Genomic DNA, 113179 nt, shown 5'->3' on the forward strand with positions numbered 1-113179 from the left:
CCCGGCGCACCGCGGCAGGCGGGCCCCCGTGCCCGACGCCGGCCGCCCCGGCCGAGCCGAAGGCCCCGCAGCCGCCGGCCACGCCGGGGTCGGCCGCGCCGAAGCCGGGCGCCGCCGCGCCCAAGCCGGGTGCCTCCGCGCCCAAGCCGGGCGCCCCGCGTCCCGGCAACAACCCGTTCAGCCCCAAGGGCGGCTCCGCCGGGCCTCGCCCGGGCGCCCGCCCGGGCGGCCGTGTCGGTGCTCCGCGTCCGGGCAACAACCCGTTCGCCCCCTCGCAGGGCATGCGCTCCGGTCGTGAGGACCGCGCGCCTCGTCCGGGCGGCCCCCGTCCGCCGGCCGGTGCCGGCGGTCCCCGTCCGGGCGGTCCGCGCCCGGCCGCGGGCGCCGGCGGTCCCCGCCCCGGTGGGCCGCGTCCGAACCCGGGCATGATGCCCAAGCAGATCACCCCGGCCCCGCAGCCGGCCCGCGGCCGTGGCCGTCCGGGCGGCGGCCCCGGTGGCGGTCCGGGTCGTCCCGGCGGCCCGGGCGGCCGTGGCGGTCGCGGCAACGCCCAGGGCGCCTTCGGGCGCGGCGGCGGCCCGCGCAGGGGACGCAAGTCGAAGCGCGCGAAGCGCCAGGAGTTCGAGCAGCAGCACACGCGTGAGATCGGCGGCGTCAAGGTCCCCAAGGGTGACGGCACCACCGTCCTGCGTCTGCGCCGCGGCGCGTCCCTGGCCGACTTCGCCGAGAAGATCCGCGCCGACGTCGCCGACCTGGTGAAGGTGCTCTTCACCCTCGGCGAGATGGCCTCGGCCAACCAGTCCCTCGACGAGGAGACCTTCCAGCTGCTCGGCGACGAGCTGGGCTACAAGGTCCAGATCGTGTCCCCGGAGGACGAGGACAAGGAGCTGCTGGAGGCCTTCGACATCGACCTCGAGGCCGAGGCGGCCAACGAGGACGAGGCCGACCTCGAGCCGCGCCCCGCGGTCGTCACCGTCATGGGCCACGTGGACCACGGCAAGACGCGTCTGCTGGACGCCATCCGCTCCTCGAACGTCATCGAGGGCGAGGCCGGCGGCATCACGCAGCACATCGGCGCCTACCAGGTGCCCGTGGAGCACGAGGGCGAGCAGCGTCGCCTCACCTTCATCGACACCCCGGGTCACGAGGCGTTCACCGCCATGCGTGCCCGCGGTGCGAAGGTCACCGACATCGCCGTGCTGGTGGTGGCGGCCGACGACGGCGTCATGCCGCAGACCGTCGAGGCGCTCAACCACGCCCAGTCGGCCGGCGTGCCGATCGTGGTGGCGGTCAACAAGATCGACAAGGACACCGCCGCCCCGGACAAGATCCGCGGTCAGCTCACCGAGTACGGCCTCGTGCCCGAGGAGTACGGCGGCGACACGATGTTCGTGGACGTCTCCGCGCGCAACAACATCAACATCGACCAGCTGCTCGAGGCGATCCTGCTCACCGCGGACGCCGCCCTCGAGCTCACGGCGAACCCGCACAAGGCCGCCCGCGGCGTGGCCATCGAGGCCAACCTCGACAAGGGCCGCGGCGCCGTCGTCACCGTGCTGGTGCAGACCGGCACGCTGCGCGTGGGCGACACCATGGTGGTGGGCTCCGCCCACGGCCGTGTGCGCGCCATGTTCGACGAGAACGGCAACGCCGTGGAGGCGGCCGATCCGTCGCGTCCCGTCCAGGTGCTCGGCCTGTCCACGGTGCCGCGTGCCGGCGACTCGTTCCTCGTCACCGACGACGAGCGCACCGCCCGCCAGATCGCGGAGAAGCGCGAGGCCGCGGACCGCAACGCCCAGCTGGCCAAGCGCCGCAAGCGCATCACCCTGGAGGACTTCGACCAGGCCGTGGCCGAGGGCAAGCTGGACACGCTCAACCTCATCATCAAGGGCGACGCGTCCGGTGCCGTCGAGGCGCTCGAGGACTCGCTGCTCAAGATCGAGGTCGGCGAGGACGAGGTGCAGCTGCGCGTCATCCACCGCGGCGTCGGCGCCATCACGCAGAATGACGTGAACCTGGCGACCGTGGACAACGCCATCATCATCGGCTTCAACGTGCGCCCCGCCGAGCGGGTCGCCGACCTGGCCGACCGCGAGGGCGTGGACATGCGCTTCTACAGCGTGATCTACGACGCGATCGACGACATCGAGAACGCGCTCAAGGGCATGCTGAAGCCGGAGTACGAGGAGGTCGAGCTCGGCTCGGCCGAGGTCCGCGAGGTGTTCCGCTCCTCCAAGTGGGGCAACATCGCCGGTTCGCTCGTGCGCTCGGGCCTCATCCGCCGCAACGCCCAGGCCCGCCTGGTGCGCGACGGCGTGGTGGTCTCCGATCACCTCAAGATCGAGTCGCTGCGCCGCTTCAAAGACGACGCCACGGAGGTCCGCGAGGGCTACGAGTGCGGCATCGGCCTGGGCAGCTTCAACGACATCAAGGAGGGCGACGTGATCGAGACCTTCGAGATGCAGGAGAAGCCGCGCGTCTGACGGCCGGGGCGGGGGCCCGCACGGGCCCCCGCCTTCCGCGTCCCACCCTCTGAACCATCACCACCGGAAGGAACCGCACCATGGCCGATCCGGCACGCGCCGGCCGCCTGGCCCAGCGCATCAAGGTCCTCGTGGCCGAGGCGCTGCGCCGCGGCGTCAAGGACGATCGCGTGGAGCCCGTCACCGTGACGGAGGTCCGCGTGACCAACGACCTGCAGCACGCCACCGTCTACTACACCGTCCTGGGCGACGAGGCCACGGTGGCCGCCGCCCACGAGGGCATCCAGGACAACCGCGGCATCCTGCGCCGCGAGGTGGGCCGCGGGCTCACCATCCGCCTGGTGCCCACCCTCGAGTTCGTGGCGGACACCGTCCCCGAGGCGGCCGCACACCTGGAGGACGTCCTCCGCGCGGCCAAGGAGCGGGACGCCGAGCTGGCGAAGGCGCGCGAGGGCGCGTCGTACGCCGGTGACGCGGACCCGTACCGCACCGCGGAGCCGGACGCCGACGCCGACGACGCCCCGCGCGCCTGAGGCCCGCGGCACGGTGAGCGCACGCAGCACCGGGGGACAGGCCCCCGACGCGCCGGGAACGGAGGCGTCGGGGGTCGTCCTCGTGGACAAGCCGCAGGGGTGGACCTCGCACGACGTCGTCGGGCGGGTCCGCCGGCTGGCGGGCACCCGCAAGGTGGGCCACGCCGGCACCCTGGACCCCATGGCCACGGGCCTGCTCGTGGTCGGCGTCAACAAGGCCACGCGCCTGCTGACCGCCATCACGGGCACGGACAAGACGTACACGGCCACGATCCGGCTCGGGCAGTCGACCGTCACGGACGACGCGGAGGGCGAGGTCGTGCAGACCCGGCTGGCCAACGCCGTCACGCCCGAGCGCGTGGCCGAGCAGGTCGCCGCCCTCACGGGCGAGATCCTGCAGGCGCCCTCGGCCGTCTCCGCCGTCAAGGTGGCGGGCCGGCGCGCCTACGATCGCGTCCGCGCGGGAGAGGACGTCACCCTCGACGCCCGCCCCGTCACCGTGCACGAGTTCACGGTGCACGAGCTGCGCCGGCTCGACGGCGGCCGGCTGGTCGACCTCGACGTCACCGTGCGCTGCTCGTCCGGGACCTACATCCGGGCGCTCGCCCGCGACCTGGGCGAGGCCCTCGAGACCGGCGGGCACCTCACGGCGCTGCGCCGCACCGCCGTCGGCCCGTTCGACGTGGCCGACGCGCTCTCGCTCGAGGCCCTCGCGGAGCGGTTCGCGATGACCGAGCTCTCCGAGGCCGCCGCCGGGCTCTTCCCGGTGCGCGAGCTGACGGAGCACGAGGCCCACGAGCTCGCCTTCGGGCGGGTCGTGGCGCCCACCGGCACGGGTGAGACGCTCGTCGCCGGGCGCGCGCCGGACGGCCGCGTCATCGCCCTCGTCTCCGACGTGCGCCGCCGCGGCGCCGACGTCGCCAAGCCCCAGCTCGTGTTCGCCCCGGCCGAGGGGCCGGGACAGGGAAGGACCGCATGATCCTCGACGCCTGGTTCTGGACGGGACTGGTGATCGGTGCCGTCTCGTTCGTCGTCTGCGTGGTGATGACGGCGATCCGCCGCCACCCCGCGGACGCCTCGATCCTCTCGGTGGCCGCCGTCGAGCTGTTCACGCTCGTCTATGCGGCGGCCGCCGCCGTCCGCCAGCTCGGCGGGGACACCCTGAACGGCCCCGGCTGGGAGTTCTGGGGCTACATCCTCACCGCCCTGATCGTGCCGGTGATCGCCGTGGGCTGGGCCGTCACGGACAAGACCCGGTGGTCCAACCTCGTGCTGGCCGTGGTCGGGCCCACGATCGCCGTGATGCTGCACCGCATGCAGGTCATCTGGTTCGGGCAGTGGTGAGGAGGATGGACATGGCACCCAGCGACGGCGCCCCCGCGCGCAACCAGGGTCTCGGCCGGATCATCGTCATGGTCTACGCGGTGTTCGCCCTCTCGGCGAGCGCGCGCAGCCTCTTCCAGATCCTCACGCAGTTCGACGCCGCCCCCGTGGCGTACACGCTCTCCGCGGTCGCGGCGGTCGTGTACATCGTGGCGACGTTCGCGCTCGCCCGCTCCGGCGCGCGCGCCTGGGCCGTGGCGCTGGGCGCCGTGCTCGTGGAGCTGGCCGGCGTGGTGGGCGTGGGCCTGTGGACCGTCCTGGATCCGGGGATGTTCGCCCACGACACCGTGTGGTCCCGGTTCGGCGCGGGCTACGGCTACGTGCCGCTCGTGCTGCCGGTGGTCGGCCTGATCTGGCTGCTGACGCACCGCCCCGCCCGCCCGGCCGAGGCGGGGGCGCTCTGATGCGGGTCTGGAACAGCCTGGACGAGGTCCCCACGGACCTGCCGCGCACCGTGGTCACCCTGGGCAACTTCGACGGCGTGCACCGCGGCCACCGGGAGGTGCTGCGCCGGGTCGTCGAGCTGGCGCGGGCCCGCGACGCCCTGGCCGTGGCCGTGACCTTCACCCCGCACCCGCGCGCCGTGCACCATCCCGAGGTGCCCCACGTGGACATCATCAGCCCCGAGCAGCGGGTCGTCCTCCTGGACGAGGCGGGTCTGGACGCGGTGCTCCTGCAGCGCTACACCCTCGAGTTCGCGGACCAGTCCCCGGAGGAGTTCGTCCGCGGCATGCTCGTGCACGGGCTGCACGCCGCCGTCGTGGTCGTGGGGCACGACGTGCGCTTCGGCCGGGGCAACACCGGCGACGTCGCGGAGATGGTGCGCCTGGGGGCCCGCTACGGCTTCGAGGTCGAGGCCGTCGAGGAGTTCCCCGCCGAACACGGGGCCGAGCCGGAGCGCCGCTGCTCCTCGACCTGGGTGCGGGAGGCCCTGGCCGCGGGCGACGTCGCCCAGGCCGCGGCCGTGCTCGGCCGGCACCACGTGCTCGCCGGCGAGGTGGTGCACGGGTTCGCGCGCGGCCGCGAGCTCGGCTTCCCCACGGCGAACCTCGAGACGGATGTGCAGGGCATGATCCCGGCCGACGGCGTCTACGCCGGCTGGGTGCACGACGCGCACGGCGGGGTGTGGCCGGCCGCGATCTCCATCGGCTCGAACCCCACGTTCGAGGACGTCTCCCGCGTGGTGGAGGCACACGTGATCGACCGCCACGACGAGCGGGTGGAGGACTTCGACCTGTACGGCCAGCACATCGAGGTGGAGTTCGTGGCCCGGCTGCGCGGGATGGTCGCCTACGAGGGCGTCGAGAAGCTCGTGGCGCAGATCACGCAGGACGTGGACGAGGCCCGGGCGATCCTGGCCACGACCCCCTCCGACCGGTGAGCGCCCCGGAGCCGGGCGCTTCCCCCGCTGTGCCGAACCTGCCGGGGCGCCCGGCCCGGGCCCGTCGGGCCGGGCCCAACCCCTTCGAGACCGGCGGGGAGCATTACGACGCCGTCCGCCCCTCCTACCCGGCCGCCGTGGTGGACCGCGTCCTGGCGGGCATCGCCGACGGCGCGGAGGTGGTGGAGCTCGGGGCCGGGACGGGACTGTTCACCCGGCTGCTCGCGGCCCGCCCGGCGGACCGGGTGCGGACGGTGACGGCCCTCGAGCCGTCGGCGTCGATGCGCGCCGTCCTGGAACGCGAGGTCGCGGCCGGCACGGGCGGGCGGGTGCGCGCCGTGCCGGGCACGGGCGAGGCCACGGGCCTGCCGGCGGCGAGCGCCGACGCCGTGGTGGCGGCCCAGGCATGGCACTGGATGGACCCGGCCGCGGCGAGCGCGGAGGCCGCACGGGTGCTGCGCCCGGGTGGGCGCCTGGCCGCGGTGTGGAACCAGCTCGACACGGCGGTGCCGTGGGTGCACCGTCTCACCCGGATCATGCACGCCGGGGACGTGCACGCCGCCCGGCCGGAGCAGCGCCGGTTCGCCGCCCCGTTCGGGGCGGAGGAGCACGCGCGCTGGGCGTGGACGCAGCCCATGACCGCGGCGGGGCTGCACGGACTCATGGCCTCGCGCTCGTACTGGCTGCGCGCGGACGAGCGGATCCGGTCCCGGATGACGGCCAACCTCGACTGGTACCTGCACGAGCACCTGGGCCATGCGGCGGACGCGGTCCTGCAGGTGCCCTACGTGACGGTGGCCTGGTGGGCGGCGCCGGTCAGGGGCGGGCGCCCACGGTGACCGGGACCGTCCGGGCGATCCCGGCCCGCCGCGCCTGCCAGAGCAGCAGCGCCGTGGCCACCGCGACCACCGCCACCGAGAGCAGCGTGGCCGCCGGGGAGCCGGCGGTCTCCGCGCCCACGTAGCTGTCCTCGACGGTGCCCACGAGCGTGCCGACGGCGATGATCACCACGTTGTTGACCACGTGGAGGGCGACGGCGGCCTCGAGCCCGCCCGTGCGCCACGTGAGCAGGACGGCGGCGACGGCGAACGCGGCGAGGTCCAGCAGGATCCACGGGTCGAGCGAGCCGTGGGCGAGCGAGAAGGTCGCCGCCGAGAGCACCGCGGTGACCGCGGCGGCCACGACCGGCCGGCGGATCCACGTGCCGACGGCCAGCAGCAGCCACCCGCGGAACAGGTACTCCTCGCCCGCGGCCTGGAACGGGGTGAGCACGAACGCCATGACGAGCAGCCAGACCCAGTCCTGCGCGCGCGGGGCCGTGGGGGCGCCGTCGAGGGCCCACGCGCCCAGCACGTAGGCGAGGAACAGCGGCGTCAGCACGACGACGCAGCGCGCCAGCCAGCGCCAGCGCACGCGGCCCTCGACCGAGTGGACGAAGCGGGCGGCGACGGGGTGGCCCAGCGCCACGGCCAGCAGCGCGACCCCGATCAGCGCGGCGAGCAGGAGGTTGTTCAGCAGCACCATGGGCGCGGAGTACAGGTCGAGGTCGGTCACGTCCGTCGGGTCGGCCGCGCCGAGCAGCGCGGGCCCGGACGTGGCGATCAGGGCGAGAGCGCCCAGCACGCCCCCGAGCACGAGGAGACCCACCAGGCCGGCCAGCACGAGGCCGAAGGACGCGAGCGGGTTCCACCATCGGGCCCGCGGCGTGCGCAGCAGCGCGGGGTAGCCGTGGCCGATCAGCGGCAGATCCAGGGGCGGCGCGGGCGGCCGGAGGGGGAACGACGACGGGGCCGGGGAGTGGGGGACCGGTGGGGTGCTCACCGGGCCAGGGTAGGCGATGCGGTAGACTCGACCCTCGGCCTCCCTGCAGTCCGCGGTGGGGTGGGCCCCGCGTCGTCCGCCCCGGCGGGGCGCGGCCCGTGTTCGCGGTACCGAAGTGAAGGAGGCCCACCATGGCCCTGGATCCCGCTGTCAAGCAGCAGATCATCAAGGAGTACGCCACCCACGAGGGCGACACCGGTTCCCCCGAGGTGCAGATCGCGGTCCTGTCCCGCCGCATCAAGGACCTGACCGAGCACCTCAAGGAGCACAAGCACGACCACCACACCCGTCGCGGTCTGATGGCCCTGGTCGGTCGCCGTCGTCGCATGCTCGGCTACCTGCAGAAGGTCGACATCGAGCGCTACCGCGCGCTGATCGAGCGCCTCGGCCTGCGCAAGTGACCTGAGGAGGCGGCGCCGGAGCCCGCGGGAGACCCGCGAGCGCCGGCGCCGCCTTTCGTCTGCCCCCGGACGCACGTAGTGTGTCCCGGGGGAGAGATCGCCGCAGCCTGCGGCACTCCGGCGCGCCATGGCGCGCATCCCCGCATCATCGACACACCCGACGGCTCCGCGCCCATCGCTCGCGGTCCTCGACAGTGGCTCCCGGACCCCGCCGCACGGCGGGATGCCGAGGGCCTCGATCGAAGACCAGGGGGACAGGGACGCCTGCGGCGCCGTCCACCTGAAAGGAGGCCCTCATGGAGGGTCCTGAGATCACCTTCGCCGAGGCCGTCATCGACAACGGCTCGTACGGCAAGCGCACCGTCCGCTTCGAGACCGGGCGCCTCGCCCAGCAGGCCGCCGGCGCCGCCATGGTCTACATCGACGAGGAGACGTCGATGCTGTCCGCCACCACCGTCGGCAAGTCGCCCCGCGAGGGCTTCGACTTCTTCCCGCTGACCGTGGACGTCGAGGAGCGCATGTACGCCGCGGGCCGCATCCCCGGCTCGTTCTTCCGCCGCGAGGGCCGCCCGTCCACGGACGCGATCCTCACCTGCCGCCTGATCGACCGCCCGCTGCGCCCGGCGTTCGTCAAGGGCATCCGCAACGAGGTCCAGGTCGTCGTGACCGTCACCTCGATCGCCCCGGACGAGATCTACGACACGGTGGCCATCAACGCCGCCTCCCTGTCCACGCAGCTGTCCGGCCTGCCGTTCTCCGGTCCCATCGGCGGCGTGCGCATGGCCCTCATGGACGACGGCTCCGGCACGCGCCAGTGGGTCGCGTTCCCGAAGCACTCCCAGCTCGAGGGCGCCGTGTTCAACATGGCCGTGGCCGGCCGTGTGGTGGGCGACGACGTCGCCATCATGATGGTCGAGGCCGAGGCGACCCCGGACTCCTGGACCCTGGTCAAGGAGCGCGGCGCGCAGGCGCCCACCGAGGAGATCGTGGCCGAGGGCCTCGAGGCCGCCAAGCCCTTCATCCGCGCCCTGTGCGAGGCCCAGGCCGACCTGGTCAAGCGCGCCGGCAAGGACCCGGTGGACGTCCCCGTGTTCCAGGACTACCAGGACGACGCCTACGCCGCCGTCGAGAAGCTCGCCACGGGGCGCCTGACCGAGATCTTCTCCATCGGCGACAAGCAGGAGCGCGAGTCGGCCTCGGACGCCTACCTGCTCGAGGTGCTCGAGGAGCTCGCCGGCGAGGGCAAGGACTTCGCCGAGCGCAAGGGCGAGATCGCCAAGGCCTACGGCTCCCTCACCAAGCAGATCGTGCGCCGCCGCATCCTCACCGACCAGGTGCGCATCGACGGCCGCGGCCTGACGGACATCCGCAAGCTGACCGCGGAGGTGGAGGTCCTGCCCCGCGTGCACGGCTCCGCCATCTTCGAGCGCGGCGAGACCCAGATCATGGGCGTCACCACGCTGAACATGCTCAAGATGGAGCAGCAGATCGACTCGCTGGCGCCGGAGACGGCCAAGCGGTACATGCACCACTACAACTTCCCGCCGTACTCCACCGGCGAGACCGGCCGCGTGGGCTCCCCGAAGCGCCGCGAGATCGGCCACGGCGCCCTCGCCGAGCGCGCCCTGGTGCCCGTGCTGCCGGCCCGCGAGGAGTTCCCCTACGCGATCCGCCAGGTCTCCGAGGCCCTCGGCTCCAACGGCTCGACGTCGATGGGCTCCGTCTGCGCCTCCACCCTGTCCCTGCTGAACGCGGGCGTGCCGCTGCGTGCGCCCGTGGCCGGCATCGCCATGGGCCTGGTCTCCGCCGAGGTGGACGGCCAGACCCAGTACGCGGCCCTGACCGACATCCTCGGCGCCGAGGATGCGTTCGGCGACATGGACTTCAAGGTGGCCGGCACCGCCGAGTTCGTCACCGCGATCCAGCTGGACACCAAGCTGGACGGCATCCCGGCCTCCGTGCTGGCCGCCGCCCTGACGCAGGCCCGCGAGGCGCGCCTGCACATCCTGTCCGTGCTGAACGCCGCCATCGACGCCCCGGATGAGATGGCCCCCACCGCTCCGCGGATCATCTCCGTGCGCATCCCGGTGGACAAGATCGGCGCGGTCATCGGCCCCAAGGGCGCCATGATCAACCAGATCCAGGACGACACGGGCGCGGACATCACCATCGAGGACGACGGCACCGTGCTGATCGGCGCCACCGACGGCGCCTCGGCCGAGGCCGCGCGCTCCGCGGTGAACGCGATCGCCAACCCGCAGGTCCCCGAGATCGGCGAGCGGTACCTCGGCACCGTCGTGAAGCTGACCACGTTCGGCGCGTTCCTCTCGCTCACCCCGGGCAAGGACGGTCTGCTGCACGTCTCCGAGCTGCGCAAGCTCAACGAGGGCAAGCGCGTGGACGACGTCGAGGACGTGCTCGGCGTGGGCCAGAAGGTCCAGGTCGAGATCACCAAGATCGACGACCGCGGCAAGCTGTCCCTCTCCCCGGTGGTGGCGGAGTCCGACGCCCTGGCCGAGACCGCGGACGCGATCGAGTCCTCGCAGATCGAGGCCTGATCCGCCCCGCCCGGCCCGGTGACCACGACGGCGCCGCACCCTCCCCGCGAGTGGTGCGGCGCCGTCGTCGCGCATGGGCGAGAATGGCCGTCATGAGTGTTCACCGTGAGATCCCCCTGGACTTCGACGGCGTGCTGGCGGACGAGGGCAACGGTTCCGTGGTGCGCCGCTCCGTGCTGCCCGGCGGCGTCCGCGTGCTCACCGAGGCCATGCCGGACCAGCGCTCGGTGACCATCGGCTACTGGGTGGCCGTCGGGTCCCGTGACGAGTCGCCCGAGGGCTACGGCGCCACGCACTTCCTCGAGCACCTGCTCTTCAAGGGCACGCCCACGCGCACCGCGATGGACATCGCGGCCGCCTTCGACCGCGTGGGCGGGGAGTCCAACGCCGGCACGGCCAAGGAGTCCACCGTCTACCACGCCCGCGTGCTGGACGAGGACCTGCCGATGGCCGTGGAGGTCCTCACGGACATGCTCACCTCCTCCCTGATCGACCCGGACGAGCTCGAGACCGAGCGCGGCGTGATCCTCGAGGAACTCGCCATGGACGCGGACGACCCCGTGGACGTGGCCCACGAGAAGCTCGCCGAGGTCATGCTGGACGGCCACCCCCTCGGCCGGCCGATCGGCGGCACGCCCGAGACGATCCGGGCCGTCACCCGCGACCATGTGGTGGGGCACTACACGCACTGGTACCGCCCGGACGAGCTCGTCGTCACCGCCGCCGGCCACCTCGACCACGACGAGGTCTGCCGCCTCGTCCTCGCCGCCCTGCGCGCCTCGGGCTGGGAGCTCACCCCGGGGGCCCTGCCCGCCCCGCGTCGTGCCGTGGACACCGCTGGGGCCGCGGCCTCGCGGGTGCGGACCGGCACGCACACCGTCGCCAAGGCGGTCGAGCAGGCCAACGTCCTCGTCGGCGGCCGCTCGCTGTCCACCACGGACCCGGACCGCTTCGCCCTGGGCGTCATGCAGTCCGTCCTGGGCGGGGGCATGTCCTCGCGGCTGTTCCAGGAGATCCGCGAGCGCCGCGGCCTGGCCTACAACACCTACTCGTTCTCCGCCGGGTACTCCGACGCCGGCTACTGGGGCCTGTACGCGGGCTGCCAGCCGGACCGGGTGGAGGAGGTGGCCGCGCTGATGGAGGCCGAGCTGGACCGGATGGCCGAGGCCGACGTCACCGAGGAGGAGCTCGCGCGCGCCCACGGGCAGATCTGCGGCGGCACCGTGCTGGGCATGGAGTCCACGGGCGCCCGCATGTCCCGGCTGGGACGGGCCGAGCTGGTCACGGGGGAGTACGTGGACCTGGCGGCCTCCCTCGCCCGGGTCCGCGAGGTCGACGCCGGCCAGGTCCGGGCCGTGGCCGCGCGCCTGGCCGCGGGGGACCGGGCGCGCGTCGTCGTCGCCCCGGCCTGACCTCGGCCACGGCCGCCGGGGCGGGCCGCGTAGGCTGGAGGCCATGACCGAGACCCGCACCCCCTCCGCCGTGTCCGCTCCCGACGACGTCCCGCGCGTCGCGATCCTGGGCGCCGGTGGCCGCATGGGCCGCCACGCGGTGCCCGCGGTGCGAGCGGCCGAGGGCCTGGAGCTCGTGGCCGAGCTCGGCTCGCAGGACCGCCTGGACGCGGTGCTCGACGCCGGGGCCACCCACGTCCTGGACCTCACGGTCCCGGACGCCTCGCCCGAGAACGTGGCCTTCGCCGTGGAGCACGGGCTGCACACGGTCGTGGGCACGTCGGGCTGGGTGCCCGAGCGCCGCGAGCGCCTGGAGGCGCAGCTGGCTGAGCACCCGGGGGTGGGCGTGCTGATCGCCCCGAACTTCTCGGTCGGCTCGGTGCTGGCCTCGGCGTTCGCCGCGCAGGCGGCGCGGTACTTCGAGTCCGTCGAGCTCGTCGAGCTGCACCACCCGGACAAGGTGGACGCCCCGTCGGGCACGGCCGTGCGGACCGCCGAGCTCATCGGCGCGGCCCGGGACGCGGCCGGCGTGCCCGTCTCCCCGGACGCCACCGAGCACGACCCGGACGGCGCGCGCGGCGCCGTCGTCCACGGCGTGCACGTGCACGCGGTGCGCCTGCGCGGCCTGGAGGCGCACCAGGAGGTGTTGCTGGGCGGGCCGGGTGAGCAGCTCGTGGTCCGGCACGACGCATTCGACCGCGGCGCCTACATGCCCGGCGTCGTCCTCGGCCTGCGGACCGTGGCCTCCCGCCCGGGTCTGACCTACGGACTGGACGGATACCTGGACCTTGGCTGAGCCCTCCCGCACCCCCGACGACGGCGCCGTGGGCCCGACCGAGCCCGCCGCCCGCGCCCGCCGCTCGACCGTGATGAGCAAGGTGTGGGTCGGCTTCGTGTGCCTGCTCGTGCTGCTGTTCGCCGGGTTCGCCCTCAACGCGTCCGTCGCGCTGGTGCGCGCCCCGCAGCCGCTGGCCAAGGCGATCGGCGTGGGCGTCATCCTCGTGGTGCTGGTGACCGTGGCCGTCCTGGCCCGCGAGGTGTGGTTCGGCCGCCAGACCGAACGCCTGGCCGACCAGCTCGAGGCCGAGGGCGGGCTGCCGGAGGACGACCTGCCGCGCTCGCCCGGCGGCCGGATCGACCGAGAGGCCGCCGACGCCCAGTTCGAGCTGTACCGCGTGGAGGCCGAGGCCGCACCACGCGACTGGCGCGCCCGCTACCGCCTCGCCCTGGCCTACGACGCCTCGGGCGACCGCCGCCGCGCCCGCGAGGCGGCCCGGGAGGCCGTCCGCCTGCACCGCGCCGGCTGACGCGGCCCACGCGTCGCTCAGCGCCCTCCGACGGCCCGTTCCCCACCCGCCCGGGAGAGCCGGGCCATCACGGCCTCGAGCGGACCCCGCCGGCCGCTGAGCTCGGCGGTCAGTCCGGCCGCGAGGCACAGCACGACGAGGACGGCGAGCAGCGCCCCGTCGGCCGGGTCGATCCCGGTCGCGTCCACGAGCGCGAGCACCACGAGGTGCCCCACGTAGAGCGTGAGCGGGATGCGCCCCGCACCCACGAGCGGGCGCAGCGCGGCGTGCCCGACCAGCGGCCGGGCCAGCAGGCAGGCGCCCAGCACGGCGCACGCCCAGCCCGCCGCGAGCACGGCGGCCACGACGGACCCGGAGTGCGGGGTCGGCAGGGCGAGCCACAGCGGATCCGGGATCAGCAGCGCGAGCCGCGGCTCGCCCGTGCGCAGCGTGAGCGCCGTCTCGACCGGGTCCGTGCCGATCGCCGCGGCGACCCGCCCGACCGTGCCCGGGGCCCGCAGCACCGCCGCACCGACGACGCCGGCCGCCGCCCACGCCGTGGCCCCGCCGCCGAGGATCCCGGCGGCCACGCGGCGACGGTCCAGCGGCAGCCGCCCCAGGGCCAGCCCCAGCACGAGGAACGCGCCCCAGGACAGGACGGGGTAGTAGCCCGTGACCGTGAGATCGGCCAGCAGCAGCCCGGGACGCAGCAGGTCCGCGGGGCCGGGGGAGAGCCAGAGCCGCCCACCCACGAAGAACTCCTGACGCCCCACGGCGGCCTGCGCGGCCGCGACCACCGCGAACACCAGCACCGGCCCGAGCACGAGCCACGCCCCCGCGATCAGGCCCAGGGCGCGGGCGCGCAGGCCCAGCAGGGGCAGCGCGAGCAGGAAGAGCAGGGCGTAGTGGCACAGGATGACGGCCACGGGGACGCCGAGCGTCCCGCACGCGAGCCCGAGCACGAACAGCAGGCCCGCCCGTCGGGCGATCCGGCGGCGCAGCGCCGCGCGCCGGACCCCCGTGGCCGGCGTCGCGCCCCCCGTGGACAGGGCCAGCCCGACTCCGGCCAGCAGGACGAACAGCACCGAGGCGCGTCCGGCGAACCACAGGAACGCCGGGTGCGGCGCCCCGTCCGCCGTCACCGGGTCGACGACGTGGACGGTGATCATGCCGAGCAGGGCGATCGCGCGGGCCGCGTCGACGCCGGGCAGCCGGCGACGCGCGGGCCGGTCCGGGCGGACGGCGGCGGGGGGCGGGGCGGGACGCAGGGCGGGCTCCTCTCGGGTCGCCGCGCGTCGCGGAGGGGCCACGGACGGCGCGGGCCCCCAGTCTCGCAGGTAGGGTGGGGCCCATGAGTGCCGTCCGTTCCGCCGTCATCCCCTCCGAGCTGCTCTTCGGCACGGTCGTGCCCGCCATGGTCACCCCCATGACGGACGAGGGCGCCGTGGACCTCGAGGCGGCCGCCGCGCTGGCCGAGCACCTGGTGGACCGCGGGGCCGACGGCCTCGTGGTCACCGGCACCACCGGCGAGACCTCCACGCTCACGGACGACGAGAACGTGGCGATGTTCCGCACCGTCGTCGAGGCCGTGGGGGACCGCGCCCGGGTCGTGGCCGGCACCGGCACCAATGACACGGCGCACACCCTCGAGCTGTCCCGCCGCGCGGCCGAGACGGGCGTGGACGGGCTGCTGCTCGTCACCCCGTACTACAACAAGCCCAACCAGGCCGGCATCCGCGCGCACTTCGAGACCGTGGCCGACGGGGTGGACCTGCCGATCATGCTCTACGACATCCCGGGCCGCTCCGTGATGCCGATCGAGCCCGAGACGGTCATCGCGCTCGCGCAGCACCCCAACATCCGTGCGCTCAAGGACGCCAAGGGGGACCTGCAGTCCACCACCACCGTCCTGGCGCACACGGACCTCGACCTCTACTCCGGCGACGACGGCGCGACCCTGCCGCTCATGGCGCTCGGCGCCGTGGGGGTCGTCTCGGTGGCCGCGCACGCGGCCCCCGAGCTGTACCGCCAGCTCGTGGACGCCGTCCACGCCGGCGACCTGGCCGGTGCCCGTGATCACCACTTCGCGCTGGACCCCGTCCAGCGCGGCATCATGACCCACGTCCAGGGCGCGGTGGCCGCGAAGGCCGTCCTCGCCGCCCAGGGCGTCATCCCGTCCGCAGCCGTGCGGCTGCCCCTCGTCCAGGCCACGCCGGACGAGCTCTCCGTCATCCGAGCCGACCTCGCGGAGGCCGGCATCACCTTCTAGAAGGGACCCGTTCCATGACCGCAGGCACCCGCCTGTCCACCCCGCCCAAGCTCAAGCGGGGCACCTGCCGCATCGTCCAGCTGGGCGGCCTCGAGGAGGTCGGCCGCAACATGGTCACCTTCGAGATCGACGGCAAGATCCTCATCGTCGACTGCGGCGTCCTCTTCCCCGAGGAGCACCAGCCCGGCGTCGACCTGATCCTGCCGGACTTCGACTACATCCGGGACCGCGTGGACGACGTCGTCGGCATCGTCCTGACTCACGGCCACGAGGACCACATCGGCGCCGTGCCGTACCTGCTGCGCCTGCGCGACGACATCCCCGTGATCGGCTCCAAGCTGACGCTGGCCCTGATCGAGGCCAAGCTCGAGGAGCACCGGATCAAGCCGCGCACCCGCGTGGTCAAGGAAGACGACATCGTCGAGTTCGGCCCGTTCGAGTGCGAGTTCGTGGCCGTGAACCACTCGATCCCGGACGCGCTCGCCATCGCCATCCACACGGACGCCGGCACCATCCTGCACACCGGCGACTTCAAGATGGACCAGCTGCCGCTCGACGGCCGCATCACCGACCTGCGCGCCTTCGCCCGTCTCGGCGAGGAGGGCGTGGACCTGTTCATGACCGACTCCACGAACGCCGAGGTTCCGGGGTTCACCACCACGGAGGCGGAGATCGGCCCCACCCTCGAGCGCTACTTCGCCACGGCGAAGCGCCGCATCGTGGTGGCCTCGTTCTCCTCCCACGTGCACCGCGTGCAGCAGGTCCTCGACGCCGCCCACAAGCACGGTCGCAAGGTGGCCTTCGGCGGGCGCTCCATGATCCGCAACATGACCATCGCGGCGAAGCTCGGCTACCTCAACGTGCCGAACGGGATCCTCGTGGACATCCGCAAGGTGGACAAGTACCGCGACGACGAGATCGTGCTGATGGTCACCGGCTCCCAGGGCGAGCCGATGGCGGCCCTGTCCCGGATGGCCAACGGCGACCACCAGGTGCAGCTGGAGGAGGGCGACCTCGTCGTGCTGGCCTCCTCGCTGATCCCGGGCAACGAGAACTCCGTGTTCCGCGTGATCAACGGGCTCATGAAGCTCGGCGCGACCGTGGTGCACAAGGGCATGGCCAAGGTGCACGTCTCCGGCCACGCCTCCGAGGGCGAGCTGCTGTACTGCTACAACATCGTCGAGCCCGAGTTCGTGATGCCGGTGCACGGCGAGACCCGCCACCTGATCGCCAACGGCCGGATCGCGGAGAAGACCGGCGTGCCGGCCGAGAACGTCATCCTGGCCGGCAACGGCACCGTGGTGGACATGACCGACGGCCTCGTGAAGGTCGTCGGCGAGGTGGAGTGCGGCTACGTGTACGTGGATGGCTCCTCCGTGGGCGAGATCTCCGACTCGGACCTCAAGGACCGCCGTGTCCTGGGCGAGGAGGGCTTCCTCTCGATCATCACCGTGGTCAACCGGCAGACCGGCGCGATCGTGTCCGGCCCGGACGTCCACGCCCGCGGCGTCGCCGAGGACGAGAAGGTGTTCGAGGAGATCAAGCCGAAGATCGTCCGGGCGCTCGAGGAGGCCGTGCAGTCCAGCAAGGACCACACCGCCCACCAGCTCCAGCAGGTGGTCCGCCGGACCGTCGGCACGTGGGTCAACCGCAAGCTGCGCCGCCGCCCGATGATCATCCCGGTGGTCCTGGAGGCCTGACCCCTCCGGGTCGCCATGCCTGCCGTGTCCGCGGTTCGCGGTAGTTTGGTGGGCATGGCGACCCGTACTTCCCCCACGCGTTCGTCCTCCTCCTCCGCCACGTCCCGCTCCGGCTCCGCCGGACGCCGAGGCTCCGGACGGAAGGGGTCGACCGCGACCGTCCCCGAGACCGACCGGCCCGCCGCGCCCCTGCGCGCCCTGCACACCCTGTGGATGGGGCTGGCCACGCCGGTCGGCGCCGGCTTCCGCAAGCTCGGCCCGGACGTGCGCATCGACCGCGAGGAACGCCGTGACGGCACCGGCCTGCTCCTGCTGCTGCTCGCCGCGCTGATCGCGGCCGTGGAGTGGTGGGGCCTGCGCGGCACCGCCGTCGGCCGCGTGGTGCACGGGGTGGTGGGCGGCACCGTCGGGTGGTTCGCCCTCCTGGTGCCGATCGCCCTGCTCGTCGTGGCTGTGCGCTGCTTCCGCCACGCCACGGACCATCGCGCCAACGGGCGCATCATCATCGGCCTGCTCATGGCGACCGTCGCCGGCTCCGGCATCGCCCACCTCGTGGGCGGTGTGCCCTCGGCCGCCGAGGCCTTCGAGGACATGCTCGGTGCCGGGGGCATGGTCGGCTACCTGGCGACGGCGCCGCTGGCCTCCCTGCTGACCCCCGTGCCCGTCTGGGTCCTCATGATCCTGCTGGCCTTCTTCTCGGTGCTCGTGCTCACCGCGACGCCCGTCGGTGCGATCCCGCAGCGGCTCGCGGGAGGCTACGACTGGCTCACGGGCCAGGACCCCGAGGGCGCCTCCGAGCAGCGGGCCGCCCGCCGCGACGAGCGGCGCCGGGCCCGTGAGGTGCGCCGCGAGGCCGAGGACCTCGCCACCCCGCTCTCCGTGGACGCGGAGACCGGGCGCACCCACCCGGACCACGACCAGTCCTACCTGGACGGACCGGCAGCCGGCTCCCACGCCGCCGGGGCCTCCCGGCCGGGCCTGTTCGCGCGCCTGTTCGGCGGGCGCCGGGCACGCGAGGATCAGGCCGCCGACGCCGCCTCGGAGCACTCCGCCGGCACCGCCTACGACTCCCCGGTGATCCACGAGGCCGAGGCCGGCTCCCACGCCGCCCCCGAGGCCGAGACCACCCAGGTCCTGCCCCGACCCGCCCCGCGGCGGGCCGCTCGCGGAGAGCAGGGCGTGTTCGACGCCGAGCAGGCCGCCGCAGACGCGCGTGACCCGCGGGACGCGGACCAGGACGCCTCGGACGACTTCGACCCGTGGGTGGACGAGGACGACGCGCCCGAGGACGCGGACGCCGAGCCGCAGCCGCCCGCCGGAGTGCGCCGGCCCACGGCCGCGGACCGTGCCCTCGAGCAGGTGCGCGAACACGCCCGCGCCCAGCGCGAGGCCGCCGCCCCGGCCGCCACAGCCCTGGAGGAGGACGCGGGGGAGGACACCCCGTTCGCCCTGGACGACGCCCCAGGTCAGGGCTCCGGGACCGCCGCGCCGTCGTCGTCCTCCGCCGTGCCCGCCAGCACCCCCGCGCCGGTGCCGCCGGTGACCGCCGAGCCGGCCCGCGGCACCCAGTCCGAGCTGGGCGGGGACGTGTCGTACACGCTGCCGCAGTCGGCCCTGCTCCCGGCCGGGCCCCAGCCGAAGGAGCGCTCCGAGGCCAACGACCGGGTCGTCGCCGCGCTGACCACCACGTTCACCGAGTTCAAGGTGGACGCCCAGGTCACCGGGTTCTCCCGCGGGCCGACGGTGACCCGCTACGAGGTCGAGGTCGCCCCCGGCACCAAGGTGGAGAAGGTGACGGCGCTGGAGAAGAACATCGCGTACGCGGTGGCCTCCTCGGACGTGCGGATCCTCAGCCCCATCCCGGGCAAGCGCGCGATCGGCATCGAGATCCCCAACACGGACAAGGAGGTCGTGGCCCTCGGCGACGTCCTGCGCTCGCAGGCCGCCCAGCGCACCGACCACCCGATGGTGATGGGCGTCGGCAAGGACGTGGAGGGCGGCTACGTGGTGGCCAACCTCGCGAAGATGCCCCACATGCTCGTGGCGGGCGCCACCGGCGCCGGCAAGTCCTCGTTCGTGAATTCGATGATCACCTCGATCCTCATGCGCTCCACCCCGGACGAGGTGCGCATGGTGATGGTGGACCCCAAGCGCGTCGAGCTCACCGCGTACGAGGGCGTGCCCCACCTGGTCACCCCGATCATCACGAGCCCGAAGAAGGCGGCCGAGGCGCTGCAGTGGGTCGTCAAGGAGATGGACACCCGCTACGACGACCTCGCGGCGTTCGGCTACAAGCACGTGGACGACTTCAACAAGGCCGTCCGGGCCGGCCAGGTGAAGCTGCCGCCGGACTCCAAGCGCGTGCTGCGCCCGTACCCGTACCTGCTGGTCATCGTGGATGAGCTCGCGGACCTGATGATGGTCGCCCCGCGCGACGTCGAGGACGCGATCGTGCGCATCACCCAGCTGGCCCGTGCGGCCGGCATCCACCTCGTGCTCGCCACGCAGCGGCCGTCCGTGGACGTGGTCACGGGCCTGATCAAGGCCAACGTGCCCTCGCGCATGGCGTTCGCGACGTCGTCGGTCACGGACTCGCGCGTGGTCCTGGACCAGCCCGGCGCGGAGAAGCTGCTCGGCCAGGGCGACGCCCTGTTCCTGCCGATGGGCAAGTCCAAGCCCATGCGCGTGCAGGGTGCGTGGGTCAACGAGTCCGAGATCCACGCCGTCGTGGAGCACGTGAAGTCGCAGATGCAGGTCCAGTACCGCGAGGACGTGATCCCCGAGAAGACCGAGAAGGTCATCGACGAGGACATCGGCGACGATCTGGACCTGCTCCTGCAGGCCGTCGAACTCGTGGTCACCACGCAGTTCGGCTCCACGTCCATGCTGCAGCGCAAGCTGCGGGTGGGCTTCGCGAAGGCCGGCCGCCTCATGGACCTCATGGAGTCCCGCGGCGTCGTGGGCCCCTCCGAGGGCTCCAAGGCCCGCGACGTGCTGGTCAAGCCCGACGACCTCGCGGACGTGCTCGCCACCATCTCCGGAGACACCCCGCCCTCGGCCACCTCCGGCGACGGCGACGCCTCGGCGTCGTCCGGTCCGCGCGACCTGGTGCAGGAGGATCTGGACTCGCGCCCGGCCGCCGTGGACTGGAACGATGAGGACGACGACGAGGGATCGGAGGACGCGTGGCAGCTGACGGGCAGATGAGCACGGCGGGCGGGGCGCAGCACGTGTCCGCCTGGAACCTGCCGAACATCCTGACCTCGGTGCGCATCCTGATGGTGCCCTTCTTCGCCTGGGCGCTGTGGGCCGGCGGGCCGTGGGGCGGCGACTCGCTCGTCGCCCGCTGGGTCGCGCTGGCGCTGTTCGCGGCGGCCATGTACACCGACAAGCTCGACGGGGACATCGCCCGCGCCCGCGGGTTGATCACCGACTTCGGCAAGATCGCGGACCCCATCGCGGACAAGCTGCTCACGGGCACGGCCCTCGTGCTGTTCTCCCTGCTGGGCGAGCTGTGGTGGTGGGTGACCATCGTGATCCTGGTGCGTGAATGGGGCATCACCCTGATGCGCTTCGTGGTGATCCGCTACGGCGTGATGCCGGCCGGCCGCGGCGGCAAGCTCAAGACCGTGCTGCAGACCGTGGGCATCGGCCTGCTGCTCCTGCCCCTGGCTCCGCTCGTGGGCGGCTGGTGGCCGTGGGCCGGCTGGGTGGTCATCGGGGCCGCCACCGTGCTGACGGTGCTGACCGGTCTGGAGTACGTCAAGGACGCGTGGATCCTGCGGCGGGACGCCCTCGCCGCCCAGCGGGGGGCCTGAGGCGATGACCACGGCGGCGGCCCGGGACGTGGTTCACGCGCTCGCGGACGCGGGCCTCACGGTGGCGACGGGGGAGTCCCTCACCGCCGGCCTGCTGGCCGCGCGCCTGGCCGACGTCCCCGGGGCGTCGGCCGTGCTGCACGGCGGCGTGGTGGCCTACCAGAACGCCGTGAAGACCGGCCTGCTGGGTGTGCCGGAGGACCTGCTCGCGCGGGTCGGGGCGGTGGATGCGGACGTGGCCCGGCGGATGGCCCTCGGCGCCCGGGCGGCCCTGGGCGCCGACGTCGGCGTGGCCACCACGGGCGTGGCCGGGCCCGAGCCGCACCAGGGGCAGCCGGTGGGCACCGTGTGGCTCGGCCTGGCCGTGCCCGACGCGGACGCGAGCGCGCTGGACGTGCTCGGCGGCGAGCGCGACGGCGCGGCCACCGCGATCCTCCTCCGGCTCGACGGCGACCGGGCCGCGATCCGGGAGGCCACCGTCGCCGCGGCGCTGCAGGCCCTGACGCGCCTGCTCGCCGGCTGCGGCCACTGAGGCTGCATGGGGGCGCCGACCGACCCGCCTCGGCGCCCCGTCCCTGGTGCCGGCCCGCCCCGCCGCGTAGGTTCGGCGCGATGGAGACCGCATCGCCTCCCACCCCGCCCGAGCATGCGCCGCAGGACGGCGACGACGCCCCGGGCCCCCGCGTCATCGGCCTCGTGGCCGACCCGGGCACCCCGTGGGCCCTCGTGCGCCGCATCGCCGGGGACGTCGAGGACCGGCTCGACGACCGCCTGCCGCAGCCCGGCGGCTGGCGGGTCGAGACACGGCAGGAGTCGCTGCCGGTCGGTGCGACCGGGGGCATGGTCCTGGAGGAGCCGGTCCGCTCACTCGCGGACGGGCAGGGATGGGACACGGTGGTCGCCGTCGTCGACCTGCCCCGGTTCGACGACCGGCGCGGCGTGGTGGCGGACGTCGTGCCGCAGCTGCTGGTCGGCGTCGTGTGCGTCCCGGCGCTGGGGGTCATCACCCCGGCCCGCCGGCTGCGGGAGACGGTGCTGCGGATCGTCGAGCACATCGACACCGCCCCCCACGTGGACCCGCCGGACGGGGAGCTGGACGTGCAGTCCTCCGACGAGTCCGGCGAGGTGGAGGAGGACGACGACCGGTCCCCGACGGACGAGCCCCCTGAGCCCGACACGGACGCACTGCGGGGCATCGCCCCCCTGGTCGACGTCGACGCGGACGTGACCACGACCACCCGGATGGGCGGCGGGTCCCGGCGCACGTCCACGGTGTACGTGAAGGGCTGGACGGGCACGCTGCGTCTGCTGGCCGGGATGGTGATGGCCAACCGGCCGCTGCTCATGCCGCGGGACATGACGTTCACGATCGCCTCGGCCAGCGCGGCCGGTGCCTACGGCGTGTTCTTCGGCTCCATCTGGGTGCTCTCCAGCGTGATGTCCCCGGGGCGGCTCGCGGCGGTCAGCGTGCTGTCCGTCGTGCTGCTGGTGGCGTGGCTGGTCACCACGAACGGTCTGTGGACGCATGGTGCGGCCCACCGGCACAGCTCGCGGCTGGACAACCTCTCCACCGTGCTCACCGTGGGCCTGGCCTGCACCGTCGTCTACGTGCTGCTCTTCGTGACGCTGCTGCTGGTCGCGCTCATGATCATCCCCGTGGAGTATCTGGGGGAGGAGCTCGACCAGCCCAGCGGCGTGGGCGACTACGTCCGGCTCGTGTGGCTCGCGGCGTCGATGGGCACGATGGCCGGGGCCGTCGGCTCGAGCCTGGACGACTCCGACCGCATCCGGAACGCCACGTACTCCCTGCGGGAACGGCATCGGCGCTCGGAGCGGCACGGGGGCGACGGGGCCGCGGAACGCCCGAGGGAGGGGGAGGCCGTGCCTCGGGAATGAACGCGACCCCGCCCGACGTTGAATGTAACGAGTCAAGAAGAGTGCCCCGGCGGGATCAGGCCCGCGGCCCGGTGCCTTCAGGAAAAGTCCAGGAGCAGGCGATAGACATGATGCGACATCCCGTCCATTCCCACGGAATCACGCGCTGGGTCGATGACCAGCCCCGTCCCCGCGCGGCCGCCCCCGACATCAAGGAGCGCAGCATGCCCCTCCTCCGCCACGAGATCGGCGACGTCCTGCGCGACGTCCGGCAGCTCCAGGGCCGCACCCTGCGCGAGGTCTCGCACGATGCCCGTGTCTCGCTCGGCTACCTGTCGGAGGTGGAGCGCGGCCAGAAGGAGGCCTCCTCCGAGCTGCTGGCCTCGATCTGCCAGGCGCTGGACATCCCGCTGTCCTACCTGCTGCGGGAGGTCTCGGACCGGCTCGTGGAGCAGGAGGGCATGGTCGTCCCGGACACCCTGCCGGACGACCTCACGGACCCCAGCCTGGGCTCGCTGGCCGGCCGCTGACCCCGCCACACCCACGGCGCGGGCGCCCCGTCTCGGGGCGCCCGCGCCGTCTGCGTCCCCGTCCCTGACCCCGCGACCGACCACAGAGAGGACCGCCCGTGCGCGAGAGCGAGTTCCGCCGGCTGATGGACGAGGAGTTCGGCCCCGCCCGGGCCGGCCTCGTGGCCGACTCCCTGCACCTGCCCGGCCTGGACACCACCGCGACGGCGGCGCTCGCCGCCGGCGTGGACCCGCGGCGGGTCTGGCTGGCGGTCTGCGACCTGCATGAGATCCCGCAGGAGCGGCGTCTCGGTCGGGACGTGCCGCCGAAACGCTGACGCCGCGACGCGCTGGCGGGGCACTGCCCCTGTTCGAACACGTGTTCGAAGAATGCGGTAGAGTCCTGCACAGCAGTGCGACGGGGTGATCTCGTGCACAGGCGGGGCCGGCCACGCTTATCGTGTCCGCCGCCCCCCGTAGATTCACGGACATGACCGAGGCGGGCGCTCCAGCGTCCGCGGCAGCACCACCAGAGCTAGGGGTGAAGGATGAGCAAGGTGACGGATCGCGAGAAGGCCCTCGAGGCCGCTCTCGCCCAGATCGACAAGCAGTTCGGCAAGGGTTCCGTCATGCGGCTGGGGGACCAGACCCAGGCACCCGTCGAGGTCATCCCCACGGGCTCGGTGGCCATGGACGTGGCCCTGGGCATCGGCGGCCTGCCGCGCGGCCGCGTGGTGGAGATCTACGGCCCGGAGTCCTCGGGCAAGACCACCCTGGCCCTGCACGCGGTGGCCAACGCGCAGCGCAACGGCGGCATCGCGGCCTTCATCGACGCGGAGCACGCCCTGGACCCGGTCTACGCCCGCCAGCTCGGGGTGGACACGGACGCCCTGCTGGTCAGCCAGCCGGACACCGGCGAGCAGGCCCTGGAGATCATGGACATGCTCGTCTCCTCGGGCACCCTGGACATCGTCGTCATCGACTCCGTGGCCGCGCTGACCCCGCGCGCCGAGATCGAGGGCGAGATGGGCGACTCCCACGTCGGCCTGCAGGCCCGCCTCATGTCCCAGGCGCTGCGCAAGGTGACCGGCCGCCTGCACCAGACCAAGACCACGGCCATCTTCATCAACCAGCTGCGCGAGAAGATCGGCGTGTTCTTCGGCTCCCCGGAGACCACCACGGGCGGCAAGGCGCTCAAGTTCTATGCGTCCGTGCGCATCGACGTCCGCCGCATCGAGACCCTCAAGGAGGCCGGCAACCCCGTCGGCAACCGCACCCGCGTGAAGATCGTCAAGAACAAGATGGCCCCGCCCTTCAAGCAGGCCGAGTTCGACATCCTCTACGGGGTCGGCATCTCCCGCGAGGGCGGCCTGATCGACATGGGTGTCGAGGAGGGCATCGTCAAGAAGTCCGGCGCGTGGTTCACCTATGACGGGGACCAGCTCGGGCAGGGCAAGGAGAACGCCCGTCGCTTCCTCAAGGACAACCCGGACCTCGCCAACGAGATCGAGGAGCGCATCCTCACGAAGCTCGGCATCGGCGTGGCCCCGGAGGCCGAGGACGACGAGGCCCCGGCCCTGACCGCGGTTCCGGGGGACACCGCGGCCGGATGACCCGATCGCGCCGGAACGTCGGAGGCGGGGCCGCCCACCGGTCGGAGACGACCGGCCGGAGCGGCTCCGCTCCCGGTGCGTCCGCGTTCGACGACGCCCGGGACTCGGACGTGGGCCGGATGTGGCTCGATCTGGCCGGCGCACCGGAGCCGACGTCGTCCGACGCGGACGCCACGGAGGCCGCGCGGAACGCCGTGCCCGCGCACGATGCCGGGACCCCCGCGGGGGACGTCCCGGATCCCGCCCCCGGCGTGGCACCGGATCTCGGGGCCCTGCTGACTCGCGCGAGCGACCTGCCCAGCCCCGCGCCCGGCGCCGGGCCCCGGACGCTGCCCTGGTCCGGGCGCGAGGACACCCGGGAGGACACCGAGCGCCGGGGCCGGAAGCGGGCCACCACCACGCCCTCGCGGCGTGGCCGCCCGCGCGACGAGGGCCGCCCGGCCGTGGATCCCCGCCCCGCCGTCGAGACCGACCGCCCCCGACGTCGCCCCGGCCCGGCGCCCCTGCCCACCGCACCGCGTGAGCGCGAGGAGGCCGCACGCGAGGTCGTCCTGCGCCAGCTCGCCCTGGGCCCCCGCTCCCGCGGCCAGCTCGAACGCAAGCTCGCCGAGCGCCAGGCCGAGCCCGAGCTGATCGAGCGCGTCCTCGACCGCTTCGAGGAGGTGCGCCTCGTGGATGACGCCGCCTTCGCCGAGGTCTGGGTCCGCAGCCGTCACCGAAGCAAGGGCCTGGCGCGCCGTGCCCTCGGGCACGAGCTCCAGCAGAAGGGTGTGGACCGGGAGATCGCCGCCGAGGCGCTCGAGGCCATCGACGGCGAGGACGAGCGGGCCGCCGCCCTCGACCTCGTGCGCCGACGGCTGCGGGGCCGCACCGTCCCCGGCGGCGCCTCGCCGGAGGCCCGGGCCGAGCGGGACAAGGTGACCCGCCGCCTCGTCGGCATGCTGGGACGCAAGGGCTACGGCGGCGGCCTCGCGTTCGCCGTCGTGAAGGAGGTCCTCGCCGAGCACGAGGAGTGAGCGGACCCGGGCCGCGCCCGGAGTTCCTAGAATGGTGCGGTGACTCTGACGGACCCCACCCCCCGCACCACCCCGCTCGCGCAGGACGGCGCCGCCGCGCGCCCGCACGAGGGCCTGACCTATGAGGTCCGCACCTTCGGCTGCCAGATGAACGTGCACGACTCCGAGCGCATCTCCGGCCTGCTCGAGTCCACCGGCTACGCCCCGGTCGCCGAGGACGCCCAGGCCGACCTCGTGGTCTTCAACACGTGCGCGGTCCGCGAGAACGCGGACAACCGCCTGTACGGCAACCTCGGCAACCTGCGTGCGGTGAAGGACGCGCACCCGGGCATGCAGATCGCCGTCGGCGGGTGCCTCGCCCAGAAGGACCAGGCCGCCATCCAGCGCAGGGCCCCGTGGGTGGACGTCGTCTTCGGAACCCACAACATCGGCTCCCTGCCCGTGCTGCTGGAGCGCTCGCGCCACAACGCCGAGGCCGAGATCGAGATCCTCGAGTCGCTCGAGGTGTTCCCCTCCACCCTGCCCACCAAGCGCGACTCCACCCACTCCGGCTGGGTGTCCATCTCCGTGGGCTGCAACAACACGTGCACGTTCTGCATCGTCCCGTCGCTGCGCGGCAAGGAGAAGGACCGCCGCCCCGGGGAGATCCTCGCCGAGGTGCAGGCGCTCGTCGACGCCGGCGCCGTCGAGGTCACGCTGCTGGGCCAGAACGTGAACACCTACGGCGTCGAGTTCGGCGACCGCGGCGCGTTCGCCAAGCTGCTGCGCGCGTGCGGGGAGATCGAGGGCCTCGAACGCGTCCGCTTCACCAGCCCCCACCCGGCCGCGTTCACGGACGACGTCATCGACGCGATGGCCGAGACCCCCAACGTCATGCCGCAGCTGCACATGCCCCTGCAGTCGGGCTCGGACAAGGTGCTCAAGGACATGCGCCGCTCCTACCGGTCCGCGAAGTTCCTGCGGATCCTGGAGAAGGTGCGCGAGCGCATCCCGCACGCCGCCATCACCACGGACATCATCGTCGGCTTCCCCGGGGAGACCGAGGAGGACTTCGCCGAGACGATGCGCGTGGTCGAGGCCTCCCGCTTCTCCTCCGCGTTCACCTTCCAGTACTCCATCCGCCCCGGGACCCCCGCCGGGGAGATGGACCACCAGGTGCCCAAGGCCGTCGTCCAGGAGCGCTTCGAGCGCCTCGTGGCCCTGCAGGACCGGATCTCGGCCGAGGAGATGGCCACGCTCGTCGGCACCCGCCAGGAGCTGCTCGTCACCGCCGACTCCGGCTCCAAGGCCGCGGAGCGCGGCCGCCTGTCCGGGCGCGCACCCGACAACCGGCTCGTGCACTTCTCCGTGCCCGCCGGCGCCGAGACCCCCCGCCCCGGCGACTTCGTCACCGTGACGGTCACCGAGGCCCACCCGTTCTTCGCCGTCGCCGACCCGACCGCACAGGACTACGTCCTGCGCCGCTCCCGCGCCGGCGATGCGTGGGACCGCGCCCAGGCCGAATCGTGCGGCGCGCCGGCCCCCGGCACGGCGGGCGGCTCCGGTGCCACGAGCCTCGGCATGCCGACCCTGCGCCCGCGGTCCTGATGCCCGCCGCCGCGGCCCGGCCGCCCGTCGTCGCCGTCGTCGGGGCGACGGCGACGGGCAAGTCCGCCCTCGCCGTCGCCCTGGCGCACGCGCTGGACGGCGAGGTGGTCAACGGGGACGCCCTGCAGTTCTACCGGGGGATGGACGTGGGCACGGCGAAGGTCACCCCGGCTGAACGCGAGGGCGTCCCGCACCATCTGCTGGACGTGCTCGACGTCGGCCAGGAGGCCTCGGTGGCGGCCTTCCAGTCCGCGGCCCGCGACCTGTTCGACCAGATCCGCGCGCGGGGTCGGACCCCGATCCTCGTGGGCGGCTCCGGGCTGTACGTGCGGGCGGCGCTGGACGTGCTCGAGTTCCCGCCCACGGACCCGGCGCTGCGGGCCGAGCTGGAGGCGCGCGCGCAGCGGGAGGGCCTGGCCGGGCTGAGGGCCGAGCTGGCCGCCCTGGACCCGGTCTCGGCGGAGCGGCTGCAGGACGCCCGCCGCATCGTGCGCGCGCTGGAGGTGTGCCGGCTGACGGGCCGCCCGTTCTCCGCGTTCATGCCGGAGCGCACGTACGCCCCGGAGGTCGCCCCCGTGGTGCAGCTCGGCCTGCGCCTGGACCGGGCCGAGCTGCACCGGCGGATCGCGGCCCGGGTGGAGCGCATGCTGGCCGAGGGCCTGCTGGACGAGGTCCGCCGCCTTGACGTCCCCGGGCCGGACGGGCTGCGGCAGGGACCGACCGCGTCCCGCGCGATCGGCTACGCCCAGATGCTCGCCGTCCTCGACGGCGAGCTCACCGAGGCGGAGGCGGCCGAGCAGACCGTCGTGGCCACGCGCCGGTTCGCCCGACGCCAGGAGACCTGGTTCCGGGCCGACCCGCGCGTCGTCTGGCTCGACGCGCAGGGCGAGGACGTCGTGGCGGAGGCGCTCGCCGTCGTCGCCGGGGGCGCCACCTAGACTGGGCCCATGACCGAGCAGCCCGCGGCGCCCGCCGCCCAGGACCCCCTCCACGCGAGCGCGCCGCGCGTGCCGTTCACGAAGGGCCATGGCACGGGCAACGACTTCGTGCTGATCGCCGACCCGGACGGCAACACGCAGCTCGACGCCCAGCGCGTCGCACGGCTGGCTGACCGGCACCGGGGGATCGGCGCCGACGGCGTCATCCGCGCCGTGCGCTCGGCACGCCTGCCGGAGGGTGAGGCGCTGCTCGCCGAGCACCCCGAGGCCGAGTGGTTCATGGACTACCGCAACGGCGACGGCTCGATCGCCGAGATGTGCGGCAACGGGGTGCGCGTCTTCGTGCACTTCCTGGTCGAGAAGGGCCTCGTGGACCTGGCCCCCGGCCGGGCGATCACCATCGGCACGCGCGCCGGCGTGAAGGCCGTGACCCGGCTCGAGCACGGCTACGCGATCGACATGGGCCCCTGGTCCTACCTCGACCCCGAGCTGGCGGAGGAGGCGGCGTCGGACTCGATGGTCCTCGCCCACGGCCTCACCGATCCGCGTCCGGCGCTGAGCATCTCGATGGGCAACCCCCACACCGTGGTCCCGCTGGCCTCCTTCGCCGACCTGCAGGGGCTGGACCTGGGCCGCGCCCCCGAGGTGGACCCCGCCCCGCCGCACGGGACGAACGTCGAGTTCGTGGCCGCGCACGAGCCGCTCGTGCGCGAGGGCGTCGGCCGCGTGCGGATGCGCGTGCACGAGCGCGGGGTGGGCGAGACCCAGTCCTGCGGGACGGGCGCGTGCGCGGCGGCTGTGGCGATGCGCGCATGGTCGGGCGACCAGGGCTCGGACTCGTGGCTCGTCGAGGTGCCCGGCGGCGCGCTGGCCGTGGATGTCGTGCCGGGCCCGGAGGGGGCCGAGCACGTGGTCCTCTCGGGGCCGGCCGAGCTCGTCTTCGACGGTGAACTCACCGCCTGACCGCTGTCGTTCGGGAAACGGCGGGCCACGGACCGCTGTCGTTCGGGAAACGGCGCCTCAGCGCGCCCGCGCCACCCGCAGGATCCGGAAGCCCTTGACGCTGTCCGCCCGCTCCGCGGTGAACCGGCCGGGCGCGCGCTCCTCGAGCATCCGGCCGATCCACGGCAGCAGCGAGTCCGCGCCGAGGTTCTTCTGCACCACCAGCCAGGCCTCGCCGCCGGGGGCCAGGCGTGGCAGCCACCGCTCCAGCAGGGCGTGCAGCGCCGGCTTGCCGATCCGGATGGGCGGGTTGGACCAGATGAGGTCGAACTCCGCGCCCTCGGGGACGTCCTCCGGCCGCAGTGCCACGACATTGCCGAGGCCCAGGGCCGCGGCGTTGTCGCGGGTCAGCTGCAGCGAGCGGTCGTTGACCTCGACGGCGGTCACCTCCGCCTCGGGCGACCGCAGCGCCAGCGTGAGGGCGACCGGCCCCCAGCCCGCGCCGACGTCGAGGAACCGGCCCCTCGCCGGCGGCGCGGGCACGGCCGAGAACAGGGCCGCGGTGCCCTTGTCCAGACCGTCCGGGGAGAAGATCCCGTTGGCCGTCTGGACCTCGACGTCGCGGCCGGCCAGGCGTGTCCGCACGGTGCGGCGCCGCTCGGGTGCGGAGGGGTCGGCGTCGAAGTAGTGGGATGCGGAGCTCACGGCGACCATGGTAGCCAGCGGGTCGTGGCGGCCCTCAGCCCGATGCCGGCCCGGCCAGGTCCGCGAGGATCGCGCGCACTGCGTCGCGCCCGGCGCGGTTGGCCCCGACCGTGGACTGGGAGGGCCCGTAGCCGAGCAGGAACAGGCGCGGCTCGTCCAGGGCGCGCCCGCCCGCCACGCGGATGCCGCCGGCGGGCGTGCGCAGCCGCAGGGGAGCGAGGTGCCGGATCGCCGGCCGGAAGCCGGTGGCCCAGAGGATCACGTCCGCCGGTTCGAACGAGCCGTCGGGCATCCGCACCCCGTCCGGCTCGACGGCCGTGAACATGGGGTGGCGCACCAGCACGCCTCGTGTCTCGGCCTCGCGCACCCAGGACGAGCGGTGCATCCCGGTCGCCTCGACCACGGAGCCCGGCGGCAGGCCCGCACGGGTCCGTTCGTCCACCCCGCGCACCGACTCGGCCAGGGCGCCGGGCGCGGCCGAGTCCTGCCACTGCGGCTCGCGGCGGGTCACCCACAGGGTGTCCGCGACCGTGGAGGTCTCGGCCAGCAGCTGCGTCGCCGAGACGCCCATGCCCACGATCACCACCCGCTGCCCGGCGAACTCGTCCTTGGACACGTAGTCATGGGTGTGCAGCTGCCGGCCGCGGAACGAGCGCATCCCGGGCACCGAGGGCCACCGCGGGGACGTCCAGGTGCCGGTCGCGTTGACCACGAAGTCCGCCCGCCACGTGCCCGGCGCCCCGTCCGTGCGGACGAAGAACCCGCGCGCACGTCCCGGCTCGCCGATCCGCTCGACGCGCCTCACGCGCACGGGCCGCCGGATCGGCAGGGCGAACCGTGCCTCGTAGTCCGCGAAGTAGGCCGGCAGCAGGGCGTTGGCGCGCGCGGCCGGGTCGGCCGGCGGCACCGGGTCGCCGGGCAGCTCGTGGATGTGGTTGACGGTGGCCATCGTGAGCGAGTCCCAGCGGTGCTGCCAGGCCCCGCCCGGGGCGGTCTCCGCGTCGAGCACCACGAACGTGCCGGGGGCGTCCTCGGGGACGCCGGCGGCGCCGTCGTCGTTCGGAGTCAGCCCCACGAAGCCGCGGCGGCGCAGGTGGTAGGCGGCGGACAGCCCCGCCTGGCCCGCGCCCATCACGACGACGGTCGCCCGGCCCGTCCGGCCGGGCTGCGGCGGGGCAGGGGAGGGGGACGCGGTCATGCCCGCAGGATACGTGCGCGTCGTCAGCGGACCGGGCGCCGGGGCCCCTGTCGCCCACACGCGCCGCCCGGTACACTCGACGCCCATGTGGATCTTCCTGCGCTGACGCCCCCGCGTCACTGCCCGCCCCCGCCCCCTCGCGCGCCCGCCTCGGATGAGGCCGTCGAGCGCGCCCCGGCACCTGATGGAGATCCCACCATGGACGATGTGGTCCGCCCCTGCACGCCCGCCGACGAGACCTCGTGGCTGCGGTGCCGCGTGCTCACCTTCCTCCCGCGAATGGAGCCGCCGCGAGATCGTCGCAGCGCGGCGCCGACCCCTGCCCACACGGCCGTGCGCGTCACCCGCCACGTCCGCCCCCTGCGGACAGCTGCCTAACGCGTCCGCGCACCCCTCTACCCTGAGACCATCGGGCCGCCCGACCGCGGCGGCCCAGAGGAGACCATGACTGAGAAGAACCAGCACACCCCCGGCCCCCAGGGCGCCCACGGCTCCGAGGACGAGATCCAGGCCGTGATCGACCGCATCCTGGCCGCCGATGACGCTCGCCGCGCCTCCGAGCGCGAGGTGACCGGGCGCGGCTCCGCGGACAGCGCGGCCGCGGACCACGAGGGCGCCCCCGACGACGGGACCCCGGATCGCTCCGGCGCGCTCGCGGGCCGCGCACTCGCCCTGGACGAGGGCGAGGACGGCCACACGGATGCCGACGGCGACCAGGACGAGCTCGCCGCGCGCCACTCCCTCAAGCGCGTGCAGGGCCTGTCCACCGAGCTCGAGGACATGACCGAGGTCGAGTACCGCCAGCTGCGCCTGGAGCGCGTGGTGCTGGCGGGGGTCTGGACCGAGGGGTCCGCGGAGGACGCGGAGAACTCCCTGCGGGAGCTGGCCGCGCTCGCCGAGACCGCGGGCTCGGAGGTGCTCGACGGCGTCATCCAGCGCCGCGCCACCCCGGACCCGGCCACATTCCTCGGCAAGGGCAAGGCGCAGGAGCTCGCCGAGATCGTGGCGCTCTCCGGCGCGGACACCGTGGTGGTGGACTCCGAGCTCGCCCCGTCTCAGCGCCGCGCGCTGGAGGATGTGGTGCGGGTGAAGGTGATCGACCGGACCGCGCTGATCCTGGACATCTTCGCCCAGCACGCGAGTTCGCGTGAGGGCCGCGCCCAGGTCGAGCTCGCGCAGCTCGAGTACCTGCTGCCGCGCCTGCGCGGCTGGGGCGAGTCCATGTCCCGGCAGGCCGGCGGCCGTGCCGCCGCCGGCGAGGGCATCGGCTCCCGTGGCCCCGGCGAGACCAAGATCGAGCTGGACCGCCGCCGCATCCGCACCCGCATGGCGAAGCTGCGCCGGGACATCGCCGGGATGAAGCCGGCCCGCGAGGCCAAGCGCGCCAACCGTCGTCGCAACCGGGTGCCGTCCGTGGCGATCGCCGGGTACACCAACGCCGGGAAGTCCTCCCTGCTCAACCGCCTCACCCACGCCGGGGTGCTCGTGGAGAACGCCCTGTTCGCCACGCTGGACCCCACCGTGCGCAAGGCCATGACGCCGGACGGCATCGGCTACACCCTCTCGGACACGGTCGGCTTCGTGCGGAACCTGCCCACGCAGCTGGTCGAGGCGTTCCGCTCCACCCTCGAGGAGGTCGCGGACGCGGACGTCATCCTGCACGTCGTGGACGGCTCGCACCCGGACCCCGAGGGCCAGATCGCCGCGGTGCGCTCCGTGTTCGCGGAGGTGGACGCGCACCGGATCCCCGAGATCATCGTGCTGAACAAGGCGGACGCCGCGGACCCGGCCGTCATCGCCCGGATCCGGGCCAAGGAGCCCCACGCCGTGGTGGTCTCCGCGCGCACCGGCGAGGGCATCGACGAGCTCGAGCGCGCCATCGCGGCCACCATCCCGCGGCCTGACGTGCGGCTCGAACTGCTGATCCCGTTCACCCGGGGTGAGCTGGTCTCCCGCCTCCACTCGGCGGACGCGGAGATCCTGGCCGAGGGCTACGAGGAGGGCGGCACCCGCCTGTCCGTGCTGGTCCGTGAGGACATCGCGCCGGACTTCGCCGAGTTCGTCGTGGAGGCGGACGCGTCGTGAGCGACGGGGCGAAGGAAGCCGGGGCGGGCGGCGCGCAGCCACTCACGGAGCACGAGCGCGAGGCGCTGCGCCTGCTGGACGCCGCGGTGCAGGCCACCGGCGGCCAGCACCGCGCGGGCCAGCGGGAGATGGTGCTGCAGGTGGCGCGCGCCCTCGAGTCGCGCCGCCACCTGCTCGTGCAGGCCGGCACCGGCACCGGCAAGTCCCTGGCCTACCTGATCCCCGCGCTCCAGCACGCGATGACGCAGGAGGACCCCGTCGTCGTCGCCACGGCCACGCTCGCGCTGCAGGCCCAGATCATGAAGCGGGACGCCCCTCGGCTGGTCGAGGCGCTCAAGGACGAGCTGCCTCGCGAGCCCGTCGTCGCCCTGGTCAAGGGCCGCTCCAACTACCTGTGCCGCCACAAGGTGGACGGCGGCTACCCCGGGGATGAGGGCGAGGAAGCCCTCTTCACGGTCGCCGACGACGGCGGGGTGATCGGCTCCGCCACGGACGGCGCCGCCGGGCCCTCCTCCCTGTTGGGCAAGGAGGTCATGTACCTGCGGGCGTGGGCGGACCAGACCGAGACCGGGGACCGCGACGACCTCGAGGTCCCCGTCACCGACCGCGCGTGGCGGCAGGTCTCCGTCTCCGCAGTCGACTGCCTCGGCGCGTCCCGCTGCCCCCAGGCCGAGGAGTGCTTCTCCGAGCGGGCCCGCGCGGACGCGGCGGACGCGGACGTCGTGGTCACCAACCACGCGATGCTCGCCATCAGCGCCTTCGAGGGGCTCGCGGTCCTGCCGGCGTACTCGGCCGTCGTCGTGGACGAGGCCCACGAGCTGCAGGACCGGGTGACCGGTGCGGTCACCGGGCAGCTGTCCGGGTCGATCGTGCACGGCGCGGCCACCTCGCTGCGCCGCCACACCACCGTGGCCGTCGAGGATCTGATCGAGGCCGGGGCGGCCCTGGACCGCGCGTTCACGGACACCCCGTCCGGCCTGATCGCCGCGGGCCCGGACGAGGTGCAGGAGCAGGCCCTCACCGGCGTCCTCATGGCCGCGCGTCAGTGCCTGTCCGACCTCGGCCAGGACAAGGACAAGGAGGCCGACGCCGACGGCGGACGGCAGATGGCGCGCTCGCGGATCCTCGAGGTCCTCGAGGTGGTGGAGCGCATGCTCGCCGCCCGGCCCGAGGCCGACTTCCCCGAGGTGCTGTGGGCCACCCGCCCCGGCCACTTCGAGCCCGGCGTGGGCTGGCAGCCGGGGGACGAGACCGACCCGCCCCAGCTCTACGTGGCCCCGCTCTCGGTGGCCGGCAAGCTGCGGGAGGGCCTGTTCGGCAAGGCGACGACGGTGCTCACCTCCGCCACGCTCACCGTGGGCTCGGGGGAGCGCCGGTTCGACTCGGTGGCCGGCGACGTGGGCCTGGCCGGCCCGGACGCCCCGAAGTTCGAGGCCCTCGACGTCGGCAGCCCCTTCGACTACCCGCGTCAGGGGGTGCTCTACGTGGCCCGGCACCTGCCCCGGCCCGGCCGCACGGCCTCGCCCGAGTCCCTCGATGAGCTCGAGGCGCTCCTGAGGGCGTCGCGGGGTGGGGCCCTCGGCCTGTTCTCCTCGCGCCGGGCGGCCGAGGACGCCGCCGCCGAGATGCGCCGTCGGCTCGGGCCGAAGACCACGATCCTGTGCCAGGGGGACGCGACCCTCTCCGCCCTCGTGCGCCAGTTCTCCGAGGAGCCGGACACGTCCCTGTTCGGGACCATGAGCCTGTGGCAGGGCGTGGACGTGCCGGGGAACTCGCTGCGGCTCGTGGTGATCGACCGCATCCCGTTCCCGCGGCCGGACGACCCGCTCTCCCAGGCCCGCACCCGGGACGTCGCCCGGCACGGCGGCAACGGGTTCATGCGGATCTCCGCCACGCATGCGGCCGTGCGCATGGCCCAGGGCGCCGGGCGCCTCGTGCGCTCCGTGACGGACCGCGGCGTGGTGGCCGTGCTGGACCCCCGCCTGGCCACCGAGCGGTACGGCGGCTACATCACGAGCGCCCTGCCGGACTTCTGGCGCACCACGGACCGCGACGTCGTCCGCGGGGTGCTGGCACGGCTCGCCTCGGGCGATTGACCTCGCTCGGCCTCGGGCCGTCGGCCCGGCCGGAGGGAGCCGGTCAGAGCGAACGCAGGACCGTGACGACCCGCCCCATCACGGTGGCGTGATCGCCGAGGATGGGCTCGTAGGCCGTGTTCTGGGGGAGGAGCCAGGTGTGCCCGTCACGGCGGCGGAAGGTCTTCACGGTGGCCTCGTCGTCGAGGAGGGCCGCGACGATGTCGCCGTTCTCCGCCGTCTCCTGCCGGCGCACCACCACCCAGTCGCCGTCGCAGATCGCGGCGTCCACCATCGAGTCACCCGTGACACGCAGCATGAACAGCTCGCCCTCGCCCGTGAGGCGTCGCGGGATCGCCATGACGTCCTCGACCTGCTGCTCGGCCAGGACGGGGCCGCCCGCCGCGATGCGGCCGACCCAGGGGACCGGCACGCTGTCCGCCTCGTCCGTGCCGGTGTGCCACGCGGGGATCGTGGAGACCTGCGACGACGGCGCAGCGGCGGGGGAGGCGGCCTCGCCCAGCGGGGTGCCGTCCACGTCGAGCAGCACCTCGAGGGCACGCGGGCGTCCGGGGTCGCGCCGGATGTAGCCGTGCCGCTCGAGACGGCCCAGCTGGTGCGTGACGGAGGAGAGCGAGGCCAGGCCCGCGGCGTCGCCGATCTCGCGCATGGAGGGCGGGTAGCCGTGGTCGGCGATCGCGTCCCGGATGGTCTGCACGATCCGCCGCTGGCGGTCGGTGAGCGGCGCGCGCGCCGCCGGCTGATCGTCGGTGGTGCTCATGGCTGCCGTCCGTTCTCCCGGGGGTGATGGTGGCCGGCCTCGTGTTCCGGCGTCCGGCTGCCGTCCGGGCGCTTACCGTGTCCGCCCCCGCTGGTTGCCTGTGTCCTGGCGGTCCCCGGGGGCGTTCCGGGGCGTCCGTGCATCGCCTCGAGCCTAGAGGAGAGCCGCCTCTCATTCAAAGATATGTTCGATCTCGTCGTGGCGTGTCTCGAACACCTGTGCTAGAAAAGTACTCGAACGGATTCGAACAGATGTTCGATCGCCTGGAGGGCACTCGCCCCGGAGGAGGACACCATGACGCTCACCACCGCCCAGTTCGCCGGCTCGCCCGCGACCGCGCGGCCGCGTCCGGCCACCATCCGTCTGACCCGCCGCGGCCGCCTCGTGCTGCGGGGGATCCCCGTGATCGCCGCGGCCGTGGCCACCACGCTGGCGGCCGCCTTCTTCCTGGGTGTGCTGCTGTCGCCCGCCGCGGTGTCCGCGGACACCGCGGGGCCTGCCACCCAGTCCGTCACGGTCATGCCCGGGGACAGCCTGTGGACCATCGCCACCACGGTGGCTCCGGAGGCGGACGTCTACGAGGTGATCGCCGCGATCGACGAGCTCAACGGACTCGAGGGCCGGGCCCCCGCCCCGGGCGAGGAGCTGTTCGTCCCGGCCACGCGGTGACGCACGGCGGGCCTCGCCCTCCACGGTTCCTAGACTGGCGGCCATGACCGACCTCAGCTCTCTGCCCCTGCGTGAGAACCTCCGCGGCCTGAGCCCCTACGGCGCACCCCAGCTGGACGTGCCGTACATGCTCAACACCAACGAGAACACGCACCCGGTGCCGGAGGAGGTCGCCACCGCCATCGCCGAGCGGGTCGCGGCTGTCGCCGGGGGGCTGAACCGCTACCCGGACCGCGAGTTCACGGGGCTGCGACGTGCGCTCGCCGGCTACCTCGGCCACGGCCTCACGGCGGACCACGTCTGGGCCGGCAACGGCTCCAACGAGATCCTGCAGCAGATCCTCCAGGCCTTCGGCGGCCCCGGGCGGACACTGCTGAGCTTCCTGCCCTCGTACTCCATGTACCCGCTGCTGGCCGGCGGCACGGACACCGGGTTCGTGGACGGCGGCCGCGCCGCGGACCACACCCTCAGCGCCGAGCACGCGGCGGCCATGGTGCGGGAGCACCGCCCGCACGTCGTCTTCCTGGCCTCGCCCAACAACCCGACGGGCACCGCCCTGGACCTGGCGACCATCGAGGCCGTGTACGCCGCGCAGGCGGAGAACGAGGCCGCCGGCGGGCCCGGCGCGATGGTCGTCGTGGACGAGGCCTACGCGGAGTTCGCCCTCGCCGGCACCCGCTCCGCGCTGACCCTCCTGCCCGGCCGTGAGCGGCTGATCGTCACGCGCACCATGTCCAAGGCGTTCGCCCTGGCCGGCGCGCGCCTGGGCTACCTGGCCGCGGACCCCGCCGTCGCCGACGCCCTGCGCCTGGTGCGCCTGCCGTACCACCTCTCCGCGGTCACGCAGGCCACGGCGGAGGCCGCCCTCGACCACGTGGACGCGCTGCTGCGCACCGTGGAGGACATCAAGGCCCAGCGCGACCGCATCGTCTCCACCCTGCGCGGCCTGGGACTGAGGCCCTCGGTGTCCGACTCGAACTTCGTCTTCTTCGGTCACCTCGAGGACGCCTCCGACGTGTGGCGCCGCCTGCTCGACCGCGGCGTCCTCGTGCGGGACGTCGGCATCCCGCACCACCTGCGCGTCACCGCCGGCACCGAGCCGGAGACGACGGCGTTCCTCACCGCTCTCGAGGAGGTCCTCGGCGAGACCGGGCACCGGTCCTGAGGCGTCACCGGAGTCTGGGCGTCCGCCCGGCTCCCTAGGATGGGGACAGCGCGCGCGGCACCCCGTCCCGCCGGCACCGGCCGCGCGCACCCGCATCCCCCCGCACCCGTCCCGGACCGGTGCGGACCCAGCCCGAGGAGGACCCGTGGCAGCCGAGCTGATCTCCGGACGCCGTGCGCGCATGACGCGCACCACGAGCGAGTCGGACGTGTACGTCGAGATGGATCTGGACGGCACCGGCCGCGCTGAGATCTCCACCACCGTGCCGTTCTACGACCACATGCTCACCGCGCTGTCCCGGCACTCCCAGATCGACCTGACGGTCCGTGCCACCGGGGACACGCACATCGACGTGCACCACACGGTCGAGGACGTCGCCATCACCCTGGGCGAGGTGCTCAAGACCGCGCTCGGGGACAAGTCCGGCATCCGCCGCTTCGGCGAGGCGTCCGTGCCGCTGGACGAGGCGCTGGCGCGCGCCGTCGTCGACGTCTCCGGCCGGCCGTACCTCGTGCACGAGGGCGAGCCCGAGGGCCAGCAGTACCACCTCATCGGCGGGCACTTCACCGGTTCCATGACCCGCCATGTGTTCGAGTCGATCACGTACCACGCGGCGATCTGCCTCCACATGGACGTCGTGCGAGGCCGGGATCCGCACCACATCGTCGAGGCGCAGTTCAAGGCCTTCGCCCGCGCCCTGCGCGCCGCCGTCGAGGACGACCCCCGCATGACCGGCGTGCCCTCCACCAAGGGCGCCCTCTGATGGCCCGCCCCACCACCGTCCCCGGCGTGCGGCCGCGCGTCGCCGTCCTGGACTACGGCTCGGGCAACGTGCACTCGGCGCTGCGTGCCGTGGAGCGGGCCGGCGCGGAGGTCGAGCTCACGCGCGATCCGCAGGCCGTGCAGGAGGCCGACGGGCTGCTCGTGCCCGGCGTCGGGGCGTACGCGTCCGTGATGCGGGCACTGACCGAGGTCGGCGGCACCCGCTGGATCGGCCGCCGCGTGGCCGGGGGCCGACCCGTCCTCGGCATCTGCGTGGGCCACCAGATCCTCTTCGACGCCGGCGTCGAGCACGGCGAGCGCACCGCAGGCATGGGGGAGTGGCCGGGTGTCGTCGCCGAGCTGCCCGCCGAGGTCCTGCCCCACATGGGCTGGAACACCGTCCGGCCGCCCGAGGGCAGCGCCCTCTTCGCGGGCATCGAGGACGAGCGGTTCTACTTCGTCCACTCCTACGGCGTGCTCGAATGGGAGTTCGACCAGACGATCTCCGCCATGCGTCCGCCCCAGGTCACCTGGGCGCACCACGGCGCGGACTTCATCGCCGCCGTGGAGAACGGCCCCCTGTCGGCCACGCAGTTCCACCCCGAGAAGTCCGGGGACGCCGGGCTGCAGCTGCTGCGCAACTGGCTGGAGACCCTCTGATGCCCTACTGGTCCGTCCTCTACCTCGCCCTCGGCGGGCTGCTGCTCGGCGCCGCCTGGTCCATGCGCACGCAGAAGGCGCCGCTGTGGGCCATCGTGATCGTCCTCGTGCTGGCCGGCATGGCCATCGCCGCCTCCTTCCTGACCGTCGGCGCCTGACCGCGCCGGCCGCCCCACCCGAGAGGAACCCCATGACCCCGAACGCCCCCGCCCTCGAGCTGCTGCCCGCCGTCGACGTCCAGGACGGCCAGGCCGTCCGCCTCGTCCAGGGCGAGGCCGGCAGCGCCACCTCGTACGGCGACCCGGTCACCGCCGCCCTGGACTGGCAGCGCGCCGGCGCGGAGTGGATCCACCTCGTGGACCTGGACGCGGCCTTCGGTCGCGGTGACAACCGCGAGGTCATGCGCCGTGTGGTGGAGGAGATCGGCGTGAAGATCGAGCTGTCCGGCGGCATCCGCGACGACGCCTCGCTCGAGAACGCCCTCGAGATGGGTGCGGCGCGCGTGAACCTGGGCACCGCCGCCCTCGAGGACCCGGACTGGACCGCGCGCGTCATCGAGCGCTTCGCCGACCGGGTGGCCGTGGGCCTCGACGTGCGCGGCACCACGCTCGCCGCCCGCGGCTGGACCAAGGAGGGCGGCGACCTCTGGGAGGTGCTCGCCCGCCTCGAGGATGCCGGCTGCGCCCGCTACGTGGTCACCGACGTCACGAAGGACGGCACGCTCAAGGGGCCGAACACGGAGCTGCTCGCCCAGGTCTGCGCGAAGACCGCGAAGCCGGTCGTCGCCTCGGGCGGCATCTCCTCCCTCGAGGACGTTGCCGCGCTCGCGGCCATGACCGGCCAGGGCGTCGAGGGCGCGATCATGGGCAAGGCGCTGTACGCCGGCCGCTTCAGCCTGGAGCAGGCGCTGGCCGTCGCCGGCGGCGCCACGGTGGAGCAGGCGCGCTCCGAGCAGCCCGGCCCGGTCGCCCCGTGACGGGCTCGCACGACGACGGCGGCCTGGCCCGCGACGACGGGCTCGGTCCGATCGACGAGACGGTCGCGGTGCCGCATCCGGCGGCCCGGGAGCTGCCGGGGCACATCCGGGCCGCACTCGACCGCATGCGGGAGAAGACCGCGGGCGAGAACACCGCGGACACCGCGGGCGTCCCGTGGCAGGGCCGTGACCTCTCCGGCCCCGGCGTGGACGGCTCCGCGAACCCGTTGCACGTGTTCGACGAGGACGACGGCACCAGCCCGGCCGAGTGGACCGCCGTCATGTCGGCCCTGACGGACGGCTCCGCCGGTGAGCGGGAGGTGACGGAGGTGCTCGCGCGCATCCGCGTGTTCGCCGCCGTCGTGCCCACCCTTGCCGTGGACGAGGACGACGTCCACGACCACGCCGACCACACCGGTCACGAGCACGACGTCGCGGCGCACGGGGACAAGGCCGCGGACGTGGCCCTCGTGACCATGCGCGCGCCGGACGGCCGGCAGGCGCTGCCGGTGTTCACGAACGTGCCCGCGCTGACGGCATGGAACCCGGTCGCCCGACCCGTGGCCGTGTGGCTGCCGCGTGCCTGCCTGTCCGCCGTGGACGAGGGCTGTGAGCTCGTCGTCATCGACGCCGGCGCCGAGCACACGTACGTGGTGCGACGCCCGGCCGTGTGGTCGCTCGCCCAGCAGAGGGAGTGGACCCCCGCCTATCGGGACCAGGAGATCGCGGACGAGATCGCCGAGGTCGCCGACCTGGTCCCGAACCTGCTCAACCTGGGCCTCGCACCCGGGTCGGGGGTGGCCACGCACACGGGCTCCGGCGCGGTGATGAACGGAGGCGGGGCCGGGCCCGAGCTGCAGATCGTCGCGATGCCCACCCGGGACGCCGACGCGGCCGGGGTGCGCCTGATGACGGCCACGCTCAAGACCCTCCTGGCAGACCTGCCGCTGCTGGCCGAGCGGGCCGACTCCGTGGAGATCACGGTCCGCCGACCCTGATCGGTCGCCCGGCCTGTCCGGTACCGTTGAGGGGGAGGGGAGGGCCCGTGGTGGCCCCACCCCATCCTGGAGGCCGTGCGCCGCGCGCCGGCCCCATGCCTCCCATCCTCCGAGGAGTACCCATGAGAACCAGAACCTTGACCGGCGTCGCCACCGCGGCGCTGGGCGCGGTGGTGGTGGCCGGTGCCGGCCCCGCCCTCGCGCAGACCACGCTCACCCAGGGCTCGGCGATCACCGCGCCGGCCGGGGCGTGCAGTCTGACCATCGTCGACGACGCCACCGCCTACACCGCGGCCCACTGTGGTGCGGGCCAATGGCAGATCGGCTCGACCGTCCGCGACGTCGACGGCACCGCGATCGGCACCGTCTCGGCACTGCCCGGCGATTCGGGCGTGGACGCGGTCCGCGTGGCCCTGGCCGACGACGTCGACGTCGTGGGCGACTGGTCCACGCGGCCGGCCTCGTCCATCGGTGTGGGCGAGACCGTCTACACCCACGGCTCGTCCGTGCCGCTGGGCGCGCCGAACACCGTGTCCCACACGCAGACCTTCGAGGCCGCCACGGTCTGCGACGACGCGTACGCGGATCAGGTTGCCCTCGACACCGCCTCGACCTACGCCGGCGACTCGGGCGGGGCCGTCTATGACGCCCAGCAGCGGGTGGTCGGGGTCATCTCGGGCATCGCCCCGGTGACCTTCGACGCCGAGGGCAACGTGGTGGGCTGCGACGCCCAGGCGATGTCCTCGATCATGGTCCCGGTCGAGTCCCTCGACGCGCTGGACGCCTCCGCGGCGCCCGCCGCCGAGACCGCCGCGGCCGCGGAGACCGCTCCGGCCGCCGAGACCGCCCCGGCGATCGCCGACGTCGCGGGCCCCGTGGCCGACGAGGACCTGCCCACCGGCGGCGAGCCCGCCGTGGACGAGTCCGAGCTGACCGAGTTCACGCCGGCTGAGGAGGAGGCCATCGCGGCCGAGCTCAAGGCCCGCGCCGAGGCCGCCGCGGAGGAGGAGGCCGCCGAGGCGGCCCCCGCTGCTGAGGCCCCGGTCGCCGAGGCCGCTGCGCCGGGCGTGACCGACGTCGTGGCCGCGCCCGCCGAGGGTGTCGCCTACGGCACCCAGGTGGTCGCGCAGACGGATCAGGGCGGCTTCGCCTCCGTCACCGTCACGGCCTACGACGCCGACGGCACGGTCCTCGGCCAGGACGGCCTGGACCTCACCGGCGAGTACCGCGCCTGGCTGCCCGTGCCGGCCGAGGTGCCCGCGGGCGGCTCCGTGGTGGTCACCGTGGTCGACGCCGCCGGCGCCGCCACGGACGCCACCGTGACCCTGGGCGGTCAGCTGGTCGGCTGATCGATTCCGCCCCGAACGACACGACGAGGCCCGGTGATCCCGCACGGATCACCGGGCCTCGTCACGTCCCGGGGCGGCCCCGGCCAGGTGGGGACGCGGTCAGCACAGCCCCTCGAGCCGCCGCCCCAGGCGGGAGAAGATCCGGGTGAGGGACTCCGCCTCGCCCGGCGCCAGGTCGCCGAGGAAGAGCTCGTCCACCTGCCGGGCGTGCTCGATCGCGGCGCGCCGGAAGGCGGACCGGCCCTCGTCGGTGAGGACGGCCTCGAAGCCCCGCCGGTCACAGGCCACCGGGCGGCGGTCGATCAGGCCGCGGGCCACGAGCGTCTTCACCTGGTAGGTGATGCGCGACGGGGAGAAAACCATCCGGGACGCCAGCTCTCCCAGCCGGAGCCGGCCCTCGGGGGACTCGTAGAGGAGCAGCAGCAGGTTGTAGTCGGCCAGCGACATGCCGCAGTCCTGCTTCAGGCGGCGCTCCACCACCTCCGTGAGCATCTGGGTGGCCTCGAAGTAGGCGCGCCAGGCGCGCTTGGGCGGGTCCACCGGGCGGTGCGCCTCCGATGCGGAGCCGAACCAGCCGCCGTCGGGCTCCGCCGGCGCCGCGTCCTGCGCGGCGGGCTCAGGGGCCGGGGTTGAGGAGCTGCTCAAAGGGGGTCACCTCCAGGTCGATGTCCGCGGGCGCGGCGGCGCGTGCCCGCGGGGGGCGGCTCAGGGTGATCTCGGCCAGGTCGCGTCCGGCGGCCCGGATGCGGGACTGCAGCGGGTCGGTCCGCATCGAGGCCTGCACGCCGGCCGCCTCGCCCCAGTCGTCCGAGGCCGCGAAGACCGCGGTCGGCACGATGCGGGCCTTGAGGTAGGCGAACAGCGGCCGCATGGCGGTGTCGATCATGAGCGAGTGGCGGGCGGTGCCGCCGGTGGCGCCGAGGAGCACGGGCACCCCGACGACGGACGTGGGCTCCGCGAGGTCCCAGAAGGACTTGAACAGGCCCGAGTAGGAGGCCTTGTACGTGGGCGAGACCGCGATGACGGCGTCGGCCTGGGCGACCTCGTCCAGGGCGGCGCGCAGGGCCGGGGAGATGGCGAAGGTCACCAGGGCCTGCGCGATGTCCACGGCGAGCTCCCGCAGCGTGATCAGGTGGATCTGCGGGACCACGCCGTGCTCGGAGAGCGCCGCCGAGGCGGACTCCGCCATGCGTTCGGCGAGCATGCGGGTCTGGGACGGGTCCCCGGACCCGCCGGAGACCACGGCGAGGTGCCGGGCCTGCGGCGTGAACGGGGCGGAGGCATCGGGGGCGCCGGGGGTGGTCACTGCGCGGCACCGCCCTTCGCGGCATCGGCGGTGGCGCGCTGCTCGGCGGCCGCCGCGCGGTCGAGCTGGGCCTGCGATCCCTCCTTGCCGCCGGGCACGGGAGCCTCGCCGCGGCGGGCGCGTGCCACGAGGAACTCGTGGGTCGGGGCCGCCGGGACGTCGTCCGGCTTCAGAGCGTCGAACTCCTTGCGCAGCACGGGCAGGACCTCCTCGCCGAAGAGGTCGATCTGCCGCAGGACGGTGTCCGTGGGCAGGCCGGCGTGGTCGATGAGGAACATCTGACGCTGGTAGTCGCCCACCCAGTCGCGGAACGTGAGCGTGCGCTCGATGACCTGCTGCGGCGAGCCGACCGTCAGGGGCGTCATCCTCGAGAAGTCCTCGAGGGACGGGCCGTGGCCGTAGACCGGCGCGTTGTCGAAGTAGGGGCGGAACTCCGCCACGGCGTCCTGCGAGTTCTTCGCCATGTAGGCCTGGCCGCCCAGGGCCACGTACGCCTGATGGGCCTTGCCGTGGCCGTAGTACTCGTAGCGCTGGCGGTACAGGCGCACCATCTGGATGACGTGCTCCTTGTTCCAGAAGATGTTGTTGTGGAAGTAGCCGTCGCCGTAGTAGGCGGCCTGCTCGGCGATCTCGGGGGAGCGGATGGAGCCGTGCCACACGAAGGGGGCGACGCCGTCCAGGGGCTGCGGGGTGAGGGTGAAGTCCTGCAGCGGGGTGCGGTGGTTGCCGCTCCAGTCCACGGTCTCCTCATGCCACAGGCGGTAGAGGAGGTTGTAGTTCTCCACGGCGAGTTGGATGCCCTGGCGGATGTCCTTGCCGAACCACGGGTACACGGGGCCGGTGTTGCCGCGGCCCATCGTCAGGTCCACGCGACCGTCGGCGAGGTGCTGCAGGTACGCGTAGTCCTCGGCCAGACGCACCGGGTCCATGGTGGTGATCAGGGTCGTCGCCGTGGAGAGCTGGAGGGTCTCGGTCTGCGCGGCCAGGTAGGCCAGCAGCGTGGGCGGGTTGCCCGGGGCCACGAAGGGCGGGTTGTGGTGCTGGCCGGTCGCGAACACCTCGAAGCCCGCCTGCTCGGCGTGGCGGGCGATCTTGACGGTGTCCTTGATCCGCTGATGCTCGGTGGGGGCGGTCCCGTTCGTCGGATCGGCGGTGATGTCGCCGATCGTGAAGACGCCGAACTGCATGGTGTGCTCCTCAGTGTGCCCGGGGGCGGGTCTCACGGTGCCGGCCGCGCCGTCGCCGTGTTCTTCAAAAATGAACTATACCGCACAACGAGCCGCCCCGTCCTGAATATTCCGCAGGGCCCGACACGGCAGACTGGTCCCATGAGCCCCGCCTTCGACGCCGGTCGCCTCGCCCACACGGACGTCCTCATCCTGCAGCAGGTGACGAGCTTCCTGTCCAACGACATCCAGGTGACGGACCCGGACGGGCGCACCGTCGTCTCGGTGGTCACTACGGGCGGGGGCCTGGGCCGAATGCTGATGGGGAACCGCAGCTTCGACGTGGTCGACGGTGACGACGGCCGCGTGCTCTTCCGCCTCGCCGACCCGGCCACGTTCGGCCGCGACCGCTTCGCGATCCTGGACGCCGACGGGCTGCCCTTCGCCAACCTCGTCCGCCAGATCGCGTTCCTGCGGACGTCCGTGAGCGTCGAGGTCGTGGACGGCACGTGCTTCGCGGTGACCGGCGACCTGTGGGACCACGACTACACCATGACCGTGGGGCAGCGGCCGATCGCCCGCGTGACCGCGCAATTCGGAGGTGTCATGAACGCCCTGGCCGGGCGCTCGCGGTACGAGATGCGCCTGGACCCCGGCATGCCGCCCGTGGTGCGCTGCGCCGTGCTCGGCACGGCCATCGCCCTCGACCTGATCCGGGCCAAGGACCGGCGCAGCAACGGCTGAGTCCGCCGAGCGCGCGGCCGTCTCGGCGGCGCCTCCGGGGCGTGCCTTGACGCCTCCCATAGGATTCGACGGTGGACTTCGGAGCGTACGGACGGCTGTTGCAGGACCCTCGGATCCGCCATCTGCTGGCGGTGGGGTTCATCGCCCGCTTCCCGCACACCGCGGCCGGGGTGATCCTCACCCTCCACGTGGCGCTCACGCTGGGCCTGGGCTACGGCCAGGCCGGCCTGGCCGGGGCGGCGATGACGCTGGGCATCGCGGTGGGCTCGCCGTGGCGGGGCCGCGTGGTGGACGCGAAGGGGCTGCGCCGTGCACTGCTGCCCTCCGTGATCGCGGAGGCCGTGATCTGGCCGATCGTCCCGTGGCTGCCGTTCTGGCCGATGCTCCTGGCCGTGTTCCTGGGCGGCGTGTTCTCACTGCCGATCTTCTCCGTCGTCCGGCAGGGACTCGGCGTGCTCACCCACGGCAAGGACCGGCAGACGGCGTTTGCCCTGGACTCCATCGTCACGGAGACGATCTTCATGATGGGCCCGGCGCTGGGCGCCGTCGTCGCGGCCACGTGGTCGAGTGCCCTCGGCCTGACCATCGTCGGCCTCTCCAGCGCGCTGGGTGGCATCCTGCTGATGTGGTTCAACCCGCCGACACGGTCGAGTCAGCTGGCCGTCGTCGGACCGGCGACCGAGGATCCCTACACCGAGGAGCAGGACCGTCAGGAGGCGATCGCCCAGGCGGTGACCGCCGCGCCCATGCACGTGGAGATGGCCGCCCCCAGCCTGGCGACCGGTGCGCTGCCGGCCATCACGGAGGCCATCCCCCTGGTCACCGGGTCGCTGCCCGTCATCGCCGCGGACGGCTCCGGGCCGACGACGGCGCCGCGCCGGGCCCGGGCCGAGCGGCTGCGGCAGTGGCGGCGGACCCACTTCTCCTGGGTCGGGCCGGAGGTGCTCGGTGTGCTCGTGGTGTCGATGGCGGCCGGGATCGTCATGGTCGGCACCGAGGTCTCGATGGTGGCCGAGCTGGAGTCGCAGGGCGCCGCGGCGTCGGTGGGTCTGGTGTACGCGTTCTGGTGCGGCGCCTCCGCCGTGGGCGGGCTCTTCTATGGGGCCTGGGGCCGCCAGGTGCACCCGTACCTGCTGATGGCGCTGTTCGCCGTGGCGACGGTGCCGCTCGCGCTCGTGGACGGGGTGTGGGCGCTCGCGCTGGCCTCGATCCCCTCGGGTCTGCTGACGGCGCCGACCCTGGCCTCGGCCTCGTCCCGGCTCTCGCACCTCGTGGTGGAGGAGCGGCGCGGCGAGGCGATGGGCTTCTACGGCTCGGCCATGACCGCCGGCGCCGCCATGGGCGCCCCGCTGGCCGGCGTGTTCATCGACGGCGTCGCCCCGTCCGCGGGCTACGTGTTCGCGGCGGCCGCGGGCTTCGTGCTCGTGCTGCTGGCCGCCCTGGCGACGGTGATGCGCGGGCGGCGTCCCGCCTGAGCCGGACCCGCTCCGCGCGTCAGGCCAGGAGCTCGTGGATGCGGCGGACCAGCACGGCGGTGAGGTCCGCGTCGAAGTCCGCGGTGGAGGAGTCCATGAACAGGTGCCGGTCCGTGTCGTACTCGAAGAGGTCGGCGGGGCGGTCCGGGTGCTCGGCGGTGGCCGCGTAGGAGCGGGCGGTCTCGAGGTCGCCCTCGAGGGCCCAGGGGTCGCGGGTGCCGAGGTGGATCTGCAGGGCGGTGTGGGGCTGCCAGAGCGGGGCGTAGGCGTCGAGGGCCAGGACGCCGGCCATGGCGATGCACGCGCGGAAGCCGGGGACCACCTGGGCGGCACGCCAGGCGGGCATCACGCCCATGCTGATGCCCGCGACGACGGAGGCCTCCTGGTGCTCGGCACACGCCCGCATGCCGCGTCGGCCGATCTCCTCGAAGCCGAGGTGCTGGGCGTGGGCGACACCCTCGTCCACGGTGGCGAACGTGCGGCCGTCGTAGAGGTCAGGGGTGTGGACGGTGTGACCGCCGCTGGCGATCTGTTCGGCGAGCGCGCGCACGCCGTCTGTGAGACCGAGGGCGTGGTGGAAGAGGACGATCTGCGCCATGGGTCAGAGCGTAGACCGCGGTGAGCGGCTGCCCCAGAGTGCGGGTGGGTGATCGGGGGCGAAGAAGAGAGGTGGCTCGCGTCTGTCGCCACGGGTGAGTTGGCGCTCATTGCGTGGAGGGCAAGCGCAGTGCTTCCCCGACTGGTGCCCTGGGTTCTCGTCTCGGCGGCCCCAGGACAGCACCGTCTCAGTCTTCACGTCGCGCGGTCGGAGACTGCGCGAGCGAGCGGCGAGGAATCTTCTGCATGAGTGCCGAGGCACTCGTGCGATCGGTCACGGGGCTGCTCGAGGCAGGAGCGGGCAGCGGCCTCCTGGCCTCATCCGTCCTGCGACCTTCGGGACGTCTTCGCCGGACGATGCCGCGGCCGCTTCGGACGTACGGCGACGAAGGGGCGCCCTGTCCGACTGCTCCTGGCGACCTCGACCACGGCATCCACGTTCGACGGAGGACGGGAGAACGTCTCGCCGGGTGGACGTCGGAGCTGAGTCCACCGTTCCGCTGCGGTCACACGGGAATCGCCGTCAGTGCGGTCACGCCGGGGCGGGAGACGCGAGCTGGCAGGGCATGCCGGGTTCGGGGACGGCGGGACTGATGTGCACGGCCCGCCCCGGCAGGGGCTCGACCTCGGTCAGCCGGGGCCAGATGAGCCGGTGCTCGGCGTTCGTCCCGGCCGGCACGAAGAAGCGGTGGGGCAGGTGCAGCAGCAGCCGGCCCGTCGCCAGCTCTCGGCCGCCGAACACCGCCAACCGCAGGCCGGCGGCGGTCGGACGGCCGAGCCAGTCGTGCACGTCCTCCTCGACCGTGCGGTAGGTGTCCCCGACGCGCAGGCCGGACCACGCGTTCCAGCCCGTGATCACCGCCGTGCCGCCGGCGGCCGCGAGCTCGCGCAGGCGGGCCAGGGCGGCCTCCCCGGCCCCCTCGGCGTCCGGGGTCAGCACCGGCGTCCCGGACCGCGCGGCCGCCGCGGCCTCCCCGGTGCCGTCCAGCACGGCCACCGGCCGGCCGCTGCGCAGCGCCACTTCGACGACGGCGGCCAGCGTCTCCGCGCGACCGCCCGCGGCCTCGACGATCCATGCGGTGCGTCCCTCCGCGCCGGTCGGCCACCGCCAGGGACGGTGCCGGCCGTGGGCCGCGTCGTCGAGCAGGGCCAGGGCCGTGGCCTCGGCCCGGCGAGCGCGGTCCGGCACCCAGCGCTCCGGCAGGGCGGGGGTGACCACGGGCGGGGGTGTGGGCCAGTCACCCGCCGCGTAGTTCTCCACCAGGACCGAGACGACGGCCTCCCAGGGGGCGACGGCCGGGGCGGCCGCGGCCTCGCCCAGCCGCCGCCACACGGGCGTGCCGCCGTCGACCGTCCACTGGGATGCGCGGAACGAGACCGTCGGGCGCCCCGCCGTCGAGAGGATCGCGGAGCCGGGGCGACGCGGGTCGAGCCGGGCCGCGGCGGCCGTGCCCACGAGGTCCCACGACTCCTGCTCCGTCGCGGTGCGCAGGGCGATCGTGCTGCCCAGGTTCGAGCGCAGGTCCGAGCCCACCGCACCCGTGGCCCGCTGCGTGGCCAGGATGAGGTGGAAGCCGAGGGAACGGCCCGTGGCGGCCAGACGCTGCAGGACGGCGGCTGCGTCCGGGTGGTCGTCCACGAGCACGCGCAGTTCGTCGATCGCCACGACGAGCCGAGGCAGCGCCGCGTCCGGATGGCGGCGGCGGAAGCCGGGATAGTCGCTGACCCCGGCCTCCGCGAAGAGGGCCTCGCGGCGATTCAGCTCCGCCCGGATGGCGCTCAGCGCCCGCAACGAGGCCGTTCCCACGTGGTTGGTCTCCAGGCTCATCGTGTGGGGGAGCGCGCCCAGCGGACCGAACGACGCACCGCCCTTGAAGTCCAGCAGCAGGAACGCGACCTCGGCCGGCGGGTGGTGCGCCGCGGCCCCCAGCAGGAGGGACAGCAGGAGATCCGACTTCCCGGATCCCGTGGTGCCCGCGATGAGCAGGTGCGGCCCGTCGGCGGCCAGGTCCATCTCGACGACGCCCGTCTCGTCGCCGCTACGGGCGAGGGTCACGGTGAGCCCGTCGACGGCATCGCGGGCGCCCACCTGCCCCGGTGGTGTGAGCGTGCCGTCGCCGTCGTCGGCGGGCAGCAGGCCGAGGTCCACGACGTCGTCGGCCAGCTCGGTCAGCCAGGCGACCAGGGTGCCGTCGGCGAGGCCGTCGGCGGTCACGTCCTCGAAGCGCTGTTGTTCGGCCGGGACCACGACGGTGCGCCCGCGCAGGTCGACGACGGCGTCCCCCGGCGCAGGCGACGGCCCGGTGAAGTCGTACCGCGTCCAGGGCAGATCCGCCCGGGCCGTGGGCGTCGTCCCCGCGTCGCCGCCGATGGCGGCCCGCCACGCTCGCCACGCCGGATCCAGTGCCGCGTCCTCAGGAGCCGACACCAGCAGCCGCGGGCCGGACCCGCCCGACCACCAGGTGCGGCGGACTCCACCGGCCTCCACCACGAACGCGCCGTCGGCGGCCACCGCGTGCCGCAGGAGCTGGAACACCGCCCACCGGCAGGCCCCGGCCACATCGCGCGGCGGCCCGAGCACGACGACGCGCGACTCCGGCGGTGACGTCGTCATCACGGTGCGCCGCGACGTGACGGCCTCCACCCATGCCTCGTCCGGGTCGTCCCGCGACAGGGACAGCGCCCCGACGCCGGAACCCCACGAGACCGCCACGGCCTCGTCGGCCCCCGACGTCAGCCCGAAGCGGTCCGTCGCGCCGGAGCGGACGGCGCGGGCCACCGCACCGGGGCTCAGTGCCGCCTGAGCCCGCCGGCGCACGAGCGCGTCCGCGCGGGCGGCGAGCAGCCGCGCATGCCGCAGCCGGGTACGGCGCTGCATCGCCAGCATGACCAGCGCCACCGTCACGGACAGCACACCGAACAGCAGGAACACCGGGTTGCCCATCATCAGGACCAGGGCGACCCCGAGCACCAGCGGGCCCAGGGCCGCCACCAGCGGGATCACGACGGACTGCCGGGCCGGTGGGGATCCGAGGTCGACGGCGGGCGGCTCCGGCGTGACCGGCCGCGGCAGGGCGGCCCCGGGCCCGCGGACCAGGCCCAGGGCGGTCCGGCCCACAGGGAGCGGGCTGCGGCCGTCCCACAGGCGTCCGGTGTCCCGAGGACCGTCGTGGACGTGCAGCCCGGTGGGCGCGAGCCGCAGACGCATCGGCCGCGACGGGGCAGAGGGGTCGTCCAGCAGCAGCCGCGCCCCACCGCGTCCCGTGCTCAACCCGCCCTCCCCCAGAGGGACGAGGCGGCCGGCGTCGGGTCCGTGCTCGGTGACCACCGCGAGCTCCGGCCCCCGGGCCGGTGCACTCCCGACCCGTTCCGCGTACGTCACGCTGCGCGGCCCGGCAGCGCACCGGTGCAGCGACCGGGCGGGAAAACGTTCCCGCACCGCCCGGTCCTGCTCGTCCGCGTCGGCGGGGAAGTGCTCCACCCGCCATGTCTCGGGAGCGGCCCCGCCCAGGATCCGCACGCTCCAGGCCATCCCCGCCCCTCCCTCCTGAGACCGGCGACCGGCCCGTCCGGCCGCCTGGGGACGACCCTGCCACGGCCTGATGGCGGCTCGGGCGGCCTGTGGACAACTCCCCGTCGAACGGGACCGCCGCCACGTTGTCCACAGTCATGGTGTCCTGGACCACACGCATCGACGGAACGGGGTATCTTCCTGATCGAGACATGTGCGGCGCTGGGGATGGCGCCGAATCGGGCACAGGAGGGACACATGGATGCGGTGCGCATTCTCGAGGACGAGATCCGGGAGATCGTCCGGCGGCAGGGCATCGACCCGCAGCGTGAGCACGCCCGGGTCCTGACGCTCATCCAGGACGCGGCCGCGGACTACGAGTCCCGCGCGATGGTCAGCTCGCTGCCGGACCTGGAGGATCCCGTGGCGGCGCGGCAGGACCTGTTCGACCGCATCGCGGGCCTCGGGCCGCTCCAGCGGCTCATGGACGATCCCTCCGTGGAGGAGATCTGGCTGAACGCGCCGGACGCCGTCTACTGCGCGCGGTCCGGCCGCTCCGAGCTGACGGGCATCGTCCTGACCGAGGAGGAGGTGCAGGACCTCGTCGAAGTCATGTTGAAGTCCTCGGGCCGGCGGCTGGACCTGTCGATGCCGTTCGTCGACGCGGCCCTGCCAGACGGTTCGCGCCTGCACGTGGCCATCCCCGACATCACGCGGCGGCACTGGGCCGTGAACATCCGGAAGTTCATCGCCCGGGCGCGCCGGCTGGACGACCTCGTCCGGGGCGGTTCCCTCACTCCGACGGCGGCCCGCTTCCTGGACGCGGCCGTGGACGCGGGCATGAACATCCTCGTCAGCGGGGCCACCCAGGCGGGCAAGACCACCCTGCTCAACTGCCTGGCTTCGGCCATCGGCCCGCGGGAGCGGGTGATCACCGTGGAGGAGATCTTCGAGCTGCAGATCCCGGTGCGCGACGTCGTCGGGCTGCAGTGCCGCCAGCCGAACCTGGAGGGCCACGGCGAGATCCCGCTGCGTCGCCTCGTCAAGGAGGCGCTGCGGATGCGCCCGGACCGCCTGATCGTCGGCGAGGTGCGCGAGGCCGAGGCGCTGGACATGCTCGTCGCTCTGAACTCCGGCCTGGCCGGCATGTGCACGATCCACGCGAACTCGGCCGCGGACGCGCTCACGAAGCTCTGCACGCTGCCGCTGCTGGCCGGGGAGAACATCTCCCGGGACTTCGTCGTCCCGACGGTCGCCACGTGCATCGACGTCGTCGTGCACTGCGAGCGCGACCGTCAGGGCCGCCGGCGGGTGCGGGAGATCCTCACCGTCGGCTCACGGGTGGAGGGCGGGGTCATCGAGACGTCGGCGCTCTTCCAGCGTGACGCCGAGGGCGACCTGCGCCTCAACGAGGGTGCGAACCTGGAGTTCGAGGCGCTCGCCCGTCGCGGCGTGGACGTCCACGAGCTGGTGGGGCTGCGCTGATGGCCGCGCTGCTGGGGCTCGCGCTCGGCTGCGGCCTGTTCCTGCTGTGGTGGTCCCTCTGGTCCCCTCCCACGGAGAGACCCGGGGCCGCCCGCCCCGACTCGCGCCTGCGTGTGCTGATCGCCCAGTCCGGCATCCAGCGTCTCAGCCCGGCCGGCGTCGTGTCCGCCATGGCCGTCGGCGGTCTCGTGGTCGGGCTGCTCGTCCTGTCGCTGACCAGTACGTGGACCATCGCCGCGTGCTTCGCCGTCTTCGGCGCGGCCGTGCCCTGGCTGCTGCTGTCCTGGCAGGCCCGCCGGCGGTCCACGGCACTGCGCGAGCTGTGGCCGGACGCGATCGACCACGCCCGGTCGGCCATCCGCGCGGGCCTGACTCTCCCGGAGGCGCTCATCCAGCTCGGGGAGACCGGGCCGGAGGGGCTGCGCGAGCCGTTCCAGCAGTTCGCCCGGGACTACCGGGCCGGAGCCCGCTTCGTGGACGCACTGGACCGGCTCAAGGCCCGGATGGCCGACCCCGTCGCGGACCGCCTGGTGGTCTCGCTGCGCCTGACCCGCGAGGTCGGCGGCGCCGACATCGGCCGTCTGCTGCAGACCCTCTCCGAGTTCCTCCGGCAGGACGCCCGCATCCGCGCCGAGCTCGAGGCCCGGCAGTCGTGGACCGTGAACGCGGCCCGGTTGGCGGTGTGCGCCCCGTGGCTCGTGCTCCTGCTGCTGGGGACCCAGCCCGCCGCGGTCGCGGCCTATCGGTCCGCCGCCGGCGGGGCCGTGCTCCTCGCCGGCATGGTGGCCTCCGTCGTCTGCTACCGCGTCATGCTCCGCATCGGCGCGCTGCCCCGGGAGAAGCGGGTGTTCGCATGACGTCCGCGCTGATCTGGGCTGCGCTCCTGGGCCTCACCCTCGGGGCGGGACTGCTCCTCATCCTGGTCACCCAGCCGGTGGGCTGGCGCCCCAGCCTCGAGCAACGGGTCGAACCGCAGCTGCGCCACCACATCCCGGCCTCCCGCCTCCTCGAGGAGGAACGTGCGGGCGCCTCGCCCTGGGGAACGTGGGGACGCATCCTCGATCCCGTGGTGCAGGCCGGAGTCGGCTGGGTCCAGCGCATCTCCCCGGGCGGGGCGGCGCTCGACCGCAAACTGGCCGCCGCGGGGCTCGCGGTCACGTCGACGGACTTCCGTGCCCAGCAGGTCCTGAGCGCGGCCGCGGGGGCCGCCGTGGCGGCCGTCCTCGCGCTCAGCCTCACCGTCACGGGCCGCGTGCCGGTGATCACGGGGGTCGCCCTCGTGATCGCCGGCGGCATGGCCGGGTTCCTGCTCCGGGAGCAGCTGCTCTCCCTGCGGGTGCGACGGCGGCGCGAGGCCATCCTCTCCGAGTTCCCGTCCGTGGCCGAGCTGTTCGCGCTCTCGGTGGGCGCGGGGGAGAGCGCCGCCGGAGCGCTCGAACGCATCGCGGGGACGGCGCGCGGGGAGCTGGCCGGCGAGTTCCGCACCACGCTCGCCGACATGCGTGCCGGGGCGTCGCTGTCCGCGGCGCTCAAGGCCATGGGACGGCGCGTGCAGCTGGCCCCCGTCGAACGGTTCATCGGGGGCGTGCTCATCGCGCTCGACCGCGGCACGCCCCTCGCCGACGTCCTGCGCGCGCAGGCCCAGGACGTGCGTGAGATGGGTCGCCGCGAGCTCATGGAGGCCGCCGGCCGGAAGGAGATCCAGATGATGGTCCCCCTCGTGTTCGGCATCCTCCCGCTCACGGTGATCTTCGCCGTCTTCCCCGGCATCTCCCTGATGCGCCTGGGGTTCTGAAGACCCACAACTGAATAGTCCATCCATCCACCCACGATCACCATCCACTCCGGCCGCACGGGCGGCCGGCCACCCGAGGAGGGGACCATGCTCCACCACCACGCCATCACCGTCCTGGCCGCCCTGCGCGCCCTCATCCACGACGACGTCCGCGACGAGCGCGGCGACGTCCCCGGCTGGGTGATGATCACCCTCATGTCCGCCGTGCTCGTGGCCGGCCTGCTGGCCCTCGCCCTGCCGGCGCTCCAGGGACTGTTCAACCAGGCCATCTCCCAGGTGTCCCAGGGCGGCTGAGCATGCCCCGGGGTGCTGTCCACGCCGTGCCGGTGCCCCGTGGCGTCCACATGGGCGTCCGCTGGCGGGACGACCGGGGCGCCGCGGTGGCCGAGTCCACCATGGTGATGACCCTGGTCGTCCTGCTCTTCGCGGCGCTGCTCCAGGCCGGCGTCGTGATCCACACGCGCAACGTGATGATCGACGCCGCCTCCGCCGGCGCCCGGTACGGGGCGCTCGCGGACCGGAGTCCCGAGGACGGCGTCCAGCGGGCTCGAGAGCTGCTCTCCTCCGGCGTGCCCGGCCAGTCCGGGGCCGACGTCGCCGCGGAGCTCACCAGCCAGGACGGGGTCCCGGTCCTGCGCGTCACGGTCTCGAGCTCGCTGCCCGGCCTGGGGTTCCTGCCGGGCCCGATCCCCGTGGAGGTGAGCGGTCATGCGTTCCGTCAATGACGTCCGCGACGAGCGGGGAGCGGCCACGGTCGAATTCCTGGGCCTCACCCTCGTCCTGCTGATCCCCGTGGTGTACCTGATGATCTACGTCTCCCAGGTCCAGGCCGCGGCGTTCGCCTCGGTCGCTGCCGCTGACCAGGCCGTCAAGGCCGTGGTCGCCGAGGCCGATCACCCCAGCGCAGGCGCCGCCCACGCCACCGTCGAGCTCACGCTCGCCGACTACGGCGTGGGCGCCGGCCAGTACGACCTGACCGTCGGCTGCGACCAGGGCGGCTGTGGCACGCTCGAACCGGGGGAGGTCGTCGCCGTGCGGGTGGACGTGGCGGTGACCGTCCCCCTCACGCCGGCAGCGTGGTCGCTGACCCCCGTGACGGTGGGTTCCGACGCCCGGCAGACGGTGCCGAGGTTCTGATGCGCCGCCGCCTCACCGCTCGCCTGGGTCACGACGACGGGCAGACCACCGTCCTCACCGTCGGCCTGTGCGCCGTGCTCGTGGCCCTCATGCTGGTCATGCTCGCGGTCACCACCGTGCAGTTGCAGCACCGTCGCCTGCAGTCGCTCGCGGACTCGGCGGCCATCGCCGGGGCAGAGGAGCTCGGCTTCCGGCTGGGGGAGGACCCGGGCGTCGTGCTCTCCGACGACGACGTCGCCGCCTCCGCCAGCGCACACCTCGCGGCCGTCGGTGCCCAGGAGGCCGTGCCCGGGCTCGGCGGGATGAACGCCCGCGTGGCCGACGACGGCACCACCGTCGTCGTCACCCTCGACGCCCGGGCCGATCTGTTCGCCATGACCGGCCCGTTCGCGGGGACACTGCCCCTGTCGGTCCCCCTCGAGGCGACGGGCAGCAGTCGCACTAGCCTGGCCCGGTGATCCGCTTCCTCCACGGCATCGGTGGCCGGCCCGCCCACTTCGAGCCCCTTGCTGACGCCCTCGGCGCCGTGGCCGACCTCGCCGCCTCGCCCGCCCTGCCCGGCCACCCGGGCACGGACGCCGGCGGTCAGGGCCGCCCCCGGGCCGCACGGCCGGCGACCGATGCGGACCCCGTCCTCGACGCCGCCCGCACCTGGGCGGCGCAGGCCGGCCCCGTGCCGGGGCTGCTGATCGGCCACAGCACGGGCGGGGTCATCGCGCTGCGCGCCGTCGCCGACGGGCTGGTGCGGCCCCGCGCCCTCGTGGTCATCGACTCGAACGTCCCGGTGACGGACACCGCCCTGGCCGCCCGGGCGGCGAAGGCCCGCCTCGCCGCCCGCCCGGACTGGCGGAGCGTGCTCCGCGCCTCGCTCGCGCGGGACCTCCTCGTCCCGGAGCCGTGGCGCGAGCGGATCCTGACCGACCTGGACGCCACGCCGGACCATCCGATGCGCGAGCTCTGGGCCGCCGTCCTCGCCGCGGACACCCGTGCCCTCTGGGCCGGCATCACCGTCCCGACGCTGTACGTGCGCAGCACCCGGGACGTCCACCAGCGGGACCTGGACGCGGTCACGCAGCACGCCACCGTCGTCGATGTCAGCACGGGCCACTGGCCGCACGTCACGGAGCCCGAGGCCGTCGCGGCGGCGATCCGCCGCTGGCACACGACCGGCGTCCACCCCACGCGGTAGGCTGGCCGAATCATGGCTGACACTGACTTCTCCGCGGAGATCGACTCCCTGCGCCACACCCTGGCCTCCATCGAGCAGGTCTCGGACCTCGACCGCATCAAGGCGGACATCGCCGAACTGGAGCAGCAGGCCTCCGCACCGGACCTCTGGGACGACCCGGAGGAGGCCCAGAAGGTCACCTCCAAGCTCTCCCACCGTCAGACGGATCTCAAGCGCATCACCTCCCTGGAGAGCCGCATCGAGGACCTGGAGACCATGGTCGAGCTCGCCGCGGAGGAGGACGAGCCCTCCCTCCTCGACGACGCGAACCAGGAGCTGACCTCCATCCGCAAGGCCCTGGAGGAACTCGAGGTCGTCACGCTGCTCAGCGGCGAGTACGACCAGCGCGACGCCGTCGTGACCATCCGCGCGGGCGCCGGCGGCGTGGACGCGGCCGACTTCGCCGAGACCCTCATGCGCATGTACCTGCGCTGGGCCGAGCAGCGTGGCTGGTCCACCAAGGTCATGGACACCTCCTACGCGGAGGAGGCCGGCCTGAAGTCCGTCACCTTCGAGGTCAACGCGCCCTACGCGTTCGGCACCCTCTCCGTGGAGGCCGGCACGCACCGCCTCGTGCGCATCAGCCCCTTCGACAACCAGGGCCGCCGCCAGACGTCCTTCGCGGCGGTCGAGGTGGTGCCGCTGATCGAGTCGGACGACTCCATCGAGATCCCCGAGTCCGAGATCAAGGTGGACGTGTTCCGCTCCTCGGGCCCCGGCGGCCAGTCCGTGAACACCACGGACTCCGCCGTCCGCATGACGCACCTGCCCACCGGCATCGTCGTGTCCATGCAGAACGAGAAGTCGCAGATCCAGAACCGTGCCGCCGCCCTGCGCGTGCTCCAGTCCCGTCTGCTGCTGCTGCGCAAGGCCGAGGAGGACGCGAAGAAGAAGGAGATGGCCGGCGACGTCAAGGCGTCCTGGGGCGACCAGATGCGCTCCTACGTGCTGAACCCGTACCAGATGGTCAAGGACCTGCGCACGGGCCACGAGGAGGGCAACCCCTCCTCCGTGTTCGACGGCCACATCGACGATTTCGTGGACGCCGGGATCCGCTGGCGCGCCGAGCAGGTCAAGGCCGCCCAGGAGGACTGAGCCCCACGGCGCGGCCCCGCCGCCCAGGCCACCACGACGCCGGCCCGCACCTCCGCAGCGAGGCGCCGGCCGGCGTCGCCGTTCAAGCCCCCGCAGGGGCCTCGGGCCTGGCCCGGGAGACCGGCCCGGTGGGATGCTCGAAGCACCGGGCAGGCGCCCCCGCGCGCCGGTCCGGCACCAGACTCCATTCCCACCCAGGAGGTCGACCAGCATGACCATGCGCGCCGCCCGTTGGCACGGCAAGAAGGACATCCGCATCGAGGAGATCGACTCGCCCACGGCCGGCCCGGGGCAGGTCCTCGTGGACGTCGCGTGGTGCGGCATCTGCGGCACGGACCTGCACGAGTACCTCGAGGGCCCGATCTTCATCCCGCCGGCCGGGCACCCGCACCCGATCTCCGGCGACGCCGCCCCCGTCACGCTCGGCCACGAGATGTCCGGCACCGTCGCCGCCCTGGGCGAGGGCGTCACGGACCTCGAGGTCGGCCAGAAGGTCGTCGTGGAGCCGTACATCGTGCGCGAGGAGGACCGGGACCGACCGGACTACAACCTCGCGCCGGACATGAACTTCATCGGCCTGGGCGGCGACGGCGGCGGACTGGCCGAGCAGATCGCGGTGCAGCGCCGCTGGGTCCACCCGGTGGCCGACTCCGTGCCTCTCGACCAGGCCGCGCTCATCGAGCCGCTCTCCGTGGCCCACCACGCGTGGGTGCGGGCCGGCTCTCCGACGTCGGGCGTGGCAGTGATCGGTGGCGCCGGCCCCATCGGCGCGCTCACGGCGGCCGTGCTCAAGGGCAAGGGCCTGACGGTGTACGTCTCCGAGCTCTCGGAGCTGCGCCGCCGGAAGGTGCTCGAGGCCGGCGTGGTGGACGAGGCCTTCGACCCGCGCGAGGTGGACGTGCCCGCGAAGATCCGCGAGCTGCACGACGGCCAGGGCGCGGACGTGGGCTTCGAGTGCACCTCGGTGGACGTGGTGCTGGACATGTTGCTGGACGCGGTGCGTCCCGGCGGGGTGATCGTCAACGAGTCCATCTGGGGCCACGAGCCCGCCGTGGCCCTGCACAAGCTGGTGATGAAGGAGATCGACCTGCGCGGCACGATCGCGTACGCGAACGACCACGCGGACACCATCCGCATGGTCGAGGACGGCGCCGTGGACCTCGCGCCGTTCATCACCGGCAAGATCGGCCTCGACGACCTGGTCGACCGGGGCTTCGAGACCCTCATCCACCACAACGAGACGGCCGTGAAGATCCTCGTCTCGCCGACCGGCCAGGGTCTCTGAGGCTCCGGCCCGACCCCCGGACGTCCCGACGACGGCCCGCGCCCGCAGCCGGCGGGTGCGGGCCGTCGGGTCCCTGCACCGCGGCGCGCCGTCATGGATGCGTCGTCGCCTGGCGCGCCTGTGACCGGGGTCATAGACTGCATTTGAGTGAATCGTGATGAACCGAGTTGAACGTCCCAGGAGGACCGCATGACCGCCGAGCTGCCCCAGCCTCAGCCCACCGATGCCGTGATCGTGGGCGGTGCCCGCACGCCCTTCACCCGGCTGCTCTCGCAGCAGGCCGACCTGCGCGCCGTGGACCTGGGCGCCCACGCGATCACGCACGCGCTCGAGCGCGCCGGCGTGGCCCCCGAGGACGTGGACATGGTCTACATGGGCCAGGTCGTGCAGGCCGGCGCGGGCCAGAACCCGGCCCGCCAGTCCGCGCTCGCCGCGGGCATCCCGTGGAACGTCCCGGCCATGACGATCAACAAGGTGTGCCTGTCCGGCCTCACCGCCGTGATCGACGCCGCCCGTCTCATCCGCCTCGGCGAGGCGGACGTGGTGGTGGCCGGCGGTCAGGAGTCCATGACCAACGCCCCGCACCTGCTGCCCGGCGCGCGCAAGGGCTTCAAGTACGGCCCGGCCACCATGCTCGACGCCGTCGCGTGGGACGGCCTCACCGACTCCCTGAGCCACGAGGCCATGGGCGAGCTGACCGAGTCCGGCAACGGCGAGCGGAACATCGCCCGCGCCGAGCAGGACGAGGTCGCCGCGGCCTCGCACCAGCGGGCCGCCCGGGCCCAGTCCGAGGGCGTCTTCGAGGGCGAGATCGCCCCGGTGGAGGTGCCGCAGCGCAAGGGCGACCCGCTGGTCGTCTCCCAGGACGAAGGGGTCCGACCGGACACGACCGCCGAGTCGCTGGGCGCCCTGCGTCCGGCGTTCGCGAAGGACGGCACGATCACGGCCGGCAACTCCTCGCCCCTGTCCGACGGCGCCGCCGCCCTCGTGGTGACCTCGCGGGCCTTCGCCGAGGAGAAGGGCCTGACGATCCTCGCCACGGTGGGCGCACCCGGCCAGACCGCCGGCCCGGACAGCTCGCAGCTGCACTCGCAGCCCTCGGACGCGATCAACGCCGCCGTGCGGAAGCAGGGCTGGGACGTGGCCGACCTCGACTTCATCGAGATCAACGAGGCGTTCGGCGCGGTGGCCGTGCAGTCCCTGCGCGACCTCGACTACCCGCACGAGAAGACCAACATCCACGGCGGCGCCATCGCCCTGGGCCACCCGATCGGCGCCTCCGGCGCCCGGCTGGCCCTGCACGCCGCCCTCGAGCTCGACCGGCGCGACGGCGGCCGCGCGGCCGTCTCGCTCTGCGGCGGCGGCGGCCAGGGCGAGGCCCTGATCCTCTTCCGCTGACGGACCGCCCCTGACAGAAAGGACCCCGGACATGGCTCTCGACAAGACCGTGGCCACGCCCGCCGAGGCGGTGGCGGACGTGCCGGACGGCGCGTCCCTGGCCGTCGGCGGCTTCGGGCTCTCCGGCAACCCCGTGCAGCTCATCGAGGCCCTGCTCGAGCAGGGCGCCACGGACCTGTCCGTCGTCTCCAACAACTGCGGCGTGGACGGCTGGGGCCTGGGCATCCTGCTCGGCGCGCGCCGGCTGCGGAAGATGACCTCCTCCTATGTGGGGGAGAACAAGGAGTTCGCCCGCCAGTACCTCGAGGGCGAGCTCGAGGTGGAGCTCGTCCCGCAGGGCACCCTCGCGGAGAAGCTCCGCGCCGGCGGCGCCGGCATCCCGGCGTTCTACACCCGCTCCGGCGTCGGCACCCAGGTGGCCGAAGGAGGCCTGCCCATGCGCTACGACGCGGACGGCACCGTGGTGAAGTCCTCGCAGGCCAAGCCCACGGACACGTTCGTGCTCGGCGAGGGCTACCTCAGCCAGGCCCCGGACGAGCCCGAGACCTATGTGCTCGAACGCTCCATCGTCACCGACTTCTCCCTTGTGCACGCCTGGAAGGGCGACCGCCACGGCAACCTCGTGTTCCGCAAGGCCACCCGCCAGTTCGGCCCGCCCGCGGCCATGGCCGGCCGGGTGTGCATCGCCCAGGTGGAGGAGCTCGTCGAGCCCGGCGAGATCGACCCGGACGACGTGCACCTGCCCGGCGTCTTCGTGCACCGGATCGTGGAGGTCGGCACGGACATCGAGAAGCGGATCGAGAAGCGCACCGTGCGCGCATCGGGGGAGGGGCGGGCATGAGCGAGCAGACCACCGGGCGCCCCCGGGGCCTGAGCCGCGACCAGATGGCGGCCCGCGCCGCGCAGGAGCTGCCGGACGGCGCCTACGTCAACCTCGGCATCGGCATGCCCACGCTGATCCCCAACCACATCCCCGCCGGGCGGTCCGTGGTGCTGCAGTCCGAGAACGGCATCCTCGGCACGGGCCCGTACCCCACGGAGGAGGCCGTGGACCCCGACCTGATCAACGCGGGCAAGGAGACCGTCACCGTGAACCCGGGGGCGTCCTTCTTCGACTCCGCGCTGAGCTTCGGCATGATCCGCGGCGGCAAGATCGACGTCGCCGTCCTGGGCGGCATGGAGGTCTCCGCCGCGGGCGACCTGGCCAACTGGATGGTGCCCGGCAAGATGGTCAAGGGCATGGGCGGTGCGATGGACCTCGTCCACGGCGCCGGCCGCGTGATCGTCATGATGGACCACGTGTCCAAGGACGGCACCCCCAAGATCGTCGACCAGTGCACCCTGCCGCTGACCGGCCGCGCCGTCGTCGACCGCATCATCACGGACCTGGCCGTGATCGACGTCGTCGGCACCCCGGAACAGCCCCGCCTGGCGCTCGTGGAGACCGCGCCCGGCGTCACCGAGGAGCAGGCCCGCGCGCTCACCGGCGCGCCCCTGGACTGAGCCGACGACGCCGCCCCGCGGCCCCGGCGCACCGCCTCGGCGGGCATCGGGCCGGCACGGGATAGACTGGACGGCCGCGCCCTGATCGGGGCGCGGCCGTCGCCGTGGACGCTGGAAGGACGTGAGGCCATGGGCAAGAACAGCAAGGGCAAGGCCGCCAAGCAGCCGGCCCCCGGCGAGCGCCAGGTGATCGCCAACAACAAGAAGGCGCGCCACGACTACACCATCCTCGACACGTACGAGGCCGGCATGGTGCTCACCGGCACCGAGGTGAAGTCGCTGCGCGAGGGCAAGGCCTCGCTCGTGGACGGCTTCGCGGTCTTCTACCGGGACGAGCTGTGGCTCGAGCAGGTCTACATCCCGGAGTACCTCAACGGCTCGTGGACCAACCACGCCGCCCGCCGCCGCCGCAAGCTGCTGCTGCACCGCGCCGAGCTGACGAAGATCTCCCGCCAGATCCAGGATCCGGGCCTGACCATCGTGCCGCTGTCCCTGTACTTCCTGAACGGGCGCGTGAAGGTGGAGATCGGCGTCGCGCGCGGCAACCGCGAGTACGACAAGCGGCACAAGCTGCGCGAGCAGCAGGACAACCGCGAGGCCCAGCGGGCCATGCGGATGCGCAACCGGCGCGCCGGCGTGGCCTGAGCGCGGCAGGCCCCTTGGGAATGCCCGGGGGGCGTGCTACGTTGTATCTCTCGCAGGCCCGGTTTCAGGACCGGCGGGCTCCGCGCCCTCCGCCTGCAGTGGTGATTGACAACCTCATAGAGGAGTCGCCCCCCTGGGGCCGATCGGTTTCGACGGTGTGTGTCGCGTCGGGAGAAGCGGGCCGAGGATGCAGAGTCATCTCGTCAAACGCTCTCTGCAAACCAATAAGTGCCGAATCCAAGCGCACTGACTTCGCTCTCGCTGCCTGATCAGTGATCGAGTCCGTCACCCCGAGGTCGCTGTCGCCTCGGATCGTGGCGTCAGCTAGATAGCCACTGGGCGTCACCCTCGCCGGGGGTCGTGACGCCGACATCAATCCGGCTGGGTCCGGGTTGGCCGCCCGTCTGCGGGACGGCCAGGACCGAGCAACACCCACAGCAGACTGTGCCCGGAGAAGACCCGGCAACACCTCATCGGACGCGGGTTCAATTCCCGCCGGCTCCACTCACCACCACGGGAAGGCCCCGGAATCGTCACGATTCCGGGGCCCTCGTCGTGTCCGCGCCCGGTGTGCGGCGGCCCGCCCCTCAGCCGGCCAGGACCGCGTGCAGGCCCAGTCCGGCGCCCCAGCCGACGACGACGGCCACCAGCCCCAGACCCAGATGCGCGGTCCACAGGCGGGCGGCCGCGCCCCATCGACGGGCGAGCGCGGCGTCAGCCGCCTCAGCGGCCACGGTGGACCACGTCCCCAGGGCGAGGCAGAACCCGGACAGCACGGCCGACACCGCCGCGACGAGCAGGAGCCCCTGCCCGTCGCCCCAGCCCCCGGACGCGTACACCAGCTCCGGCACGGCCAGGCCGACGGTGACGCCGAGGAGCAGGGCCGCCGTCGTGTTGGCGGTGAGCAGACCCCGGGGGCCGAGCCGGTCGGTCAGGCGCCGGCGCGCCAGGGCGCCGAGCACCCCGCCCGCCGCGAGGCAGGCCAGGAGGGCCACCTGGAAGAGAGCGAAGACCTCGTATCCCGCGCCGCTCATGCGTCCTCCTCCGAACGATCCGTCCCGACCACGCGCGACCCCGGGGCGCCCCCGGCGCGCAGGCCGAGCATGGCCGCCGCCGTCGAGAGTGCAGCCATCAGCGCGAGCACCAGCAGCACCGCTACCGCCGCGGCGAGGACGCCACCCGCCCCGGACACCGCGGCGCCCAGCCGCACCGGCCACAGCACCAGGGCGACGGCGCTGGAGATGGTGGTGAACGCACCGAGGAAGCCGGTTCCCAGCCCGGCCACCAGGCGTGGACGCCAGTCCGGCCCGCGGCGGCGCGAGGCCGCCCACAGCAGGCCGAGCAGGAACGAGCCGAGCACGTTCACCACGAACAGCGGCAGGGCCTGGACGAGCACATCCACCGCCCCGAACGCGGCGCCGAACGTGCCGCGGAAGTTGGGCGCCCCGGCCAGCGCGGTCACCGCGTTCATCACCCCCGCACCGCACAGCACGCCCGCGGCACCGCCGAGGGCCACCGCACCCGCAGTGCCGGGCCGGCGATCTGTCCCGCGCCCGCCCCTCCGGTCGGCCGTCGTCTCCCCCCGCGCGGCCATCAGGCGCTGTCCTCGGTCTCGTCACCCGCGCGCAGGCGGGCGAGGACGTCGTCGTGGAGCAGGCCGTTCGTGGCCAGCGCGTGCCCGCCGAACGGGCCGTCCTCGCCGTCCAGCGAGGTGAAGCGGCCGCCGGCCTCGCGCACGATCGGCACCAGAGCGGCCATGTCATGCAGCTCGAGCTCGGGCTCGGCCGCGATGTCCACGGCGCCCTCGGCGACGAGCATGTAGGACCAGAAGTCGCCGAAGCCGCGCACGCGCCACACGTCCGAGGTGAGCTGCAGGAACGCGCGGATCGAGCCGCGCTCGCGCCAGCCCTCGATCGAGGAGAAGGACAGCGACGCGTCCTCGACCCGATCCACGCCGGACACGGTGATCCGCTGAGCACGCGTGAGCGAGGTGCCCGCGAAGGCGCCCTGGCCGGCCGCGGCCCACCAGCGCCGGTGCAGGGCGGGGGCGGAGACGACGCCGACGACGGGCTCACCGTCGATCAGCAGCGCGATGAGGGTGGCCCACACGGGCACGCCGCGCACGAAGTTCTTGGTGCCGTCGATGGGGTCGACCACCCACTGCCGGCCGGAGCGGCTCAGAGATCCGCCGAACTCCTCACCCACGATGCCGTCGCGCGCCCGGGCACGGGACAGGGTGGAGCGGATGGACTCCTCGGCGGCGCGGTCCGCATCCGTGACAGGGGTGAGATCCGGCTTGGTGCTGACCTCGAGGTCCTGGGCCTTGAACCGGGACATCGTGATCGAGTCCACGTTGTCCGCCAGCATGTGGGCCAGCCGCAGGTCCTCCGTGAGGTCGCGGCCGCGGGTCGCAGGGTTCTCAGGTCGCTCCATGCCGCCCACGCTATACCGCGCGGGCCGCCTCAGTCCTCGGACGACGCCGCGTCCTCCGCCCCCGAGGGGGCCAGCCGGTTGCCGAGCAGACGCCGCAGCGAGGCCAGGCGTGCCGCTCCCGAGGGGCCGGCGTGGCCCGCGGCCACCCATGCGTCCAGGCCGCAGCCGGGGGAGTCGGCGGTGTGGGTGCAGCCGCGCGGGCAGTCCGCCAGTCCGCCGGCGAGGTCGTCGAAGGCCTCCACCACGCGGTCCGGCTCGACCCAGCCCAGCCCGAAGGACCGGATGCCGGGGGTGTCCACCACCCAGGTGTCCGGCAGGGGGACGCCGTCGTCGCCCGTCAGCGGCAGTGCGAGCGCGGACGAGGAGGTGTGCCGGCCCCGGCCGGTGACGGCGTTGACGTGACCGGTGGCCCGCTCCGCGCCGGTGAGCGCGTTCAGGAGCGTGGACTTGCCGACGCCGGAGGGCCCCACGAACGCGCTGGTGTGTCCGATCAGCCGCTCGGCCACCCGGGCCACGAGCGAGGCGTCCAGGGCGGTGTCCCCGGTCTCGGCCTCGAAGGTCGCCGCACCGGAGGTCATCACCTCCAGGTCCAGCGCCTCGTAGTGCGCCACCAGCGCGGCCGGATCACGCAGGTCGGTCTTCGTGATGAGGAGCACCGGGTGGATGCCGGCGTCGTAGCAGGCGACGAGGGCGCGGTCGATGAAGCCGGTCCGGGGCTCCGGATTGGCCGCGGCCACCATGATCACCAGCAGGTCGGCGTTGGCCACCACCACCCGCTCGACCTCGTCCGAGTCGTCCGCCGACCGGCGCAGGACCGTGCTGCGCTCCTCGACACGGACGATGCGCGCGAGCGTGCCCTCCTCCCCGGAGAGGTCCCCGACGACGGCCACCCGGTCGCCCGTGGCGATCGGCGTGCGGCGCAGCTCGCGGGCGCGCATCGCCGTGATCCGCTCGTCCAGGCGCTCGGGCAGCACCACGGCGTACCGGCCGCGGTCCACCGTGGTCACCATGCCGACCTCGGCGTCCTCGTGCTTGGGCCGCTCCTTCGTGCGCGGGCGGGTGCCGCGCTTGGACGGGCGCACCCGGACATCGGACTCGTCCCACGCCGAGGGATCGAGGCGCCGGGCCATCAGCGGGCCTCCTCGGCCGCGTCGCCGGGTGCCACGAGCGCGGTCCACAGTGCGGGGAAGTCCGGCATCGTCTTCGCGGTGGTCGCCACGTCCACGATGCCGGTCCCCGGCACGCGCAGGCCGACGACGGCGGCGAAGGTCGCCATCCGGTGATCGTGGTAGGTCTCGAGGGCGGCGGGGGACAGCGGCCCCGACGCGTCCGTGCCCGGGAAGCCGAGCGACGTCTCGTCCTCGTCCACGGTGATCCCCAGGCGGGCGGCCTCGGCGGTGAGCGCGGCGAGCCGGTCCGTCTCATGACCCCGCAGATGGCCGATCCCCGTCAGGCGGGTGGGCCCGGAGGCCAGCAGGGCGAGCGCGGCCGCGGTGGGGGCGAGCTCGGCCGTGTCCGCGATCTCACCGGCGCCGGTGATGCGGGGCGCGCCGTCGTCCTGGACCACCCCCGTCACCGTGAGGCGGCCGCGGGAGCGGTCCGTGCGGTCGACCGTGAGGGCCACGCTCGCCCCGAACTGCGGCAGGATCCGCCGCCAGCGGTCGCCGATCTGCGTCGTGCGGGTGGGCCAGTCCGGCACCGTCACGGAGCCGCCCGTGGCCACGGCGGCGGCCAGGAAGGGGCCTGCGTTGGACAGGTCCGGCTCGACGGTCGCCTCGTGTGCCGGGATGCGCCCCGGGGCCACGGTCCACGCCCCGGGACCCGTCTCGGCGACGTCCACCTCGAGCGCGCGCAGCACCCCGACGGTCATCGCGACGTGCTCCGGACTCGGCACGGTCTGCCCGGTGTGCCGCAGCCGGAGGCCGCGCGGCATCCCCGCGGCCGCCAGCAGCGCGGCGGACAGGAACTGGGAGGAGCCGGAGGCGTCGACCGCGACCTCCGGCACGTCGCCGTCGGGGGCCACCGTGGCCGCGTCCGCGCGGGTCGTCATCGTGAAGGGCAGGCGACCGGGCTCGCCCTCCTCGTTGACGGCCACCCCGAGCTGGCGCAGCGCGTCCAGGACCGGGGCCATCGGGCGCAGGCGCGCGCCGGCGTCGCCGTCGAAGCGGACCCGGCCGGGCCGCAGCGCGGCGACGAACGGGACGAAGCGCATGACCGTCCCCGCCAGTCCGCAGTCCACGGCGACATCCCCGGCCAGCGGCTCGCCGACCGGCATCGGATGCACCCGCAGTCCGCCGTCGGACAGGGGCTCGAACCGGGCCCCGAGCGCTGTGAGCGCCGTGCGCATCAATGCCGTGTCCCGCGACTCGAGGACGCCGTGCAGGACGCACGGACCGTCGGCGAGCGCGGCGAGCACGAGATGCCGGTTCGTCAGCGACTTCGATCCCGGCAGCCGCACCTCTCCGCGCACCGGGCCGCGCGCCACGGGCGCGGGCCAGGTCTCGGCGGCGTCGGGACGGGGGGCGGGGGAGTGCGCGGCGGCACGCGTGGGGCGGGTCACCGGACCAGCCTATCCGGCGGCTGTCGGCCGGGGTCGGCCTGTCGCGGGGGAATACCTGGAACGCTCCTGGCGCTCCACTGGACGACCCCGTACCCGTGTCGGCGCACCGGTCCCGCTCGCCGCGGACCGCAGCCGGAGAGGAGCCCCGCATGAGCGCCGCCCTGCTGACGCATCCCTCCCGGACCGTAGACTGGCCCGCGATGAGCACTGACAACAGCCGGCCGGAATTCGCCCGGCCCGAGGACGCCCCCGAGCACGACCGCGCCGACATCGACGTCGCCGCCGAGTCCGAACAGCAGCGCCGTGCCCGGTTCGAGCGTGACGCCCTCGAGTTCGTGGACCAGTTGTACTCCGCTGCGCTGCGCATGACGCGCAACCCGCAGGACGCCGAGGACCTGGTCCAGGAGGCGTACACGAAGGCCTACTCCTCGTTCCACCAGTACCGGCCCGGCACCAACCTCAAGGCCTGGCTCTACCGGATCCTCACGAACACGTACATCAACCTCTACCGCAAGCGGCAGCGCCAGCCCCTCGAGGCGGACAACCCTGAGGTGGAGGACTGGCAGATGGCCCGGGCCGCCGAGCACACCTCCGGTGGCCTGCGCTCGGCCGAGACGGAGGCCCTCGACCGGCTGCCCGACTCCCAGGTGAAGGACGCCCTGCAGGCGATCCCGGAGGAGTTCCGGCTCGCCGTCTACTTCGCGGACGTGGAGGGCTTCGCCTACAAGGAGATCGCCGAGATCCTCGACGTGCCGATCGGCACCGTCATGTCGCGGCTGCACCGCGGCCGCAAGCAGCTGCGCGAGCGCCTCGCGGACTACGCGGCCGCGCGCGGCATCAAGGCCCAGCCGAAGAAGAAGACCGGGCGCGGCGGCACGAAGCAGACCGAGACGAGCACGAAGGAGGCCACGCGATGACCGCGGACCAGCACGGCCATGAGTGCCGCGTCGCCCAGGACGCCTCCCTGGAGCGGCTGTACCAGTACCTGGACGGCGCCCTGACGCCCGAGGACATCGAGCAGGTGCGCGCCCACGTGGCGGAGTGTCCGGACTGCCGGCACCAGAAGGAGCTCGAGGAGCTCATCCGCTCGGCGGTGCGTCGGTGCTGTCAGGAGAAGGCGCCCGCGCAGCTGCGGGCCACCATCATGACCCGCATCACCCAGATCTCGACGACGACCGTCACCTGGGGCTGACACCGCGACATGCGGACCCGTGGGCACCCGATCGGGCGCCCCGACGATGACGAAGGGCCGTCCCCTGAGGGGACGGCCCTTCGTGGTCTCTGCGGTCGCCGGGTGGCACCCGGCCGGTCCGCGACGCCGATCAGCGGATCAGGCGTTGGGACGCTTGCCGTGGTTGGCGCCGTTCCTGCGGCGGTCGCGACGCTTGCGTGCACGCTTGCTCATGACGTCTCCCTTCAACGAGTCGGTCGGTGGTCCATTCTGTCACATCAGGCCGTGGGCTCGGGCAGACCGAGCCACTGGTACCAGCCCCGATGCAGCACGAGCCACGCGATGAGCCCGTGGCCCGCCTGGCCCGGCCGGCCCTGGCCGGAGGCCAGGTCCGAGCGCCACTGCTCGTGGCCCACCAGCGGGGTGAACGTGTCCACGTACACGTGGTTGCGCCGGTCGGCCACATCCAGGTAGGCGGCGTTGAGCTCGGCGAGCCGGGCGTTGCGCTGCTCGTCCAGGGTGGGCGTGGGGCCCACCACGAGCACCGGGATGTTCCGCTGCGAGGCGGTGTCCAGGACGTTGGCCAGGTTCAGCCGCGAGCGGGCGGTCGAGGTGGCCTCCAGGTCCAGGTCCGCGTCGGACAGGGCCACGACGAGGCGGTTCTCCGTCTCCTCGGAGAAGCGCCGCGAGGCCTCGCCCCACCAGCGCTCGTTGAGGTCCTCGGTGGTCTCGTGCGGCACGGCCAGCACGTAGTTCTCCAGCTCCACGTCGGGGGCCTGGGTGCGGGCGAGCACGCGGCCCCACCAGCCGATGGCGCGGGCGTCGCCCGCACCGGCCAGCAGCTGGTCGCCGACGGCGGCGATCCGGATCCGGCGGTTGTGCACAGTGTGTCCTTTCGTCGGCCGATCCGGCGCCGCCGCCGCACCGGAGGGTGCGGCGGCGGCGCAGGGTCGGTCCGGGTCAGCGGCCGAAGGCGGCGTCCAGCAGCGTGCTGAGCTCCTGGTCGTGGCGGCCCTTGGTGCCCGCGGAGGTCGCGGCCGAGGCCGGGCGGGACACGAGGGTCACGGGGACGTCGAGCTGCGGCACGAGGTTCAGTGCCATGAACGGCCACGGGCCCTGGTTCGCGGGCTCGTCCTGCACCCAGGTGACGTCGGCGACCGGGTAGGCGCGGAGCGCCGTGCGGATCTCGTCGAGCGGCAGCGGGTAGAGCTGCTCCACCCGCACGATCGCAGTGGAGGTGTCACCGGACTTCTGGCGGCGGGCGAGCAGGTCGTAGTACAGCCGGCCGGAGACCAGCAGCACGCGCGTGACGTCCTTGGCGTCCACCCCGGCGTCCGGGATGACCGGCTGGAAGCCGCCCTCGGTGAAGTCCTCCACCGAGTTCGCGGCGGCCTTGAGGCGCAGCAGCTGCTTCGGGGTGAACACGATGAGGGGCCGACGCGGGCGGGCGTAGGCGTGCTCGCGCAGCAGGTGGAAGTGGTTCGCGCCCGTGGAGGGGTTGACCACGCGCATGTTGTCCTCGGCGCACATCTGCAGGAAGCGCTCGATGCGGGCGGAGGAGTGGTCCGGCCCCTGTCCCTCGTAGCCGTGGGGGAGGAGCAGGACCACGGACGAGGTCTGCGACCACTTCTGATCGGCCGAGGAGATGAACTCGTCGATGATCGTCTGCGCGCCGTTCACGAAGTCGCCGAACTGGGCCTCCCACAGCACGAGGGCGTCGGAGCGCTCCACGGAGTAGCCGTACTCGAAGCCGAGGGCGGCGTACTCGGACAGCAGCGAGTTGTAGACCCAGAACTTCGCCTGGTCCTCGGAGAGGTGCCTCAGCGGCGCCCACGTGTCGCCGGTGATCCGGTCGTGGAACACCGAGTGGCGCTGCGTGAAGGTGCCGCGCTGGGAGTCCTGGCCCGCCAGGCGGACCGGCACGCGCTCCATGAGCAGCGAGCCGAAGGCCGCCAGCTCGGCGAAGCCCCAGTCGATGCCGCCGTCGACGGCCATCTTGGCGCGGCGCTCGAGCAGGGCCGCGAGCTTGGGGTGGACCGTAAAGCCCTCGGGCACGTCGATGTGCGCCTGCCCGATGGCCCGCAGCGTCTCGGCCGAGATGGCCGTGGACGCCGGCGCCTCCGGGGCCGCGTCCCGGTCCTCGGCCGGGCGGAGGCCCTCCCCGCCGGAGGCGGGCGCGTCCTCGTGGGTCTCCGCGAAGACCCGCTCCAGCTGCTGCTGGTAGTCCTTCAGGGCGCTGTCCGCCTCCTCCTGCGTGATGTCGCCGCGGCCCACGAGGGACTCGACGTACAGCTTGCGGGTGGAGCGCTTCTGCTCGATGAGGTTGTACATGCGCGGCTGCGTCATCGACGGGTCGTCGCCCTCGTTGTGGCCGCGGCGGCGGTAGCAGACGAGGTCGATGACGACGTCCTTGTTGAACCGCTGGCGGTACTCGAAGGCGAGCTGGGCCACGTGCACCACGGACTCCGGCTCGTCGCCGTTGACGTGGAAGATCGGGGCCTGGATGGTCTTGGCCACGTCGGTGGAGTACACCGCGGAGCGCGCCTGGGTCGGCGGCGTGGTGAAGCCCACCTGGTTGTTCACGACCACGTGGATCGTGCCGCCGGTGCGGTAGCCGGGCAGCTGCGAGAGCTGCAGGACCTCGGTCACGACGCCCTGGCCCGCGAAGGCCGCGTCGCCGTGCACGAGGATCGGCAGCACGGAGAAGGAGTCCGGGCGCTGGCCACCCAGATCGAGGCGGTCCTGCTTGGCACGCACGACGCCCTCGAGGACCGGGTCCACGGCCTCCAGGTGCGAGGGGTTGGCGGCGAGGTACACGCGGGTGCTGTTGCCGGCGTCGGACACGAAGGTGCCCTCGGTGCCCATGTGGTACTTCACGTCGCCCGAGCCCGAGGCGCCGCCCGGGGTGGCCCCCTCGAACTCGCGGAAGACCTGGCTGTAGGTCTTGCCGGCGATGTTGGTCAGCACGTTCAGGCGACCGCGGTGCGCCATGCCGATGGCGACCTCGTCCAGCCCGGCGTCGGCGGCGTCGCCGAGGATGCCGTCCAGCAGCGGGATGAGGGACTCGCCGCCCTCCAGGGAGAAGCGCTTCTGGCCGATGTACTTGGTCTGCAGGAACGTCTCGAACGCCTCCGCGGCGTTGAGTCGGCCCAGGATGCGCAGCTGCTCCTCGCGGGTGGGCTTGGCGTACGGCTGCTCGAGCTTCTCCTGGAACCAGGCGCGCTCGGCCGGGTCCTGGATGTGCATGTACTCGACGCCGATGGTGCGGCAGTACGCGTCACGCAGCACGCCGAGGATCTTGCGCAGCGTCAGGCTGCCCGCCCCGCCGAAGCCGCCGGTGGGCCACTTGCGGTCCAGGTCCCACAGGGTCAGCCCGTGCTCGCGGATGTCGAGGTCCGGGTGGTAGGCCATCGAGTACTCGAGCGGGTCCACGTTGGCCAGCAGGTGGCCGCGGTCCCGGTACGCGTGGATGAGCTGCTGGATGCGGGCGACCTTGCCGATCTGCTCCTCCGGGTTCACCTGCACGTCCTGGGCCCAGCGGACGGGCTCGTAGGGGATGCGCAGGGAGTGGAAGACCTCGTCGTAGAAGCCGTCCTCGCCCAGCAGGAGGCCGTGCACGATCTTCAGGAACTCGCCGGAGCCGGCGCCCTGGATCACGCGGTGGTCGTACGTGGAGGTCAGCGTGATCGTCTTGGAGATCGCCAGGTCGTGCAGCGTGGACTCGGCGGCGCCCTGGAAGGCGGCCGGATAGGTCAGCGCGCCGACGCCGATGATGGCGGCCTGGCCCTGGGACAGGCGGGGCACCGAGTGCACGGTGCCGATACCGCCCGGGTTGGTCAGGGAGACCGTGGTGCCGGCGTAGTCGTCCATCGTCAGCTTGTTCTTGCGGGCGCGCTGGACGAGGTCGTCGTACGCCTTCCAGAAGCCGCGGAAGTCGAGGGTCTCGGCGGCCTTGACGTTGGGGACCACGAGCGCGCGGGTGCCGTCCGGGCGGGGCAGGTCGATGGCCAGGCCGAAGTTCACGTGGGCCGGCTCCACCATGGTGGGCTTGCCGTCGCGCTCCTCGTAGGTCACGTTCATCGAGGGCATGGCCGCGAGCGCGCGGACCACGGCGTAGCCGATGAAGTGGGTGAAGGAGACCTTGCCGCCGCGGGTGCGGGCCAGGTGGCTGTTGATGACCACGCGGTTGTCGATCAGCACCTTGGCCGGCAGGTCGCGCACGGTGGTGGCGGTGGGCATGGATAGGGAGGCGTCCATGTTCGTGGCCACGGCCTTGGCCATGCCCTTGAGGACGGTGGCCTTCTCCTGCTTCTCGTCCGCGGTGGTGGTGGCGGTGTCGGCGGGCTCGGAGGGCACGGCCTGGGCCGCCGGGGTCTTCTTGGGCTTGGGGCCGGTGCTGACCGAGGTCTCCTTGGGCTGCGCACCCCGGGCCGGGGCGGTCGCCGCCTTCGGCTCGGTCACCTTGGCGGTGGCCTTCGGCTCGGCCTTGGCGGCGGTCTTCGGCTCGGTCTTGGCGGCGGCCTTCGGCTCGGCCTCGGCGGCGGGGGCGCTGGCCTCGAGACGGGCGAAGATCTGTGCCCACTGCCGGTCCACGGAACCGGAGTCCTCGCGGTACTTCCGGTAGATCTCGGCCACCAGCCGTTCGTTCCCCGGGAACTCCTGTGCGAGCCGGTCCGACGTGAGTTCTGGCACTGTGTAACGCCTCTTCCTGAGCCTTGGGATGCGATGTGCTGCGCCGGGCCACCCGCGCGGCGCGCGTGGGGCCGGGAACGCCTCGAGACATCATAGTTCTTCGACGCCCCCGGTCGGAATGCCGCGGCCTCGGCTCGACTCCGCTCCCGGCGGACGCGCGGGGGCCTCACGGCGTCCGCCTCGTCTGGGAGACTGACGCCATGCGCTTCCTCACCGACCCGGCCGTCGACCTGACGTACAACGACGTCTTCCTCGTGCCCTCACACTCGGACGTCGCCAGTCGCATGGACGTGGACATCGCCCCGGATGACGGCACGGGCGCCACCATCCCCCTGGTCTCCGCCAACATGACCGCCGTCACCGGGCGCCGGATGGTCGAGACCATGGCCCGGCGCGGCGGTCTCGGGATCCTGCCGCAGGACATCCCGGCGGACGTGATCCGGGACGTCGTGCGTCGGGTGAAGGCGGCCCACCCCGTGGCGGACACCGCCCTGACCGTCGGCCCGCAGGACACGGTGCTGGACCTGCTCCACCTCGTGGACCGCCGCAACCACGGGGCCGTCTGCGTGGTGGACGCGCACGGCGGGCTGCTCGGCGTGGTCCGCCCCCAGGACTGCGAGGACGTGGACCGCTTCACCTCGGCCGCCTCCGTCATGCACCCTCCGGTGGTGACCCTCACGCTCGCCGAGCTCGGCGGCACGGACGGCGCCCCGGACAAGGACGCGCTGCGGGCGGCCTTCGAGCGCCTGCACGCCGCGCACCAGGAGATGGCCCCCGTCGTGGACCCGGCGGTGGGCACCGCCGCCCCCGTGCTGCGCGGGGTCGTCACCGCGGCGGGCCTGCTGCGCTCGTCCTTGTTCACGCCCGGTCTCGACGACGACGGACGGCTCCGCGTCGGCGCCGCCGTCGGCATCAACGGGGCGGTGGGGGAGAAGGCCGCCGTCCTGGTCGAGGCCGGCGTCGACGTGCTCGTCGTGGACACCGCGCACGGTCATCAGCGGACCATGCTGGACGCGCTCGCCGCCGTGCGGGCCCTCGACCCCGGCGTGCCCGTGGTGGCCGGCAACGTCGTCTCCGGCGACGGCGTCCGGGACCTGGTCGCGGCCGGCGCGGACATCGTCAAGGTGGGCGTGGGACCGGGCGCGATGTGCACCACGCGCATGCAGACCGCGGTGGGCCGGCCCCAGTTCTCGGCGGTCCTGGAGTGCGCCGCCGCGGCCCGCGAGCTCGGGGCACGCGTGTGGGCGGACGGCGGGGTGAAGCACCCGCGGGACGTGGCGCTCGCGCTGGCCGCCGGAGCCAGCTCGGTGATGATCGGCTCGTGGTTCGCGGGGACGCTCGAGTCTCCGGGCGACCTCGTGCACGGTCCGGACGGTCGGCGGTACAAGGAGAGCTTCGGCATGGCCTCGGCCCGCGCGGTCCAGCACCGCACCCGCCACGAGGACGCCTTCACCAAGGCCCGCAAGGCGATGTTCGAGGAGGGCATCTCCTCCTCGCGCATGTACGTGGACCCGCGCCGCCCCTCGGTGGAGGACCTGCTGGACACCATCACGTCCGGTGTGCGCTCGTCGCTGACCTACGCCGGCGCCCACGACCTGGCGGAGTTCCGTGAGCGCGCCGTCGTCGGCCTGCAGTCCGCGGCGGGCTACGAGGAGGGCCGGCCGGTCGCCTCGTCGTGGTGAGGCGGCCGCATGCCCCTGCTCGTTCCGCCGGGGCCTGACGCCCCTATACTGGGCGGACTATGGATCACCCTGACACCTGTGTGCCAGACCGCTCGTCCGCCCACGCGGACGCGGCCGGATCGGAGCCTTCCAGTCCCGGTGCCCCGCACCGCCGCCCGGCCCGCCGTCGAGGGGGTGAGGTCGGGTGGAGTGGCTCCTGCTGATCCTCGGCCTGGTCCTGATCGTGGGCACCGGGTTCTTCGTGGCCGTCGAGTTCGCCATGATCGCGATCGACGTGCCGACCGTGCAGCGGATGGTGGACGCGGGTGACCGCGGCGCCGAGCCCCTGCTGCGCTGTCTCAAGTCACTCTCGACCCAGCTCTCCGCGTGCCAGCTGGGCATCACCCTGACCACACTGCTCACCGGATACGTGATGGACCCGGCGATCAGCCGGCTCATCGACCCGCTGCTGCTCCAGGTGGGGCTGCCGGCCGGCGTGGTGGGCACCGTCTCGCTCGTCGTCGCGATGGTCGTGGCGACCCTGCTCTCGATGCTCCTCGGCGAGCTGATCCCCAAGAACCTGTCCATCGCCGAGCCCATGGCGATCGGCCGCGCACTCGCCCGGCCCCAGCTCGTGTTCAGCACGGTGTTCAAGCCGGCGATCCTGGTCCTGAACGGGTTCTCCAACGGCGTGCTGGCCCGCGTGGGCATCGAGGCCAAGGAGGAGATCTCCGGCGCCCGCAGCCCCGAGGAGCTCTCCTCGCTGGTCCGCCGCTCGGCGCAGCTGGGCACGCTCGACGCGCAGACCGCCACGTTCCTGGACCGGACGCTGCGCTTCGCGGACCGCACCGCCGCGGACGTGATGACCCCGCGCATCCGCGTGGAGACGGTGAGGGAGGACCAGGCTCTGCCCGAGGTCCTGGACCTGGCCCGCAGCACCGGCTACTCCCGGTTCCCCGTGATCGGCGACTCCTCGGACGACATCCGCGGCGTGGTGCACGTGAAGAAGGTCGTGGCCGTGCCGCGGGAGCGCCGCGCCGACCTCGAGGCCGGTGCGCTGATGACGGAGGTCATCCGCGTGCCGGAGACCGTGCACCTGGACCAGCTGCTGGCCGAGCTGCGCGACGCGAACCTGCAGATGGCCGTCGTCGTGGACGAGTACGGGGGCACCGCCGGGGTGGTCACGCTCGAGGACGTGGTGGAGGAGATCGTCGGCGAGGTCGCGGACGAGCACGACCGAGTCACCCCGGGGGTCCTGCAGACGGCCTCCGGCCGCTGGTACTTCCCGGCGGAGCTGCGGCCCGACGAGGTGCGGACCCAGATCCCGGGCCTCGTGGTGCCGGAGGACGGGGCCTACGAGACCGTCGGCGGGTACATCCTGGCCCGACTGGGGCGCCTGGCGGAGGTCGGGGACGTGGTGGATGTGGACGGCGGCACCCTGACGGTCGAGCGGATGGACGGCCGCCGCATCGAGCGCGTGCGCTTCGACCCGGCCGCTGAGGACGAGGAGACGCGCGCATGAACGGGGACGTCGTCGGACTGCTGTGGCTGGTGGTCCTGTTGGCCGCCAACGCCTTCTTCGTGGCGGGCGAGTTCGCCGTCATGGGCGCCCGTCGGGCGCAGATCGAGCCGAGGGCCGAGGCCGGCTCCCGCCAGGCCCAGGTGGCGCTCTACGCGATGGAGCACGTCTCCCAGATGCTGGCCGTCTGCCAGCTCGGCATCACGGTGTGCTCCCTGCTCATCCTCAACGTGTCCGAGCCGGCGCTGCACCACCTGCTCGTCGTCCCGATGGCCGCCCTCGGGGTCCCGTCCGCGGCGGCGGACGTGACCGCCTTCGTGCTCGCGCTGCTGGTGGTCACCTTCCTGCACGTGACCCTGGGCGAGATGGTGCCCAAGAACGCCGCCGTCTCGTTCGCGGACCGCGCCGTGATGCTGCTGGCCCAGCCGCTCGTGTGGCTCTCGAAGCTGCTGCATCCCGTCGTGGCCGCGCTGAACTGGACGGCCAACCTCGTGCTGCACGCCCTGCGCATCGAGCCGAAGGACGAGGTGGCCTCCTCCTACACGCTCGAGGAGGTGCAGTCGATCGTGGCCGAGTCCACCCGCTCGGGCACCCTGGAGGACGAGTCCGGCGTGCTGCACTCGGCCCTCGAGTTCTCGGACCACCGGGCCGGGGACGTGATGGTGCCGCTCGAGCGGGTCGTCACCGTCCCCGAGGGGATCACGCCGCACGACTTCGAGTGGACCGTGGGCCGCGTGGGCTTCTCCCGGTTCGTGGTCGAGGACCCCGACGGCGGCTACACCGGCTACCTGCACCTGAAGGACGTCCTCACCGTGGGCCCGTCGGGGTACGACGAGCCGATCCCGCTCACGCGCGTGCGCTCGCTGGCCAACGTGCGGCTCGAGGACGAGGTCGAGGACGCACTCGCGCTCATGCAGCGCACGGGCTCCCACCTCGCCCGGGTCATCACGCCCGAGGGCGAGACCGCGGGCATCCTCTTCCTCGAGGACGTGCTCGAGGAGCTCGTCGGGGAGATCAACGACGTGACGCAGTCGCCACGTCGGTTCCGGCCCGCATGAGCGTCGCGCGGGCGGCGCGGTGCTACTGTTGAGAACCGATTTCACACATCCTCCCGACACGAACGAGGTCGCCCCATGCTCCGCCGCCGTCGTCTGCCCGCCCTGACCGGGGCCCTCACCGCGCTCACCCTGAGCCTCGCCGCGTGCGGCGGGACCAGCGGCGACTCCGCGGGCGAGCAGGCCGCGGGCGCCTCTGCTGCCGCCGGGTCCGGCTCGGCCGCGGGCGCGCCCGTGGCCGTCGCCACGACGACGCAGCTCGGCTCCGTGCTCGACCGCGTGGTCGCGTGCGCCGACGCCCGCAGCGTCACGGTGATGGGCCCGGGGGATGATCCGCACGACTTCTCCGCCTCGTCCGCGCAGGTGAAGGACATGGTCTCCTCCGGCCTCGTGTTCTCCAACGGCCTCGGCCTCGAGGGCGGCATGGAGTCCGCCCTCGCCAACGCCGAGGCGGACGGCGCGACCGTCGTCGAGGTGGCGCCCCAGCTGGATCCGCTGCCCTTCGGCGGCCATGACCACGCCGAGGAGGGGGCGGGCCACGAGGGCCATGACCACGGGTCCGAGGACCCGCACGTCTGGATGGACGTCGCCCGCATGGCGAGGGCCGCCGAGCTGATGGGCGACACGCTCGCCCAGGAGCGGGGTGACGAGAGGTTCGCCGAGTGCGGCGCGACCGTGCGCGGGGAGCTCGAGCAGACGGACACGCAGGTCCGGGAGATCCTCGCCGGGGTCCCGGAGGACCGCCGCACGCTGGTCACGGACCACGACGCCTACGGCTACTTCAGCGAGGCCTACGACTTCACCGTGTCCGGCGTCGTCGTCCCGGGCGGCTCCACCGACGGCGAGCCCTCCTCCCAGGAGATCGCCGAGCTCGCCCGGTCCATCCGCGACGGCGGCGCAGACGCCGTGATCACGTCCGTGGGCGCGCGCAACAGCCTCGTGGACACCGTGGCCGAGGAGGCCGGCGACCTGCCGGTCATCGAGGTCTACGAGGGCGGCGTCGGCCCGAAGGACACCCCGGAGGCGGACTACGCCGAGGCCATGCTCCTCAACGCCCGCACCCTCGCCGACGCGCTGGAGGGCTGAGGATGGACTGGCTGCTCGAGCCCTTCCAGATGGGATTCCAGCAGCGCGCCCTCGTCGGCGGACTCATCGCCGTGGTGATGTGCTCGGTCGTGGGCACGTGGCTGGTGCTGCGCGGGATGAGCTTCTTCGGGGACGCGTTCGTGCACGGTGTCCTGCCGGGCATCGCCCTGGCGGTCGTCACCGGTGGCAGCCCCCACCTCGGTGCGGCGGTGGCCGCCGTCGTCATGATGGCGGGCATCTCGCTGGTGCACCGGGCCACCACCCTCAAGGAGGACACCGCCATCGGCCTGCTCTTCGTGGGGATGATGGCCCTGGGCGTGGTGATCATCTCCAAGTCGGACTCCTACACGGGATCGCTCACGTCGATCCTGTTCGGCGATGTGCTGGGGGTCAGCGTGGACGGCATCGTGACCCAGGCGGTCATCGCCGTCGTGGTGATCGCCCTGGCCCTGCTGCTCTACCGGCCCCTGCTGGCACTGAGCTTCTCCGAGGTCAAGGCGCGCTCGCTGGGCATGCGACCGGGGCTGACGCACACGCTGCTGCTGGTGATGATCGGCGCGGCCGTGATCGGTTCGTTCCAGGCGGTGGGCACGGTGCTCGTGTTCGGCCTCCTCGTGGGACCGCCCGCGACGGCGGCGCTGCTGACGCGCAGCGTGCCCCAGATGATGCTCGTCTCCGTCGTGATCGGCGCGGCGTGCGTCGTCACCGGGCTCACCCTCAGCTACCGGCTGGGCACGGCGGGTTCGGCCACCATGGCGCTCATGCCGATCCTGCTGTTCTTCGTGGTGCTCGCCGTCCGCGCCGCCGTGCTGGCGCTCCTGGGCCGGCACGTGCGCTCGCGCGCGCAGCGTGAGCAGGAGGCGCCGGTCGTGGCCCTGCCCGGAGCGGAGGCCCCCCGATGAACGCGTCCTTCCCCGCGGGCGCCGCGGCGACCACGCCTCCCCTCGCGGTCGCCCGGGCGCTCGAACTGCGCCACGGCTCGCACGTGGCCGTCCGACCCTCCGACTTCACCCTGCCGGCCCGGCGGCTGATCGCGGTGATCGGGCCCAACGGCTCCGGCAAGTCCACGCTGCTGACCGCCCTGGCGGGCCTGAGCGACCCGGCCTCCGGTGCGCTGGAGGTGCTCGGTGAGGACCCGCGGCGGCGCTCGCAGCGCACCTCCTTCGTGATGCAGTCCATCGGCGTGCCCCAGGGCGTGCCGGTGACGGTGCGCGACGTCGTCGGGATGGGCCGATACCCCACGCTCGGATGGTTCCGTCGGTTCCGGAGGGAGGACCGGGACATCGTGCGGGCCGCCATGGAGCGCATGCAGGTCGCGGACCTGGCGCGGCGGCACCTCGACCAGCTCTCCGGCGGCCAGCGCCAGCGCGCCTACGTGGCCCAGGGCCTCGCCCAGGACCACGACGTGCTGCTGCTGGACGAGCCGATGACGGGCCTCGACATCGTCTCCGCCCGCACGATCGACGACCTCCTCCACGAGGAGCCGACGCGCGGGGTGTCCGTGGTCTACACGACCCACGATCTCGACGAGGCCGCGGAGGCGGACCACGTGGTCCTGATGGGCGGGCGAGTCGTGGCCTCCGGCCCGCCGCGGGACGTGCTCACGGTCGAGAACCTGGACATCGCGTACGGCCGGGGCGCCCTGCACGGGCCCTCCACGGCGGTCGAGGACGCGGCGGACTTCCTGGACGACCCCGCGGGCGGCCGCCGCCACTGACCGGGGCCCGGCCCATGGTCATGGTCAGGCCCCGCGGGTGCGCCCCTCGGTCCGGCAGCGGGCGCAGACACCGGTGATCTCCACCGTGTGGTCCGCGTCCGTGAAGCCGTGCTCCGCGGCGACGGCGGTGGCCCACGCCTCGACGTGGGGGGCGGTGACCTCGACGGTGGTCCAGCAGATCCGGCACACCAGGTGGTGATGGTGGCCCTCGTCCTCGCACCGGCGGTACACGGTCTCGCCGTCGTCGCGGCGGAGCATGTCCACGAGCCCGTCGTCGAGCTGCTGCTGCAGGGTCCGGTACACGGTGGCCAGCGAGACGCGTTCGCCCTGGTCCTGGAGGCGGGCATGGAGCTCCTGCGCGCTCACGAAGTCCGGGATGCGGTCCAGGGCTCGGTCGACGGCGGCCTTCTGCCGGGTCGCCCGGGGACGGGCGGCACGGGGGCTGGGCTCGGGGGCGCTCACGGTGCTCACGACTCCTTCTGCGGCGGCTGCCGCCTCCTCCGCGCGGTCCGGAACAGGTCCGCGCGGGCCATCCTCCAGGTTATCAGCGACGCCGAAGGGGGCGTGGAGTAAGGTGTCCGGGTGCACAGCGAGACCCCGGACCCATCCCCTGTCCCGGACCGCGACGGCGCCGCCCCCGATCGACCCGACCCGCTGATCGTCGTCGACGAGGGGCAGGCCCGCGTCGTCCCGGCGCCCACGGCGGCCCCGTCCTCGTCCCATGACGCCGGCGGCGACCCGGACGCGGACACCGACGGCGTCGACCCCGAGGCCGCCGAGCCGCCCACCCTGGTGACGGTGGACGTGCTGGCCGGCTGGCTCGGCCTGGCCCCCGTCGAGGACCTGCCGCCGGTGCCCGAGGGCCCGGCCTACGCCCAGCCGGGCCGATGCCGCCCGAACCGGGTGATCCTGCTCGACGTCCGGTTCCGGGCCACGGCGGGCGGGCCCGACCACGCCGCCTATCTCCAGGGCCATCTGCCGGGCGCCGTCTACGTCTCCCTGCCCAGCCAGCTCGCCGGCCACGCCGGTCCGGCGGCGGGGCGCCACCCCCTGCCGGACGCGCGCCAGTTCGCGGAGACCGTGCGGATGTGGGGGATCGACGAGGGCGACACCATCGTGGTCTACGACGACGACCACGGCCTGTCCGCCGCGCGCGCCTGGTGGCTGCTGCGCCACGCGGGGCTGCGGGACTCCATGCTCCTGGACGGCGGCCTCGAGGCGTGGCGCGCCGCGGGCCTGCCCCTGCAGCCCGGCGAGGTCATCCCGGTGCCCGGCACCGCCCGGCCGTCGTGGGGCCGGATGCCCGTCGTGGACACGGCCGGCGCCGAGGCGATGGCCTCCGGCGGTCTGCTCCTCGACGCGCGGGCGGCCGAGCGGTACCGCGGGGAGGTCGAGCCCTTCGACCCCGTGGCCGGGCACATCCCCGGGGCGCGGAACGTGCCCACGGCGGAGAGCATCGCCGAGGACGGCCGCCTGCGGCCCGCCGCGGAGCTGGCGGAGCGGTTCGACGCCGTCGGCGTGGACGACGCCACTCCCGTGGCCGTGTACTGCGGCTCGGGCATCACCGCGGCGCACGCCGTGCTCACCCTGGCCGTCGCGGGGCGACCCGGAGTGGCGCTCTACCCGGGTTCGTGGTCAGCATGGGTCCAGGACCCGTCCAACGCCGTCGCGGTCGGCCCCGAGCCCGACGGCGCGTCCGGCCGGGACTGACGAGCCCCGGGGCCCCGCCCCGCCGACCCCCAGGAGGACCCCCCATGGCCACCGTCTTCAGCAGGATCATCGCCGGCGAGCTGCCCGCCCGCTTCGTGTGGCAGGACCAGACGTGCGTCGCGTTCCTGTCCGCCGCGCCGCTCCAGCCGGGGCACGCGCTCGTGGTGCCCCGTGCGGAGGTGGACGAATGGGTGGAGGTCGACCCGGCGCTGGTCACGCACCTGACGACGGTCGCCCAGCAGATCGGCAAGGCGCAGGTGGCGGCGTTCTCCGCCCGCCGGGCGGGGCTCATGATCGCCGGCTATGAGATCCCGCACCTGCACGTGCACGTGTGGCCCTCCACCTCGCTCGCCGACTTCGACCTGGCCCGCGTGGACAACGCCCCCGATCCGGCGGACCTGGACGACGCCGCCGCCCGCCTCCGCGCGGCCCTGCGGGACCTGGGCCACGGCGAGGTCGTCCCGCAGGACTGACGGCCCGCGCCGCCCGGGCCCGGCTCAGGCGCGCGTGGCCCGGGCGAGCGCCTGACGCACCCGCTTCTCGGAGACCGAGACCGCCGTGCCCAGCTCCTGGGCGAAGAAGGAGACGCGCAGCTCCTCGATGAGCCAGCGCACCCGCTCCAGCTCCGCGGGCACGGGCGTGCCCGCGAACCGGGCGCGGTGGGCCGCGACCGCGGCGTCGAACTCGTCCTCGAGCCCCTGCACCACCGCCATGTGCTGCCCGTCGCGCTGCAGGTGGCCGCCGGCGTCCAGCCGGTCCAGGCGCGTCAGCATGCCCTGCAGGTAGCGCGGCAGGTGCTGCAGCCGCTCCCAGCCCGTGGCGGCCACGAAGCCGGGGAACACGAGCTGCTCGAGGTGTGCCTTCACGTCCGACAGCGCCGGTGCGAGGGCGAGCGAGACCGAGCCCTTGAGCCGGCGTCGCACCTGCGCGGCCCGGGAGAGCACCTGCTCCACCAGGGACGTGACGGCGAAGACCGTGTCGATCAGGTCGGCCCGCACCCGGTCGAACAGGGCGCGGAACGCGGCCTCGTCGAACGGCAGCTCGTCCCCGACGAGACGGTCCACGGCGGCCTGGGTGCAGTCCGCGACGAGGGAGTCCACCGAGCCGTGCGGGTTCTGGGTGAAGGTGAGCTTCTCCCTGTTGTCCAGGTGGTCCAGCACGTAGCGCTGGGGGCTGGGCAGGGTGGCCAGCAGCAGCCGGATCACCCCGGCCCGGTGCCAGGCCGCCTGGTCCTCCGCGGACCGGGCCACGGTCAGGCCGGCCGCGGGGCCGCCGTCGGGCGTGGTCTCGGGCACCAGGCTCGGGTAGCCCGTGATGGCGGGGCCGCGCGCCCCGGCCGCGGTGGAGACGGTCTTCGGCACCGTGCCGATGCTCCACGAGGTCAGCCTGTGCCGCTCCTCGAAGGCCGGCGTCGCGCCGGACCGCCCGGGGCCCTCCGGGCGACGGCGTCCCTCGGCCCCGGCCCGCGCGTCGGCCTGGGCCCGGCCGCCGCGGCCCGTGCCGCGCGGCCCCGGCCGGGCCGAGGCGGGGTCGTCGGTGCCGGCGAGCCGGGCGGCGATCGCGGAGCGGTTGGCCTGCGCGAGCCGGGCCTGCAGCGCGGGCAGGTCCTGGCCGGCGCCCATCACGGCGCCGCGGGCGTCCACGACGCGGTAGTCCATCCGCAGGTGCAGGGGCACCGCGTCCGGGGCCCACAGTCCGGGCTCCACCACCACGCCGCGCACCCGACGCACGGCCGCGGACAGCGCCTCCGGCAGCTCGTCCCGCAGCGGGTCGGCGTGGGCCTCGAGGTCCGCCACGAGCTGCTGGGCCACGTCCGGGGCGGGCACGAGGTTCTTGCGCACCGCCTTGGGCAACGCCTTGATGAGGGCGGTGACGAGCTCGACCCGCAGGCCGGGGACCAGCCATGCGAAGGGACCGGGGGAGACCTGGTTGAGCAGCAGGATCGGCACGGCCACGGTCACGCCGTCGGTGCCGGCCGCGCCGGTCGGGTCGAACGTGTACTCGAGGTCGAGCTCCACGTCGCCGCCGGGCATCGGATACGAGAACGTGGTGGGGAACGCGTCGGTGTCCAGGTCCTCGGCGTCGGCGGTGAGCAGGGCGGCGACGTCGAGGTCCAGCAGGTCCGGCTGCTCCTGGCGCGCCTTCTTCCACCACGCGTCGAAGTGCCGCTCGGAGACGACGTTCGCCGGGATCCGCGCGTCGTAGAAGGCGAACAGGTCCTCGTCCCCGATCCGCAGGTCGCGGCGGCGCAGGCGCGTCTCGAGGGCGTCGACCTCCTCGAGCGCGGCCCGGTTGCGGGCGAAGAACCGGTGGCGCGTGCGCCAGTCGCCCTCCACGAGGGCGTGCCGGATGAACAGCTCGCGGGAGAGCTCCGGGTCGATGCGGCCGTACCGGACCGAGCGGTCCGGGATCAGGGTGACGCCGAACAGCGTCACCTTCTCGCGCGCGACGACGGAGCCCGCCCGCCGCGACCAGTGCGGCTCGTTGTAGGCCCGCTTGACGAGGTGGCCGGCGACCTCCTCGGCCCACTCCGGCTCGATCCGGGCCACCGTGCGCGCCCACAGCCGTGAGGTCTCCACGAGCTCGGCGGCCATGACGAACGGGTGGCGCTTCTTGAACAGGGCGGAGCCGGGGAACACGGCGAAACGGGTGCCGCGGGCGCCCGCGTACTCGCGACGGCGCTCGTCGTAGGCGCCGATCTGCGCGAGCAGGCCGGTGAGCAGGGACTTGTGCACCGCCTCGTGCCGGCCCACCGGGTCCACGGGTCCGGCCTCGACGGTGAGGCCCACGTCCTTGGCGAGCTGGCGCAGCTGGCGCACCAGGTCCTGCCACTCCTGCACGCGCAGCCAGTTGATGTGCTCGCGGCGGCACAGCTTCCGGAACTGGGAGCCGGAGAGCTCCTGCTGCCGTTCGCGCAGGTAGGCCCACAGGTTCAGGATCGCGGAGAAGTCCGAGTTCTCGTCCGCGAACCGGCGGTGCAGCTCGTCCGCGGCCTCACGCTGCTCCGTGGGGCGCTCGCGGGGGTCCTGGATGGTCAGGGCCGCGGCGATCACCATGACCTCCCGGACGCAGCCGCGCTCACCGGCCTCGAGGATCATGCGGCCCAGCCGGGGGTCCACCGGCAGACGGGCCAGGCGGCGTCCGACCCGGGTGATGGTGCCCGCGCGGGCGCCGCCGGCCTCGAGCGCCCCGAGCTCGGTGAGCGTGGTGGCGCCGTCGGTGACCTGACGGCCGTCCGGGGGCTGGACGAAGGGGAACTCCTTGACGTCGCCCGGGGTGCGGGCCACACCGAGGGACAGCATCTGCAGGATCACCGAGGCCAGGGAGGTGCGCAGGATCTCCGGGTCCGTGAACTCGGGGCGGGAGAGGTAGTCCTCCTCCGAGTACAGGCGGATCGCGATGCCGTCCGAGGTGCGGCCGGACCGGCCCGAGCGCTGGTTCGCGCTGGCCTGGGAGACACGCTCGATCGGCAGGCGCTGCACCTTGGTGCGGTGCGAGTACCGCGAGATGCGCGCGGTGCCCGTGTCGATCACGTACTTGATGCCCGGCACGGTCAGGGAGGTCTCGGCGACGTTCGTGGCCAGCACGATCCGCCGGCGCACCCCGGCCCCGGCGCGGCCGAACACGCGGTGCTGCTCCGCCATGGACAGGCGGCCGAACAGCGGCAGGATCTCCGTGCCGGCCAGGCGCGTGGTGCCGGCGACGACGCCGGTCAGGTGGTCCGCGGCCTCGCGGATCTCCCGCTCGCCCGGCAGGAACACGAGGATGTCGCCCGGCGGCTCGGAGGCCAGCTCGAGGACGGCGTCGCCGATCGCGTCGAGGGGGTCGCGGGTCTCGGCGGCGTCGTCCGCATCGTCCTCGGGGTCGTCGGGGGAGGGCTCGTCGGTCAGCGGCCGGTAGCGGATCTCGACGGGGTAGGTGCGCCCCGAGACCTCGATGATCGGCGCCGGGACCACGCGGCCGCCGTCGTCGGCCTCCACCGCGTCCGCATGGTCCTCGCCCTCGGCCAGCGGCCGGCCGAAGTGTCGGGCGAAGCGCTCCGGGTCGATGGTGGCCGAGGTGATGATCACCTTCAGGTCCGGGCGCTGGGGCAGCAGGTTGCGCAGGTAGCCCAGGAGGAAGTCGATGTTGAGGCTGCGCTCGTGGGCCTCGTCCACGATGATCACGGAGTAGCGGCGCAGCTGCGGGTCATGGGGGATCTCGGCCAGCAGGATGCCGTCCGTCATGACCTTGACCCGGGTCGCCTTCGAGGTCTGCGCCGTGAAGCGGACCTGGTAGCCGACCGTCTGCCCGATCTCCTCGCCCAGCTCCTGCGCGATGCGCTCGGCCACGGAGCGGGCGGCGATGCGCCGGGGCTGGGTGTGGCCGATCGAGCCGGCCTCCCCGAGCCCGAGGGCCAGGCACATCTTCGGCAGCTGCGTGGTCTTGCCCGAGCCGGTCTCGCCCGCGACGATCACCACCTGATGGTCGCGGATCGCGGCCATGATCTCCTCGCGACGCTCCGCCACCGGCAGGTGTTCGGGGAACGTGATCGCGACGGCGTCGTGGGGCGTCGCCGACGGCTGCGCGGCGGGCGTGGAGGGCGGGGGAGTCTGCGTCATGACGGCCTCCATCCTAGGCGCGCGGGGGCCCGGGCCGACCCGGACGGGGCGAATCTGGGACGGACCTGGGACTGGGGCTGAGAGTCCGGATGTGATTCTCTGGAGCCCATGGACACGAACACCGTCTTCCTGTTGGCGGCGATCGGCCTCTATTTCCTCGCGATGATCGCGATCGGCCTGTACGCCTCCCGCAAGAACACCGACCTCGACGACTACATGCTCGCCGGACGCGACATGAAGCCGTCCGTCGCGGCGCTCTCCGCGGGTGCGTCCGACATGTCCGGCTGGCTCCTGATGGGCCTGCCCGGCGCGATCTACGCCGCGGGCCTGGTCGAGGGCTGGATGGCGGTCGGCCTGACCGTGGGCGCGTGGGTGAACTGGCGCGTGGTCGCCCCCCGCCTGCGCTCCTACACCGAGGTGGCCGGGAACTCGATCACGATCCCGTCCTTCCTCGAGAACCGGTTCAAGGACCGCACGCACATCCTGCGGATCGTGGCCGGCCTGATCATCCTCGTGTTCTTCACCTTCTACGTCTCCTCGGGCATGGTGGCCGGCGGCAAGTTCGTCGAGTCGACCTTCGGCCCCGAGTCCTTCTACGCCCAGGGCATCAGCATCAACTACCTCACCGGCATGCTCGTGGTCGCGGGCATCACGGTGCTCTACACCCTGTTCGGCGGCTTCCTCGGCGCCTCGCTGACGGATGTGGCCCAGGGCGTCCTCATGTTCCTCTCGCTGCTGGCCGTACCCATCGTCGTGATCCTGACCATGGGAGGCTGGGACGCCGTCGTCGAGGGCATCCGCGCCGCCGACGCCGCCGGCGGCGGAGTGAACCACTTCTCGATGTTCGAGAACGCGACGCTGATCGGCGTCCTGTCCTCCCTCGCCTGGGGCCTGGGCTACTTCGGCCAGCCGCACATCATCGTCCGCTTCATGGCCCTGCGCACCCCGCACGACGCGGCCGTCGCCCGGCGCGTCGGCATCGGCTGGATGGCGCTGTCCGTGTTCGGCGCCGTGATGGTGGCCCTCGTGGGCATCGCCTACTTCCAGGCCAACCCCGGCACCACGCTCGAGGACCCGGAGACCGTGTTCCTCGTGCTGGCCTCGATCATGTTCCACCCGTTCGTGGCCGGCCTGGTGCTGGCCGCCGTCCTCGCCGCGATCATGTCCACGCTCTCCTCGCAGCTGATCGTGTGCTCCTCCGCCCTGGTGGAGGACCTCTACATGCTGCGCGGGCGCACCGGTTCCCCGACGTTCACCCTGTGGCTCGGCCGCATCGGCGTGCTGGTGGTGGCGCTCGTGGCGGGTCTGCTCGCCCTCAACCCGGACTCCTCCGTGCTCGAGCTCGTCTCCTTCGCGTGGGCCGGCTTCGGCGCCGCCTTCGGCCCCGTGATCCTGCTTGCCCTGTACTGGCCGCGGTTCACCTCGTGGGGGGCGATGGCCGCCATGGTCACCGGCGCCGCCGTCGCCTGGGTGTGGTCCGAGGCCAGTGCCGAGACGTGGGAGTGGTTCGGCCTGTACGAGCTGCTGCCGGGCTTCGTCGCCGCCTTCGTGATGGGTGTGGTGGTGTCCCTCGTGACCCAGCGCTCGCGCCGGGTGCAGCGGCGGATCGACGCCGAGTTCACCGGCGCGATCGACATCGTGGCCGGCCGCGAGCCGCACCCGGACGTGGCCCCGGCCGCCATGACGCGGGACGCCGCCGGGGGCTCGACCGCAGCCGCCACGGATCCGCGCGCGCAGGCGTGAGGCTCTTCCTCGCGATCCGTCCGCCGAGGGCCGTGCTCGACCACCTCGAGCCGGCCCTCGACGGCGTCCGGGACCGGGCCGGACGCGCGCTGCGCTGGACCGAGCCGGAGCAGCGGCACCTGACGCTGGCGTTCCACCCGGAGGTGCCCGCCGGCGCCGTGGACGACGTCGTCGCCGACGCCGGCCGCATCGCGGCGGGACATGGCCCGCTGGACCTGCACCTGGCCGGAGCGGGGGAGTTCTCGCACCGCACGCTCTGGGTGGGGGTGGGTGGGCAGGTCCGGGAGCTCGGCGCGCTCCTGGCGGAGCCCTGGCTCGCCGACGACGACGGCCGGGACCGCCGGCGCGCCCACCTCACCGTGGCGCGGGCCTCGGGCGCCGCGCCCCGACCTCGGGGTCGGAGGCGGGGCGAGCCCCGTCCGCCGGCGCCGGCCACCGTCCTGCTGGCCGAGGCCGTGCACGCGCTCGCCGTGTACCGCGGGCCGGAGTGGACCGCGGACGAGGTCGAGGTCGTGGCGTCCCGGCTCGGCGAGGGCCGGTCCGGCGGGCCGCTGCACGAGGTGCTGGCGACCGTCCCGCTGCGCGGCTGAGGGGCCGACGGGCCGGCCGGAGCGGGAGACCCGCCCGGCCGACCCGGCCCCGGGTCAGCCCTCCAGGGGGCCCTGCACCGCGTACAGGCGCTTGTTGGCGAACTCGTCCAGGGCCAGGGGGCCGAGCTCGCGGCCGAAGCCCGAGCGCTTCACGCCGCCGAAGGGCAGATTCGCGCCGGCGGCGGAGGCGAGGTTCACGTTCGCCATGCCCACCTCGAGCTGGTCGGCCACGCGCTTGGCCTCGTCCAGGTCCGTGGAGAACACGGCGCCGCCGAGACCGTACTGGGAGTCGTTGGCCAGCGCCACGGCCTCCTCGGCGGAGGACACCTTGTAGACCACGGAGGCCATGCCGAACAGCTCCTGCGTGTAGGCGGGGTTCTCCTGGTCCACGTCCGTGATCACGGCCGGGGAGACGTAGAAGCCCTCGCCCTCGGGGCCGGAGGTGCGCTCGCCGCCCACGTGGACGGTGGCGCCGGCCTGCTTGGCCTCGGCGATCTGCTCGGCGAGCCCGTCGGCCGCGGACTCGGAGGACAGCGGGCCGTAGACGTCGGCGTCGCGCGAGGTCGGGTCGCCGGGCTTCATCTCCGAGGAGCGCTGGACCAGCTCGTCCACGAAGTCGTCGTAGAGGTCCTCCATGACGATCATGCGCTTGTTCGAGTTGCAGGCCTGGCCCCAGTTGCCCATCCGGGTGGCCAGTGCGTCGCGGGCGGCGGCGCGGGCGTCCGGCGCGGAGAGCACGATGTACGGATCGGAGCCGCCGAGCTCGAGGACGACCTTCTTGAGGTGCCGGCCGGCCTGCTCGGCGACGGCGGCGCCGGCCCGCTCCGAACCGGTGAGGGACACGCCCTGCACGCGCGGATCGGCGATGATCGTGGAGATCTGGTCGTGGGTGGCGAACACGTTCTGGTACACGCCCTCCGGCAGTCCGGCCTCGGTGAAGAGCTCTTCCAGCAGCTGCGCCACCTGCGGGTTGATCTCGGCGTGCTTGAGCAGGATGGTGTTGCCGAGCACGAGGTTCGGCGCCACGAAACGGGCCACCTGGTACACCGGGAAGTTCCACGGCATGATCCCCAGCAGCGGGCCGAGCGGCAGCCGCTGGACGAACGCCTCCTGCCCGGAGAACTGCTTGATCGGCTGGTCCGCGAGCAGCTCCTCGGCCTCGTCCGCGTAGTACCCGAAGATCTGGGCGCCGTAGCGCACCTCGCCGACCGCCGCGCCGAGGGACTTGCCCATCTCCGTGGTGATCACCGCGGCGATGTCCTTGGACCGCTCGGCCAGCAGCTCGGAGATCCGCTTCACGACGGCGGCGCGCTCGGCCACCGACTTCCGGGACCACTGCTCGTAGGCGGCCTGCGAGGCGTCGAGGGCGTCGGCGATCTGCTGATCCGTGGCGTTGTCGAAGGACTTCAGCAGCTCCCCGGTGGCCGGGTTGATCGTGCGGTAGCCCTGAGAGGCGGAGGTGGTGGTCATCAGTCGTCACCCTTTCGTGTGGACGTCCTGCGTTGAGCTCCCCATCCTGCCGGAGGCCCCCGCTCACTCCCAGATCCCGGACGCCCCTCTTCGCCACGAGCCGAGAAGGTGGGTGTCCACGATCCCGGCGGCCTCCAGCAGGGCGAAGCACGTGGTCGGCCCCACGAATCGGCAGCCGTGCGCCTTCAGCGCCCTCGCGAGCGCGCGCGACTCGTCCGAGGTCGAGGGGACCTGGGCCACCGTCTCCGGCCGTGGGGTCGCGGCAGGCTGGTGCGCCCAGACCAGCCCCGGCAGACCGCGGGCCGGCCGGTCGCCGTCGCCGTGCCAGGCCGGGCCCGCGCCGGGGGCGCCCGGGTGCAGCGGGGCGAACCGCTCGCCGCGCATCCCGACGACGGCCCTCGCGTTCGCGATCGCGGCCTCGATCTTGCGCCGGTTCCGGATGATGCCGGGGTCTGACAGCAACGCCTCGACTTCCGCGTCCCCGAACGCCGCGACGGCGTCCGCGTCGAAGCCCGCGAACACCTCCCAGAACCGGGGCCGCTTGGCCAGGACGGTCCGCCAGCTCAGGCCCGACTGGAACGCCTCGAGCACGAGGCGCTCGAACAGGCCCCGCTCGTCCGTGACGGGCAGGCCCCACTCCGTGTCGTAGTACTCCCGCAGCAGCGGATCCCGTGCCGCCCACGGCGGGCGGGCCCGCCCGTCCTCACCCACGACGACGCCACTCGGCGGTGCCTGTCGCCCGTCGGCCGGTGGATCCTCGGCGGGGGTGGAGACGGGGGCGGGGAGGCCGTCGTCGGCGTGGTGCGCGCTCATGCACCCGAGCCTAGGAGCGGCCCCGGACATCCGGAGCCGGAACGCGACGCCCGGGGACGCAGCCCCGTCTGCGGACACCTGTGCAGGAGGCACGGCCGGACCTCGTCACTCGAGCCGCCCGGCCCGCAGCGGCACGTGCGGCGAGGGGGGGAGATGCTGGGGGCGACCGCGGTCGGGGCCACGCCAGCCGGGAGCGCGCCCAGGGCAGGCCGACCGGCGAGGGCAGGCTCGCGCCGCGCGCGGGGGAGGTGCTCAAGGCCGGCACCCTGGCCCCCGCGCCGCGGCACGGGCCGCTCAGTCCCTCGCGAGCACCGCGTCCCCCTCGGGCCGGCGCAGACTCGGCTCGGGCAGGTACACGGACCCGCCGGCGGCCCGGAACTCCGCGGACTTGGCGGCCATGCCGGCCTCGGCGATCCGCGCCTGCTCGGACGCGCCGCCGAATTCGCTGCGGATGTCCTGGCTGATGCGCATGGAGCAGAACTTCGGCCCGCACATCGAGCAGAAGTGGGCGGTCTTGGCGGGCTCGGCCGGCAGCGTCTCGTCGTGGTACTCCTCGGCGAGCTGCGGGTCCAGGCCGAGGCCGAACTGGTCGCGCCAGCGGAACTCGAAGCGCGCCTTGGACAGGGCGTCGTCGCGGTCGCGGGCGCCGGGGTGGCCCTTGGCGACGTCGGCGGCGTGCGCGGCGATCTTGTAGGTGATCACACCCGTCTTCACGTCGTCCCGGTTCGGCAGGCCCAGGTGCTCCTTGGGCGTGACGTAGCAGAGCATCGCGGTGCCGTAGCGGGCGATCTCGGTGGCGCCGATGGCCGAGGTGATGTGGTCGTACGCCGGGGCGATGTCCGTGACGAGGGGGCCGAGCGTGTAGAACGGGGCGCCCTTGCACAGCTCCTGCTGGCGCTCCACGTTCTCCCGCACCAGGTGCAACGGGATATGGCCGGGGCCCTCCACCATGACCTGGACGTCGTACGCCCACGCCCGCTCCGTCAGCTCGGCCAGCGTGTCGAGCTCGGCGAACTGGGCGGCGTCGTTGGCGTCGGCCACGGAGCCCGGCCGCAGGCCGTCGCCCAGGGAGAACGCGACGTCGTAGCGCGCGAAGATCTCGCAGAGCTCGTCGTAGTTCTCGTAGAGGAAGTTCTCCTTGTGGTGGCCCAGGCACCAGCCGGCCATGATCGAGCCGCCGCGGGAGACGATGCCGGTCACGCGGTCCGCGGACAGCGGCACGTGGCGCAGCAGCACGCCGGCGTGCACGGTCATGTAGTCCACGCCCTGCTCGCACTGCTCGATCACGGTGTCGCGGAAGATCTCCCAGGTCAGGGCCTGGTGGTCGCCGCCGACCTTCTCGAGGGCCTGGTAGATCGGCACGGTGCCGATCGGCACGGGGGAGTTGCGCAGGATCCACTCGCGGGTGGTGTGGATGTCGTCGCCCGTGGACAGGTCCATCACGGTGTCCGCGCCCCAGCGGGTGGCCCACTGCAGCTTCGAGACCTCCTCGGCGATCGACGACGTCACCGCCGAGTTGCCGATGTTCGCGTTGACCTTCACGGCGAACGCCTTGCCGATGATCATCGGCTCCGACTCGGGGTGGTTCACGTTCGCCGGGATGATGGCGCGGCCGGCCGCGACCTCGGAGCGCACCAGCTCCACGTCCACGCCCTCGCGCAGGGCGACGTAGCGCATCTCCGGGGTGATCTCGCCGCGCCGGGCGTAGTGCATCTGGGTGACGCGCGCGCCCTCCTTGGCGCGCAGCGGGGCGCGGCGCTCGCCGGCCCACTCCTGCGAGGCGGCGCCGCGGCGCACGGCCGAGCGGCCGTCGTCGAGCAGGTCGCGCTCGCGGCCCTCGTACTCCTCGACGTCGCCGCGGGCGCGGATCCACTCGGCGCGCTGGGCGGGCAGGCCGCGCTCGGGCACGGAGCCCGGGCCCATGGTGCGGTAGACGGTCAGGGGCGCGTTGGGCGTGCCGTCGGGGGAGTCGTCCTGGTGGACCTCGGTGACGGGCACGCGGATGCCGTGCTCGGCATCCTCGAGCCAGCCCAGACGGTGCGTGGGGTAGTTCTCCTCGGCGACGACCTCGGCCGTCGACTCGGCTGCGGGCAGGGGGGTGTGCTCGGAAACGGACATGGCCGCGGCTCCTTCTTCCTTCGCCGGAATGACCCGGACAGGTTCAGACGGTCTCCGGGCGGCGTCAGCCCGGTCTCAGCCCCGTGCCGTGGGGCTCCCGTGGGATGCGAGCGACCCTAGCACGTCCCCTGCGGGGCCTCACCGCCGTCGGCAGCGGCCATGCGGCGGGCCGCTCAGGCGCGCGCCGCGCGGGCCGCCCGCCGGCGCACCGTGGTGCGCTCGACGATCCACGTCACGATGAGCATCACGATGATGACGATGCCGGCGTACCCGAGGACGGGGTAGACGGTGCCCACGAGGTCGGAGAAGCCGACGCTCGAGAGCAGGGTGGCGGCCAGGGCAGTGACGACGGCGATGGCCCAGCCCGGCACGCGGCGCATCGAGGACAGCAGGGCGATCCGCTCCACACCGCCGTACAGGCACGAGACCGCCGTCGTGAACTGCGCCAGCAGCAGGACGACCGTGTACAGCAGGGCGGCCCAGCCGCCGATCATCGCGGCCAGCTCGACCATGGGCAGCTCGGCACGGCCGATGAGCTGGGCGTGGACGGTCAGCGCGGCCATCACCGCGCCGGCCATCACCACGAGGCCCAGTGCCCCGAGCCCGGCCCCGGCGACGAGGGAGCGGCCCGACGAGGAGCTCTCCTCGCCGATCGGGGCGAGCACCGCGTAGGCCAGCTGGATGTTGAAGGCCACGTACAGCACGCCCGAGAGCCACCACTGGTTGATCAGCGGGGACGAGGTCACGAGCGCGGCGACGTCGTCCACCGCGGCCCCCGGGTTCGCCAACCCCCACACCGCGACGCCGACGGCGACCACGATGATCAGGGGGACCACCACGGCCTGGACGCGCACGAGGCCCGTGATGCCGGCCAGCACCGAGACCACGCAGACGGCGGCCATCACCAGCGAGCCCACGAGCGAGGGCAGCCCGAACGCGGTGTGCACCGCCGCCCCGGCCCCGGCCAGCATGATCACCAGCGTCCCCAGCAGGGACGTGGTGATGCACAGGTCCGCGAACCAGGTGGGCACGCGCGACGTCGTGGGGTTCACGATCCGGTGGATGTCCGTGGTCCGCAGCTTCTGCGCCAGCCGCAGCACGATCACCGCGAGCAGGAAGAACAGCGCGCCGGCGATCACGAGCGCCCCCGTGCCGCCCCAGAGGCCGAAGCTCACGAAGTACTGCAGGATCTCGTTGCCCGAGGCGTACCCGGCGCCGATGGTGGTGCCGATGAACGTGGCGGCGATCCCGAGCGGGGAGGTCGGCCGCAGCGGCGCCGACTCCTCGGCTCGGCCGGGGTGCGCGGGGGAGCTCTCTGTGACGTGGGACATGCGACTACATTCTCATGGGCGGGATCGGCCCGGCCCGGGCGGCCGATCCGCCCCGACCCGAAGGAGCCCCCGCATGACCCCCGCCGTCCCCCGTGTGCTCAGCATCGCCGGCTCCGACTCCGGCGGCGGCGCCGGTGTCCAGGCCGACCTGAAGACCATCGCCGCGTGGGGCGGCTACGGGATGACCGCGATCACCGCGATCACCGCCCAGAACACGCAGGGCGTGCAGGCCGTCCACCCGCTGCCGGTGGACGTGGTGCGCGCCCAGCTCGACTCGGTCGCCGCCGACATCGCCGTGGACGCCGTGAAGATCGGCATGCTCGGCACGGTGGAGCTCATGCGGGCCGTCGCCGGCTGGCTCGAGGAGACCCGGCCCGCCGTCGTCGTGCTGGACCCGGTCATGGTGGCCTCGAGCGGGGACGCCCTCACCGCGGTCGGCGACGACGACGGGCGCGCCGCGTGGGCCCGGCTGCTGCGGGTGGCGCACCTGGTGACACCCAACCTGCCCGAGCTGGCCCGGCTGACCGGGCGGGACGCGACGGACTGGGACGCCGCCCTCGACGCGGCGCGGGGCCTGGCCGCCGAGCACGGGGTGACGGTGCTGCTCAAGGGCGGGCACCTGGACGAGACCGAGGCGCCCGAGGCCGCAGCGGCGGAGGTGCCGGACGCCGTCGTGCGCGTGGGCGGGGCCGTGCACGAGGTGCGCGGCCCGCGCGTGACGACCCGCGCCTCGCACGGCACCGGCTGCACCCTCTCCTCGGCCCTGGCCACGCTGGCCGGGGCGGGCCTGAGCTGGGACGACGCACTCGAGCGGGCCAAGCCGTGGCTGGCCGACGCGATGCGGGCGGGGGAGGCGCTCGCGGTCGGGGACGCCTCGCGGCCGACGTGGCACGGGCCCGTCGACCACGGTCATGCGCAGCGGGGCTGAGGGCGGGACCTCCGGGCTTCGACACGTTCGAGGCGGGAAATCCGGCGAATACGCACCTCGGGACGTCCCATGAGGTCGATTTCCCGCCTCGAATGCCGGTGACCCGGACCTCCCGCTCCGCTCGAGCGTCCGGGTCCGCAGAACCCAGAAGAGCCGGACCACCGTGTCGCCACGGGGGTCCGGCTCTGTTCGCTCGTGCCCCCGGCAGGATTCGAACCTGCGGCCTTCTGCTCCGGAGGCAGACGCTCTATCCCCTGAGCTACGGAGGCGGGGGTCGCGACGCGTCGAGCGCGTTGCGGACTCGTCGACTCTACACCATCAGGACGGCCCGTCCGTGACCTCCCCGCGGGGCGCGTCAGCCGGGCAGGCCCGCGCGCAGGGTCCGGGCCGCGGCCTCGGGGTCCTCGGCCTGCGTCACGGCGCGGACCACCACGATCCGTTCCGCCCCGGCCGCGCGGACCTCGGGCAGCCGGTCCGCGTCGACGCCGCCGATGGCGAACCACGGCCGCGCCCCCGCCGGGTCCTCCGCGTCCAGGCGTGCGGCGAGGGTCGGCAGTTCCAGTCCGACGGCGGCCCGGCCCGGCTTCGTGGGCGTCGCCCACACCGGCCCCGTGCAGAAGTAGTCCAGGCCGTCCTCCGCGCGGGCGCCGCGCACCTGCGCCTCGGTGTGGCACGAGCGGCCGAGCACCACGTCCGGGCCCAGCAGGGCGCGGCACTGCGCGGTGGTCAGGTCGGTCTGGCCCGTGTGGAACACGTCCACCCCGGCCAGGGCGGCGACGTCGGCGCGGTCGTTGGCGGCCGAGAGCGCCCCGTGCTCCCGGGCCAGCGGGACGAGCGTGGCGAACGCGGCCAGCTCGACCGCCACGTCCACGGCCTTGTCCCGCACCTGGATCACGTCTACTCCGCCGCGGAACGCCGCCGCGCAGAAGTCGGCGAACGCGGCCGTGTCGAGCGTGCCGTCCGGGCGCAGGAACCGCTGCAGGTCGGTGCAGACGTACAGCCGGGAGGCGGCGAGGCGGGCGCGGCGGCGCGCGCCGGGGCCGGTGCCGCCGTCGTCGCGGCCGGCCGCGGTCATCAGGAGCGGATCGGGGGAGTGCATGCGCCCACTGTGGCAGACTGGCCGCTGTTCCATGGGAGCCCGGGCCGCACACGCCGGGCTGAGAGGGCCGCAGGGGCGCACCGCGCCGGCGCGGCCGACCATCACCACTCGATGCGGGTCATGCCGCCGTGAGGAGGACCGGTCCGTGCACGTGGCCGTCGTCGGGGCCGGGATCATCGGCCTCACCGCCGCCGTGCGTCTGCGTGCCGCAGGCCACGCCGTCACCCTGATCGCCCCCGAGCTGGACGCCGCCGGGCGCCCGCACGCCGTGGCCGGGGCCACCCACGCCGCGGCGGGGATGCTCGCGCCGCTCGCCGAGACCCAGTTCAGCCAGGACGACCTCGCCCCGCTGCTGCAGGCCGGCTGGGAGGCCTACCCGGCCCTCGTGGACCTGCTCGCCGCCTTCACCGATGTGGAGACGGGCTTCCTCGCACAGGGCGCCTGGATCGTGGCCGCGGACCCCTCGGACGCCCGCGCCTGGGACCACGTGCTCGAGCACGCCTCGATCCTCGGTCGCCGGGTCGAGCCCGTCTCCGTCCGCGCGCTGCGCCGCGCCGAGCCCGCCCTGGCCCCGGGCCTGGCCGCCGGCTTCGACGCCCCGGACGACCATCAGGTGGACCCGCGACGGCTCGCCGCCGCCTGCGTCGCCGCCCTGCGCGCCGAGACCGGACCCGACGGCGGCCCGCTCCCGGTCGGCGCCGGACCCGCCGCCCGGTTCGTGGCCGGACGCGTCACCGCCGCCGGCCCGGAGGGCGAGGGGGTGCGCCTCACGCTGGCCGACGGGGGCGTCCTCACCGCCGACGGCGCGGTCCTCGCCGCGGGCCTGGGCCACCGCGGGATCGGCGGCGCGGCCACCGCCGTCGAGGTCCCGCTGCGCCCCGTCCACGGCGACGTGCTGCGTCTGCGGGTGCGCCCCGAGCAGCTGCTGCCGGGGGAGTCGCACCTGATCACCCGCACCGTCCGCGGCCTCGTCCACGGGCGCCAGGTCTACCTCGTGCCCCGCGCGGACGGCACCCTCGTGGTCGGCGCCTCGGCCCGCGAGGACGGCCTGGCCGGCACCTCCGCCGGGGCCGTGCTGGACCTGCTCGCCGACGCCGCCGCGATCCTGCCCGCCGTCCGCGAGTGCGAGCTGGTCGAGATCACCACCGCCGCCCGCCCCGGCACCCCCGACGACGCCCCGCGCGTGCTCGCCGTGCCCGAGGCTCCGGGCGCCGTCGTCGCCACCGGCTTCCACCGTCACGGGATCCTGCTCGCCCCCTGGGCGGCCGGGCGGATCCTCGAGCTGCTGCACGCCCGCCTGAAGGAGATCGCATGAGCACCCTCCCCCTGACCCTCAACGGAGAGCCCGCCGAGCTGGCCGTGGCCACCGTCCGCGACGTCGTCGCGCACGTCACCGGGCGCGCGATCGGCGAGGACGGCGCCGCCGCGGATGGGCGGCGGCTCGGCGTGGCCGTGGCGGTCGGCGGCGAGGTCGTGCCCCGGTCGGCCTGGGCCACCCGGGAGCTGGCCGCCGGGGACGAGGTCGACGTCGTCACCGCGGTGCAGGGGGGCTGAGCGATGGCCGAGCACCGCACCCCGCCCGCCGCCCCCGCGATCCCGCCGCTGCGGATCGGCGGCTACGACCTGGCCTCCCGGCTCATCATGGGCACGGGCGGCATCACCGACCTGACCGCCCTCGAGGGCGCCCTCGTCGCCTCCGGCACCACGCTCACCACCGTGGCGCTGCGCCGCTGGTCCGCGGACACCCGTGACGGCCTGGTCGCGCTGCTGGACCGCCTCGGCATCGACGTGCTGCCCAACACCGCCGGCTGCTACACCGCCCGGGACGCCGTGCTCACCGCCCGGCTCGGCCGGGAGGCGCTCGAGACCGACCTCGTGAAGGTCGAGGTCATCGCCGATGAGCGCACCCTGCTGCCCGACGTCGTCGAGACCCTCGAGGCCACCGAGCGGCTCGCCGCCGACGGCTTCACCGTCCTGGCCTACACCTCGGACGACCCCGCCATGGCGCTGCGCCTCGAGCAGGCCGGCGCCGCCGCCGTCATGCCGCTGGGCTCGCCGATCGGCTCGGGGCTGGGCATCCTCAACCGCGCACACCTGGAGCTGATCGTCTCCCGCGCCTCCGTGCCGATCGTGCTCGACGCCGGCGTGGGCACCGCCTCGGACGTCGCCCTGGCGATGGAGGCCGGCTGCGACGCCGTGCTCGCCGCCTCGGCGATCACGCGCGCCGCCGAGCCCGCCCGCATGGCCCACGCGTGCCGGCTCGCGCTCGAGGCGGGCTTCCACGCCCGCCGTGCCGGGCGCATCCCGCGCCGCGAGCACGCCCTGGCCTCCTCGCCGATGGCCGGGCGGGTCACGGCCGAGGAGGACGAGCGGTGACCGCCGCCCTGGACCCCGCCGCCCGCGAGCCCCGCGACCTCACCGCGCTGTCCGACACCCAGCTGGAGCGCTTCGCCCGCCACCTGAGCCTGGACGGCTTCGGCCCCGAGGCCCAGCTGGCGCTGCTGCGCTCCCGCGTCCTCGTGGTCGGCGCCGGCGGCCTCGGGGCGCCCGTGCTGACCTACCTCGCCGCCGCGGGCGTGGGGGAGGTCCACGTGATCGACGACGACATGGTGGACCGCTCCAACCTGCACCGCCAGGTGATCCACGCCGAGGCGGACCTCGGCCGCCCCAAGACCGCCTCCGCCGCCGCGACGATGCGCGGCCTGCACCCCGAGGTGCGCGTGGTCGAGCACCGCGAACGCCTGACCGCGGCCAACGCGCTCGAACGGGTCGGCGCCGTGGACCTCGTGCTCGACGGCACGGACAACTACGCGACCCGCTACCTCGTGGCCGACGCGTGCGAGATCGCGGGCGTGCCCGTGGTGTGGGGCGCGATCCTGCGGTTCGCGGGGCAGGTGAGCGTGTTCGCCCCGGGCGGGCCGCTGTACCGGGACGTGTTCCCGGAGCGGCCCGAACCCGGCGAGGTGCCCTCGTGCGCGCAGGCCGGAGTGCTCGGGGTGCTGCCCGGGATCATCGGCTCCCTCATGGCGGCCGAGGCGATCAAGCTGCTCTCCGGGGTGGGTGAGCCCCTGGTCGGGCGGCTGCTCTCCGTGGACGCCCTGACGATGCGCTTCCGTGAGCTGCGGCTCGTGCCCGACCCCGAGCGGACCCCCGTGACGGACCTGTCCGCCCACGCGGACCAGGCCCCCCGCCCGGACGACGCCGGCGCCCCCGGCTCGGCGGAGGCGTGCGGCGCCGCGGGCGGGGAGATCGCCCCCGCCGCGCTGGCCGCCCTGCTCGCCGACCCCGCCCGGGCCGCGTCCCTCACCCTGCTCGACGTCCGCGAGGACTGGGAGCGCCGCCTGCGCCGGGTTGAGGCCCCCGCGACGGTGGCCGATCGGCACGTCCCGCTCGAGGCCGTCCTCGCGGAGCCGGCGGCCCTCGCGCCCGGGCAGGACCGCGTCCTGGTGGTCTACTGCGCCGCCGGAGCCCGGTCGGCCCGGGCGCGGGACGCCGTCGTCGGGGCCGACCCGAGCGCCGGCGGGCGCGTCCTGTCCCTCGCCGGCGGCCTCGCCGCCTGGCCCGCCTGACCCCCACCCCGACGAACCCTGCGAGATGGCCCCCACCGCGGGCCGGAGGGGGCCATCTCGCAGGGTTCGTTCGCACGCGCACGGGCGCGGCGGCCCTTCCGTAGACTTGCGCGGGTGAAGCCCGAAGACCTCTCCGCCCTGCTGTCCGCTGTCCTCACCGACGCCGTCGATGCCGGTGACCTCCCCGCCGCGCTGCGGGAGGAGATCACCCCCGCGCGCGTGAAGGTGGAGCGACCCCGCAGCCGCGAGCACGGCGACTGGGCCACCAACGTCGCCCTCCAGCTGGGCAAGAAGGCCGGGATGGCCCCGCGCGACCTCGCCGGGCTCGTAGCCGAGCGCCTGACCGACAAGCCGGGCATCGCCGCCGTCGACGTCGCCGGCCCCGGCTTTCTCAACGTCACCCTGGACGCGGCCTCGGCCGGCGCCCTGGCCCGCGAGATCGTCGAGGCCGGCCCGGAGTACGGCCGCAACGACGCCCTGGCCGGGCACACCGTGAACATGGAGTTCGTCTCCGCCAACCCCACCGGCCCGCTGCACATCGGACACACCCGCTGGGCCGCGCTGGGCGACGCGATCGCCCGCCTCCTGCGCGCCTCCGGCGCGGACGTCACCGCCGAGTACTACGTCAACGACGCCGGCAACCAGATGAACGTGTTCGCCGACTCGGTCCTCGCCCGCCTGCACGGCCGCGACGTCCCCGCGGGCGGCTACCCGGGCGCGTACGTGCAGGAGCTGGCCGACGCCGTCGCCCTCGAGCACCCGGACGTGCGCGAGCTGACGGACGAGGCCGCCCGCCCGGTGGTCCGCGAGGCCGCGTACCGGCTCCAGATGCAGGACATCAAGGACACGCTCGCCGCCTTCGACGTGCACTTCGACGTGTTCACCTCGGAGCAGACGCTCCACGACTCCGGCGCGATCGACCAGGCCGTGCAGCGGCTGCGCGAGCAGGGCCACATCGAGGACCGCGAGGGCGCCGTGTGGCTCAAGACCACCGACTTCGGCGACGACAAGGACCGCGTGCTCATCCGCGCCAACGGGGAGCCCACCTACTTCGCCGCCGACGCCGCCTACTACCTCCACAAGCGCGACCGCGGCTTCGAGGAGAAGGTGTACCTGCTCGGCGCCGACCACCACGGCTACGTGAACCGCCTCAAGGCGATCGCCGCCGCCGCCGGCGACGACCCGGCGACGAACATCGAGATCCTCATCGGCCAGCTCATCTCGGTCAACGGCGCGAAGCTCTCCAAGCGCGCCGGCAACATCATCGAGCTCAAGGACCTCGTGGAGTGGCTCGGCCGCGACGCCCTGCGCTACGACCTGGCCCGCTACCCCGCGGACTCGCCCCTGACGATCGACCCCGAGCTGCTGCGCTCCGCCACGAACGACAACCCCGTCTACTACGTGCAGTACGCCCACGCCCGCGCCTCGGGCGCGGCGCGCACCGCGCAGGCCCACGGCGTGGACCGCTCCGAGTTCGACGCCGCCCTGCTCACCCACGCCACCGAGTCGGAGCTGCTGGCCCAGCTGGCGGAGTTCCCGGCCGTCGTCGGCGCGGCGGCGCGCCTGCGCGAGCCCCACCGCGTGGCCCGCCACCTCGAGGTGATCGCCGGGGCCTACCACTCGTGGTACGCCGCCTGCCGCATCGTGCCCATGCCCACCGACGACGGGACGCCGCGTCCCGTGGAGACCCTCAACCGCACCCGCCTGTGGCTCAACGACGCCACCGCCCAGGTGCTGGCCAACGGTCTCGGCCTGCTCGGCGTGACCGCCCCGGAGAAGATGTGAGCGCCCGGATGACGACGCCGCAGCCCGCCCCCGCCTCCCCGCTCGCCCCCGCCTGGCTCCCCGCGCCGGGGGACCCGGACGCGCTCGTGCCCGGCCTGTGGGCCGCCGGCGTGGACCGCGCCGCCGACGGCGAGCTCACCGTCCAGGGCCTGCGCGCGAGCGCGCTCGCCGCGGAGTTCGGCACGCCGCTGCTCGTGGTGGACGAGGACGACTTCCGCGCCCGCGCCCGCGCGTTCCGCGAGGGCTTCGACGCCGCGTTCGCCGACCTGTGCGGGGGAGCGGACGTCTACTACGCCGGCAAGTCCATGCTCACCCTCTCCACCGCCCGCTGGGCGGCCGAGGAGGGCCTGCGCGTGGACACCGCCTCCGGCGGCGAGCTGGCGATCGCGCTGGCCGCCGGCGTCGACCCGGCCCACATCGGCCTGCACGGCAACAACAAGTCGGACGCCGAGCTGCGCACCGCCCTCGAGGCGGGCGTGGGCCGGATCATCGTGGACTCGCTCGACGAGCTCACCCACCTGGCCGCGCTCGCGGCCGAGGTCGGCCGCCGCGCCCCCGTGATGCTCCGGCTGACCCCGGGCGTGCACGCGCACACCCACGACTTCATCGCCACCGCGCACGAGGACCAGAAGTTCGGCCTCTCCCTGGCCCCGGCCTCCACCGACCGGGACGGCAACGTGGCCGGCCGCTCGCCGGCCGCCGTCGCCGTGGCCGCGGCCCTGGCGGCCGAGTCGATCGACCTGCTGGGCGTGCACTGCCACATCGGGTCCCAGATCTTCGAGGCCGAGGGCTTCGGGCTGGCGGCCGGACGCGTGCTCGAGTTCCTCGCCGAGGTCAAGGCCGAGCACGGGGTGGAGCTGGCCGAGCTTGACCTCGGTGGCGGCCACGGCATCGCCTACACGGCCGTGGACGAGCCGCGCCCGGCCGCGGAGATCGCCGACGCCCTCGCCGACGACGTCCAGAAGACCGTCGAGCGCCTCGGCCTGAGGTGCCCGCGGGTCTCGCTCGAGCCGGGGCGGGCCATCTCAGGCCCCGCGGGCCTGACCCTCTACACGGTCGGGGTGACCAAGACCGTGGACGCGGACGCCCCCGACGGCGCAACCGCGGCCCGCCGCTACGTCGCCGTGGACGGCGGCATGTCCGACAACCCGCGTCCCGTGCTCTACGACGCCGACTACACCGCCGTCTCCGCGCGCCGCACCTCGGAGGCCGAGCCGGTGCTCTCCCGTGTGGTGGGCAAGCACTGTGAGTCCGGCGACATCCTGGTCCGCGACGTGTACCTGCGGGCCGACCTGGGCCGCGGCGACCTGCTGGCGGTGCCGGCCACGGGCGCGTACACGCACGTGATGTCCTCGAACTACAACGCGCTGGCCCGCCCGGCCGTCGTCGCGGTCTCCGGCGGGCAGGCGCGGGTGATCATCCGCCGCGAGACGCAGGAGGACCTGTTCGCCCGCGAGGCCGATCCGCGCCTCGCCCGCTGAGGACGCAGAAGCCCGGCCCGGCCGCCGGCCTCGCGGCCGGGCGTGGGCGTCCCGCTCTGCGGACACCGAGTGTCGCGCGGCGGGACGCGTCCGCCCGCCGCGCTAGATTCGAGGCCAGCCGAGCCGCGCGGTCGCGCGGCGTCGCCCCCACCCTGGACCACGGAGGACCATGGCCGAGCACACCGACGCCCCCACCGCACTCAAGGTCGCCCTGCTGGGCGGCGGGACCGTGGGGTCCCAGACCGCACGGATCCTCACCGAGGACGCCGACATCCTGCGGGACCGCGTGGGCGCCGACCTCGAGCTCACGGGCATCGCGGTGCGCCACACGGGCGCGACGCGCGACTGGCAGGCGGACCCGGCGCTCTACACGACCGACGCCGAGGCACTCGTGGACGGCGCCGACGTCGTCATCGAGCTGATGGGCGGCATCGAGCCGGCCCGCACCCTGATCCTGCGCGCCCTGGCCGCCGGCACGTCCGTGGTGACCGGCAACAAGGCGCTGCTCGCCCAGCACGGCGAGGAGCTCTATGCCGCGGCCGCCGCCACCGGCGCACAGCTCAGCTTCGAGGCCGCCGTCGCCGGCGCCATCCCGATCCTGCGCCCGCTGCGCGACTCCCTGGGCGGCGACCGCGTCACCCGTGTGATGGGCATCGCCAACGGCACCACCAACTTCATCCTGGACCGCATGGACACCGAGGGGGCGGACTTCGACGACGCCCTGGCCGAGGCCCAGCGGCTCGGCTACGCCGAGGCCGACCCGACCGCCGACGTCGAGGGCCACGACGCCGCCGCGAAGGCCGCGATCCTGGCGACCATCGCGTTCGGCGCGCCGTACACCCTGGACCAGGTGGCCGTCGCGGGCATCACCGCGATCACGGCCGAGGACAACGCCGCCGCCGCGGAGGCGGGCTACGTCATCAAGCTGCTGGCGATCGCCGAGCGCGGCCGCGCCGCCGACGGCGCCGAGGGTGCGGTCCTGCGCGTGCACCCTACCCTGCTGCCGCGGGAGCACCCGCTGGCCTCCGTGCGCGGGGCGTTCAACGCTGTCTTCGTGGAGGCCGAGAACGCCGGCGAGCTCATGTTCTACGGTCCCGGCGCCGGCGGCGCCCCCACCGCGTCCGCGGTGATGGGCGACGTCGTCTCGATCGCCCAGCGCATCGTGCGCGGCGGCCCGGCGCGCCTGCGCACCCCCGTCACCGCCCTGCCCGCCCTGGACCCGGCCGAGGCCCACACCTCCTTCATGGTCGTGCTGCGCGCGGCGGACCAGCCCGGCGTGCTGCGCCGCGTCGCCGGGGTGTTCGAGGAGCACGGCGTCTCCATTGAGACGCTGCGCCAGGTCCCGTCCGAGCGCGAGGACGCCCCCGGCGCGTCCCTGCGGCTGATCACCCACCGTGCGCGGCAGCGCGACCTCGACGCCACCGTCGAGGCGCTCGCCGCCCTGGACGTCGTCCACGAGGTCGCGTCCGTCCTCCGAGTCGAAGGGAACTGACCCATGGCCCACCAGTGGCGCGGCGTCGTCCGCGAGTACGCCGACCGCCTGCCCGTCACCGAGGACACGCGCGTGATCACCCTCGGCGAGGGCGGCACCCCGCTCATCCACGCCCCCCACCTCTCCGAGCTGGTGCAGGGCACCGTGCACGTGAAGTTCGAGGGCATGAACCCGACCGGTTCCTTCAAGGACCGCGGCATGACCATGGCGATCACCGCCGCCGTCGCGGACGGCGCGAAGGCCGTCGTCTGCGCGTCCACCGGCAACACGTCCGCCTCGGCGGCGGCCTACGCCGCGCAGGCCGGGATCACGTGCGCCGTGCTCGTGCCCGAGGGGAAGATCTCGATGGGCAAGATGTCCCAGGCCGTGGCCCACGGCGCGGAGATCCTCCAGGTGCAGGGCAACTTCGACGACTGCCTCGAGGTGGCCCGCAAGCTGGCCGAGAACTACCCCGTGTTCCTCGTGAACTCCGTCAACCCGGCCCGCATCGAGGGGCAGAAGACCGGCGCGTTCGAGGTCGTGGACACCCTCGGCGACGCCCCGGACTACCACCTGCTGCCCGTGGGCAACGCGGGCAACATCACCGCGTACTGGAAGGGCTACCGCGAGTACGCCGCCCCCTACGTGAACCCGCACGAGGGCGCCTCGGACGCCGAGCTGCCCGCGGTGGCCACGAAGACCCCCGTGATGTGGGGCTTCCAGGCCGCGGGCGCCGCCCCGATCGTCCAGGGCCACCCCGTGACCGACCCGGACACGATCGCCACCGCCATCCGGATCGGCAACCCGGCCTCGTGGGAGCAGGCCGAGGCCGCCCGCGACGAGTCCGGCGGGATGATCGACTCCGTCACGGACGAGGAGATCCTCGAGGCCCATCGCTGGCTCTCCGCGAAGGAGGGCGTGTTCGTCGAGCCCGCCTCCGCCGCCGGCGTCGCCGGGCTGCTCAAGCACCACGCCGCCGGGAACGTGCCGGCCGGCAAGAGCTGGGTCATCACCGTCACCGGCCACGGCCTCAAGGACCCGCAGTGGGCCCTGCGCGGCGCCGACGGCGCCGACGTGACCCCGCGCTCGGTGCCGTTCGACGTGGTCACCGTCGCCCAGGCCCTCGGCCTGAGCTGAGCCATGGCCGCACCGCAGCCGCTGGCGCCCGGGACCGCCGCGTTCGTCTCCGTCCCCGCCACCTCCGCCAACCTCGGCCCCGGCTTCGACTCGATGGGCCTGGCCCTGGAGCTGCGCGACGAGGTGACGCTCACGGTCGTGGCGGGCCCCGACGTCGCGGAGGTCGAGGGGGAGGGCGCGGCCACCCTGCCGCGGGACGGCGCGCACCTGATCCTGCGCCTGGCGCACGAGCACCTGCGGGACCGCGGGTTCACCGCGCCGGGGCTGCACCTGCGCGCCGTGAACCGGATCCCGCACGCCCGCGGACTCGGCTCGTCCGCGGCCGCCGTCGTCGCGGCCTACGCCGCGGCCGAGGCCCTGCTGCCGGCCGCGCTGCGCCGGGCGCCCGCGGACCTGCTCGAGGCGGCCACCCGCTTCGAGGGGCACCCGGACAACGTCGCCCCCGCGCTCGTGGGCGGGGCCACCGTCTCCTGGACCCGTGACGACGTCCCCGGCCCGGCCACGGCGCGGCTGCGGCTGCACGAGCGCGTGGTGCCGGTGGTCGCGATCCCGGACACCGAGCTGTCCACCCACGTCGCCCGGGGCGTGCTGCCCGCCGAGGTGCCCCACGCCGTGGCGGCGGCCCAGGCCGGCCGTGCCGCGCTGCTCGTCCACGCGCTGGCGGAGGACCCCGCGCTGCTGCCGGCCGCCACGCGCGACTGGCTGCACCAGGAGCCGCGCGCCGTGACCATGCCGGCCAGCGCCGCACTGGTCGCGGGGCTGCGCGAGCGCGGCCACGCCGCCGTCGTCTCCGGCGCGGGTCCCACGGTGCTCGCGCTGTGCGACGGCGTCCAGGCGGCCGAGCACGCCACGGAGGCGGCGCGTGCTCTGACGGCGGACGGGGCGGCCGCCTGGCGCGTGCTGGTGCCGTGCGTGGCCGTGGACGGTGTTAGGGTGGAATCACTCCACCACGGCTGACCCCACCGCCTCGCGCGGCCCGGGTCTCCGGTGCCCGGGCCTGTGACGGCCGGACGCACCGTGCGCCGTCGGCCGGAACCCCGCCGCGATCCATCCCGTGCTGCGCACGGCCGGCGTGCGGGATCCGCTCCGGCTCGGTCGAGTCCGGACGCCTCCGCCCCGTCACGCAGCGACTGCGCACGATCAGGGGAGGCGCCACTGCTGAGTTCACACCATGAAACCCGGTTTTCTGGGGCGCCGCTGCGCGGCCCGACCGGATGCACACCGCAGCCCGACGCGCCACGCGCCGCCGGGCCGCATTCGAGGGAGAAGGAACCTTCGTGACCGAATCCACGGAACAGACCACGCCGACGAACGGCGGTGGCCTGGCCTCGCTCAAGCTCGCCCAGCTCCAGGCCCTGGCCTCCCAGCTCGGCATCGCCGGCGGCTCGCGCATGCGCAAGGCCGACCTGGTGACCGCGATCTCCGACCACCAGCGCGGCGGCTCCGTGGCGGACCGCGACGCCGCCGAGCGCGCGGCCCAGGCCCCCGCGGCCCCCGCCGCCGAGACCGCCCCGGCGGCCGCGTCCTCAGAGGACGCCGCCCCGGCCGCCGAGCGCCCGGCCCGCCGCCGCTCGCGCCGCGCCGACGCCGACACCTCCGCTCCGGCCGCCGCCCAGGACGGGCAGCCCCAGGCCGAGGCCCGCGAGGCCCAGACCGAGCAGGCCCCCCGGGAGACCGCCTCGGACCAGGATCGGTCCGGGGGGTCCGAGACCCGCGACGAGGGCGAGGACCGCCCGCAGTCCGAGCGCCGTTCCCGCGGCCGCCGCCGCGCCGGCGACGACGACGCCCAGCAGGGTCAGGACCGTCGCTCCGACGGCGCCCAGGGCGAGGACGGCGCCGACGCGGACCGCCGCGGCGACCGGGAGGACCGTGACGACAACGGGCGCGAGAACGGCCGCGGCCGCAACGGCCGCAACGGGCGGGACCGCGACAACGGCCGCGACCGCGAGAACGGCCGCGAGAACAACCGGGACCGTGAGAACGGCCGCGACGGCTCGCGCGAGCAGCGCGGCGACAAGTCCGAGGACGGTGGCCGGGGCGACGGCGGACGCGGGGACCGCAGCCGCCGCGACGACCGCGACGACGAGGGCGGCCGCAACCGTCGCAACCGCCGCAACCGCAACGAGCGCGGCCGCAACCGCCGTGGCCGCGGCGGCCCCGAGGTCGACGAGACCGAGCTGACCGAGGACGACGTCCTGCAGCCCGTGGCCGGCATCCTCGACGTGCTGGACAACTACGCGTTCGTCCGCACCTCCGGCTACCTGCCGGGCCCGAACGACGTCTACGTCTCCCTGGCCATGGTGAAGAAGTACGGTCTGCGCAAGGGCGACGCCGTCGTCGGCGCGATCCGCGCCCCGCGCGACGGTGAGAAGCAGCAGCACCACGGCGGCGGCTCCAACCGTCAGAAGTTCAACGCCCTGGTGAAGATCTCCTCGGTCAACGGTCAGCCCGCCGTCGAGCACCCGCAGCGCGTGGAGTTCGGCAAGCTCGTGCCGCTGTACCCGCAGGAGCGCCTGCGCCTGGAGACCGATCCCAAGCTGATCGGCCCCCGCGTGATCGATCTGGTCAGCCCCATCGGCAAGGGCCAGCGCGGCCTCATCGTCTCCCCGCCCAAGGCCGGCAAGACGATGATCCTGCAGTCGATCGCCAACGCGATCAAGACGAACAATCCCGAGGTCCACCTCATGATGGTGCTCGTCGACGAGCGCCCCGAGGAGGTCACCGACATGCAGCGGTCGGTGGACGGCGAGGTCATCGCCTCCACGTTCGACCGCCCGGCGGACGACCACACCACCCTCGCCGAGCTGGCCATCGAGCGCGCCAAGCGCCTCGTGGAGATGGGCCGCGACGTCGTCGTGCTGCTCGACTCCATGACCCGCCTGGGCCGCGCCTACAACCTGGCCGCCCCGGCCTCGGGCCGCATCCTCTCCGGCGGTGTGGACTCCTCGGCGCTGTACCCGCCGAAGAAGTTCTTCGGCGCCGCCCGCAACATCGAGAACGGCGGCTCGCTGACCATCCTGGCCACCGCGCTGGTCGAGACCGGCTCGCGCATGGACGAGGTGATCTTCGAGGAGTTCAAGGGCACCGGCAACATGGAGCTGCGCCTGTCCCGTCACCTCGCGGAGCGCCGCATCTTTCCGGCGGTGGACGTCAACGCGTCCGGCACCCGCCGCGAGGAGGCCCTGCTCTCGCAGGAGGAGGTCAAGATCATGTGGAAGCTGCGCCGGGTGCTCTCTGGCCTCGAGCAGCAGCAGGCCCTCGACCTGCTCACCAACAAGATCAAGGACACCGCGTCCAACGCCGAGTTCCTCATGCTGGTCTCCAAGACCACGCTGGGGTCCAAGGGCGACGACTGACCGCCCCGTCGCACGGCCCCGTCCCGCCCGGGGGAGCTCGTCTCCGCCGGACGGGGCGGGGCCGTCCGCGTCGGACAGCCCGGCCCGCTGAGGCCGGAGGAGGAGAGGCACGCACGTGTTCGATTCGGAGCAGCGGCGCGAGGCCGTGGATCGGCTCCTGGCGGAGCATCGCGAGCTGACGGCGCGCCTGTCCGACCCGGCGGTGCACCAGGACCCGGCGCTCGCCCGGAGGCTGAACCGGCGGTTCGCCGAGCTCGGCGCCGTGGTGACGGCGCACCGCGCCTGGTCGGCGGCCGCGGAGGAGCTGGCCGACGCGCGGGAGCTGGCCGCGGCCGGCGACGACGACGCGGCGGCCTTCGCGGCCGAGGTGCCCGGTCTGGAGGCGGCCGAGGCCGAGGCCGCCGAACGGCTGCGCCGGCTGCTGATCCCGCGCGACCCCGACGACGCGCGTGACGTGATCCTCGAGATCAAGGGCGGCGAGGGCGGCGAGGAGGCGGCCCTGTTCGCCGGCGACCTGCTGCGCATGTACCTGCGCTACGCCGAGTCCCGGGGCTGGAAGACGGAGGTCCTCTCCGCCACGCACTCCGACCTGGGCGGCTACAAGGACGTCCACGTGGCGGTGCGGGGGAGCGCGGCCGACCCGGCCGACGGCGTCTACGCCCGGCTCAAGTTCGAGGGCGGCGTGCACCGAGTGCAGCGCGTGCCCGTCACCGAGTCCCAGGGCCGCATCCACACCTCCGCCGCCGGCGTGCTCGTGCTGCCCGAGGTGGACGCCCCGGACGAGGTCCACCTCGATCCGAACGACCTCAAAGTGGACGTCTTCCGCTCCTCCGGGCCGGGCGGCCAGTCCGTCAACACGACCGACTCCGCGGTGCGTCTGACGCATCTGCCCACGGGGATCGTCGTCTCCATGCAGAACGAGAAGTCCCAGATCCAGAACCGCGAGGCCGCGCTGCGCGTGCTGCGGTCGCGGCTGCTCGAGCGGCAGCGGGCGGAGCAGGACGCCGAGAACTCCGCGGCGCGCGCCGCGCAGGTGCGCACCATGGACCGCTCGGAACGCATCCGGACCTACAACTTCCCGGAGAACCGGATCGCGGACCACCGCACCGGCTACAAGGCGCACAACCTCGACGCGGTCCTCGACGGCGACCTCGAGGCCGTGATCGCCTCCTGCCTCGCCCTCGACGAGGAGCGGCGGCTCGCCGCGCTGGGCGGGGACGCGTGAGCGCACCGGCCTGGTCCGCGCTGCTGCGCGACGCCGCCGCCCGCCTGACCGCGGTGGGCATCGACTCGCCGCGTGTGGACGCCGAGCTGCTGCTGGCCCACGTGCTCGGCCTCGACCGCGGCGCGCTGCTGGCCCGGGTGTTCGCCGGGGCCGTGGCCGAGCCCGCGCAGGCGGCGGCCTTCGAGGCGCTCGTCGGGCGCCGCGCCGCCCGCGAGCCCGTCCAGCACCTGACCGGCGTCGCGCACTTCCACGGGCTCGACCTGGCGGTCGGCCCAGGCGTCTTCGTCCCGCGGCCGGAGACCGAGCTGCTCGTGGAGACCGTCGTGGCCGACTTGGCCGCGCGGCCCGCGGCGGGCGCCGTGGTGGACCTGTGCACCGGCTCCGGCGCGATCGCCGCGGCCGTCGCGGCGTGGGGCGAGGCGCGGGGCCGCCCGCTCGCCGTCACCGCCGTCGAGCTCGACCCGACGGCGGCCGACTGGGCCCGGCGGAACCTCGCCCCGCGCGGGGTCGACCTGCGACAAGCCGATGCCCTTGTCGCGTGCCCCAACCTCGAGGGCCGCGTGGACGTCGTCGTGAGCAACCCGCCCTACGTGCCCGAGGCCGAGGTGCCCGCCCAGCCCGAGGCCCGACTGGACCCGGCGCGGGCGCTCTACGGCGGGGACGCGCCCGGGCTGCGGATCCCGCGCGCCATCGCGCACCGGGCGGCGGACCTGCTCGTCCCGGGCGGCCTGTTCGCCATGGAGCACCACGAGACGCAGGGCCCGGCCCTCCTGGCCGCCCTCGGCGCGGACCGGCGGTTCACGGGCGTCCGAGTCCACCAGGACCTCACCGGACGAGACCGGTTCCTCACGGCGCGCCGGTCCTGCGACGCCGTGGCGGGCGCGGAGGTGGAAGAATGACCGACGTGAGTGACTTCATCGACGTCTCGGATCCGGCCGCCCTCGAGGATGCCGTGGCCCGCGCCCGCGAGGTCCTCGCGGACCGCGGCTGCGTGGTCCTGCCCACGGACACCGTCTACGGCATCGGAGCGGACGCGTTCTCCCCGCTGGCCGTGGCCGTGCTGCTGGCCGCCAAGGGCCGTGGCCGCACCATGCCGCCGCCCGTGCTCATCGCGGACCGCCGCGTCATGGCCGGCCTCGCGTACGACGTGCCGGAGGAGGCCGAGGCCCTCGCCGGGCGCTTCTGGCCCGGCGCCCTCACGCTCATCCTCAAGTCCCAGCCCACGCTGACCTGGGACCTCGGCGAGACCCGCGGCACCGTCGCCCTGCGCGTGCCCGACGACGCGGTGGCCCGCGAACTGCTCTACGCCGTCGGCCCCATGGCCGTCTCCAGCGCGAACCGCACCGGCATGGACGCCGCCACCACCGCCGACGCCGCCCGCTCGATGCTGGGGGAGTCCGTGGCCCTCTACCTCGACGCCGGCCCCCGCGAGAGCCGGGATCCCTCGACGATCGTGGACTGCACCGTCACCCCGTTCCGCGTGGCCCGGCAGGGCTCCGTG

General features: G+C 73.9%; 101 protein-coding genes, 1 tRNA gene, 1 other RNA gene and 2 riboswitches (1 of these 105 cut by a window edge). Of the genes, 78 read left to right on the forward strand and 25 right to left on the reverse strand.

Features of this window, described 5'->3' with window-relative positions:
- From infB to KVS67_RS00035, 7 genes are all read left to right on the forward strand, one after another.
- The coding region (gene infB / locus KVS67_RS00005; RefSeq protein ID WP_254629146.1) for a translation initiation factor IF-2 at positions 1-2483 on the forward strand (2483 nt) is incomplete at its 5' end.
- An 80-nt stretch (positions 2484-2563) separates the two neighbouring features.
- Complete coding sequence (rbfA, locus tag KVS67_RS00010; protein ID WP_036314977.1) at positions 2564-3016, forward strand: 30S ribosome-binding factor RbfA; 453 nt, start codon at positions 2564-2566, stop codon at positions 3014-3016.
- A gap of 13 nt (positions 3017-3029) precedes the next feature.
- Positions 3030-3995: a tRNA pseudouridine(55) synthase TruB gene (gene truB / locus KVS67_RS00015; RefSeq protein ID WP_078026112.1), complete on the forward strand. Its 966-nt coding sequence runs from the start codon at positions 3030-3032 to the stop codon at positions 3993-3995.
- A complete protein-coding gene (locus KVS67_RS00020; protein ID WP_002855305.1) occupies positions 3992-4360 on the forward strand; it encodes a hypothetical protein in 369 nt (122 codons plus the stop codon). The genes truB and KVS67_RS00020 overlap by 4 nt, the downstream gene beginning before the upstream one ends.
- An 11-nt stretch (positions 4361-4371) precedes the next feature.
- Positions 4372-4803, forward strand: a complete 432-nt coding sequence (locus KVS67_RS00025) for a hypothetical protein (RefSeq protein WP_036314984.1) — start codon at positions 4372-4374, stop codon at positions 4801-4803.
- Complete coding sequence (locus KVS67_RS00030) at positions 4803-5780, forward strand: bifunctional riboflavin kinase/FAD synthetase (protein ID WP_041104239.1); 978 nt, start codon at positions 4803-4805, stop codon at positions 5778-5780. Before KVS67_RS00025 ends, KVS67_RS00030 begins: the two co-directional genes overlap by 1 nt.
- On the forward strand, positions 5777-6619 hold the full coding sequence (locus tag KVS67_RS00035; protein WP_036314991.1) for a class I SAM-dependent methyltransferase: 843 nt from the start codon (positions 5777-5779) through the stop codon (positions 6617-6619). The genes KVS67_RS00030 and KVS67_RS00035 overlap by 4 nt, the downstream gene beginning before the upstream one ends.
- Here KVS67_RS00035 and KVS67_RS13965 read toward each other — a convergent pair.
- On the reverse strand, positions 6597-7601 hold the full coding sequence (locus KVS67_RS13965; protein WP_044658601.1) for a CPBP family intramembrane glutamic endopeptidase: 1005 nt from the start codon (positions 7599-7601) through the stop codon (positions 6597-6599). The genes KVS67_RS00035 and KVS67_RS13965 overlap by 23 nt on opposite strands.
- A gap of 131 nt (positions 7602-7732) precedes the next feature.
- On the opposite strand from KVS67_RS13965, the gene rpsO reads away from it, so the two are divergent.
- The 5 genes from rpsO (at position 7733) to KVS67_RS00065 (ending at position 13318) form a co-directional block, all read left to right on the forward strand.
- A complete protein-coding gene (gene rpsO, locus KVS67_RS00045) occupies positions 7733-8002 on the forward strand; it encodes a 30S ribosomal protein S15 (protein WP_017488396.1) in 270 nt (89 codons plus the stop codon).
- A 296-nt stretch (positions 8003-8298) separates the two neighbouring features.
- Positions 8299-10560 (forward strand): polyribonucleotide nucleotidyltransferase, encoded by a 2262-nt coding sequence (locus KVS67_RS00050; RefSeq protein ID WP_217564663.1) that lies wholly within the window; start codon positions 8299-8301, stop codon positions 10558-10560.
- Positions 10561-10652: 92 nt separating this feature from the next.
- A complete protein-coding gene (locus tag KVS67_RS00055) occupies positions 10653-11972 on the forward strand; it encodes a pitrilysin family protein (protein WP_080696045.1) in 1320 nt (439 codons plus the stop codon).
- Between the two features lie 43 nt (positions 11973-12015).
- Positions 12016-12807: a 4-hydroxy-tetrahydrodipicolinate reductase gene (gene dapB, locus KVS67_RS00060; RefSeq protein WP_098093270.1), complete on the forward strand. Its 792-nt coding sequence runs from the start codon at positions 12016-12018 to the stop codon at positions 12805-12807.
- Positions 12800-13318: a hypothetical protein gene (locus KVS67_RS00065; protein WP_036315008.1), complete on the forward strand. Its 519-nt coding sequence runs from the start codon at positions 12800-12802 to the stop codon at positions 13316-13318. The genes dapB and KVS67_RS00065 overlap by 8 nt, the downstream gene beginning before the upstream one ends.
- 17 nt (positions 13319-13335) lie before the next feature.
- On the opposite strand, the gene KVS67_RS00070 is transcribed toward KVS67_RS00065, so the two are convergent.
- Positions 13336-14607, reverse strand: a complete 1272-nt coding sequence (locus KVS67_RS00070; protein ID WP_145951139.1) for a heparan-alpha-glucosaminide N-acetyltransferase domain-containing protein — start codon at positions 14605-14607, stop codon at positions 13336-13338.
- 41 nt (positions 14608-14648) lie between these two features.
- Here KVS67_RS00070 and dapA point away from each other — a divergent pair, with 41 nt between their 5' ends.
- From dapA to dapF, 13 genes are all read left to right on the forward strand, one after another.
- Positions 14649-15566 (forward strand): 4-hydroxy-tetrahydrodipicolinate synthase, encoded by a 918-nt coding sequence (dapA, locus tag KVS67_RS00075; protein ID WP_036315014.1) that lies wholly within the window; start codon positions 14649-14651, stop codon positions 15564-15566.
- Positions 15567-15580: 14 nt separating this feature from the next.
- Positions 15581-17266, forward strand: coding sequence for a ribonuclease J (locus KVS67_RS00080; protein WP_145951140.1), 1686 nt, complete (start codon positions 15581-15583; stop codon positions 17264-17266).
- Positions 17267-17320: 54 nt separating this feature from the next.
- Positions 17321-20473 (forward strand): DNA translocase FtsK, encoded by a 3153-nt coding sequence (locus KVS67_RS00085; RefSeq protein ID WP_182488561.1) that lies wholly within the window; start codon positions 17321-17323, stop codon positions 20471-20473.
- Complete coding sequence (locus tag KVS67_RS00090) at positions 20470-21084, forward strand: CDP-alcohol phosphatidyltransferase family protein (RefSeq protein ID WP_036384229.1); 615 nt, start codon at positions 20470-20472, stop codon at positions 21082-21084. The genes KVS67_RS00085 and KVS67_RS00090 overlap by 4 nt, the downstream gene beginning before the upstream one ends.
- A gap of 4 nt (positions 21085-21088) precedes the next feature.
- Positions 21089-21616, forward strand: coding sequence for a CinA family protein (locus KVS67_RS00095; protein WP_036384231.1), 528 nt, complete (start codon positions 21089-21091; stop codon positions 21614-21616).
- Between the two features lie 80 nt (positions 21617-21696).
- Positions 21697-22980, forward strand: coding sequence for a hypothetical protein (locus KVS67_RS00100; RefSeq protein WP_157557135.1), 1284 nt, complete (start codon positions 21697-21699; stop codon positions 22978-22980).
- Between the two features lie 107 nt (positions 22981-23087).
- Complete coding sequence (locus KVS67_RS00105; protein WP_036315027.1) at positions 23088-23489, forward strand: helix-turn-helix domain-containing protein; 402 nt, start codon at positions 23088-23090, stop codon at positions 23487-23489.
- A 98-nt stretch (positions 23490-23587) separates the two neighbouring features.
- Positions 23588-23806 carry a DUF3046 domain-containing protein gene (locus KVS67_RS00110; RefSeq protein WP_002856506.1) on the forward strand — a complete coding sequence of 73 codons (219 nt, stop codon included), beginning with the start codon at positions 23588-23590 and terminating at the stop codon, positions 23804-23806.
- Positions 23807-24016: 210 nt separating this feature from the next.
- Positions 24017-25081 (forward strand): recombinase RecA, encoded by a 1065-nt coding sequence (gene recA, locus KVS67_RS00115; protein ID WP_041104259.1) that lies wholly within the window; start codon positions 24017-24019, stop codon positions 25079-25081.
- Entirely contained in the window at positions 25078-26097 is a 1020-nt protein-coding gene (locus KVS67_RS00120; protein ID WP_041104261.1) for a regulatory protein RecX, read from the forward strand. The genes recA and KVS67_RS00120 overlap by 4 nt, the downstream gene beginning before the upstream one ends.
- Positions 26098-26136: 39 nt before the next feature.
- Positions 26137-27684: a tRNA (N6-isopentenyl adenosine(37)-C2)-methylthiotransferase MiaB gene (gene miaB, locus KVS67_RS00125; RefSeq protein ID WP_020628159.1), complete on the forward strand. Its 1548-nt coding sequence runs from the start codon at positions 26137-26139 to the stop codon at positions 27682-27684.
- Complete coding sequence (gene miaA, locus KVS67_RS00130) at positions 27684-28622, forward strand: tRNA (adenosine(37)-N6)-dimethylallyltransferase MiaA (RefSeq protein ID WP_063190373.1); 939 nt, start codon at positions 27684-27686, stop codon at positions 28620-28622. The genes miaB and miaA overlap by 1 nt, the downstream gene beginning before the upstream one ends.
- Positions 28623-28631: 9 nt before the next feature.
- The gene (gene dapF, locus KVS67_RS00135; RefSeq protein ID WP_063190299.1) at positions 28632-29585 is read left to right on the forward strand and encodes a diaminopimelate epimerase; all 954 of its coding nucleotides are present in this window, start codon (positions 28632-28634) and stop codon (positions 29583-29585) included.
- Between the two features lie 57 nt (positions 29586-29642).
- Here the strand turns inward: dapF and KVS67_RS00140 are convergent, their stop codons facing one another.
- Together KVS67_RS00140 and KVS67_RS00145 are read right to left on the reverse strand one after the other, a co-directional pair.
- Positions 29643-30278, reverse strand: a complete 636-nt coding sequence (locus KVS67_RS00140) for a class I SAM-dependent methyltransferase (RefSeq protein WP_036384239.1) — start codon at positions 30276-30278, stop codon at positions 29643-29645.
- Positions 30279-30303: 25 nt separating this feature from the next.
- Positions 30304-31467, reverse strand: a complete 1164-nt coding sequence (locus KVS67_RS00145; protein WP_063190300.1) for an NAD(P)-binding domain-containing protein — start codon at positions 31465-31467, stop codon at positions 30304-30306.
- Positions 31468-31911: 444 nt separating this feature from the next.
- Here KVS67_RS00145 and hflX point away from each other — a divergent pair, with 444 nt between their 5' ends.
- Positions 31912-33552, forward strand: a complete 1641-nt coding sequence (gene hflX, locus KVS67_RS00150) for a GTPase HflX (RefSeq protein ID WP_063190301.1) — start codon at positions 31912-31914, stop codon at positions 33550-33552.
- Positions 33549-35648 carry an ATP-dependent DNA helicase gene (locus tag KVS67_RS00155; RefSeq protein ID WP_063190302.1) on the forward strand — a complete coding sequence of 700 codons (2100 nt, stop codon included), beginning with the start codon at positions 33549-33551 and terminating at the stop codon, positions 35646-35648. The genes hflX and KVS67_RS00155 overlap by 4 nt, the downstream gene beginning before the upstream one ends.
- Positions 35649-35691: 43 nt before the next feature.
- Here the strand turns inward: KVS67_RS00155 and lexA are convergent, their stop codons facing one another.
- Positions 35692-36408 (reverse strand): transcriptional repressor LexA, encoded by a 717-nt coding sequence (lexA, locus tag KVS67_RS00160; protein ID WP_063190303.1) that lies wholly within the window; start codon positions 36406-36408, stop codon positions 35692-35694.
- A 294-nt stretch (positions 36409-36702) separates the two neighbouring features.
- Here lexA and KVS67_RS00165 point away from each other — a divergent pair, with 294 nt between their 5' ends.
- From KVS67_RS00165 to KVS67_RS00200, 8 genes are all read left to right on the forward strand, one after another.
- Positions 36703-37077 (forward strand): LysM peptidoglycan-binding domain-containing protein, encoded by a 375-nt coding sequence (locus tag KVS67_RS00165; protein WP_063190304.1) that lies wholly within the window; start codon positions 36703-36705, stop codon positions 37075-37077.
- Between the two features lie 43 nt (positions 37078-37120).
- Positions 37121-38242 (forward strand): histidinol-phosphate transaminase, encoded by a 1122-nt coding sequence (locus tag KVS67_RS00170; RefSeq protein WP_063190305.1) that lies wholly within the window; start codon positions 37121-37123, stop codon positions 38240-38242.
- A 181-nt stretch (positions 38243-38423) separates the two neighbouring features.
- Positions 38424-39005, forward strand: coding sequence for an imidazoleglycerol-phosphate dehydratase HisB (gene hisB, locus KVS67_RS00175; RefSeq protein ID WP_152743305.1), 582 nt, complete (start codon positions 38424-38426; stop codon positions 39003-39005).
- Complete coding sequence (gene hisH / locus KVS67_RS00180; RefSeq protein ID WP_004167703.1) at positions 39005-39664, forward strand: imidazole glycerol phosphate synthase subunit HisH; 660 nt, start codon at positions 39005-39007, stop codon at positions 39662-39664. The genes hisB and hisH overlap by 1 nt, the downstream gene beginning before the upstream one ends.
- On the forward strand, positions 39664-39822 hold the full coding sequence (locus tag KVS67_RS00185) for a hypothetical protein (protein ID WP_004167696.1): 159 nt from the start codon (positions 39664-39666) through the stop codon (positions 39820-39822). The genes hisH and KVS67_RS00185 overlap by 1 nt, the downstream gene beginning before the upstream one ends.
- Positions 39823-39854: 32 nt before the next feature.
- Positions 39855-40640, forward strand: coding sequence for a bifunctional 1-(5-phosphoribosyl)-5-((5-phosphoribosylamino)methylideneamino)imidazole-4-carboxamide isomerase/phosphoribosylanthranilate isomerase PriA (gene priA, locus KVS67_RS00190; RefSeq protein ID WP_036313998.1), 786 nt, complete (start codon positions 39855-39857; stop codon positions 40638-40640).
- Positions 40637-41638, forward strand: coding sequence for an SseB family protein (locus tag KVS67_RS00195; RefSeq protein WP_020628148.1), 1002 nt, complete (start codon positions 40637-40639; stop codon positions 41636-41638). Before priA ends, KVS67_RS00195 begins: the two co-directional genes overlap by 4 nt.
- A 122-nt stretch (positions 41639-41760) precedes the next feature.
- Positions 41761-42987, forward strand: a complete 1227-nt coding sequence (locus KVS67_RS00200) for a trypsin-like serine protease (RefSeq protein WP_223247523.1) — start codon at positions 41761-41763, stop codon at positions 42985-42987.
- 99 nt (positions 42988-43086) lie between these two features.
- On the opposite strand, the gene KVS67_RS00205 is transcribed toward KVS67_RS00200, so the two are convergent.
- Genes KVS67_RS00205 through KVS67_RS00215 form a run of 3 tightly spaced genes read right to left on the reverse strand, consistent with a single transcriptional unit; the run spans position 43087 to position 45480 of the window.
- Complete coding sequence (locus tag KVS67_RS00205) at positions 43087-43632, reverse strand: MarR family winged helix-turn-helix transcriptional regulator (RefSeq protein WP_020628146.1); 546 nt, start codon at positions 43630-43632, stop codon at positions 43087-43089.
- Positions 43604-44293 carry an FMN reductase gene (locus KVS67_RS00210; protein ID WP_020628145.1) on the reverse strand — a complete coding sequence of 230 codons (690 nt, stop codon included), beginning with the start codon at positions 44291-44293 and terminating at the stop codon, positions 43604-43606. Before KVS67_RS00210 ends, KVS67_RS00205 begins: the two co-directional genes overlap by 29 nt.
- On the reverse strand, positions 44290-45480 hold the full coding sequence (locus KVS67_RS00215) for an LLM class flavin-dependent oxidoreductase (RefSeq protein WP_036313995.1): 1191 nt from the start codon (positions 45478-45480) through the stop codon (positions 44290-44292). The genes KVS67_RS00210 and KVS67_RS00215 overlap by 4 nt, the downstream gene beginning before the upstream one ends.
- 141 nt (positions 45481-45621) lie before the next feature.
- Between KVS67_RS00215 and KVS67_RS00220 the strand changes: the two genes are divergently transcribed.
- Both KVS67_RS00220 and KVS67_RS00225 read left to right on the forward strand, forming a co-directional pair.
- Positions 45622-46203 carry an LURP-one-related/scramblase family protein gene (locus tag KVS67_RS00220; protein ID WP_044658580.1) on the forward strand — a complete coding sequence of 194 codons (582 nt, stop codon included), beginning with the start codon at positions 45622-45624 and terminating at the stop codon, positions 46201-46203.
- Between the two features lie 71 nt (positions 46204-46274).
- A complete protein-coding gene (locus KVS67_RS00225; RefSeq protein WP_036339096.1) occupies positions 46275-47678 on the forward strand; it encodes an MFS transporter in 1404 nt (467 codons plus the stop codon).
- Between the two features lie 19 nt (positions 47679-47697).
- On the opposite strand, the gene KVS67_RS00230 is transcribed toward KVS67_RS00225, so the two are convergent.
- Both KVS67_RS00230 and KVS67_RS00235 read right to left on the reverse strand, forming a co-directional pair.
- A complete protein-coding gene (locus KVS67_RS00230; protein ID WP_036339098.1) occupies positions 47698-48276 on the reverse strand; it encodes a dienelactone hydrolase family protein in 579 nt (192 codons plus the stop codon).
- A 531-nt stretch (positions 48277-48807) separates the two neighbouring features.
- Entirely contained in the window at positions 48808-51807 is a 3000-nt protein-coding gene (locus KVS67_RS00235) for an FtsK/SpoIIIE domain-containing protein (RefSeq protein ID WP_217564666.1), read from the reverse strand.
- Positions 51808-52044: 237 nt separating this feature from the next.
- Here KVS67_RS00235 and KVS67_RS00240 point away from each other — a divergent pair, with 237 nt between their 5' ends.
- The 15 genes from KVS67_RS00240 (at position 52045) to ssrA (ending at position 63864) form a co-directional block, all read left to right on the forward strand.
- A complete protein-coding gene (locus KVS67_RS00240; protein ID WP_010079081.1) occupies positions 52045-53271 on the forward strand; it encodes a CpaF family protein in 1227 nt (408 codons plus the stop codon).
- Entirely contained in the window at positions 53271-54128 is an 858-nt protein-coding gene (locus KVS67_RS00245) for a type II secretion system F family protein (RefSeq protein ID WP_078025995.1), read from the forward strand. Before KVS67_RS00240 ends, KVS67_RS00245 begins: the two co-directional genes overlap by 1 nt.
- Complete coding sequence (locus KVS67_RS00250; RefSeq protein WP_010079079.1) at positions 54125-55066, forward strand: type II secretion system F family protein; 942 nt, start codon at positions 54125-54127, stop codon at positions 55064-55066. Before KVS67_RS00245 ends, KVS67_RS00250 begins: the two co-directional genes overlap by 4 nt.
- 87 nt (positions 55067-55153) lie before the next feature.
- Entirely contained in the window at positions 55154-55360 is a 207-nt protein-coding gene (locus KVS67_RS00255; protein ID WP_010079078.1) for a hypothetical protein, read from the forward strand.
- Between the two features lie 2 nt (positions 55361-55362).
- The gene (locus KVS67_RS00260; protein ID WP_225348400.1) at positions 55363-55791 is read left to right on the forward strand and encodes a TadE/TadG family type IV pilus assembly protein; all 429 of its coding nucleotides are present in this window, start codon (positions 55363-55365) and stop codon (positions 55789-55791) included.
- Positions 55775-56203 carry a hypothetical protein gene (locus KVS67_RS00265; protein ID WP_020628138.1) on the forward strand — a complete coding sequence of 143 codons (429 nt, stop codon included), beginning with the start codon at positions 55775-55777 and terminating at the stop codon, positions 56201-56203. The genes KVS67_RS00260 and KVS67_RS00265 overlap by 17 nt, the downstream gene beginning before the upstream one ends.
- The gene (locus tag KVS67_RS00270) at positions 56203-56661 is read left to right on the forward strand and encodes a Tad domain-containing protein (protein ID WP_036381775.1); all 459 of its coding nucleotides are present in this window, start codon (positions 56203-56205) and stop codon (positions 56659-56661) included. Before KVS67_RS00265 ends, KVS67_RS00270 begins: the two co-directional genes overlap by 1 nt.
- Positions 56658-57392, forward strand: a complete 735-nt coding sequence (locus tag KVS67_RS00275; RefSeq protein WP_049147203.1) for an alpha/beta fold hydrolase — start codon at positions 56658-56660, stop codon at positions 57390-57392. The genes KVS67_RS00270 and KVS67_RS00275 overlap by 4 nt, the downstream gene beginning before the upstream one ends.
- Before the next feature lie 12 nt (positions 57393-57404).
- Positions 57405-58526 (forward strand): peptide chain release factor 2, encoded by a 1122-nt coding sequence (prfB, locus tag KVS67_RS00280; protein ID WP_049147200.1) that lies wholly within the window; start codon positions 57405-57407, stop codon positions 58524-58526.
- Positions 58527-58743: 217 nt separating this feature from the next.
- Complete coding sequence (locus tag KVS67_RS00285) at positions 58744-59811, forward strand: 2,3-butanediol dehydrogenase (RefSeq protein ID WP_168196744.1); 1068 nt, start codon at positions 58744-58746, stop codon at positions 59809-59811.
- A 189-nt stretch (positions 59812-60000) separates the two neighbouring features.
- Entirely contained in the window at positions 60001-61209 is a 1209-nt protein-coding gene (locus tag KVS67_RS00290) for an acetyl-CoA C-acetyltransferase (RefSeq protein WP_078025998.1), read from the forward strand.
- Between the two features lie 31 nt (positions 61210-61240).
- Positions 61241-62050: a CoA transferase subunit A gene (locus tag KVS67_RS00295; RefSeq protein WP_078025999.1), complete on the forward strand. Its 810-nt coding sequence runs from the start codon at positions 61241-61243 to the stop codon at positions 62048-62050.
- Positions 62047-62712 (forward strand): CoA transferase subunit B, encoded by a 666-nt coding sequence (locus tag KVS67_RS00300; protein ID WP_098093206.1) that lies wholly within the window; start codon positions 62047-62049, stop codon positions 62710-62712. The genes KVS67_RS00295 and KVS67_RS00300 overlap by 4 nt, the downstream gene beginning before the upstream one ends.
- Positions 62713-62841: 129 nt before the next feature.
- On the forward strand, positions 62842-63357 hold the full coding sequence (gene smpB, locus KVS67_RS00305) for an SsrA-binding protein SmpB (protein ID WP_044659238.1): 516 nt from the start codon (positions 62842-62844) through the stop codon (positions 63355-63357).
- 135 nt (positions 63358-63492) lie between these two features.
- Positions 63493-63864, forward strand: a transfer-messenger RNA (tmRNA) gene (gene ssrA / locus KVS67_RS00310).
- Between the two features lie 80 nt (positions 63865-63944).
- Here ssrA and KVS67_RS00315 read toward each other — a convergent pair.
- From KVS67_RS00315 to aroA, 5 genes are read right to left on the reverse strand one after another with little or no spacing between them, the layout of a single operon-like run.
- The gene (locus tag KVS67_RS00315; protein WP_098093204.1) at positions 63945-64391 is read right to left on the reverse strand and encodes a CrcB family protein; all 447 of its coding nucleotides are present in this window, start codon (positions 64389-64391) and stop codon (positions 63945-63947) included.
- Positions 64388-64951, reverse strand: coding sequence for a CrcB family protein (locus KVS67_RS00320; protein WP_225348401.1), 564 nt, complete (start codon positions 64949-64951; stop codon positions 64388-64390). Before KVS67_RS00320 ends, KVS67_RS00315 begins: the two co-directional genes overlap by 4 nt.
- On the reverse strand, positions 64951-65790 hold the full coding sequence (gene hisN / locus KVS67_RS00325) for a histidinol-phosphatase (RefSeq protein ID WP_206481993.1): 840 nt from the start codon (positions 65788-65790) through the stop codon (positions 64951-64953). Before hisN ends, KVS67_RS00320 begins: the two co-directional genes overlap by 1 nt.
- A 29-nt stretch (positions 65791-65819) precedes the next feature.
- Positions 65820-66920, reverse strand: a complete 1101-nt coding sequence (rsgA, locus tag KVS67_RS00330) for a ribosome small subunit-dependent GTPase A (RefSeq protein WP_217564668.1) — start codon at positions 66918-66920, stop codon at positions 65820-65822.
- Complete coding sequence (gene aroA / locus KVS67_RS00335; protein WP_217564669.1) at positions 66920-68350, reverse strand: 3-phosphoshikimate 1-carboxyvinyltransferase; 1431 nt, start codon at positions 68348-68350, stop codon at positions 66920-66922. Before aroA ends, rsgA begins: the two co-directional genes overlap by 1 nt.
- 200 nt (positions 68351-68550) lie before the next feature.
- Between aroA and KVS67_RS00340 the strand changes: the two genes are divergently transcribed.
- On the forward strand, positions 68551-69267 hold the full coding sequence (locus KVS67_RS00340) for a sigma-70 family RNA polymerase sigma factor (RefSeq protein WP_036314006.1): 717 nt from the start codon (positions 68551-68553) through the stop codon (positions 69265-69267).
- Positions 69264-69542: a mycothiol system anti-sigma-R factor gene (gene rsrA / locus KVS67_RS00345; RefSeq protein ID WP_060974333.1), complete on the forward strand. Its 279-nt coding sequence runs from the start codon at positions 69264-69266 to the stop codon at positions 69540-69542. The genes KVS67_RS00340 and rsrA overlap by 4 nt, the downstream gene beginning before the upstream one ends.
- A 257-nt stretch (positions 69543-69799) precedes the next feature.
- On the opposite strand, the gene KVS67_RS00350 is transcribed toward rsrA, so the two are convergent.
- The gene (locus KVS67_RS00350; protein ID WP_004167659.1) at positions 69800-70405 is read right to left on the reverse strand and encodes a GDSL-type esterase/lipase family protein; all 606 of its coding nucleotides are present in this window, start codon (positions 70403-70405) and stop codon (positions 69800-69802) included.
- Positions 70406-70481: 76 nt separating this feature from the next.
- Entirely contained in the window at positions 70482-74213 is a 3732-nt protein-coding gene (locus KVS67_RS00355; RefSeq protein WP_217564671.1) for a multifunctional oxoglutarate decarboxylase/oxoglutarate dehydrogenase thiamine pyrophosphate-binding subunit/dihydrolipoyllysine-residue succinyltransferase subunit, read from the reverse strand.
- A 200-nt stretch (positions 74214-74413) separates the two neighbouring features.
- On the opposite strand from KVS67_RS00355, the gene KVS67_RS00360 reads away from it, so the two are divergent.
- The 6 genes from KVS67_RS00360 to KVS67_RS00385 all read left to right on the forward strand — a co-directional run bounded on the left by KVS67_RS00360 (position 74414) and on the right by KVS67_RS00385 (position 81251).
- The gene (locus KVS67_RS00360) at positions 74414-75895 is read left to right on the forward strand and encodes a GuaB1 family IMP dehydrogenase-related protein (RefSeq protein ID WP_049147194.1); all 1482 of its coding nucleotides are present in this window, start codon (positions 74414-74416) and stop codon (positions 75893-75895) included.
- A 184-nt stretch (positions 75896-76079) separates the two neighbouring features.
- Complete coding sequence (locus KVS67_RS00365) at positions 76080-77396, forward strand: hemolysin family protein (RefSeq protein WP_102708347.1); 1317 nt, start codon at positions 76080-76082, stop codon at positions 77394-77396.
- Positions 77393-78451 carry a hemolysin family protein gene (locus KVS67_RS00370; protein WP_113913913.1) on the forward strand — a complete coding sequence of 353 codons (1059 nt, stop codon included), beginning with the start codon at positions 77393-77395 and terminating at the stop codon, positions 78449-78451. The genes KVS67_RS00365 and KVS67_RS00370 overlap by 4 nt, the downstream gene beginning before the upstream one ends.
- A 75-nt stretch (positions 78452-78526) precedes the next feature.
- The gene (locus tag KVS67_RS00375) at positions 78527-79534 is read left to right on the forward strand and encodes a metal ABC transporter substrate-binding protein (protein WP_041104319.1); all 1008 of its coding nucleotides are present in this window, start codon (positions 78527-78529) and stop codon (positions 79532-79534) included.
- Positions 79535-79536: 2 nt separating this feature from the next.
- Positions 79537-80436 carry a metal ABC transporter permease gene (locus KVS67_RS00380; protein ID WP_041104321.1) on the forward strand — a complete coding sequence of 300 codons (900 nt, stop codon included), beginning with the start codon at positions 79537-79539 and terminating at the stop codon, positions 80434-80436.
- The gene (locus tag KVS67_RS00385) at positions 80433-81251 is read left to right on the forward strand and encodes a metal ABC transporter ATP-binding protein (RefSeq protein ID WP_217564673.1); all 819 of its coding nucleotides are present in this window, start codon (positions 80433-80435) and stop codon (positions 81249-81251) included. The genes KVS67_RS00380 and KVS67_RS00385 overlap by 4 nt, the downstream gene beginning before the upstream one ends.
- 24 nt (positions 81252-81275) lie before the next feature.
- Here the strand turns inward: KVS67_RS00385 and KVS67_RS00390 are convergent, their stop codons facing one another.
- Positions 81276-81722, reverse strand: a complete 447-nt coding sequence (locus tag KVS67_RS00390; RefSeq protein ID WP_041104325.1) for a Fur family transcriptional regulator — start codon at positions 81720-81722, stop codon at positions 81276-81278.
- 111 nt (positions 81723-81833) lie between these two features.
- Between KVS67_RS00390 and KVS67_RS00395 the strand changes: the two genes are divergently transcribed.
- Complete coding sequence (locus KVS67_RS00395) at positions 81834-82961, forward strand: sulfurtransferase (protein ID WP_078026011.1); 1128 nt, start codon at positions 81834-81836, stop codon at positions 82959-82961.
- Between the two features lie 44 nt (positions 82962-83005).
- Positions 83006-83434: an HIT family protein gene (locus KVS67_RS00400; protein WP_036316605.1), complete on the forward strand. Its 429-nt coding sequence runs from the start codon at positions 83006-83008 to the stop codon at positions 83432-83434.
- Between the two features lie 24 nt (positions 83435-83458).
- Here KVS67_RS00400 and hrpA read toward each other — a convergent pair whose 3' ends face one another.
- Positions 83459-87562 (reverse strand): ATP-dependent RNA helicase HrpA, encoded by a 4104-nt coding sequence (hrpA, locus tag KVS67_RS00405; protein WP_078026012.1) that lies wholly within the window; start codon positions 87560-87562, stop codon positions 83459-83461.
- A gap of 108 nt (positions 87563-87670) precedes the next feature.
- Here hrpA and putP point away from each other — a divergent pair, with 108 nt between their 5' ends.
- Together putP and thpR are read left to right on the forward strand one after the other, a co-directional pair.
- Complete coding sequence (putP, locus tag KVS67_RS00410; protein ID WP_217564675.1) at positions 87671-89305, forward strand: sodium/proline symporter PutP; 1635 nt, start codon at positions 87671-87673, stop codon at positions 89303-89305.
- Positions 89302-89895: an RNA 2',3'-cyclic phosphodiesterase gene (gene thpR / locus KVS67_RS00415; protein ID WP_134416572.1), complete on the forward strand. Its 594-nt coding sequence runs from the start codon at positions 89302-89304 to the stop codon at positions 89893-89895. Before putP ends, thpR begins: the two co-directional genes overlap by 4 nt.
- Before the next feature lie 54 nt (positions 89896-89949).
- On the opposite strand, the gene KVS67_RS00420 is transcribed toward thpR, so the two are convergent.
- The 4 genes from KVS67_RS00420 to KVS67_RS00435 all read right to left on the reverse strand — a co-directional run bounded on the left by KVS67_RS00420 (position 89950) and on the right by KVS67_RS00435 (position 95627).
- On the reverse strand, positions 89950-91365 hold the full coding sequence (locus tag KVS67_RS00420; protein WP_078026015.1) for an NAD-dependent succinate-semialdehyde dehydrogenase: 1416 nt from the start codon (positions 91363-91365) through the stop codon (positions 89950-89952).
- A 63-nt stretch (positions 91366-91428) separates the two neighbouring features.
- Positions 91429-92178, reverse strand: coding sequence for a DNA-3-methyladenine glycosylase I (locus KVS67_RS00425; protein ID WP_145950654.1), 750 nt, complete (start codon positions 92176-92178; stop codon positions 91429-91431).
- Positions 92179-92472: 294 nt separating this feature from the next.
- Positions 92473-94296 carry a phosphomethylpyrimidine synthase ThiC gene (gene thiC, locus KVS67_RS00430; RefSeq protein WP_063190327.1) on the reverse strand — a complete coding sequence of 608 codons (1824 nt, stop codon included), beginning with the start codon at positions 94294-94296 and terminating at the stop codon, positions 92473-92475.
- Positions 94293-94407, reverse strand: a riboswitch (TPP riboswitch). Its footprint overlaps the gene before it by 4 nt.
- Before the next feature lie 62 nt (positions 94408-94469).
- Positions 94470-95627: a membrane protein gene (locus tag KVS67_RS00435; protein WP_041105274.1), complete on the reverse strand. Its 1158-nt coding sequence runs from the start codon at positions 95625-95627 to the stop codon at positions 94470-94472.
- Positions 95628-95700: 73 nt separating this feature from the next.
- Here KVS67_RS00435 and thiD point away from each other — a divergent pair, with 73 nt between their 5' ends.
- Entirely contained in the window at positions 95701-96555 is an 855-nt protein-coding gene (gene thiD, locus KVS67_RS00440) for a bifunctional hydroxymethylpyrimidine kinase/phosphomethylpyrimidine kinase (protein WP_041105272.1), read from the forward strand.
- Between the two features lie 196 nt (positions 96556-96751).
- On the opposite strand, the gene KVS67_RS00445 is transcribed toward thiD, so the two are convergent.
- Positions 96752-96824: transfer RNA gene (locus tag KVS67_RS00445), tRNA-Arg, on the reverse strand.
- A gap of 86 nt (positions 96825-96910) precedes the next feature.
- Positions 96911-97654, reverse strand: a complete 744-nt coding sequence (thiE, locus tag KVS67_RS00450; RefSeq protein WP_036316591.1) for a thiamine phosphate synthase — start codon at positions 97652-97654, stop codon at positions 96911-96913.
- 21 nt (positions 97655-97675) lie between these two features.
- Positions 97676-97806: riboswitch (TPP riboswitch) on the forward strand.
- On the opposite strand from thiE, the gene KVS67_RS00455 reads away from it, so the two are divergent.
- The 13 genes from KVS67_RS00455 to KVS67_RS00515 form a co-directional block, all read left to right on the forward strand.
- A complete protein-coding gene (locus KVS67_RS00455) occupies positions 97800-98969 on the forward strand; it encodes an FAD-dependent oxidoreductase (RefSeq protein WP_036316589.1) in 1170 nt (389 codons plus the stop codon). Its footprint overlaps the riboswitch before it by 7 nt.
- The gene (gene thiS, locus KVS67_RS00460) at positions 98966-99208 is read left to right on the forward strand and encodes a sulfur carrier protein ThiS (RefSeq protein WP_041105270.1); all 243 of its coding nucleotides are present in this window, start codon (positions 98966-98968) and stop codon (positions 99206-99208) included. Before KVS67_RS00455 ends, thiS begins: the two co-directional genes overlap by 4 nt.
- Positions 99209-99211: 3 nt before the next feature.
- The gene (locus tag KVS67_RS00465) at positions 99212-100030 is read left to right on the forward strand and encodes a thiazole synthase (RefSeq protein ID WP_036316581.1); all 819 of its coding nucleotides are present in this window, start codon (positions 99212-99214) and stop codon (positions 100028-100030) included.
- A complete protein-coding gene (moeB, locus tag KVS67_RS00470) occupies positions 100027-101223 on the forward strand; it encodes a molybdopterin-synthase adenylyltransferase MoeB (RefSeq protein WP_041105268.1) in 1197 nt (398 codons plus the stop codon). The genes KVS67_RS00465 and moeB overlap by 4 nt, the downstream gene beginning before the upstream one ends.
- Before the next feature lie 114 nt (positions 101224-101337).
- On the forward strand, positions 101338-103008 hold the full coding sequence (argS, locus tag KVS67_RS00475) for an arginine--tRNA ligase (RefSeq protein WP_041103245.1): 1671 nt from the start codon (positions 101338-101340) through the stop codon (positions 103006-103008).
- An 8-nt stretch (positions 103009-103016) separates the two neighbouring features.
- On the forward strand, positions 103017-104489 hold the full coding sequence (gene lysA / locus KVS67_RS00480; protein WP_041103243.1) for a diaminopimelate decarboxylase: 1473 nt from the start codon (positions 103017-103019) through the stop codon (positions 104487-104489).
- 169 nt (positions 104490-104658) lie between these two features.
- Positions 104659-105981 (forward strand): homoserine dehydrogenase, encoded by a 1323-nt coding sequence (locus KVS67_RS00485; protein WP_041103241.1) that lies wholly within the window; start codon positions 104659-104661, stop codon positions 105979-105981.
- Between the two features lie 3 nt (positions 105982-105984).
- Positions 105985-107097, forward strand: a complete 1113-nt coding sequence (gene thrC, locus KVS67_RS00490) for a threonine synthase (RefSeq protein ID WP_036313078.1) — start codon at positions 105985-105987, stop codon at positions 107095-107097.
- A 3-nt stretch (positions 107098-107100) separates the two neighbouring features.
- Positions 107101-108054: a homoserine kinase gene (gene thrB, locus KVS67_RS00495; RefSeq protein ID WP_063190329.1), complete on the forward strand. Its 954-nt coding sequence runs from the start codon at positions 107101-107103 to the stop codon at positions 108052-108054.
- Positions 108055-108374: 320 nt separating this feature from the next.
- Complete coding sequence (gene rho, locus KVS67_RS00500; RefSeq protein ID WP_041103238.1) at positions 108375-110453, forward strand: transcription termination factor Rho; 2079 nt, start codon at positions 108375-108377, stop codon at positions 110451-110453.
- Between the two features lie 115 nt (positions 110454-110568).
- Positions 110569-111678, forward strand: coding sequence for a peptide chain release factor 1 (gene prfA / locus KVS67_RS00505; RefSeq protein WP_036382191.1), 1110 nt, complete (start codon positions 110569-110571; stop codon positions 111676-111678).
- Positions 111675-112577, forward strand: a complete 903-nt coding sequence (prmC, locus tag KVS67_RS00510; RefSeq protein WP_036382189.1) for a peptide chain release factor N(5)-glutamine methyltransferase — start codon at positions 111675-111677, stop codon at positions 112575-112577. Before prfA ends, prmC begins: the two co-directional genes overlap by 4 nt.
- Positions 112574-113179 carry the 5' portion of an L-threonylcarbamoyladenylate synthase gene (locus tag KVS67_RS00515; protein WP_036313064.1) on the forward strand. Its footprint extends 129 nt past the window's final position, so 606 of the gene's 735 nt are visible here — the first part of the coding sequence; it begins with the start codon at positions 112574-112576; the stop codon falls past the right edge of the window. Before prmC ends, KVS67_RS00515 begins: the two co-directional genes overlap by 4 nt.

It is taken from the genome of Micrococcus sp. GbtcB5, from assembly GCF_019091605.1.
Taxonomy (GTDB): Bacteria; Actinomycetota; Actinomycetes; order Actinomycetales; family Micrococcaceae; genus Micrococcus; species Micrococcus luteus.

Excerpts from the sequence above, each read along its gene's own strand:
- rbfA (WP_036314977.1), top strand. The coding sequence starts at position 2,564 with ATGGCCGATCCGGCACGCGCCGGCCGCCTGGCCCAGCGCATCAAGGTC.
- KVS67_RS00020 (WP_002855305.1), top strand. The coding sequence starts at position 3,992 with ATGATCCTCGACGCCTGGTTCTGGACGGGACTGGTGATCGGTGCCGTC.
- KVS67_RS00025 (WP_036314984.1), top strand. The coding sequence starts at position 4,372 with ATGGCACCCAGCGACGGCGCCCCCGCGCGCAACCAGGGTCTCGGCCGG.
- KVS67_RS00030 (WP_041104239.1), top strand. The coding sequence starts at position 4,803 with ATGCGGGTCTGGAACAGCCTGGACGAGGTCCCCACGGACCTGCCGCGC.
- rpsO (WP_017488396.1), top strand. The coding sequence starts at position 7,733 with ATGGCCCTGGATCCCGCTGTCAAGCAGCAGATCATCAAGGAGTACGCC.
- KVS67_RS00050 (WP_217564663.1), top strand. The coding sequence starts at position 8,299 with ATGGAGGGTCCTGAGATCACCTTCGCCGAGGCCGTCATCGACAACGGC.
- KVS67_RS00055 (WP_080696045.1), top strand. The coding sequence starts at position 10,653 with ATGAGTGTTCACCGTGAGATCCCCCTGGACTTCGACGGCGTGCTGGCG.
- dapB (WP_098093270.1), top strand. The coding sequence starts at position 12,016 with ATGACCGAGACCCGCACCCCCTCCGCCGTGTCCGCTCCCGACGACGTC.
- dapA (WP_036315014.1), top strand. The coding sequence starts at position 14,649 with ATGAGTGCCGTCCGTTCCGCCGTCATCCCCTCCGAGCTGCTCTTCGGC.
- KVS67_RS00080 (WP_145951140.1), top strand. The coding sequence starts at position 15,581 with ATGACCGCAGGCACCCGCCTGTCCACCCCGCCCAAGCTCAAGCGGGGC.
- KVS67_RS00085 (WP_182488561.1), top strand. The coding sequence starts at position 17,321 with ATGGCGACCCGTACTTCCCCCACGCGTTCGTCCTCCTCCTCCGCCACG.
- KVS67_RS00090 (WP_036384229.1), top strand. The coding sequence starts at position 20,470 with ATGAGCACGGCGGGCGGGGCGCAGCACGTGTCCGCCTGGAACCTGCCG.
- KVS67_RS00095 (WP_036384231.1), top strand. The coding sequence starts at position 21,089 with ATGACCACGGCGGCGGCCCGGGACGTGGTTCACGCGCTCGCGGACGCG.
- KVS67_RS00100 (WP_157557135.1), top strand. The coding sequence starts at position 21,697 with ATGGAGACCGCATCGCCTCCCACCCCGCCCGAGCATGCGCCGCAGGAC.
- KVS67_RS00105 (WP_036315027.1), top strand. The coding sequence starts at position 23,088 with ATGATGCGACATCCCGTCCATTCCCACGGAATCACGCGCTGGGTCGAT.
- recA (WP_041104259.1), top strand. The coding sequence starts at position 24,017 with ATGAGCAAGGTGACGGATCGCGAGAAGGCCCTCGAGGCCGCTCTCGCC.
- KVS67_RS00120 (WP_041104261.1), top strand. The coding sequence starts at position 25,078 with ATGACCCGATCGCGCCGGAACGTCGGAGGCGGGGCCGCCCACCGGTCG.
- miaA (WP_063190373.1), top strand. The coding sequence starts at position 27,684 with ATGCCCGCCGCCGCGGCCCGGCCGCCCGTCGTCGCCGTCGTCGGGGCG.
- dapF (WP_063190299.1), top strand. The coding sequence starts at position 28,632 with ATGACCGAGCAGCCCGCGGCGCCCGCCGCCCAGGACCCCCTCCACGCG.
- KVS67_RS00140 (WP_036384239.1), bottom strand. The coding sequence starts at position 30,278 with ATGGTCGCCGTGAGCTCCGCATCCCACTACTTCGACGCCGACCCCTCC.
- KVS67_RS00145 (WP_063190300.1), bottom strand. The coding sequence starts at position 31,467 with ATGACCGCGTCCCCCTCCCCTGCCCCGCCGCAGCCCGGCCGGACGGGC.
- hflX (WP_063190301.1), top strand. The coding sequence starts at position 31,912 with ATGACTGAGAAGAACCAGCACACCCCCGGCCCCCAGGGCGCCCACGGC.
- lexA (WP_063190303.1), bottom strand. The coding sequence starts at position 36,408 with ATGAGCACCACCGACGATCAGCCGGCGGCGCGCGCGCCGCTCACCGAC.
- KVS67_RS00165 (WP_063190304.1), top strand. The coding sequence starts at position 36,703 with ATGACGCTCACCACCGCCCAGTTCGCCGGCTCGCCCGCGACCGCGCGG.
- KVS67_RS00170 (WP_063190305.1), top strand. The coding sequence starts at position 37,121 with ATGACCGACCTCAGCTCTCTGCCCCTGCGTGAGAACCTCCGCGGCCTG.
- hisB (WP_152743305.1), top strand. The coding sequence starts at position 38,424 with ATGACGCGCACCACGAGCGAGTCGGACGTGTACGTCGAGATGGATCTG.
- hisH (WP_004167703.1), top strand. The coding sequence starts at position 39,005 with ATGGCCCGCCCCACCACCGTCCCCGGCGTGCGGCCGCGCGTCGCCGTC.
- KVS67_RS00185 (WP_004167696.1), top strand. The coding sequence starts at position 39,664 with ATGCCCTACTGGTCCGTCCTCTACCTCGCCCTCGGCGGGCTGCTGCTC.
- priA (WP_036313998.1), top strand. The coding sequence starts at position 39,855 with ATGACCCCGAACGCCCCCGCCCTCGAGCTGCTGCCCGCCGTCGACGTC.
- KVS67_RS00200 (WP_223247523.1), top strand. The coding sequence starts at position 41,761 with ATGAGAACCAGAACCTTGACCGGCGTCGCCACCGCGGCGCTGGGCGCG.
- KVS67_RS00215 (WP_036313995.1), bottom strand. The coding sequence starts at position 45,480 with ATGCAGTTCGGCGTCTTCACGATCGGCGACATCACCGCCGATCCGACG.
- KVS67_RS00220 (WP_044658580.1), top strand. The coding sequence starts at position 45,622 with ATGAGCCCCGCCTTCGACGCCGGTCGCCTCGCCCACACGGACGTCCTC.
- KVS67_RS00230 (WP_036339098.1), bottom strand. The coding sequence starts at position 48,276 with ATGGCGCAGATCGTCCTCTTCCACCACGCCCTCGGTCTCACAGACGGC.
- KVS67_RS00235 (WP_217564666.1), bottom strand. The coding sequence starts at position 51,807 with ATGGCCTGGAGCGTGCGGATCCTGGGCGGGGCCGCTCCCGAGACATGG.
- KVS67_RS00240 (WP_010079081.1), top strand. The coding sequence starts at position 52,045 with ATGGATGCGGTGCGCATTCTCGAGGACGAGATCCGGGAGATCGTCCGG.
- KVS67_RS00245 (WP_078025995.1), top strand. The coding sequence starts at position 53,271 with ATGGCCGCGCTGCTGGGGCTCGCGCTCGGCTGCGGCCTGTTCCTGCTG.
- KVS67_RS00250 (WP_010079079.1), top strand. The coding sequence starts at position 54,125 with ATGACGTCCGCGCTGATCTGGGCTGCGCTCCTGGGCCTCACCCTCGGG.
- KVS67_RS00255 (WP_010079078.1), top strand. The coding sequence starts at position 55,154 with ATGCTCCACCACCACGCCATCACCGTCCTGGCCGCCCTGCGCGCCCTC.
- KVS67_RS00260 (WP_225348400.1), top strand. The coding sequence starts at position 55,363 with ATGCCCCGGGGTGCTGTCCACGCCGTGCCGGTGCCCCGTGGCGTCCAC.
- KVS67_RS00265 (WP_020628138.1), top strand. The coding sequence starts at position 55,775 with ATGCGTTCCGTCAATGACGTCCGCGACGAGCGGGGAGCGGCCACGGTC.
- KVS67_RS00270 (WP_036381775.1), top strand. The coding sequence starts at position 56,203 with ATGCGCCGCCGCCTCACCGCTCGCCTGGGTCACGACGACGGGCAGACC.
- prfB (WP_049147200.1), top strand. The coding sequence starts at position 57,405 with ATGGCTGACACTGACTTCTCCGCGGAGATCGACTCCCTGCGCCACACC.
- KVS67_RS00285 (WP_168196744.1), top strand. The coding sequence starts at position 58,744 with ATGCGCGCCGCCCGTTGGCACGGCAAGAAGGACATCCGCATCGAGGAG.
- KVS67_RS00290 (WP_078025998.1), top strand. The coding sequence starts at position 60,001 with ATGACCGCCGAGCTGCCCCAGCCTCAGCCCACCGATGCCGTGATCGTG.
- KVS67_RS00295 (WP_078025999.1), top strand. The coding sequence starts at position 61,241 with ATGGCTCTCGACAAGACCGTGGCCACGCCCGCCGAGGCGGTGGCGGAC.
- KVS67_RS00300 (WP_098093206.1), top strand. The coding sequence starts at position 62,047 with ATGAGCGAGCAGACCACCGGGCGCCCCCGGGGCCTGAGCCGCGACCAG.
- smpB (WP_044659238.1), top strand. The coding sequence starts at position 62,842 with ATGGGCAAGAACAGCAAGGGCAAGGCCGCCAAGCAGCCGGCCCCCGGC.
- KVS67_RS00315 (WP_098093204.1), bottom strand. The coding sequence starts at position 64,391 with ATGAGCGGCGCGGGATACGAGGTCTTCGCTCTCTTCCAGGTGGCCCTC.
- KVS67_RS00320 (WP_225348401.1), bottom strand. The coding sequence starts at position 64,951 with ATGGCCGCGCGGGGGGAGACGACGGCCGACCGGAGGGGCGGGCGCGGG.
- hisN (WP_206481993.1), bottom strand. The coding sequence starts at position 65,790 with ATGGAGCGACCTGAGAACCCTGCGACCCGCGGCCGCGACCTCACGGAG.
- rsgA (WP_217564668.1), bottom strand. The coding sequence starts at position 66,920 with ATGGCCCGGCGCCTCGATCCCTCGGCGTGGGACGAGTCCGATGTCCGG.
- KVS67_RS00340 (WP_036314006.1), top strand. The coding sequence starts at position 68,551 with ATGAGCACTGACAACAGCCGGCCGGAATTCGCCCGGCCCGAGGACGCC.
- rsrA (WP_060974333.1), top strand. The coding sequence starts at position 69,264 with ATGACCGCGGACCAGCACGGCCATGAGTGCCGCGTCGCCCAGGACGCC.
- KVS67_RS00360 (WP_049147194.1), top strand. The coding sequence starts at position 74,414 with ATGCGCTTCCTCACCGACCCGGCCGTCGACCTGACGTACAACGACGTC.
- KVS67_RS00370 (WP_113913913.1), top strand. The coding sequence starts at position 77,393 with ATGAACGGGGACGTCGTCGGACTGCTGTGGCTGGTGGTCCTGTTGGCC.
- KVS67_RS00375 (WP_041104319.1), top strand. The coding sequence starts at position 78,527 with ATGCTCCGCCGCCGTCGTCTGCCCGCCCTGACCGGGGCCCTCACCGCG.
- KVS67_RS00380 (WP_041104321.1), top strand. The coding sequence starts at position 79,537 with ATGGACTGGCTGCTCGAGCCCTTCCAGATGGGATTCCAGCAGCGCGCC.
- KVS67_RS00385 (WP_217564673.1), top strand. The coding sequence starts at position 80,433 with ATGAACGCGTCCTTCCCCGCGGGCGCCGCGGCGACCACGCCTCCCCTC.
- KVS67_RS00400 (WP_036316605.1), top strand. The coding sequence starts at position 83,006 with ATGGCCACCGTCTTCAGCAGGATCATCGCCGGCGAGCTGCCCGCCCGC.
- hrpA (WP_078026012.1), bottom strand. The coding sequence starts at position 87,562 with ATGACGCAGACTCCCCCGCCCTCCACGCCCGCCGCGCAGCCGTCGGCG.
- putP (WP_217564675.1), top strand. The coding sequence starts at position 87,671 with ATGGACACGAACACCGTCTTCCTGTTGGCGGCGATCGGCCTCTATTTC.
- KVS67_RS00420 (WP_078026015.1), bottom strand. The coding sequence starts at position 91,365 with ATGACCACCACCTCCGCCTCTCAGGGCTACCGCACGATCAACCCGGCC.
- KVS67_RS00425 (WP_145950654.1), bottom strand. The coding sequence starts at position 92,178 with ATGAGCGCGCACCACGCCGACGACGGCCTCCCCGCCCCCGTCTCCACC.
- thiC (WP_063190327.1), bottom strand. The coding sequence starts at position 94,296 with ATGTCCGTTTCCGAGCACACCCCCCTGCCCGCAGCCGAGTCGACGGCC.
- KVS67_RS00435 (WP_041105274.1), bottom strand. The coding sequence starts at position 95,627 with ATGTCCCACGTCACAGAGAGCTCCCCCGCGCACCCCGGCCGAGCCGAG.
- thiD (WP_041105272.1), top strand. The coding sequence starts at position 95,701 with ATGACCCCCGCCGTCCCCCGTGTGCTCAGCATCGCCGGCTCCGACTCC.
- thiE (WP_036316591.1), bottom strand. The coding sequence starts at position 97,654 with ATGCACTCCCCCGATCCGCTCCTGATGACCGCGGCCGGCCGCGACGAC.
- thiS (WP_041105270.1), top strand. The coding sequence starts at position 98,966 with ATGAGCACCCTCCCCCTGACCCTCAACGGAGAGCCCGCCGAGCTGGCC.
- KVS67_RS00465 (WP_036316581.1), top strand. The coding sequence starts at position 99,212 with ATGGCCGAGCACCGCACCCCGCCCGCCGCCCCCGCGATCCCGCCGCTG.
- lysA (WP_041103243.1), top strand. The coding sequence starts at position 103,017 with ATGACGACGCCGCAGCCCGCCCCCGCCTCCCCGCTCGCCCCCGCCTGG.
- KVS67_RS00485 (WP_041103241.1), top strand. The coding sequence starts at position 104,659 with ATGGCCGAGCACACCGACGCCCCCACCGCACTCAAGGTCGCCCTGCTG.
- thrC (WP_036313078.1), top strand. The coding sequence starts at position 105,985 with ATGGCCCACCAGTGGCGCGGCGTCGTCCGCGAGTACGCCGACCGCCTG.
- thrB (WP_063190329.1), top strand. The coding sequence starts at position 107,101 with ATGGCCGCACCGCAGCCGCTGGCGCCCGGGACCGCCGCGTTCGTCTCC.